This window comes from sulfur-oxidizing endosymbiont of Gigantopelta aegis (assembly GCF_016097415.1).
Taxonomy (GTDB): Bacteria; Pseudomonadota; Gammaproteobacteria; order GRL18; family GRL18; genus GRL18.
Genome location: NZ_JAEHGE010000001.1, coordinates 658,516 through 773,858 on the forward strand (window position 1 = coordinate 658,516; position 115,343 = coordinate 773,858).

Here is a 115,343-nt window from a genome sequence, read left to right on the forward strand (position 1 = left end):
TTTTATGTATATAAAACGGTTTCTTCTTTTGGCAGCGGTAGCAGCGAATCTCAATTCGACAACTATGCTTTATAATGTCAGTAAGAAACAGGTTGAAGCGGATGCCTCTACTGCCTCTTATCTTTTGAATAATTATTATGATGAGTTTAAGCAACCGTCTGTTATTTCTGACTTTAATAAAAGTACAACATCCGAGTTTATGCAAATAAGAAGCTCCTTGGAACAGTATTATTCTGAATTTTCTATTCAATAAGGTGTTGTTCCATATTGATGCTCTAGGTAAAGAGTGTAGCTTTGGTTTTGATGCGCTTTGGTTTTGTTGCGCTTCGTGCCTCAGCAGCATCCTACGTTTATTTGGTTATAGAATTAGATACATAAATAAAAAAGGCCGTATTAACATACGGCCTTTTTTGTGACTCTTTTTAGCGATAGTTAAACCTTTTTGGCTTAATGACCGCCTTTTTTCTTACGTAGATTTTCTATCATTCTTAATTGTGCAATGGCTTCGGCTAATTGCGCTTCTGCGGCTGCAAAATCAATTTCAGAATCTTGATCACCTAGCATTTCTTCTGCTCTCTGCTTGGCTTCTTGTGCTGCACCCTCGTCCAAATCACTTGCCCTTAAGGCTGTATCTGAAAGAATCGTCACCACATGGGGTTGCACTTCAAGTAAACCACCCGAAATATAGATAGACTCTTGATTACCACCTTGTTCAGTAATGATCACTTCACCGGCTTTCAAGGTTGAAAGTAATTGGGCATGCTGAGGCATAATACCTAAGTCACCCATTTCACCCGGGGCGATAACCATCTCGGCTAAATTAGAGAAAATCTCTTTTTCAGCACTGACAATATTTAGCTTCATGGTCATTGCCATGATGTATCTCCTGCACGTTTAATTCAATGGCACGGCTATTACTATAATTAGTAATAGCCGTGCCAATGTTAACTTTCCAAGCCTACAGTTTTACGCTGCGTTTGCTTTTTCAAGTACTTCTTCAATACCACCAACCATGTAGAATGCTTGTTCTGGTATTGTATCGTGAACACCTTCAATAATTTCTTTAAAGCCACGAATAGAGTCTTTCAAGGAAACGTATTTACCAGCGGTACCTGTAAACACTTCTGCAACGAAGAAAGGCTGTGACAAGAAGCGTTGAATCTTACGTGCGCGGTTTACAGTTTGCTTATCTTCTTCAGATAATTCATCCATACCCAGAATCGCAATAATATCTTTCAATTCTTTATAACGCTGTAAGGTTGTTTGAACGCCACGAGCAACTTCATAATGCTCATTACCAACAATTTGTGGATCAAGCTGACGTGAAGTAGAGTCCAGAGGATCAATCGCAGGATAAATACCGAGTTCTGCAATTTGACGTGATAGTACAACAGTCGCGTCTAAGTGAGCAAAAGTGGTTGCAGGTGATGGATCGGTCAAATCATCCGCCGGTACATAGACCGCCTGAATAGAGGTAATTGAACCCACTTTAGTCGAAGTAATACGTTCTTGTAAGGCACCCATTTCTTCAGCCAGTGTTGGCTGATAACCCACCGCTGATGGCATACGACCTAACAATGCAGACACTTCTGTTCCGGCTAAGGTATAACGATAAATATTATCAATAAATAATAATACGTCGTTACCTTCGTCACGAAAACCTTCTGCAATGGTCAAACCGGTTAAAGCGACCCGTAATCTATTGCCTGGAGGCTCATTCATCTGACCATAGACTAGAGCCACTTTACCTAATACATTGGATTCTCTCATTTCATGGTAGAAATCGTTACCTTCACGAGTACGTTCACCCACACCGGCGAATACTGAATAGCCACTATGCTCGGCAGCAATGTTACGAATCAGTTCCATCATGTTAACGGTTTTACCAACACCTGCACCACCAAATAAACCGACTTTACCACCCTTGGCGAAAGGACAAACCAAATCGATTACTTTGATTCCTGTTTCCAGCAATTCTGCGGTGGCGGCTAAATCTTCATACTTAGGTGCTGCACGATGAATGGAAGCACGTTTGCTTTCACCGACCGGACCTTTTTCATCAATGGGGTTACCCAAGACGTCCATGATGCGACCTAAGGTTTCAACACCAACGGGTACAGAAATAGGTGCGCCTGTTGGTACAACGTCTAAACCACGTTTAACACCATCGGTAGTACCCATGGCAATACAACGAACAATGCCGTCGCCCATTTGCTGTTGGACTTCCAACGTTAAATCATCTTCTGTGACAACCAATGCATCATAGACCTTAGGCAGTGAATCACGTGAAAACTCCACGTCAACGACTGCACCAATGATCTGGACAATTTTTCCTGAACTCATTATTTGGTTCCTTTTTTTAAAACTAAAGGTGCAAATCGCAAAGCTTATTTTTGCCAGCTTTATCTGCACTTTTAACGCTTAAAATACTTAATCTTGTTAGCTAAAACTTTCTAACTCGTATGAGTTTTATACTGCTGCGGCACCCGCAACAATTTCTGAAAGTTCCTGGGTAATGGCTGCTTGTCTGGCCTTATTGTAGACCAATTGTAAGTCATCAATCATGTCACCGGCATTATCAGTAGCACTCTTCATGGCTATCATTCGCGCCGCCATTTCACAGGCCATATTTTCAACCACACCCTGATACACCAATGACTCGATATAACGCATTAATAGCGCATCGATCACTAATTCAGCATCAGGCTCATAGAGATAATCCCAATGGTATTTCATATTAGCTTCATCATCGGGTGCTTTATGATAACGCACTCTATTTTTGCTTGATTCTACCTGGCTTACACCAATTGGAACCATTTGTGCAACAATGGGTTGCTGTGTCATGTTATTAACAAATTTGTTAAAAACAACATAGAAGCGATCAATACGACCATCATTGTAGGCATCTAGCATTACTTTGATGCCACCAATTAAGGCTTCTAGACTGGGTTCATCACCTAAGTGCTCGGTATGTGAGACCACATTACCACCAATACGTTTGAAGAATGAACTGGCTTTAGAACCAATCACACTGACATCGATTTCGATACCCTGATCGTGCCACTCTTTCATTGCAGTCATAGTTTCTTTAAACAGATTCGTATTTAAGCCACCACATAAACCACCGTCGGAAGATATAACAATATAGCCAACACGCTTTACTTCTCTCTCCACCAGATAGGGGTGTCTGTACTCAGTATGCGCTTGCGCAAGATGACGAACTACGTCAATCATCTTTTCTGCATAAGGACGAGAGGCTGCCATACGTGTCTGTGCTTTACGCATTTTACTGGCAGCAACCATCTGCATGGCACTGGTGATCTTCTGCGTATTTTTAATACTGCTGATCTGACTGCGAATCTCTTTTCCGCTTGCCATACTCAGAGCCTCCTATTACCAGCTACTATTGGATTTAAAGTGCTTAACAGCTTCATGCATTTTGCTATCAATGTCATCATTATAGTCACCGTTTTCATTGATTAAGTCCATCAAATCAGAACTATTTGACTTCATGTAATCCTGCATGGCATTTTCAAAATCAACGATTTTGATCACATCAACATCATCCAGATAACCGTTATTCGCAGCAAATAATGAAATCGCCATTTGCGCAACAGTATAAGGGGTATATTGAGTTTGCTTCATCAATTCTGTGACGCGTTGACCACGTTCGATTTGCTTTCGAGTGGTTTCATCTAAATCAGAAGCAAACTGAGCAAAAGCCGCTAATTCACGATACTGAGCTAAATCTAAGCGAATACCACCACCCAGCTTCTTGATGATTTTAGTCTGCGCTGCACCACCGACACGAGAAACCGATAAACCAGCGTTAATCGCTGGTCGAATACCGGCGTTAAACAAGTCAGTTTCAAGAAAGATTTGACCATCAGTAATCGAAATTACGTTGGTTGGTACAAAAGCAGATACGTCACCTGCCTGTGTTTCAATGATAGGTAAAGCGGTCAAAGAACCGGTCTTGCCTTTCACTTTGCCACCGGTTGCATGTTCGACAAACTCAGCATTCACACGAGAAGCACGCTCTAATAAACGGGAATGAAGATAGAATACATCACCGGGATAGGCTTCACGACCCGGTGGACGACGTAGTAATAACGACACTTGACGATAGGCCCATGCTTGTTTAGTCAGATCATCATAGACTATCAATGCATCTTCACCGCGATCACGGAACACTTCGCCCATGGCACAGCCCGAGTAAGGTGCGATGTATTGCAGAGCCGCCGCATCCGATGCAGTCGCAGCAACAACGATGGTGTTTTTCATTGCGCCGAATTCTTCTAGCTTACGAACCACTGCCGCAATACTGGATGCTTTCTGACCAATTGCAACGTAGATACATTTAATGCCGGAGTCTTTCTGATTGATGATGGCATCAATCGCAACGGCTGTTTTACCCGTCTGGCGATCACCAATAATCAATTCACGTTGTCCACGTCCTACGGGTACCATGGCATCAATTGATTTCAAACCTGTTTGCACTGGCTGGTCAACGGATTGCCTGGCGATGACGCCCGGCGCAATTTTTTCAATCGGTGAAGTTTCTGTGGTATCAATGGGGCCTTTGCCATCAATGGGATTACCCAATGAATCAACAACACGACCCAATAAAGCATCACCTACGGGCACTTCTAAAATACGCCCCGTACATTTAACTTTGTCGCCTTCGGTGATGTGCTTGTAATCACCTAAGATTACTACACCCACTGAATCGCGCTCAAGGTTAAGCGCCATACCAAAAGTATTGCCAGGAAATTCGAGCATTTCTCCTGACATGGCATCACTTAAGCCGTGAATCAAGGCAATACCGTCACGTAGACTGACAACAGTCCCTTCGGTAGTTGCTTCGGTTTTAGCATCAAAACTTTCAATTCGACTTTTTATTAAGTCGCTGATTTCTGATGGATTTAACTGCATTTTTTAATCCTCTGTGATCTGAATCACTTAGCATTCATTCTTATCTTGTCTATAAAAAGCTCAGGCTTAGCTAAGCAGGGAATGAGTAATTTCTTCCAGTTGAGTTTTCACTGAACCATCAATTACCATATCACCTGCACGAATAATGACACCCCCTAGCAAACTTTTATCTGTGCTAGTTTTGATTGTCACTTCGCGACCGAGTTTCTTTTTCAGCGCTGCTGCAATGCTTTTCTTTTGTGTGGCATTAACGGCATAGGCTGAAATCACCTGAGCTTCAATACTGCCTTCTTCTTCAGCGCGCATGGCTTCGAAGCTTTCGGCAATATTGGGAATAATAGCCAGGCGATCATTTTCAGCCGCCAGCTTGATAAAGTTTATTCCCTGCTCATCTAATTGATCCTTACAGATATCTACAAACAAGTTAATCACTTGTTCACTACTGACATCAGGATTATTGATGATCTCGATCATGGCTTTATCTGAGGCGACTTCACAAAGAAGAACCAGTGTCTCAGACCATGCTTTAAGCGTGTTATTGGCATTGGCTAAATTAAAGATGGCCTGTGCATAAGGTCTTGCTAATGTGCTAATTTCTGCCATTATTGAGTCCTCATATCTGCCCTACGACATCTTTTAATAAGTCGCCATGTGCTTTGGCATCGATCTCTTTCTTGATGATCTTACCTGCTGCGGCAATAGTGATATCAACCACTTGTGCGCGCAGTGATTCTTTGGCACGATTAACTTCTTGTTCAATTTCAGCGTTTGCTGCGACAATTAAACGTTCGCCTTCAGCCTTTGCGTCACCTTTCGCTTCTTCTATTATTTCCACACCACGCCTTTGCGCTTGAGCAAGAATGTCTGCAGCCTGCTCTTTGGCTTCTTTAATATGTTGAGTCGCTTTTTGTTCCGCCAGCTCCTGCTCGTGTATACCACGTTCAGCAGCTGCAAGACCATCGGCAATACGCTTCTTACGATCGTCCATCATCTGGGTCATTGGACCCCAGAGATATTTGCCTATGAACCAGACTAATATCGCGAACGTTATCATCTGGCCTATAAGAGTTGCGGTAATGCTCATCGCCTAATTCCTATGTTCATCTTTTGTTTATCTGGTGATTAAATTTAATGGTAAATTTAACCGCCAGCAACTTTAATTGCATCCATAACTTGAGCTGCAAACGGGTTAGCAAAGATAAACCACATTGACATACCCAAAACGATCATTGGAAAAGCTTCCATTAAACCACCGGTAAACAACATTTGACCCATTAATTGTGGGCGCATTTCAGGTTGACGAGCGATACCTTCAAGGAATTTGGAACAGATCAGTCCCCACCCTAAAGCTGAACCCAAACCTGCTGCCGCCAGAATAATTCCGACAGCTATTGCAGTTGAACCATAAACTGTAGCTAGTGCTGCTTCCATTAGTTTCTCCTAATATACTTAAATTAAAAAGGTTTGAAAATTTGCCTACTCCGTATGAATAGACTGAATTTGTGTCAATTAGTGCTCTTCGATTTCCTGATGCGCCATACCCAGGTATACGATTGTTAACAACATAAAGATAAACGCCTGCAGGGAAACTACCAGAATATGGTAAATAGCCCATGCGGTTCCCAATGCTACTTGTGGAATTATCCCAAACATTGATGCGCCACCTAAAAGTGCAATCAGCAGGAAGATGAGTTCACCAGCAAACATGTTGCCAAATAAACGTAAGCCCAAGCTGACTGGCTTGGCAACTTCTTCAATCGTAGTCATAACGATATTGACCGGGATTAAATATTTACCAAAGGGGTGAAATAGAAACATCTTAATGTAGCCGATCGGGCCTTTGATTTTAATATTGTAATAAATAATGAGGGCAAAAACCGATAAGGCTAATGCAAATATAGTGCTTAAATCAGTGGTAGGAACCACTTTCATGTATTGAATACCAACCAATTGACCCATTTCTGGTAACAAATCAACGGGCAGTATATCCATCGCGTTCATTAGAAAAACCCACATAAAGATGGTCAGTGATAAAGGACCAATGAGTGGATTACTACCCGGGAAAATATCGCGGATTTGTTGTTGCACAAATTCAACAATCGCTTCTAATACATTTTGACCACCTGATGGGGTATCAGCAGTCATTTTTTTGCCCATGGTATAGGCTATATACATTAGCATACCGGCCAATAACCAACCATAAATCAGTGTATCCAGGTTCAATACCCAGAAACTTCCATCACCGATGCTGATGCTGTTATTGTGCAAATGATGCTGAATATACTCAACGGACGTTGGTCCGTGTGCTTCGCTAGCAGAGCTACTCACTTTTACATCTCCAAGATTTTAAAAAATTTTTTAACGACTCATGCTTTTGTGCGAATTTATTCTTTTATCATCTTTGTTTGATAAAGCAAACTCACAAATTCATTACGACGAGTGTATGTTCGACTGATGACTGCTACATTAAGTTTAGTTAGTTTCATGACGGGTATCCACTTTATTGGCAATATAACTCAATTGCGTCACAGCAAAACCTATCAATATCGCTAATGGATCGAGTTTTAAATACCCCATACCAAAAGCCATCAGTACCAGTGTTAGAACAAATTTTTGTATCGCGCCTATGTAGATTTCTACATATCCCTGATATTTACCATCAGACATTTGACCGGGTAATGCTGCTTCACCGGCACGACTTATCCGCCAAGCCATTAATAATGTACCTGACAATGTAATACTGCCACCAAACAAGGCGGCCAAAAATCCATTTGTATTTTGAAATGCAAGATAAACAAGAGCGACTATTAAAGTCAAAACAACCTGCACGATGATCAGTCGATTGACTACTCGACGCATGACCACGTTGGCAAAGCTCATTTGCTTATTTTCCTGTATAAATCCGTATAACTATTATTTGTTTATAGCTAATGTATTTGTTAATAGCTAATGCTTGTTTGCCGTTGCTAACAGATTAAATTTTAAGATCTAAAAGTCGACTACGTCAACTTGAAGCAGATTATAATAATAAACTTGTGCCAGATCAATGAACACATGCAAAAACAGTGCATTATTTTATAATACGCTTATATTTATCCCATAATAGGTAGTAATTTTACTTAAACCCTTCCCTTTTGCAGTGGTTATTGCCTCTTTGGATAGCACCTCTGGGAAGTATAGCCGATGAAATAGCTTTGTCATCTTTTTGTAAGAAAATAAATATTTTCTTTTAAGTCGAGTTTCAGCTACTTTATATGCGCAAGAATACCCTCTAATTCATCGACCGTATTATAGTGAATAACCATTTTGCCTTTACCCTTATTACCGTGCTGAAAAATCACTTTTGCACCCAGTTTGTCCGTCAGGTTTTGTTGTAGGTTAAGAATATTGGGATCGTCTTTCTTCTCTACTTTTTCTTTTGGATTAAGGATTTTTTTAATCATGCGCTCGGTTTCTCGAACCGACATGCCTTTGCTGACCACGTGTCGAGCGGTATAACTTTGCTCTTCACCCTTAAGCGCTAATAAAGCACGAGCATGACCCATTTCCAGATCACCATTTTCTAATAAACGTCGCGTACCCGGTTCAAGCTCTAATAAGCGCAATAGATTAGACACTGCAGCCCGTGAACGGCCTACGGCATCAGCGGCTTGTTGGTGAGTCATATTGAACTCATCAATCAAACGACGTAAAGCACCGGACTCTTCAATGGGACTCAGTTCTTCACGTTGAATATTTTCAATCAAGGCCATGGCAATAGCGGCCTGATCGGGTACATCGCGTATTATTGCAGGGATTTCGGCCAAACCAGCCATTTGACTAGCTCGCCAGCGACGCTCACCAGCAATAATTTCGTATTTCTGGTCACCGCTGGCAGTGGACTCACCAATAGGACGGATCACAATAGGCTGGACAACGCCTTGTGCCTTAATCGAATTAGACAATTCTTCAAGCGCTTCGGGGTGCATATCAATGCGGGGCTGATAGACACCTGGCTGAATGAATTCAACCGGTACATTATGCAGTTCACCATCCATCCTTGCTTTTTGACTTGTATCTTCTGTTGCTTCACTTAAATCTGCTCGAGCTTTTTTTGCACTACCACCCAATAAAGCATCCAGACCACGGCCTAGACCACGTTTTTTTCCTGCCACTATGTGGTTGTCCTTAATTATGTTTATTTCCAATGAACACGCTATTATAAAGGAAATTGCTTGTTTTTTACATAGGAATTCAGTTTGAAAATTATTAATGGCTTTACATAGAGCATTTTATCGCAACTAAAATCCCATGTTTCTTCAGGCCGGCGTCTATTTTATAATTAATTCTTTTTGTATTATGCCTGCAACTATTCCATGCCCTTTTGAAGTTAAATGCCCTTCATTCGGATGAAATAGCTGTGTTTGCCCTGCTTCGTATTTCTTTCTCAATAGCGTTGCTATATCTATTGTATTTATCTGCAAGCTTGTTGATAAATCAATGACATACTTCCTAACATACTCTTGAAAAATTGCCGCATAAGAATCGGGGGTAACAACATAAGAGCGTCCCGGTAAAATTGCGATACTCAATGATGTTTGTTGATGTTTAGCTTCCCGTTGCATGGATTTAAATAAGACAGAAAGCAAGTATTTTTGTTTGCTGAGCCTACCATCAAGAATAGCATTAATGGTCGCTCTATCTGTATTGGCTTTTTGCGGGATTAGTAATTTAAGAATTTGGCTTTTTTGTCGCAAGCCATCAAATGCTACAGCATATTGATTTAACTCATTGCCAAATAAAATAACTTTCAATGTTTGGCTTCTTAACACAGCAGGTTTCTTAGTTTTGGGCACAGGCATATTCTTTAATACCAACACGCCTTCGTTTACCTCAAAAAATGGCTTGGCAGGTTCTGCCTGTAAGGGATGTGGCAGTGCGTTATCAATAATGTCATTGCCTAAATAGAAAATCAGCACATAGTCATTAATATTTTCTTTACTTTGTTGCTGCATCAAAAGGTATTCTTGATCGGTACTATATCCAGGTACGCCCAAGTTCAAATATTCATTATCAATATCATCCAATGCCAGCTTAGCGGCAAAGGTTTCATAATCATTAACACCAAATCCGAAAGTAAAACTATCACCAATTAAGGCAATTTTTCTTCCCGTGGTGCTTTTCCCTTCCCGGGGTTGTTGTCTGAACCCGTGTTCATCTGTTGAGTAAGTAACAGAAAAATCATGATGAGAATGCTCGCCTTTCCAGTTTGGCGTTAAGGCCCAACCGAGTTCAGGATGGTAATGCATCATGCCTGTCGCCATTTTTGAACTGCGTGCTATCGAATTCTGATGCCATGACAATATATATTCTGATAATAGAATACCAAAAGTAATACTTATTGACACCATAATTAGGGCATAAAGATGTTGCTTTAATTGCATAATTAAATCTAGCTTCTATTTTTCAAGAATGTAATAAACCACAAAAAAATTATCAATAGATAATTGACATCAAATTATGCCACCACTTATCACCGGGCATAAAAAAACTGCTCCGCAAACACGGAACAGTTTTTTTTAAAACTGAGCCTGGAACTATTAAGCTTATGCTTTAATCTTACGTCTGCGAACAAAACCCAGACCTAATAGGCTAACACCCATCAAAGACAACATAGTAGGTTCAGGAATTGAAAAACCACCATTTATATTGTCATTACCACATGACATTGTCCAATGCGCGTCAATATCAAAGTCACTACCTAGACCTAAGCCCGTGATATCAAAAGAGACGGTGCGAAAGTAACTATCACTCTCTTGGCCATAATTATTAGTTAATAAACTTTTAACCAATGTACCACCGTTCAGAGCAAATGGACTTGATTGAGAAGAATAGTAGATATTATTACTCCAAGACGAAGCATTATATAAGCCTGCATCATCTGTACCAGCTATCCCCGTTATCCCCATATCAACCCCTGTACCAACGTTATAATAACCTTCAGTATAAAGGCCAAAGTCTACGCCATATTCATAGGTTGAAGCATCACCAATTGTAGTTGCACCATCAAAAGATAAAGCTAAATCACCTGCATAATAATTTTTGTTACCATACAATAGATGACCGTCTACAACATCAAAACCAGTCTGTAAACCAAGAGACAGTGTATTACCATCCTTCTTGTAATAAAGGTACTCAGCATCAAACTCCTGACCGCCGCCGCCTGGACCTGAAGTATGACCTTCGTCATTAGCAAATTGAGTCCAGCCATCTGTGTCCCAAAATGTCATTGGCGTCGCAAATACACTTGCTGAAAAAGCAATTAACGAAACAGATGCTGCTACTTTTATTATATTTTTCATTCTGAAATACCTCTACCACTTAAAATTACAATAATATTACAACTAACTATAATAATGTAACTACTTAATTATTATAATATTACCACCAAATTATCATACCCAATTATATACAATATTTATGCCAATAAACACATACACTTAATAAACAAAAGGTTATATAAAAATAAGGCGTTGTAATGACATGATTTTAATATTATTGTAAAAAAAGCTGACACTCATTATCTTCGCGTTTATGTACTCATAAACGTGAAGATTAGCGCCCAGCCTTGTTCTAACGATGTGGATTAGTTTTTTAGAAAATTATTATATACTGTACCCTGTAAAAAACCCTGACAATTACAATTCAAGGTGTAAAGCGGGATTGATCTGGCCCAAATGATGTAAGGCTCTCACTCTTATGCTGTTTCAGCAATTTCTTCATCTCGACGTAACATTTCTCCAGCCAGTGCCAGATAGGCTCGTGCACCTTTGGAGGAGCGATCATAGCTGATCACTGGCATACCATGACTGGGGGCTTCGGCAAGGCGTACATTTCGCGGAATAATGGTGCGATACACTTTATCTTTAAAATGTTCCAATAATTGCCGTGAGACTTCAATCGCTAAACGATTACGGGGATCAAACATGGTTCTTAGAATGCCTTCAATTTCTAATTTGGGATTGAGGGATTCTTTAATACTATTAATCGTATCATTCAGAGCGGTTAAGCCTTCCAAGGCATAATATTCACATTGCATGGGGATAATGATGCTATCGGCTGCGGCCATCGCATTGACGGTCAGCATATTCAATGAGGGAGGACAATCAATCAGTATATAGTCATAGTCATCGGCGACTTCTTTGAAGCGATAGCTGAGTTGGCGCTCGCGATCAAATTTAGTCATCAGTTCCACTTCAGCAGCAGTCAAATCACCATTGCCGGGAATCAAATCATAACCTGCATCTTCGACAGTCACTTTGACATCTTTAACAGGTGTTCTGGAAATCAATAAATCATAGCCACTGTATTCAACATCATTTTTGTCAATACCACTGCCGGTAGTGGCATTGCCTTGCGGATCCATATCGACTAATAAAATTCGCCGTTTAGTGGCAGCCAGTGATGCAGCTAGATTGATGCTGGTCGTGGTTTTGCCCACGCCGCCTTTTTGATTGGAGATGGCGATGATTTTTGCCATGCTGTTTTTGCCCTCAAGCTAAAATCTCATCCTGAATATAACGCTGTATAGTAGAGAGACTTTTATTCTGAAAAAGCGATCTGAATTAAATGCCGCTGGGCATTTAAACCGGCCACTTTGAGTTCATCGATTGCTTCTATTCTAAAGCCTTCTGGCAGTTGTGCAATCTCTTCTTCTGGAATTTGCCCTTTCATAGCAAAAAACCTGCCTTGTTTTGCGCTGAGATGCTGACAATAATTCAGCATATCTTCGAGTGAAGCAAAGGCACGGGAAATAATACAGGCAAATTTTTCTTCCTCTGCCCGTTGATAGTCTTCTACTCGAGCATGTACTGCAGTGACATTTTTTAAGCCCAATTGTGCAATAGCGGTTTGAATGAAGCGCACTTTTTTGCCCCGGGCATCGAGTAAGACAAAGTCTATTTCCGGCAAGCATAGCGCTAGGGGAATACCGGGAATACCGCCACCCGTACCGACATCTAAGATAGTTGTTATTTTGTTATCTTGCTGAGTAAAAAAAGGCAGCATCACCAGGCTATCTAATAAGTGCAGGGTGATCATTTCTTCTGCTCGACGAATCGACGTCAGGTTATACACTTTATTCCATTTGACCATCAGTTCAACGAATTGGATTAATTGCTGTTGTTCTTTCAGACCAATCGTCTGACCTTGAACTTGCAAGCCATCGGCCAGTTTTTTACTTAAATCGGGATTCATGGGCATCTAATGACCTGCTTTTTTGACAAAGACCAGTAATAATGAAATCGCAGCGGGTGTCACACCGGGCACACGACTCGCCTGACCAACCGTTTGTGGTCGTGCTGCCTGTAGTTTTTCCCGCACTTCGGATGATAAGGAAGTAATGCTTAAATAGTCAAAACCCTCTGGAATCGCCTTATTTTCATAACGCTTTTGTTTGTCAATTTCTTCTAATTGACGTTTGATATAGCCTGAATATTTAGTTTGTATCTCAACTTGTTCAGCAGCAATGGGATCGGCCAGTTTATCGCCGGCAATGTCTAAACTGGTGAGTGAATCATAAGTCACTTCTGGTCTTCTGAGCATATCATAAAGACTGGTGTCTTTATTCAATGGTGTTTTTAACACTGCCATTGCTTCTTCTTCGGTCAAAGCCTTAGGGCCAATACGAGTCATTTGCAGACGCTTGATTTCATTATCAACCAGCTCTTTTTTCTTACAAAATGCTTGCCAGCGTTGTTCATCAACCAAGCCGAGTGCATGTCCTTTTTCGGTGAGGCGCAAGTCGGCATTATCTTCTCTGAGAATGAGTCGATATTCGGCTCTTGAGGTAAACATGCGATAAGGCTCTGATGTACCTTGGGTAATTAAATCGTCAATCATCACACCAATATAGGCTTCTTCTCGTCCTGGTGACCAGGCATCTTTGCCCTGTACCTGCAAGGCTGCATTAGCACCCGCAATGAGACCCTGAGCCGCCGCTTCTTCATAGCCTGTGGTGCCATTAATTTGCCCGGCAAAAAACAGACCTTTAATAAACTTAGTTTCCAGTGAGGACTTTAGATCCCTAGGATCAAAAAAGTCATATTCAATGGCATAACCCGGGCGAATAATCGTCGCTTGTTCAAAGCCTTTCATGGAACGGATAAAGGCCATTTGCACATCAAAAGGCAAACTGGTAGAAATGCCATTGGGATAGACTTCATGGGTTTGTAAGCCTTCCGGCTCAACAAAAATTTGGTGTGAATCTTTATCGGCAAAGCGATTTATTTTATCTTCAATCGAGGGGCAGTATCTGGGCCCTATGCCTTCAATGACGCCGGTATACATAGGCGAACGATCTAAGCCTGAGCGAATAATATCGTGTGTTTTTTCATTGGTATGGGTGATATAACAGCTGATTTGTTGCGGGTGATCACTCGCCTTACCCAAAAAGGAAAAGGTGGGAATGGGCGTATCGCCCGGTTGTTCCTGCAACACTGAAAAATCAATGGTGCGACCATCAAGGCGCGGTGGTGTACCGGTTTTTAAGCGATCCACACCAAATGGCAGTTCACGCAAGCGTTGTGATAACTTGTTTGCAGGGGGATCACCGGCACGGCCACCTTCGTAGTTTTCCAAGCCTATATGAATCAAGCCACCTAAAAAAGTCCCAGTGGTTAATACCACAGTATGCGCCTTAAATTTAAGCCCCATTTCTGTTTCAACACCGACAACTTGCTCATTTTCTATAATGAGATCAGTGACAGCCTGTTGAAATATTTGTAAATTTTCCTGATTTTCCAAGGCATAACGAATAGCGGCCTTATACAGTACTCGATCAGCCTGAGCACGTGTTGCCCGTACTGCTGGCCCTTTAGAAGCATTGAGACGACGAAATTGAATACCACCCAAATCGGTCGCTTTGGCCATCAAGCCACCCAGCGCATCAATTTCTTTCACTAAATGTCCCTTGCCTATTCCGCCAATCGCTGGATTACAGGACATTTGACCCAAGGTTTCGATATTGTGTGAGATCAGCAAGGTTTTAGAACCCATACGGCTAGCAGCCATCGCGGCTTCGGTGCCTGCATGACCACCACCGATAATAATGACATCAAACTGATCGGTATAAAACACTATTTAACTCCAATTTAAAAACACAATAACTAATTGCCTAACAATTGCGCATTATAAATCATTCACTTTGTCTGTTGTAATAAATTTATATCAATAAGCATGAACTACTTAATAGTATTCGCCTCAAACACCGCTATAATAATGAAAAAAGGAAGCTTCTGTTAATATGTCACTAAATACGCCATCTTATCCATTATTATTTTCTCTGGCCTCTCTGGTGATCATACTGACTGGAGTTAAATTGGCCGAAGCCATTATATCGCCATTGCTCATTGCCTTATTTATCACTGCCATTAGTGGCCCCGCTATGTTCTGGTTGTTGAACAAAAAAGTACCCGCCTCACTGGCTGTGTCTTTAATCATCTTTACGCTGATTATCTTCGGTTTTTTTATTAGTTCGATTGTCAGTAGTTCATTACAGGGCTTCTTTGACAATTTACCCAGCTATCAAGATCGCTTGCAAAGCATTACCAAGACATTAGGTCTTTTTTTACAACAATTTGGCATCAATTTGCAGATGACCGAACTCAGTAAAACATTCAATCTGGGTAAAGTAATGGGCTTTATTGGCTCCACTTTTAATCAGGTGCTTAGTGCCTTAACCAATATTTTTCTGATTTTAATAATGGTGATTTTTCTATTATTGGAGCTCACTTCATTTCGCCTTAAATTAAGTTCAATTTCTAAAACTCCCACTGAAACGATGGCAAAATGGGCACATATTTCAGCCACCATCAGTCGTTATTTTAAAATAAAAACCATGACCAGTTTACTCACTGCGATACCGATCATTTTAGTACTCAGTTTGTTGGAAATCGATTTTCCAATATTATGGGGAATTGTGGCTTTTCTACTGAATTTTGTGCCTAATATCGGTTCTATTATCGCGGCAGTACCTGCGGTGTTGCTGGCATTGATTCAATTTGGTTTTATTGCTGCCGGCGAAGTCGCTTTACTCTATCTATTAATGAACAATATTGTCGGCAATTTTATTGAACCCCGTCTAATGGGGCGTAGCCTGGGCTTATCGACATTGGTGGTTTTTCTTTCCTTAGTGCTTTGGGGTTGGTTATTAGGGCCCATTGGCATGTTTTTATCAGTCCCCCTCACAATGGCGCTAAAAATTATTAGCGATAGTAATGAGAAAACCCGCTGGATTGCTATACTTCTGAGTAATGATATTAAAAATGTAAAAAAAACTTAAACATACCCATATAGGCAATAAAGACTAATAAATCATGCTGACTCACTTATTAAATACCGCCAATACCATTATTTCCGGTAAAGAACAGGCTATTAAATTATCCATTGCTTGTCTACTGTCAAAAGGCCATTTGTTAATTGAAGATTTGCCCGGCATGGGTAAAACGACACTGGCACACTTGCTGGCCAAACTCTTTGGCTTGGATTATTCTCGTATTCAATTTACCAGTGATATGCTACCGGCTGATATTATTGGTGTGTCTATTTTTGATCGCAATAATACTGAGTTTCAATTCCACCCTGGTCCTGTATTCAGCCAATTAGTATTAGCCGATGAGATTAATCGCGCTACCGCCAAAACACAAAGCGCCTTATTAGAGGCAATGGAAGAACAACAGATCACCATGGATGGCAAAACCTATCCTTTGGACGACCCTTTCTTTGTTATTGCCACACAAAATCCACAAACACAGGCTGGTACGTTTAGCTTGCCCGAATCACAATTGGATCGGTTTTTAATGCGTATCGTTTTGGGCTATCCCGATCGAAAAACTGAACGGGGAATTTTGAGCGGTGCGGATAGACGGGAATTGTTAAAGAGTATCAAGCCCTCGTTTAGTACAGAGCAGTTATTAGCCATGCAAAAGCAAGTACGCGAAGTGCATATTTCCTCGGCCTTACTGGATTATGTGCAAGATATTTTGCAGTTTTCTCGCCAAAGTCAGGCATTTCTCACTGGCCTATCACCCCGCGCGGGTTTGGCTTTATTACGCGCCGCACAAGCCTGGGCTTTTATTCATAATCGAGAGATGGTTATTCCTGATGATATTAAGGCTGTTTTACCGTCAATTATTCTACATCGACTGGTCAGTCAAGATGACCAAAAGCAGAATGAAAGCCAGGTTATGGCGCTGTTTGATGCCCTGCCTATTCCTTAAATATCAGCCCAATTTCACCCCTAAAATAAATTGATAAGTCTTTGATCATACAATAAAAGACTGTTATAATATCCGGCCTTATATTTAAGGTTTTGCGATTATTGTAGCGGTATCCGCTCTTCCTCTTTAAACTAGAACCAATCTAAGTGATTGATTTTTAGTCCATTTTTAATTCCTGGGTTTTTTACTCATTTATTTTAAATTAGGAATAAAAGCACCTTAATAGCCCTATGATTAACTCATCATAGGATGAAACGATTTATTAACTGTGAAAACCTTCTTTTAAAATAACTTAAAATGATAGTTTTTTACCCTAACCAGTGATCAGATTTTTTGATCAAGGATATACCCGATGAGCGAGAGCTTTGCTGATTTATTTGAAGAGAGTCTATTAAAGACTGAAATGAAACCAGGTTCCCTGGTAACAGGCGTTATTGTTAGCATCGACAACGATTTTGTTGTTGTTAATGCAGGCCTAAAATCTGAGGGGGTTATCCCTCTGCACCAGTTTGCTAGTGATGGTGAGATCAACGTCGGTGACGAAGTTGAGGTCTCTCTAGACACTATCGAAGATGGTTATGGTGAAACTCGCCTGTCTCGTGAAAAAGCGAAGCGTGCTGCAGCTTGGATTCGTCTTGATAAGGCATTTGATGCTGACGAAACTGTCACGGGTACTATCATTGACAAGAACAAAGGTGGCTTCACTGTGCAATTGGGTGAAATCAGCGCATTCTTACCGGGTTCACTGGTTGATGTACGTCCTATTCGTGATGCTTCTTACCTTGAAGGTAAGGAATTAGAATTCAAAGTTATCAAGCTTGACCAAAAACGTAACAACATCGTTGTTTCTCGTCGTGCTGTCCTTGAAATTGCTAACTCTGCTGAGCGTGAAAAATTACTTGAGAACCTGGAAGAAGGTCAGACTGTTAAGGGTATCGTTAAGAACCTGACTGACTATGGTGCTTTCATTGACTTAGGTGGTGTTGACGGTTTATTACATATCACTGATATGTCATGGAAACGTGTTAAGCATCCTAGCGAAATCATTGCTGTTGGTGATGAAATTGACGTTAAAGTGCTTAAATATGATCGCGAGCGCACCCGTGTTTCTCTTGGTCTTAAGCAGACTGGCGAAGATCCTTGGTCGAAGATCAAAGAACGTTATGCAGAAGGCACACGCCTAATGGGTAAAGTAACCAACTTAGCTGACTATGGTTGTTTCGTTGAAATCGAAGAAGGCATTGAAGGTTTGGTTCACGTATCTGAAATGGATTGGACCAACAAGAACATTCACCCCTCTAAAGTGTGTAATGTAGGTGATGAAGTTGAAGTCATGGTTCAGGACATCGATCCAGAACGTCGTCGTATTTCTTTGAGCATGAAGCAATGTTCACAGAGCCCATGGGAAGTTTTCTCAGCCACTCATACTAAGGGCGATAAAGTCATTGGTAAGATCAAATCAATCACTGACTTCGGTCTGTTCATTGGTTTAGAAGGCGGCATTGACGGTTTGATTCACTTATCTGATATTGCCTGGAACACCACTGGCGAAGAAGAAATCACTGGCTTTAACAAGGGTGATGAGCTAGAAGCTGTGGTACTTGAAATCGATTCTGAACGTGGTCGTATTTCACTGGGTATCAAGCAATTGGATCAAGACCCATTCTCAACTTACGTTGCTGCGAATCCTAAGGGTTCTATTGTTACCGGTACAGTTAAAGAAGTTGACGCTCGTGGCGCAATCATTGAGCTAGCAGAAAATGTAGACGCAAGCCTACGTGTTTCTGAACTGTCTCAGGATCGTATTGAAGATGCTTCAACTATTCTGAAAGTTGGCGAAACTGTTGAAGCTAAGTTCATTGGTGTTGACCGTAAGAGTCGCGTCATTAACTTATCTATCAAAGCAAAACTAGTTGCTGATGAAGCTGAAGTCATGTCAGGTTATACTGATGGTGGTTCTGCAACAACTTCTCTAGGTGCTTTGTTAAAAGATCAGCTCAACAAGAAGTAATTCTAACTTGGCTTAGCTAAGCTTAGAAAGCAGTAAAAAAAGGGAGCTTATAGCTCCCTTTTTTATGCCCCATCCTTCCGATTTAATTATCAAATGCTTTGCTAAACTCAATATTCGTTCTATGCTCTAAAGATATCTCATTATAAAGTGACTTTATGACGCTTACAGCTAAATTACATATTTGGTTACTCAAACGGGTTTCACAAGAAAAATCGGTTACTCTCTCTTCCCGAGGCATTTACATCCTGCCCACGAAAGAAGGCGTGATTTTTGCCCTGTTGATTTTATTGATGCTTTCAGCCGCGATAAATTTTAATAATTCTTTGATCTTTTTCTGCACATTTTTACTCGCTGGCATGGGCATTATTTCCATGCACATGACACAGCAAAATTTACTCAATCTAAAATTCTCCATCGCACATGTAAAAGCCGTTTTTTCTGGTCAGGCACTGAGTCTGCCACTGATTATTCATCATGCTGAACAAACCCAAAATAAAAAAAACACCACGCGTTATTCTATTGCCATTCAATTTTCCAAAGCGGTTTCACCGGCCAAGGAATTAACAGATGTGAGAAGTGATGAAAACTCCCAAGTACTATTAAGCACCTTGAGTTCTCAACGTGGCCATTATCAATTAGAACCCATTACTATTTCTACTCTATATCCCTTAGGCTTGTTTCGTGCCTGGACGAATATTCAATTAGATTGTGATGCCATTGTTTATCCCAAGCCTAGCGACGCCTTTGAACATACATCAAACCAAGGCTCAAATAGTGAGGGACAAACAGACAAGGGTCGTGGCTTTGATGATTTCAGTGGTTTCAAGAGTTACCAAAGGGGTGAATCCTTAAAACACATTCACTGGAAAGCTTATGCCCGTGAACAAGGCTTGCTGACAAAAACTTTTTCTGGCGCTAATAACAATGAGTATTGGCTGGATTGGAATGATTTGAGTGGTGACAATGAATTACGTCTCAGTCAATTATGCCGCCTTATTATTGATGCTGAAAAACAGGGCGATCGATACGGACTCGTTTTACCGGGAACAACACTGCCCATTCAACGTGGGCAAAAGCACTATCAGCAATGCCTAAAATCACTGGCTTTATTTAGGCAAGCCGATGTATAAATTATTTCAAGCAAAACTATTTTTTTCGCAAACAACACTCATAAGTCTAGTCAACGTATTGTTCTTATTAGCAAGTGTCTTATTGCTTGTTTTAACCCCGCATTTATTATCAGTTTCTTTCACTATCGTGGTCTTTATTTTATTTATCTTAACTTGGTTTTGCTTGCATACGCTGGGGATCATCCCAGGTGCCGGGGTCATTATACGCTTTATTTTAGTCGCTATGGCCATTGCTATTTTAGTCATGAATTATGGTCTGCATTTTTCTCAACAAGCTTCGATGAGTTTTTTGTCCATACTCATCTGTTTAAAATTATTTGAAATAAAAAATATTAACGACCGTCGCAATATTTTTCTGATCATTTTTTTAGCTTATTTTGTGCTAATGACTTATTTTTTAAACTCTCAGGATATTTTACTCAGTCTATATATAGTATTTAATATCATCATTCTCAGCCTCTTACTCAGTGCTTTTAATCGCATTCCACAATCACCACTGGCCATTATAGAAAATCTTTATTTAATTGGCCGTATAATGCTAAAGGCTATTCCCATAGCGATTATTCTCTTTCTTTTTTTTCCACGCATCCCCGGCCCCTTATGGACTTTACCTGAAACTGGCCGTTCAGCAAGTACTGGCTTATCCGATAAAATGTTTCCTGGTAGTGTGACTAATTTAGCTGATTCAAATGAAATCGCTTTTCGAGTTGATTTTGATGGTGAGCCGCCTACTGCCGATAAGCTCTATTGGCGTGGCCCAGTTTTGACTAAGACCGATGGGTTTATCTGGTCTCAAGCAGCACAAAAAAAGCTGCATAAGAAATTGTCAGATGTTATCAGTAATAGTGATGGTTTTGTTTCTTATACCGTCACCTTGGAACCACATCAGCAAAAGTGGTTATTCAGCCTTGAGATGCCCAGTAAGTATCAGGGTGATAGTATAAATGGAGCTTATTTAAGCACCGATTTACAATTGCTCAATAACAATAATATTTATCAGCTAACACAATATCAAGTCACCTCTGCAACACAATTCTCTCTCAAAACAATTAATCAGCATGAACGTCAAGAAGCACTTTATTTTCCTGACAATAGCAATCCGAAAACATTTGCCTTAGGTCAAACATGGCAACAGTCTTATAAAAATAAAACACAGATTATTAGCACTGGCTTAAACTATTTCAGAGATCAGCCCTTCTATTACACCAAACAACCTGATGTCATGATCGATAACCCAGCCGATCAATTTTTATTTCAAACTCGACGCGGTTTTTGTGAACATTATGCCAGTAGCTTTGTATTATTGATGCGCGCTGCCGGCATCCCTGCACGAGTCGTGACCGGCTATCAAGGTATAGAAAAAAATGATGTGGGGGATTATTATATTGTACGTCAGTCCAATGCCCATGCCTGGGCTGAAGTTTGGTTAGATAAAAAAGGCTGGATTCGAATTGATCCAACGAGCATGATTCCGCCTGAACGTATAGAAGCGGATATATTTCAAACCAATTTAGATCGACTGAGTTTTTCTTCCTTAAATATTCCTGACTTAGCGCAACTCAGCGCCCAGCAAAAAACACAACTCTATAATTTTTATAAGAAAATACAACAATCAATTGATAATGTAAAATTTCTTTGGAATAACTGGATTTTAGATTATGGCCAAAGCAAACAGAATTTATTATTAAAATTATTAGGCTTTGATGTTCATTGGCAAAGTTTAATCTTCTTATTAATAGGCTCTTTTATTAGCCTATTGATTTTATATCAGGTCTATAATTATTTTCACCAGCGTAAAAAAATCGATCCTATAGTCAAAAACTATGCCCGTTTTATTAGCAAGCTTAATCGTGCTGGTTTATCGGTAAGTAATAATCATGGGCCAAAAAAAATTAAACAATTGGCAATTCAACAATTTCCCAAACAACAACAAGCCATTGCACTTATCATCAATCATTATATTCAGATCCGTTATGCTAAACATACCGACAAAAGTGTCATTTTAAAATTTATTGCTGCAGTAAAAAATTTACAACTGACTTAGAATACTCACTCTGTAATACCCTCAAAGATAAGCGTGTTCTTTTTACTTCGGCTGAAAGTTTTTATTTCATATTCTCGTTGACTCGCACTGACACGATCATGGCCTTGTTCTATAAACACTATTTTTTCAGGCTTTCGCCCATAAAAATATTTCGCTCCTTTTTTGCTTTTATGTTGCTCAAAACGTCTAATAATATCCGTTGTAATTCCAGTATACAATGATTGATCACTGCACAAGATAATATAAACCAACCAGTTTTTCTTATTTTTTTGAGAGTCTTGCAAAATAAAATCAGCGTATTATTTTTCTAAAATTCTTTCAATAGTTTCTATCAACTCATCTGTTTTCACCGGTTTTGCTAAAAATTCATTGCCACCGATAGTATTACCCATATCTTCTGTTTCTGCCTTGGTGACAATGGCCGTTAAAAAAACATAGGGAATAGATGCTAAATTATCATCTTCTCTGATTTCTGCAATGGCTTCATCACCACTCATGTCCGGCATCATGACATCCATAAAAATAAGGTCGGGTTTAAACTCTCTAGTGGCTTGTAATGCTTTGCTTCCTTGATTTTCTGTACGTACTTCATAATTGCCTGTACGCTCAAGATTCATTTTTATCATCTTGGTTAGGACAGCTTCATCATCTACAACTAATATTTTTTTAAGCATTTTCCTTGTCTCCTTTTATCCTAAAATAATCAGTTGAATCGTAGCGAGAGCGACTTAGGTGCTGAAGATTAAGGGTTTTACAGGTTATTTTGGCTTTATTCGTAGTCACCCTACGGGTGAAGTCAAAATGTTCTGGAAAATCCTTAAGATTCAGTGCATAAGGCGGTCGCAGTAGGTTCAACTGATTTTTTTAGGTTTATGGCTAAATAAATTGTCACGATAACACCCTGGGCGTTATTATCTTTACGGTTTGTCATCGTAATCATACCATGATGCAAGCCTATAATTGTTTTTGATACTGACAAGCCTAATCCAGTTCCCTCACCAACTGCCTTAGTGGTAAAAAAAGGCTCAAAGATATTTTTTTCGTGCCCCTTATCCAAGCCATAACCTGTATCTAAGATTTCAATTACAATGACTTCCTGATGTAGATAAAAGTGTCCAGCCGATTTTTTTACTTGTTTTACATCTTCAATATGATCTAAAAACGTACGGACAATTATTTCACCATCACTATTATCGGTGTTATTGATATGATTTTCTCTTTGTTCCTTAATGGCATGTACCGCATTCATAAGCAAATTAATAAAGACTTGCTGTAAGCGATTTTTATCCATATCGATATTAGGGATATACTTATCCAAGGACTTTTGTAATACGATATTATGCTGCTTAAATTCATGTTCTACTAATTTAAGCGATTTTTCAATCACTTCATTGATATTACCCTGACTGACAATCAGCTCTTTTTCTCGGGAATAATCCAGCAGCCCTTTAATAACCCTATCAGCTCTTGCAATGGCATCATCCATATCATCTAGAATGGTAACAATAGTCTCATTATTTTTTTCACCTTTTAAATAATCTATACTCATTTGTAAAATGGCCAAAGGATTTTTTACTTCATGTGCAATACCTGCCGATAAACGCCCTATTGATTCCATCTTTTCTGCATGAATAAGTTTCACATTGGCATTTTCCAATGCCTTACTACGGCGTGCAACCTGCATTTTTAGACTACGATTCCAAAAAAGTATGGCAATAAAGCCTATCATAATAATAAGACTGATCAGTAATGCTTTGGTACGAAATTCACTGGATTGCCAAAAAGAAACCTTCTGTAATTTTATCCATTTATTATGAATCACTTCCATTTCTTTTGTTTGTAAGCTGGCCAAGGTTTTATTGAGTATCTGCTGAAAAATGGGCCAATCTTTTCTCACACCCAGTGCTAACTCCATGAACTGTCTTTTTTTTGCTTGTACCGGTACAACATGTAAATTTGTTATGCCATCATGGTGAACAATATAACTCACCGAGGCCAAGTCACTGACCATTGCATCAATTGCACCTAATACCGCTAACTCGATACCCATTTGTGTGGTTTCCACACGCACTATTTCAATTTCATTATCATGTTCAGAAATCAATTCATCCCAAATGTAATTACTAACCACTCCTACTTTTTTACCATTGAGTGCTTTAATGCTGCTATATTTTTGAGCAGAAATAATCACCCCAGGGATTTTGATATGACTTTTGGTAAACAACATATATTGTTCACGTTGTTTATTTTTTGCAATGGTGGGCAATAGATCGATCTGTCCAGACTTAAAAGCATCTAATACGGCTGTCCAGTCCTTTTTTTCTATTAATTTAAAATTAATATCTAATTTTTGTTCTATCAGATTTAAAATCTCAATTGACATGCCACGATATTCATCGTCAACATCCTGCCATTCAAAGGGTGGGAAGTTTTTATCATGAGCGATACGAATATTGGGGTGCTCTTTGAGCCATTGTTGTTCTTTCTGACTCAATAAGAGCGTGTCAGCGTAACATTCTGTGAATGTGATAATCACTAAAAAAATGAATATTTTTAGTCGTGTGGGATTGCTCATTGTCGTCTCTATATCCGTCACAATTATTCAAGTATCATGGGTATAGAGTTAGTTTATAGCTTTATTGGCCTAAAAAGATAGTTTTGCCTGATTATTAAGAGTATTAAAGAACGCTTTAATTGCTAACACTTCTTGATTTCTTAACTTAATGCCTAATTGATGCCAGCCGGTATCTTTGATGGCCTGCTCTATTGTTATACCAGCACCATCATGAAAATAGGGTGCGGTATTAATGACATTACGCAAAGAAGGTACTTTGAAAAAATAATTATCACCAGAATTATTGGTAATGTGAGCAAGCCCTCTATCGATTTTATTGGGGTAAGGATGCACCAAGCCCATTTTCATAAATAATTGCCCCCCTAATAAGGGGCCGTTGTGACATGCGACACAGCCTTTTTCGATAAATACACTTAAGCCTATTTTTTCTTGCTGATTAATGGCTGCTTTATTGCCCGCCAAATACGCATCGAAGCGATCTTTGGATATTAATGTTCGTTGAAATGCAGCCAGTGATTTGGAAATATTCTCTATTATTATTGGCTCAATATGATCTGGGAAAGCCTGTTTAAATTCATCGAGATAGCCATTATCAGTCAATCGTTGAATAAGTGCTTGTTTGGAGGGTATTGCCATTTCTTTTGGATTAAAAATAGGAAATGAGGCTTGTTGTTCTAATGTTTTTGCTCGTCCATCCCAGAATTGTGCCACCTGTAGTCCGGCATTCCATGTACTCGGTGAGTTGCGTGTACCCATTTCGCCTAAGGCTCCCATCGATACTTTTTGGTGATCGACACCTGGAGCATTATTAATAATATTATGACAAGTATTACATGATTGACTATTGTTTATGGATAGTTGAGTGTCAAAATATAATTTTTTGCCTAGCTTAATCTGTGCCTGAGTATCGTCTTCACTGCCTGGCATTGTTTCAGGGAGGGTAGCAAAGAATGATAATGCAACTTCATGAATAGAATCTTGTGCATGGCCTTTATTGATCGTCAATAGAGAAAAAACGAGCAGTATAAATAAACTCGATTTAATCTGTGGAATTTTTACATATTTTTGTTTCATCTGCTTACTATTTTAGGTTTAAGTACCAGTCAAACTTTAGGCGTAATAATTGCGTAAGGAGGGCATAGCCCTCCTTACGTTTAGTACTTATAAAACTAACTTACGTTTATTTTAAATCAAAGCGATCGAGTTTCATCACTTTAACCCATGCGACTACAAAGTCTTTTATAAACTTCTTATCCGCATCATCGGAAGCGTAAACTTCAGCAATGGCTCTTAATTCAGAGCTAGAACCAAAAATTAAATCAACCGGTGTTGTCTGCCATTTTAACTTACCTGAAGCACGATCATGTCCTTCATAAATGCCTGCTTTAGACTCAGATTTTGTCCATGCAGTTGACATATCTAATAAGTTGACAAAGAAGTCATTACTTAACACGCCTGGCTTATCCGTTAAAACACCTAAAGCTGAACCATCATAGTTTGCATTTAATGCCCGTAGTCCACCAACCAATACGGTCATTTCTGGTACATTTAAGCCTAAAAGATTAGCCTTATCCACTAACATTTCTGCTGGAGACATATAGCTATCTTCCGTGTAGTAATTACGGAAACCATCTGCTTTTGGTTTTAGGTAATTAAATGACTTAACATTAGTTTGCGCTTGTGATGCATCGGTACGACCCGGTGTAAAAGGCACTTCTACTTTATAGCCTGCTTGTTTTGCAGCACTTTCTATTGCGCTTGCTCCTGCTAAGACAACCATATCGGCTAAAGATATTTTAGCTTTTGGTGATTGCTTATTAAACTTGTTTTGTACTGATTCAAGCTTATTGAGCACTTTCTTTAACTCTTTAGGATTATTCACAGCCCAATTAACTTGTGGCTCAAGTCTGATACGTGCACCATTAGCACCGCCACGCATATCTGTCACACGATGACTTGATGCAGCTGCCCAAGCAGTTCTGACTAATTCAGATGTTGTTAAACCTGAAGCTTGTATTTGCTTTTTAAGCGCAGCGATATCACTCTCTGTCACTAAGGCATGCTTCACTTCAGGAATAGGATCCTGCCATGAAAGCACTTCACTAGGCACATCAGCACCTACGTATCTTGCACGAGGCCCCATATCACGGTGAGTCAGTTTAAACCATGCTTTAGCAAAAGCCTTATCAAACTCCTTAGGGTTTTTTCTAAAGCGTTCAACCACTTTGCGGAAACTTGGATCTTCTTTCAGCGCTATATCGGTAGTAAACATAATCGGTGCATGACGCTTATTAGGTATATGCGCATCGGGTACTAAATTCGCTGCACCCTTATTATCAGGAATCCATTGAATTGCACCGGCAGGGCTTTTTGTTTCCACCCAATTAAAGTTCATCAGGTTATCCAAATAATTAGATGACCACTTAGTAGGTGTCACTGTCCAGGCACCTTCTAAACCACTGGTTGTAGTATCAGCACCTACACCCGTACCACATTTATTTTTCCAGCCTAAGCCTTGTGCTTCAATGGGTGCTGCGGCAGGTTCTGCGCCAACACATTTATCCGGTCTTTTTGCTCCATGTGCCTTACCCAGGGTGTGACCACCAGCGATTAAAGCAACAATTTCTTCATCATTCATTGCCATACGGCCAAAGGACATTCTAATATCTTCAGCGGCAAGTAATGGATCAGGCTTGCCATGTGGTCCTACGGGGTTAACATAGATTAAGCCCATTTCAACAGCGGCTAGAGGACCTTTAAGTTTGCCTTTTTTATCTCTGCGCTTATCAGCAAGAAATGCAGTTTCTGGTCCCCAATAAACTAAATCTGGTTCCCAATCATCGGTTCTACCACCCGCAAAACCAAAGGTTTTGAAGCCCATTGATTCAAGTGCTACATTGCCTGACAATACCATTAAGTCAGCCCAGGAAATTTTACGGCCATATTTTTGTTTGACAGGCCATAGTAAACGACGCGCCTTATCTAGGTTGGCATTATCCGGCCAGCTATTAAGTGGATCAAAACGTTGTTGACCACCCGCAGCTCCACCACGACCATCATGTACACGATAAACACCTGCACTATGCCATGCCATACGGATCATTAAGGGCCCATAATGTCCCCAATCTGCAGGCCACCAAGCTTTAGAATCTTTTAAGGTGGTTTCTATGTCTTTCTTTAACTGGGCTAAATCCAGGCTAGCAAATTCTTTAGCATAGTTAAACTTGTCACCATAGGGATTGGATTCATCACCATGTTGACGTAAAGGGCTTAGGTTTAGTTGATCTGGCCACCAAAATTGGTTGGTTTTTACATGCCCAGCAGCAAAGACTGTTGAAGCATGCGACATGGTAGTGATAGCAATTGAGATTGCTGCGACAATTGGAAGTGTTCTTTTTAACATGATTGTTTCCTCATATTTTATAAGTTGCTTATATGACTGCTTATACGTAAGTTGGATAAATCATAGAGCTTTACAGGTTTTTTTTAAAATTGATTAACTTGAAGATAATCTTCTATTTTTTCTAAGGGTATTAATTTCCTTTTTTAAACAATGAGTTAATAAAATTTTAGGGTAACTTCTCAATAAGTCTGTGCAAAACTTGAAATAAAAACAAAAAAAGTCTTGACAGCATTTTAGAGGACAAAAATTGCATTTTCACTGCCCCATGTAATTTATCCCTATAAATGATCCTGTCGATCTGTCTCAGATCGAAATAGAATATTTTTGAATATTATCTTAACTGAGAGGGAGTTTGATCAACACAGGGCAAACTAAAGAGCCTTAAAAAGCCATGATACAATTGTTTTATTGAAAACAACCTGTATTGATTATAGTGAAAAAATTACCTCCAATTCCAGAGATACCTGAAGAAGAAAAGACACCGGTAGTCCGATTACTCCTTGCTTTCATGGAGCAACAACAGGAAATCATTCAAAACCAACAGGTTGAAATCGATGCCCTTAAAACAGAAGTTGCTAAGCTTAAAAAGCTACCTCCAAAGCCTAAAATAAGAGCCAGTAAATTGCCAAAGGATGATGACAATGATAATCCGACAGGTCATTCAGGAAGCAAGAAAAACAACTCAGGAAATGGGACTAGTAAAAGTCGTAAACGAAAGAAGAAATTGGCTATTCATAAAACCACCGTTATCAAACCAGATAACCTGCCAGAACATTCACGTTTTTTAGGGTATCAGGATTATTTTGTTCAGGAGCTGCTGATTAAGCCTTTCAATACTCGTTATCGATTGGCTCGCTATAAAACACCCGATGGTGATACCTGTATAGGAAAATTGAGCTTTGATACACATATAGGACATTTTGGCCATACATTACAGAGTTATATCGTTTATCAATATTATCACCAGAGAGTGACTCAGCCATTGATAATACAACAATTAACAGAATTAGGTTTTGATATTTCAACGGGTCAGATCAATGAGATTTTAATCCATGACAAAGACCATTTTCATACTGAAAAAATACATTGCTAACTGCCGGTATCAACAATAGTACTTATATCCATGTTGATGATACGGGTAGTCGTCATGATGGAAAGAATGGTTATTGTACTCACGTTGGCAATGAAACCTTTGCCTGGTTTTCAAGTACTCGATATAAGAGCCGGATTAATTTTCTACAATTGTTACGAGGTGCTGCTGTTGATTATACGCTCAACGATGCAGCACTTGATTATATGAGAGCAGAAAAATTACCTCACAAGCCATTGAGCGTTATTGAACAAAGTCATCAGACTTGCTTTGATAATGAAGAAGCCTGGAAATACTATCTGCAGAACAATAGTATCATAACACAACGGCATGTTCGCATTGCCACAGAAGGCGCTTTACTGGGGGCATTAATTAACAGTGGCTTTCCAAGTGATTTGGTGATTGTGAGTGATGATGCAGGACAATTTGATATTTTGTTGCACGCATTATGTTGGATACATGCAGACAGAGTGTTTCAGCGGATACTACCACTCAATGAGCGACATGATAAAGAACTGAACTGGGTACATACTCAGATTTGGGAACTATTTTATGATCTCAAACAATATAAACTTGAGCCAGATGATCCGTTGAAGTCAGCGATTGCTGAACATTTTGATGAATTGTGCCGGACTAAAACAAGCTTTGAAACGTTGAATCAGGCACTGAAACGATTGGCAAGAAATAAAACAGAATTACTGCTGGTATTGGAACGGCCTGATATTCCTCTTCATAATAATTTGAGTGAAAATGATATTCGAGAATATGTTATTAAGCGTAAAATTAGTGGTAGTACACGCTCAAAGGATGGGCAACTTTGCAGAGATACCTTTGTCAGTTTAAAGAAAACTTGTTTGAAACAAGGAATTTCATTCTGGGATTTTATTAATGACCGGATCAGCAAGAGAAATTTGATCCCATATCTGCCTGAGTTGCTGAAAGGTAAAGTTTGTGCTGTTTAAATGCACAGACTTATTGAGAAGTTACCCACACTCAATCAACCTAGCTCAGGTAATAACCCAACTCTAAGTGGTAATACCACCTTATCATCACCCACTTGGAGTGCTTCTGATATAGCCTATAATGAAGTTGGTATCATCGAACTAAAGGCAAATTTAACGGATAATAGTTATCTTGGAATTGATGATATTTTAGGTAAAAGTGGTTATGTCGGCCGCTTTACTCCCGATCACTATAGAGCCACCATCGACAGCCACGGAGCCTATCAGGCCATGTGCAGCGGTCTCTTTACTTATAGCGGACAAGCTATGAACTACCTCAGCACACCATCATTATTCATTAGCGCAGAAAATGCTGCCAACAATACGACTCTCAACTATCGTGATGGCTTTATCAAGCTTGATAATAGCTCCGTCACCATTCAAGCACCTTCAAGTGATAGCACCAATAGCCTCAGCCTTGAAGTGCGTGATGCCTTACTCAATACCGTATTAAGCAATTTAAGTGACGGTACACTGGTCAGCAATAACGATGGCACGGTTACTTACACCCTGAATGCCACGGACAAACTCAACTACATTAAGAATTCAGCCGCTCAGCTCAATCCCTTTCAAACCAACATTGATTTAATCACCAACAATATTATTGATAGTGATAGCATCACTTATCTTGGCACCTTACCCACTATCGAGCCAAGTGCAGTGGAGCTTCGCTTTGGCCGTATCGTCACAAAAAATGTATTTGGCTCAGAATTAATAGCGCTGGATATGCCTATGTATGTGCAATATTATAATAATGGTTTTATCCTCAATAGTGATGATACTTGCAGCATTAATCCATCATCAATCACCTATAACAAGCAAGTAACAACAACTGAAAACATCAATGGTACTTTATCAGTCGCTTCTGATGGCATTAATTTTTCACCCCCGGGAACAGGGACAGGCTATGTTGATGTTGTCATGGACATTGGTTTGAATGGTGATCAGTTTTTCTGGCTACAATATGATTGGGATGGCGATGGTGATTATTTTGATACCGCAGGTGATGCTAGCCTGCCTGGAAAGGGCAATAACCCACCCTACAGTCGAGCAAGCTTTGGTATTTATAATCGCTCTAAACGTATTATTTATACCCGTGAATTATACTGAATGGGCTACGAGCCATCATAGGAAATACTGCTTTGAATTTTTCTAAAAACATAAAAAGTATCACCGACTAAACCTCTTCTGGCACTAATAGCGATCGTCGTTATTCTGGGATTTAAAGAACAAGCACCCGGTGTCGCATCACAACAAGCTGGGCAAACATCATCACAGCGTTCAATCTTTATAGTATAACCTTCTGTGGTTTGCCATTCATTGCCCGGCACCACCCCCGTACAACTATCAACAAAGTTTTGATCATTGTTAGTGACAATAGCAATGGCCCATTCCATACCACTTTTGGCGGCATATAAAGCGCGTGACTGTTCAACATTTAATGCCGATGTGGTCGTTGTGGTGCTATTTAAAGTGACCATAGCAATGCCTACCGATGCTAAAGCAACTAAAATAAAAATCGCGCCAACCAAGGAAATACCTCTTTGTTGTTTAGGCAACGAAGCAATAATGTTCATGGCTGATTCTCAACAAAAACCTGATTCATCAAAGTAATTTTTTCTCCATTGTCACTGATAGTAATGGCTAGTGTGACCAAGCCGGGGCGAGTGGTGCTTCCCGCTGAATAACTAAACTGGCAATTAGTAATGTTTTTTGCCAACAATGCATCACTGCTGCTCACACTGCCCATGTTTGCTGTAATCGCATAATCCTGTTTTAAATAAAGGCTATTATTAGCCAATAAGCAACCAAATAAAATCGGTTTATCTACGATCATATAACGCGCTTGCGGCGAAGACAGAGGAAACTGAATGGCGCTATAAGAGATTAAGCTATCCGTTAGTGCTGTAATCTCAGAGCGGTTTTCAAGAGGGGCTGTCTGATAAGCATCTGATCCACTTTCACCCAAATTATATACCACGACATTTAAGCCAACGGCCTGAGCTGCACTAATGCGTAATGGCTGCAACAAAGCAAATGAGGTACTCGAAGCAGTAGTAGTAAAAACATCTGTACCACTGCTTGCATAGCGCCCACCATCAATCGTATGCAGCATTTCTAGACTGAGTTGATCGGCACTAATACGCACACTATTGGGTAAGGCATGATGAATATCTCTCGCCATGCGATGCAGTGTTAACTCAGCAATGTCCACTAGTTCTGCCCGCCGTTTTAAATCGGCATAAGCCGTCATGGGCGAGGCAATTAGGTTCACCACCAACATGGCCACAATGCCGCTAATGACCATAACAATAATGAGTTCAACTAAGGTGAAACCCTGCTGTTTGTTCACGGACGTTTTCATTAATAATCTGTTCGATAAGCAGTCAAAGGAATGGTCGTATTCAGACCTGCATGGCTAATGCTAACAATAATTTTTTTGGCGCTCACAGCATCCAATTCATTGCCACAACTGGATACCGTGCAAAGACTCACCACCACTTCAACCGAATAGCCGCTCAGAGCACTAATGCTATTGCCATATTGATCGGCAATCGCAGTGCCAGCAATAATGGCATTGTAATCGTCAACTTCATTATAATTCGCCCTGCCGGTGGTCGCCCCATCAACAAGATTCTCATAGGGCTGCATCATAATTTCATCAATATAGCTTTTAGCAATGGCTAATTGTTGTGCACGTACCATGGGATCTGCACTAGTGGTGCTAGTACCAATAAATAACGCCGTCACTCCAGCAATAGCAATGCTGATGATCACAATTGAAATCACTAATTCTATTAAGGTCACACCCGCTTGAGTATTTTTAATCATGGACATAACCCGTTATGGGTTCAACAATAACCACCCGCGCACTGTCACCCACGGTAAAAGAAAATGCGCCGGTGGAGCTGGCAATCCCCTGTGCATCATAAGTAAAGGTTGGTGTTGGGCTGATGATGACCGTGCCCGTATCACTATAGGCCGATTGAGAAGCTGGTTTTTTTAATATCTGAGCGGCACACAATGAACTTGCTGCGTAATTTAAGGCATAGTTATCACCGCCCAACACAATATCAACATCACACTGGCTGGCAATGGCAATTTTTTGTGCATAACGAAAAGCTGAGATGATTTCTTGATGATATTGGCTGTCTTGAAAGGAAGATTGACTAAAGAATTTTGCTGCACCGACTGATGCCATAATGCCGACAATGATGATCACCGTCACAAGTTCAACGAGTGTAAAACCCTGGTTTCTTGTCAGCTCATTATTTCGAAAATTGCTATTATTCGTTTGCATCTAAAAACCAATGATACAGGCGGATTTAAACTAGGCAGATTGCGGTGAGCGGTGAGCAGCGCCCATTCTACTCACGACGCTTTAATTGATTGCATCAACCACTACTGCACCATTAGCAGGATTATAAGTAATGCTCATAGTCGATGCAGCGGTACCTGTTTTATTAGCACGATAGTTGTAAGTACATAACGAACTAGCAAAAGTCGCGGTATAGTCATTGGTCGTATCCGTAGTAGACGTACCCGCGCTGATTGTAGGTGGGTTTTGCATTACTGCCTGCCAAACATTTGAGATACACGTTGCATCAGTTGTTGCTGTGGGCCAACCACTTGCGCTAACTACTGGCACAATACCATCACCAAAGCCTGGTACGGTTGTCGCCGAAGTGTCACCATTAGCAATCCACTGTGCATGCGCTAGAGCAATACCACTACCCAAACCACCACCGACACCTGCTACTGCTGCCTCATGAGCCTGATCGGTTACATCCATAAATTTTGGTAAAGCAGTCGCCGCCAAAATACCTAAAATCAAAATTACGGTAATTAATTCTATCAGGGTAAAACCTGAGTTTGACTGTTTACTATACATAAAATAACCTCTCAAATCTGAATATTATATTCTTTGACTACTAATGTGTTTTTTAAGCTATCATCTCTGTGTCGCTGCCAATTACATTGGCGTCCCAGATTAAAAACACTTTATAGTCAAAATATAGCAGTGAATCGGGAAAATACCATATTTTTCATAATATATTTAACAAATGACTCTATGCTAATGAAAAATATCATCTTTACTTCATTTTTCCGACCAAATCCCACATCGGCATAAAAATACCTAAAGCAAGAATAAGTACCATGCCCGCAATCACTAAAATAAGAGCCGGTTCAATTTGTGCACTGAGAAATTTAATTTCATAATCCACCTCATCTTCATAAAATTCAGCCACTTTAACCAACATATCATCCACTTGACCGGTTTCTTCACCCACCGCAATCATTTGCAATACCAATGGGGTAAACATGCCTGTTGCGGCGGCAGTATTGGTCAGATTGTCACCGCGTTCAACGCCCTTGCGCATTGCAGCAATGCGATCAGCGACAAACACGTTGCCCACCGCTTTGGATACTAGATTCAATGCCTGTACCAGTGGCACACCGGCTCTTTGAGTCAAAGCAAAGGCACGACAAAAACGTGCCAGAGTCGCTTTACGTAAAATTTCCCCGATATAAGGAATTTTAAATTTGAATTTATCCAGACGAAAGCGCCCCCCTTCTGAGCTGATATAATGTCGCACTCCCAGTACCACAAGCGCTGTGCTTGCAAACATCCAAGGCCAAAAATTGACAAATAATTCCGAGGTAGCCAATAATATTTTGGTATAAATGGGCAGGTCTAAATTCATTTTACTAAACACGCTAGCAAATTTGGGGATCACAAAGATATTCAACACCACAAGGGCAGCCGCCAAAAAAATCAGCACAAAAGTTGGATAGCGGGTCGCTTCTTTAATTTTATCTTTAATCAACTTGTCTCTTTCCAGATAAAAAGACAATTGCTCAAAAGCATCATCCAAACGCCCGGTACTTTCCCCCACTTTCATGACACTGAGAAACACCGGCGGAAAAACTTCCGGGTATTTTGCCAAGCCTGTAGATAATGGCTGACCGGCTTCAAGTTGCTTGATGCTATGCTCTAAAATTTCTTTTAAATAATCATTGTCAGTGGTTAATGCCAAGCTATTCATTGCCCGAATAATTGGAATTCCAGCCTTAAACAAAGTGCTCATTTGTTTGGCAAATAAAATCAATTCTTCGGTACGGGGTTTACCTAGCCCAAAACGACGTTTCCAGGGGATAGTTTTAGGTGCAGTGACCGCCAGACTGATTTCAATTGGGGTGATCCCCGTATTAAATAATTGCTCAGCCAGCGCATCTTCTGAGCTTGACTCTACAGTATTTTCTACTGCATCACCCCGTGCCGTACGTCCTTTATAAAAATATCGTGCCATGCTATTTATTGCTCTTCAAGTACTGCATGTTCTTCAATAGAACCCGCCAATCTCAAGACCTCATCAATCGAAGTAATGCCTTGTTTGGCTAGTTCAAAGGCACTATTGACCAAGGGTATATAACCCGGTGCGCTACGGGCTTTTTTAACAAAGGCACGGGCATCACTAGAGCGCAAGGCTTCTGCCAGTGCATCATTGATTTCCAGAATTTCATGCACACCCTGACGACCTTTATAACCGGTGTTATTGCATAGATGACAGCCATTGCCCTGAGAAAATTGATTGTTTTTTAATGGCTCATTCACCGCCCTAATGTGGCTATACTTAACCGGACACACAACTTAAAACAACTAAAAGATAAAAAGTGTGACCTAAAATGAATGATCAAACAAAAAAACCGAATAAGCTATACATCAGAATTTAAAGAATCAGCTGTCAAATTAGCTAATGAGACGGATCAACCCGTTTCTCAGACTGCCAGGGAGCTAGGTGTTAATGTAAATACTCTACATACCTGGATCAGTAAATATTCCAAACCGGTGAAGACGGTAGCCAATAGAAGTGATGAACACATTTATGATGAAGTAAAACGTCTGAAAAAGAATTGGCAAAAGTGATTCAGGAGCGTGATTTATTAAAAAGGCCACAGCGTACTTTGCAAGGGAAACTTTGTGAAGTACGCATGGATAACTGATCAGGCTAAAGATTACCCGGTAACGATTCTGTGCCGTTTTATGGATGTTTCCCGTAGTTGCTATTATGATTGGGTTAGCTCTCCTAAAACGGATAGAGAGAAAGAAAATGAAGCGCTTACTGAGCAGCTAAAAAACTGTTTGAAGACAGTCGCAAGACTTATGGAACCCGTCGTCTTAAAAGAAAACTGGCTGAAAAAGGCGTTCATATAAGCCGCCGGAGAATTGGTCGATTAATGAAAAAAGCCGGTTTGTTTTGTAAAACGAAGAGACGCTTTAAAGCGACGACTAATTCCAAGCATAATAAGCGTATATCTCCAAATTTACTGGAAAGAGAGTTTACTGTCTCTCAACCTGATCGCTACTATGTGGGTGATATTACCTATATTGCCACCAAGGAAGGCTGGTTATATTTAGCGGTTGTCATTGACTTATTCTCTAGGCAAATTGTTGGCTGGTCGATGGATGAGCGAATGAAAGCCAAGCTAGTCAATGATGCTTTACTGATGGCCATATGGAAGCGTAAACCAATGGATGGATTGCTTTGGCATACTGACCGAGGTAGCCAATATGCCTCTGATAGTCATAGAAAAATATTGTCGGATCATAACATAATTCAGTCTATGAGCCGCAAAGGAAATTGCTGGGACAATGCTGTATCAGAGAGCTTCTTTCATAGTTTGAAAACTGAATTGACGCACCATTGTCGATTCAAAACCAGAGTAGAAGCAAAGCAGGCAATATTTGAATATATTGAGGTATTTTATAATCGGGAGCGACTTCATTCGGCTAATGATTATTTGTCACCAGTCGATTATGAAATACAGCAGGAAATAGCTTAAATCGATTGATTGAAGAGGGGTAAAAGGCGACATAAATGCCGCCCATTACCGTTGACGGCCATCGGCTCCTCAGCCTGTGCCGTGAAGATATTGTAACAGGATCATTACCGTTGTGAAAATACCTTGGGTGAATGGAACGGCTCTATCGTTCCAGAGGGCAAAGCCCTTTCTCTTCATCTGTTTAAAGTTAACATGAGAAACTAAAATGATAGGAAATACAAAATGACAAAAATCACTTGAAACAGCCAAAAAAATATTTAGAAAACTGTCCGGAAAAGTGTTGACACATCACCCCTTGTAACCAGCTCATTTCATGCTCATCCAGCTCATGATCAATTTTACAATTTTCACAAATTTTTCTTATCAGTCTTTGTGCCACAATGGCTTGTAGCGAAGTCGCAATTAAATAACCCTCTACGCCCATATCCTGCAAGCGATATACGGAACTAATCGCATCATTAGTATGCAGGGTGGAAAGTACCATGTGACCCGTCATAGCCGAACGAATAGCTATGTCTGCAGTTTCTGGATCACGCATTTCACCAATCAGAATAATGTCCGGATCTTGGCGCAAGGCGGTGCGTAAAACATTGGAAAAAGTCAGACCAATTTTGGCATTGATCTGTACTTGGCTGATGCGCTCCAATCGATATTCCACCGGATCTTCAGCAGTAATGATTTTTTTTTCGCTATTATTGAGCTCATTTAAAGCCCCGTATAAGGTGGTAGTCTTACCGCTGCCCGTGGGGCCGGTCAGTAATACTAAACCATGTGGGCGATGAATTGATTTGCGAAAACGTGTTAACAAATCAGCATTCATACCCAATTGATCTAAATTTAGAATACCGGCACTTTGATCCAATAAACGCATAACCACTGATTCACCGTGCTGGGTTGGCATGGTTGATAGACGTACATCCAGTGAATGTTTTTTGATTTTAATATGAAAACGCCCATCCTGGGGCAAGCGTTTTTCAGAAATATTAAGGCCAGACATTAATTTCAGCCGGGAGACCAAGGCTGCGACAATGCGTTTTTCATTCATTACCTGCTCATTGAGCACCCCATCGATACGCATACGAATGCGCAATACTTTTTCATCTGGTTCAATATGAATATCCGAGGCATTAACCTGTAAGGCATCTTCAAAAATGGTTTGTAATAAACGCACGACCGGAGCATTTTCAACATCATCACTTTGTGCCAATTGCTCCAGATCGATATCTGTTTCAGATAATTCTTCATCTAACTCTTCGACCAGAGAATTGATTTCATCTTTACGACGATACACATTGTCCATTACCGCCAACAGATCTTTTTCTCTGATCAAAGCCAGAGTGATGGGACGCTTAAGTACCTTGTGAATATCATCATAGGTAAAAATATCAGACGGATCAGCCATGCCCACTAATAGGCCATTTTTTCTATCCGCCAGGACAATAGCACGATAGCGCCGTGCCAGCGTTTCAGGCAGGAGGCGCACCACTTCTGTTTGATAGTGGTATTGTCTCAAGTCGATAAAGGGGACGTTCAGTTGACGGGATAAAAAAGAGAGAAATTTTTGCTCAGAAATATAGCCATTTTCAATTAACACCTGCCCTAATTTGCGCCCCGATGTTTTTTGATCAGCCAATGCCGCACTTAACTGACCCTCAGAGATCAACTTGTGTTCAACCAATAGGTCGCCGATTCTAATTCTTTTCTTTGGCTGTTCCAAAATACCTTGTTCCTTTTACTATGACTCCTTAAGTCTAGAACAAAATACTAGAAAAGCTATTGATATACCTGCTGTACTTCCAAGTCTCATGGCTAGAGATGGTGTTAAGTCGCTTGCTGGCGCATTTTTTTTGCTTGTTTGAATTCCATATCCAAGCGTTCCAGTTCCTGCATCTCATTAAGGCTAAAGCCTGCTTTTAATCTAGCATCACGATTAAACGGGCCTCTCGGCGTCGAATTCAGGTATTTTTTTATTAAAGTGAAAAACATCTTATCCGGATCAAGTTGTTCACGTTCACATTGATAACGAAACCAGCGAGTCCCTGCATTGATATGACCAATTTCATCATTGGCGATAATGGTCAGGGCATCGGCAGTTTGCGGATCACCCACATCACGAAATTTGCCCATAGAAAAGGGGATGACATCGAGGGCACGGGCTTCCAGCACCCGATGCACAATGGCCATACGTGCCATGAGATCATCTGCCGTAGTTACCGCCATTTGCCACAATTCATTATGCGCGGGAAAATCACCATAGTCATAGCCCATATCTCTGAGACTCTGACGCAATAAATTAAAATGCAGGCTTTCTTCTTTTGCTGTTTTAACCCAATCATCATAATATTCTTTGGGCATGTGGCGATAGCGATAAACACTATCCCAGGAGAGGTTCACAGCAGTTAATTCAATATGTGCCAGAGCATGGATCAATGAGGCACGTTGCTGAATGGATTTAAAACCACGATTTTTTAACTTGCTCACTTCAACGAGCAGAGGTTTTGACTGTCGTCCCGGCTCATTAAGCTGTAGCGGTGCATCCTGAGAAAGGGAATCACCTTCTTGCCACTCTAATAGGCCAGCATCCCATGCTGAGGCGATTTGTTGGCTTAATGCGAGTTTTTCATCGGGATTGACACATAAGAAGCAATTTTTTGCTTCCTGATACAAGTTTTTCATGGCTTGGGCTACCTATTAGAGCGATTATGTAAGACGCGCCTAACTCTTTTTGTTACTTGTTAATTTGACCCATAGTTTACCACTCCAATACCAATGCAGATAGTAGGCTTCTTTGAGTAGACGAAAAACAGACTTTACACGCCATTCGAAGCGCTCTTCTGCCGCCACTGCGGATAAATGCATACTAAGTCCCTGTGCTAGGGTTAGGATTCGGTAGAGGTGATAACGACTACTGATAATGGCGACTTGATGGGCGCCTGATTGCTCGTTTAATTGCTTGTGTGATTGTTCGTGTGCCGATAATGATGAGAATAGCAAAGCACGAGCGTGTTGCAGATTTTCCAGAGTGTGACGTGACTTTTCTTCAATAATCACTTGCGCTTCACTGACGCCCTGTGATTTTAAATACATTGCACCAGCACGGGATTCTGAAATCGTATTAGCCCCCGTCATACCACCCAGTAGAATGATTTTCATTGAATGAGAGGCTTTTTTACCAGCATACCCCCTATCCGACTGCTGTTGTTGCAATAATGACAAGGCTCGATTCAAACGACGCTTAAATGCTTCAGTGGGAGCATTATTAATTAAACACAGACCCGCGACTAAAATACTCTGAACGTTTGTCTTCGGCAACTGAGTGGTTGTTTGCAATGCTGTTTTCGTTGTCTGCCATAGCAAATACAAAAAAACCAGACCGACGGTGAGGAGTAATAAAATATTGGAAAAAATAAAAGTAGACAGTCCATCCCAACCGAAGGCACTGTCTTTAAAGAATTGTTTTTTTAATGGCAACTTTTTTACTGGCAAGAGAGGCCCACTGATCGCTCATAATGGAATGACTAAATAACCATTTTAACAGACCCATCATAAAACGATAGCGTAAAATTATGTCCTAAATATCTCTATAAATTAGCAATTTGTTGTTGGACTTTGCTGATTTTTCGAATCCAGGGTGTCCCTATGGCAACATATTGAGGCAATGACTTTGCCGCATTTTTAGCCTGTTCTTTATTGGCATAAGTACCATAAGTCACTAAATAAAGCGGACGATTTTTTTTATTTACCGATAAAAAATATAAGTTATTATCAGCAATGCCCGAGGTGTTTTGTGAAATACGCTTTACCTTAAAGGGATTATTTGACTGTAAAATTTGTAGCGTAAAGTTATCACCTGATAATTTGCTAAAGCGTGCCTGATCGGTTTCATTGCTCTTATCTATATTGCTTAAGCTAGCCAAGACAGGAGCAGGTCGATTAGGCCGTTTAGCTTGTTGCACCAGCATTGACGGTACTTTTGGCACGGCCTTTTTTGTCGAACTTGATGGCACTGATGGCTTAGCGACTCGCTTAAGCAAAGGCTTATCTAATGCTTTAGAGACAGGCTTCACCTTACGACTAAAAAAGCCCAATTGTTGTGGTTCACCGGAGCGATTATAGCGCTGAAAAACTATCGCCTTTGAATTACTTTTGTTAGTCTCTGATGCTGTTCCAATTTGTTTAGGCAATAGACTCGGCTCATATTTACGCACTGCTCTGAGTTCATAATCAGCCCCAGCCTGCGCCAAGCCAAAGATGCGTTTATAATTACCTCGCCCCCCCAAGGACTTTGCTTGCGCGGCAAATGCTTGATCAAATTGCGCATCAATATCCTTATAGTCAACCAATTTATCATCACTCAAATTGACTACAGCATCATCTAGATATTGCCAATCATCCAAAGCCGCCATGTTGTTATCTTTGCCATCATCCTTGGTTCTTGCAGTTGAGCGATAGGCCGACAAATCTTCGTTATAAAAATCATAAAACTGTTTATCGGCAGTTTCAGCCTCCGGGTCAACCAATTGAACCAGTTCTTCTGAAACCTGCTCTGCTTCATTAGCAGGTTCAGGTGCTTTTTCCGGTGCATTTGCGAGTTCAGTTTCAGCTTCCGGCTCAGACGGCAGATGGGCAATTTGTGCTAAAGCAGCCTCGGCCTTGGGATAGCCTGATTTTTTTGCCTCAGCAAACCAGTGCTTAGCCTGACGAATACTTTTCGCTAAGCCCTGACCACCATTAGCATAAAGCTGACCTAATAAATATTGTGACACGGGGCTGCCTAAGGTCGCCGGATTGTTTAACAATTTCGCCGCCTCAGCAAAATCTCGTTCTACGCCCATGCCCTGCATATACAAAAAGCCTAAATCTCTTTGCGCCAGCATATTTTCCTGCTCTACCGCATGCTTGAGCCAAAAAACAGCCTTATCGACACTGGTCATCGTCCCATTGCCGGTCATATAATGAGATGCCAGTGTATGTTGAGCTGGACCAAAACCATTCTCTGCTGCCAGCAAATACCAGCGAATCGCCTCTGTCGCATCCTGTTTGAAACCCAGCCCATCAGAGGCCATACGGCCTAATTGATATTGCGCCTCAGGATAATCCTGAGCGGCCGCTTTGAGTAAGAGTTGAATGGTTTTATTAAAATCTTGCTCAACACCATAGCCAGCAAAATATTTCATTGCCAGCGTATACTGAGCCTTGTTCATGCCTTGCTTGGAAGCCAGATTCAAATAATGAATTGTTTTCTGGTGTGATTGATGCTCACCACGTTGCTCATACAGCACCCCCACGGAATACTGAGCATTGACATCCCCTGCATCAGCCAATTTGCTCCAAAGTGTTAATGCGCCTGCTATATCACCCTCATTAAGACGTTTTAAAGCAATTTCATAGCTGGCAAAGACAGTGGCTGACATGGCCAGCATGGATAACAAGATGATTGAGATTAAGGCGGCACGGAGAAGTCCCCACCGAAATAAAACGGCAGAGTCAGCACCTTGCTTGCTTGCAGAAGTTTTTATATCCATATACCACATCCTTGTCTTTAGCTATAAACAACTGAATTACTAGAACATTTATCAATCCTTGTTATTTAAAAAGTTATTTAAAAAGTTATTTAAATGTCAGTTACATGAAATTATTACAAAAAATAATACAAGAATATATAGAGAGAAACCCTGATAATAAAAAATCCTCATTAATTTAGTGTATTTCAATATTAAAGCATCAAGAGATCGAGTAAAATTTGTCTATTGAACCTAAAATAATCAGTTGAATCGTAGCGAGAGCGACTTAGGTGCTGAAGATTAAGGGTTTTACAGGTTATTTGGGCTTTATTCGTAGTCACCCTACGGGTGAAGTCAAAATGTTCTGGAAAATCCTTAAGATTCAGTTCATAAGGCGGTCGCAGTAGATTCAACTGATTTTTTTAGGTTGAAGCACATACATTCTGTAAACTGGAGTTTTTATGTTTGAAGTAAATGAGTATTTTGACGGCAAGGTAAAGTCCATTGCCTTTAATAGTGTTGATGGTGATGCGACGGCAGGCGTTATGGCAGCAGGTGAATATACTTTTGGTACGAGTAGCATTGAATTAATGACAGTGACCAGCGGTGAAATGCAGGTTAAATTGCCCGGTGCTGATACTTGGCAAACTTATACAAGCGGCGAAACATTCAGAGTCGAAGCCAAGCAATCCTTTGATGTCAAAATGACCACAGATGTCGCCTATCTCTGTGTTTATATCAACGAATAAGCATACTCTCAGCCATGGCTAAAAATATCAACAATGATTGGGATAGTCATTTTCTTGAGCAGTCATTAATTTTTGCTGATTTAAAATTGCTCTTAGAACAGAGCAATTGGACTGATTGGCCGGGTAGTCAGGGCTTGCTGGCACTACTGGATAAGCCAGTCATTTTATCCAGCGGCCATACATTAGCTATGCATCCTCAGGATGAGACATTACCATTTCCTGATATGGGTTATGAAGAACGTGTCTACAAAAAAGGCATTATCAGTACCCGTGAACAAAACTGGCATGACTTGTTTAATGCCCTTATCTGGGTGCTATTTCCCCAAACAAAAATTCTACTTAATTCCCTGCATATACAGGAACTCGAACGTCAGCCCGGCAAAAAAAGAACGCCAGCCCGAGATGCCATTACCCACTTGGACGAGTCCGGCATCATTATTGCTAGTAGCAACCCAACTTACCTTCAAGCCCTGAAAGATCATCAATGGCAAAGTGTGTTTTTACAGGCTCGTTCGCACTGGTTTTCTAAAGATGGCTTTTCTGAGAGTAGGCAGCAACAAAGTATCGGTGCCTTTGTCTTCGGTCATGGCATGTATGAAAAAGCCTTTACGCCCTTTATCGGTTTTACCGGCAAAGCCTATTGCCTTGAAGTGGATGATAATTTTTTTCAATGTGACAAAATGAGTCAATATAAAAAGCTAGATCAATTATTGTCATCTGACATTAAGACCAATAATTCACTGGCTGATTCCAGCTACCTTTCTCCGTTACCTATCTTAGGTATTCCTGGCTGGGCCAAAGAAAACGAATCGCCTGAATATTATCAAAACACTAATTATTTTCGCCCTAAAATACGTCACAAAGCAAAATCATGAATCATCAGGAAGAAGCGACTATCGCCTGCCCTTATTGCGGTGAATACATTGATGTCTTAATTGAACAAGGCGATATTGAACAGGAATACATTGAAGACTGCCAGGTTTGTTGCCGTCCGATTACATTTCAGGTGCAATATGGCCATGACCAATCATTACAAGTGCTGGTAAAACATGAAAATGAATAAGCCTATACCCAAAATGCTTGTGAAGTTTATTTATTAATACCTGAGAAGGTGCGTTTGTTGTATAAATCAGGGAGTGCTTTAATTAACTTTATTTTTTTGCTGGAGGGATGATTAGGGTTCATCAGCGCTATTTTTTCCAAGCCACCCGGCACTGCACAACTTGGCACTATCATTAGCAATGCTTTATTTTTCGCAAGCCATTGAGAGCCTAATGTTTGCGTTGAGAGTGGATAAGGAAATTTTGCCCAGTCATCAGGCAGTTTTTTATCACTTAAAGTATCGTATTTAATATCATCTGGCAATTGGTAAACACCCAGTCGATAACTTTTGGGCACTAAATACGGTGACGGAATATAATTTGCCATTTCTAACAAAGCCGTTGCCGAAGACAAGGCAAAATAAAGCACCGGTTCACCCGCCTTATTCCACCTCGCCCCGTCTTTGTAGCTTGCACCCAAGCCCTGATAATTTTCTAAATAAGACTCCGGAGCAATACGGTAAAGCAGCATTAAACAAATTCACCATATTCAATTTTACCTAAGACCTGAGCAACCCACTTGCGTCCTTCAAAGGTATCAAATAAATCTTCTGGTTTTTCACCGGATAAAGCAGGAATCGGTGATTTTATCCATTCTTTTGCCTGCTCCATGCTACCAAATACTCGCGCAGCCTTATCGTATACGCGAATGGTGTCGAGCATTTCTTCACTATCCGTTCTGCTCATATTTTTAAGCCGATAATAGCGATTCAAATTGCTGGATGTTGTTCCTAGGATGCGTACTATAAGTTCCCTATTTTCCAGTAACTTGACTGTGTTTTTAACGACCACACCGGATAAGCCCTTTCTGACAGAACGAATGTATTCAATTTTATCACTTAATGAATCAGGGTTAAGTCCTAATTCACTAAGTAGTTTATGTTGACTGGCTGACATTGCCCCTCCAAAAACATCTATTTGATGTAAAGATAGCATCAAATAGATGTTTTGTAAAGCCATCCCTATAATGTCTAAAACAAATTTGCTACTATCCAAGCTCAGTTTTTTAACACTTAATAAAAATTATCCCTATTGCATTGTTAATTCAATAAATGGAGAGAAAATATGGAGAGAATAAATGCCAGAACAAGCGATACAAGCCGAAGCAATGAATGTTGCTAACACAGTGACAGAATTAATGGATCCTGATAAATCATCCGAATTGCTCAATGCCGGGCTGGATTTAGTCATACAATATGGTCCCAATCTTATTTTTGCCCTGCTGATTTTTTTTATTGGTAAGTTCATTGCCAATATAGTGAAAAAAATGGTTCAGGGAATGATGGCAAAAAGCCGGGTTGATCCTTTGATCATTGGCTTTACCAGTAGCCTTGTTTATATGGGCGTTATGATCTTTATCGTCATGGCGGCATTAGGGCAGGTTGGCATACAAACAACCTCATTTATCGCTATCTTAGGTGCTGCCGGTCTGGCCATTGGTCTTGCCTTGCAGGGTTCATTAGCGAACTTTGCCGCTGGTTTTCTGCTAATTATCTTCCGTCCCTTTAAAGAAGGCGACGTTATTGAAGCAGCCGGTGTCGTGGGTAAAGTTGAAGTGATACAAATCTTCACTACCACCTTAAAAACACCTGATAATAAGACCATCATCATACCGAATAATAAATTGGGCAACGACAACATCATCAATTATTCCACTCAGGATACTCGTCGTGTTGATTTGACTGTGGGCGTTTCCTATGACGCAGACTTAAAAGAAGTGCGCACCATTCTTGAAGACATCGTCGCAAAGGATCAACGCATATTAAAAGATCCCACCCATTTAATTGTTGTTGGTGAACTTGCAGACAATAGTGTTAACTTTTTTGTTCGGGTCTGGGTCAAATCTGAAGACTATTGGAATGTCTATTTTGATGCGAATGAAACAGTGAAATTACGTTTAGATGCAGCGGGCATAGGCATACCCTATCCTCAACGAGATGTACATCTCTATGAACATAAAGCAGCCTAATATTATAACTTAATGCTCTTAATTCTTTGCAAATGTCTTTTATAAAAAGTTTTTGCAAAGAATTTAAGTTTTAGAAAAATTAAAAATCTTTAATCTTGGTGCAAGGTTCCTGAAAGTATCGCTGATGTATAGTAGTTCCCATAGCAAGACAAACTTTAAGTCTTAAGCAAACAAACACATCGAGGATACTATCATGAAAACTTTAGCCACTTTATTATTCGCAGCAACCGTCGCCGTTTCTTTCAATGCTAATGCAGATTCTGTTTACGGTGATCCCAGCATGGGCGATGTCTTCCCTATGCAAGAGGTTACTTTACAAACACAAGCATTGAAAACTGTTGCTGATACCGGTGAACAAGTTTGGAGTGTTGCTTATGAAGAGTATGTGAATCCAGCAGATTTCAATCTAAGCACTCAACCAAATCAGACCGTAGCCAGCGCATTGCAGTCAATGGATAACAATCCTCCTGCTACCGGCAGCCAATCTCAGGATGTTTTTCAGTGGGACGAAACAGCGGATGAATTTCAACTGTAATAAAACAATGAGTGTCTCACAATAATTAATTAAAAATTGTCTTAAAAACCTGTCTAAATTATTATTTAGGCAGGTTTTTAATCCGCTTCCTGATCAACAAATCGTAAATATTTTTTCAACGCTACCAGTAACACTTTATCTGCATATTGAGAACCGGTTAAATCAGGCATCTTTTGTCCCTGTTTATTACTTTGTTCTGGAGTATGACCGTATCCATTTTTTAATTTTTCTAATAATAATTCATAACCTGGCTTCCATGCCTCTATATTAGGAAACTGTTTTCTCAATTGACCAAGAATACCCAAGCCTGAATAATCTAAATCACCATAAAAATAACAGGGCAATAACTTATCTGTTTTTCCAAACCACCATTGTTTAAACTGCTCAAAGACTACTTGTTCAAACTCCGACTCAACGAGACTAAAAACAACTCCTTTCTCGGTCCGAACTGATTTCATAGTTGCGCGAAAGCCCGCGCTATAAATAAGCAGCTGGTTTTCTGGTTGACTATTGACTCTTTTTATAAAAGTATCTTGATTTTCAATAAATAAAACTTCATGAAACTGGTTTGGGATATAACAATTCAATATAACAGGGCGAGTGATTAAATTAACCAATAAGGATGGATACAATTTTTCTATTAATACTTGACGATTATCTAAAAATTTAGATTCTGAAAAAAAGCACTGACTTGATAGTTGCCTAAGTGTTTGTGGTGTTTGTAATACCTGACCGATAGAAATTAATCCTTGCATAATTTGTTCTGCAGACCAACCAGAAGGCTTTATTGGCTTATCCGTTAACGATAAGCCACCATCTTCAAAACAATTTTTATTTATACTGAGCAATTGATTCCAATGTTTAATATCTGCTGATATGATCGGTCGTTGTAGCCACTCTCGTACTAATACTTCAGACATATAGAGGCCAGAAGCATCTTGTGCTTTATTAAAAATCAGTTTTGAATTTTCATATTTTACATCGAGATAATGATGATCTTTCGCAAGCTTAATTGAAAAAATATTATATTCAGTCTCTAACTGTTCAAGACAAGACCATTGATACTCAGGATCAGCATTATAATTAAATAACCTATTACACAGTTTGTTATTTTTTTTTATTGTAAAAGCTGAGTTATCCCCACGAATTTTTTTAGTAACTCGTTGAAATTTTAGAAATTGATCGACTTTCATGGCGAACTATGATCAAATTAGTTCACCACAAAGCAATTTGGAGAACGCCATGAAAGCAACACAATTATTACATAAAAAATTATTATCTGCATGCCCTGATATGCATAAAATCAGATTAAAGGCACTCATCGCAGGTGTTAATTCAGCAATATCTGAGCATCAGGTAACAGTGACTGGCTTGGGCAGAAACTTGAGGGCTCATTCAAAAACGAAAACAAAGCATGATATCAAAAGAATGGACAGATTAATTGGCAATATACACCTGCACAATGAACGTAAAGATCTCTATCAGTATTTGACATTGCAATTGGTTGGTGAACAAAAGCACCCTGTTCTTATAGCTGATTGGTCGCCAATACCAGGTAGTGAAATTTTTCAACTACTCAGAATATCCATACCAATGGGTGGTCGTTCACTTACTATTTATGAAGAATGTTTCGAAGAAAAGAAATTGAATAATACTCAGGTTCATAATACTTTTCTGGATGAACTTGAAGCAATATTGCCAGAGGGTTGCCAACCCATTATCTTATCCGATGCAATTTTTAAAACACCCTGGTTTGAAACAATTGAAGCAAAGGGATGGTTTTGGGTTGGTCGAGTTCGGGGCAATGTACAGATCTCATTAGAGGGTGAAAAATTTGAAGGTTGTACTACTATAATGAAGCAAGCGACCACAACGCCAACAGGATTAGGTACGATCTTCTATAGCAAAAGCACAGCATTTCCTTGTGAGGGTACTTTATTTCATGGGACTGAAAAGGGAAAACATAAAAAGAAAAAACGTGGAGGAATTTCTCAAGATGCAAAGAGCCTTTACTATTCTAAAAAAAGCAAAACAACCCTGGCTATTAGTTTCTCATTTACCTAAAGAAATCAACAAGCCAAAGAAAGTCGTTAGGCTGTATAAATTTCGCATGCAAATTGAAGAAGGTTTCAGAGATACAAAAAATCAACAGTATGGTATTGGTCTTGCACAAGCAAAATCTAAATCTGCAAAGCGATATAATAATTTATTATTAGTCGCAGCACTGACACAGTTTTTACTTTGGTGTATTGGCAAAGTTGCTGTGAATAAAAAATATCACTATGACTTACAAGCCAATACAATCAGGCATAGAACTGTGCTTTCTAACGTTTATATTGGGATTCAAATTATTCGAGATAAACGGTATAAAATTAAAAAGAAGGAAATTAAAATGGTTTTTGAAAATATTTCAAATTTTACGCAACAAGTTGTTGACATTTGTTAAAAAATTCGTGGGGATCCCTCAGTTGTAAAAGACAATGCATTTTTTCGCATCGATAAAGCTTGCAAATCTATTTGATCAATAAATTTATGTAGAATAGCAGTCGCAACACTATCTTCCTGAATAAATTTTGGAGTCATTATTTTGTTAATCACCATCTCATTCAAATGACGCGGATTCAACTCTGAAGTGCAACGCAGGAAATTCCAGTTCTTGCAAATGATTTTTTCATTGCCTGGAATGGTGTTTGAAAGCCGAGTGCCTTTCTAGGTCTATTATTAAGTTTTTCCATCATGTTGTAAACCTCTTTATCAGTCACTTCTTTAAAGTCTGTATCTTTAGGAAAATATTGTCTAATCAGTCCATTAGTATTTTCATTTAACCCTCGCTCCCATGAAGAATAAGGGTGGGCAAAATAAAATGCTGTATCAAGAGCTTTGCTTACCTGCTCATGATAAGCAAACTCTTTGCCATTGTCTGCGGTAATACTATGAAGCCTGTCTTTAAAGGGTTTAAGCAATTGTATTGTTGCTTGTGTCACCCAATCAGCCTGTTTGCCATTCACTCTTGCTACTAATGTGTAAAGCGTTTTTCTTTCTACAATCGTGACCAGAGCACCACTGTGTCCTTTACCGATCACTGTATCAATTTCCCAGTCACCAACACGACGTTTATCATCAACAATCTTAGGTCGGTCATCAATGGAAATTCGATTAATTATTTGTCCTCGACTGCTTTTACCGTTACTACCACGCTTTTGGTATTTCTTTCCCTGACGCCTTAAATACTGATGTAAATCACCACCTTGCTTCTTATCATCCCATATGTGTTAATAAATACGTTCATGGCTAAGAAGTAGCATTTTGTCATTCAGTAACCAACCTGATATCTGTTCAGGACTCCACTGGTGCTGTGAAAGCTTTTCATCAATAAGGGCAATCATGTCATCCGTCATTTTAATTGCTTTAGAAGCATTGTAGCGACGCTTAACGGCTTTTTCTTGAGCTTGCTTAAATCGATAGCCACGTAAACCAGCGTTGCGTTTAATTTCACGGCATATAGTAGATTTACTCACCTCAATCGCCTGAGCAATTTTAGACTGGGAAATGCCATTTTTAATCTCAGTCGAAATGTAGTATCTTTGTTCTTGTGTCAATTGCTTGTAAGTTCTCATAAGTCACTTTACTCTTGCAGGAGAAAATGGCCGATTTTACAAGCAATTGGCCATTTTTTCGAGCAAATCATTACTGTACTTATGATTTTTTTTTAGTAGCGCCGTCAGGCGTCGCTGGCTCATGAAATTCCCGGGGTGGCCATCGCTACGCTCGGTCACCCTGGGAATTTCATGAGCCAGCGATAAACCAGCAAATATCACAAATACAACCAAATAGTGTTGCACTTATGAGTTGAATCTAAGTGATAATACCCGATAAAAAATACTTAAATTTAGCTTTGAAATTAAAAATGTCGGGCTATTTAATTTTCCAAATCAATTCACTATAAGCTTCAAGTTTGCTATCAGCTGTAATTAATCGCATTGGTTCACATATCGCTTGTGCAACCAATATTCGATCAAAAGGATCTTTATGTACTGGGGAAGGTTTAAAACAGATTCAGTATGTTCGCCAGTAATAGGTAATTCAATAAAACCGCTATTTTTAGCAGCCATTCTAATTTCAGACAAATTCCCCTCAAATTTGCCAATACCAATTTTTATAGCCAACTCCCACCAAGAGGCAGTACTAATATAAACATCATTCTCATCAGCCAGAATCACATCACGTATTGAGCTAATTCGATTAGAGCCAGCCATAACCCATAACGCAATATGAGTGTCTAATAGAACCCTCATTATTGCCCTTCAAACTCAGCTATAATTTCATTTGACAAAGACTCATCAAAATCGTCCGGCACATTGATTACCCCTTTAAGTAAACCAATGATTTTTTTTGTTTACATCCAGTATCTAATGGCACTAATTTAGCCTCAGCTTTCCCATAAGCACCGATGTATATCTCCTCCCCATTTGAAGCTTTTTTACCAGTTGGGACAGGTTACTTTTTGCTTGATGCATTGATATTACATCATCCATACTCGCTCCTGACTTATTAAGCAATACGCTCATATTAGTCCAGCCTTAGCTAACTGTCAAATATATATTCTGATATTTATCTAGGAGTCATCAGAATCCGGTCAAGTATCAAAGACCATACTAGAATTAAACCTAAAATAATCTGACAGCGGTCTCGTGAATTTGTAAAGAGTTGGCCATTTGAAATTGTTTCGGCCAGATCACCTCAATGACTCCCAGATCAAGTCATGATCTGGGATTTGAATGACTTCCCTTTAACTTTCAATCTGATCTTTCATACGATAGCTTTTTCCTTCAATAACCACTGTCTGAGCATGATGCAGTAATCTATCCAGCAATGCTGAGGTCAATGTGCTGTCATTGTTAAAGATCTCTGGCCAGTCCTTAAAGGCACGATTGGTGGTGATCACCGTTGAGCCCACTTCATAACGACCAGAGATGATTTGAAACAGCATATCGGCTCCATTCTTATCAATGGGTAAGTAGCCCAGTTCATCTAAAATGAGGATTTCAGGTTTAATGTATTTGCGCATTTCCAGTTTCAAACGACCCGATTTCTGTGCCACAATGAGTGAGTTAATGGCATCCACCGTATTTGTAAACAAGACCCGTTTTCCATTGAGACAGGCATGATGACCTAAGGCGGTGGCCAGATGCGTTTTTCTAAGCCAACGCCACCCAGTAAAATAATATTAGTGTGTTGCTTTAAAAACTGTAGCCGAAAGAGATCCTTGATCTGCAGTTGATTAATTTTCTTTGGCCAGTTCCAACTGAACTGCTGTAGTGTTTTCACAAATGGGAATCGAGCCGTTTTCACTTTACGTTCAATTGCTCTTTCCTGTCGCCTATTATTTTCCAACTCAATTAACTGAGTCAGGTAATTAACATGAGACCAACTGTCTTTATTAGCCTTTAAAGCCGTCTCTTCATAATGCTCGGCAATACCAGGCAACTTAAAGTATTTCAACTGTTCAAGTAGTCTTTCGACTTCTTTTCAGTGTGGGCATATCAAGCATCATTTGAATGGCTTCACTTTTCTTCTTTGTTTGATTGTTTTGTTTCAAACTGGATGGTTGAGTCATAAGTTGTTCCTTTGATTTCTTTAGGTTGATAAATATTGATGTCGGGTTTTTCTAACGTAATGTCGAGTAAGTCTTCACTGCGGGTTAAATGCAAAGCACCTGCTTCGGGTAATTTGTTGAGTCGCTGTTCCAATAAATTGGCCACATACTCACTACTGAAGGCTTCAAAGACAAAGGCATCCAGCATGGCTCGTTCAGTGGCTTCAATGCCATAGATTTCACTGAGGCCAACAATCTTTCGCACATGAACTTTAGGGTTTAAACGCTTCTGAGCCAGCTTTTGATAGTAATCACTGGCACGAGGTGACAGTGCAATAAAACGTTGAAACAGTTTTTGATCTTCTGAACGTCTGCGCTGGGCTAGCAATTCTTTGGGATGGTCCGGATCTTCAAAATCACGATGGCGCTCAAAGCTGCGAATGTGTCGGGCAATGAGTTTTTCCTGATCATAAACACAAAGTCGCTCGGGATAGATTTTTAAGGTCAGTGACTGGCTGGCATATTCTGCGGGCACTGAATAGCGGTTAGAATCCAGACTGATGCGAAACAGTTTGGTCGAGCGGACGGTTTCAATCCGTGCAATGTCATATCGGTTAATGGGCAAAGAGCGCATGGCCTGCACATCTTCAGGCAAACAATCCACTGGCTTTTTCGGGTTTCGCCATGGATGCGCACATTAGCAATGTCAGCCATCCAGATTTTAATGGCTGGATTCAAGATCTCAAACTGAGTCAACTCCAGGCCATTGAGGAAGTTTTTTTGACATAACCCACCCCGTTTTCAACCCGACCTTTTTCATTGCCCTTACGAACGCCACAGGCTTTAATTCTAAAACCATAATGATGTGCAAAGTCTAAGTATTTAGGGTTAAAAACAATATCTTCTCCTGCAGGGCGAGAGAGAACGCCCGTCTTTCAATTATCAATCATGACTTTTTCCGGCACGGCACCAAAGAACTCAAAAGCATGTTGATGACAGGCCAGAAAGTGTTCCATGCTTTGTGATAAAGTGAATTCTACGTACATCATTCTGGAATGGCATAACACCATCACAAAGAAGTTCAGCTTGCGAGTGGTTTCACCCACTTGAATGGTTTTGTACAGGCCCCAGTCAACCTGAGCAGCTTCACCTGGTGCAAAGGCTAAGGTTAAAAAAGCGGGCTTTCGTTTGGGTCGAACCTGATGAACATAACGTTTGACCACAGAGTAGCTCCCGTCATAACCCTCCTCCTGTACTCGTTGAAAGAGCTGAGTCGCCGTATAAGCATGCTTTTCCAGCAAACTGACAATATCATCCTTATAGGGATCGAGTTTGCTGTTTTGTGCTGCCGGTTTCCGTGGTCGATAATGTTTTTCCTGTAGCCAGCTCTCTACTGTGCGGTGATCTGAATCCATCTTTTGTGCAATCTGACCTACGTTCAGCTTATCCTGTTGATACTGTTTCATACGGCACCAGGCTTCATAATCAATCATGATGGCCTCCAGCATTTAATTGTTTGAGTATTTGTTTTATGTGGACAGGTGAAGATGAGGTTTGTCTAACGGGGTCAGATTTGGCTGATGGGGATAAAGATAGGACTTGATACAAAGGATGTTTATAAGTGATTAGTTTGGCCTGAATGAGTTCTGTTCGTGCCTGAGTGAACTTTAATGTCCCTATATTCAACTGTTTCATTAAGCTCGGTTGTGAGTAATAACTCAGCCCATTTTGATCGGCAACGGTAAGTAAAAATAAATAAAATGCCATTGATTCACAAGAGCAAGACTCAAAGTGGCCATCACGAACCAGGCGGTGATCGATCCAACTGAACTGAGAGGGGATTTGACGTAATTGCCCTGGATTGGGCATAGGATGCTCGGTCATTGTTTTCTCCATGTTTTAGGTGAGTGTTGAGTAAAAGATCCTCGCCTAATTCTCGCAGTTTCAGACCACTCTCGACTATGTCATCTTGTAACGTACTACCGATAAGATGTGCAATTAATCCTATTAAAACAGTGGGTTGGGACTTTAAGATCTCTTGTAACGCATTGGCGTTAAGATCGTCTGTTTTCTCTTTTTTATATCAATCGCTTGCGTGATTAAGGTATCTTGTAACGGTAATGGGTTATCCAATGATTGTTGTACAATTTTCCAGTATTTTGGATTTTGGGAACGCCATTGCTGAACACGCTGGACATTGACAGTGCCACAGAAGTAGTTTTTATTTTGAGGTTTTTGCAGCCATTTTTTTTGACTGGCGGCCTTACTGGCTTGTCGACACTCAGGTGCTGAGCAGAATTTCTGACGACCTTTAGAGCGGGGGTTGGGTTTGAAAAAAGTGTGGCAGTGCAAGCACTTGCAAGTTCCTGAACGTGGCATTGAGTATTTCCTCTACCTGAGATAGTTGAGGAAAAGCAAGAAAAAGTACAGCAAAAGAAAAGAACGGAAGAAGACAGAAGAAAATCCAAGTAGAACAAAAGATTTTTTTAAAAATTGGGAAGAAAAAGCAGAAGAAGAAATGACATTTTCAAATGGCCAAGATTAGGACACTTTCAGGAGACCCCTGACAAACCAGATCGATAGTCTGTTTTATTTGGCTAATTAATTCTTCAGGTAATCGTGGCATAAGGTTTAACTCCAAAACGTTGTCAAGACTTACTACAAAAAAATAACTTGGTTGCACAATACTACGTTTCGTAGTATTGTCAGAATCAATAACAACGTCATCCCAAACAGGGGGTATACTATGGACTCTATCAGTTACAGCTTGCTGGATAAACTCATGACAAACGATGACAAAGAATTTTTTCAGGTACTTGGCCGACGAATGGCCGACTATCGCAAAGCGATTAATATCACTCAGGTACAACTGGCGAGTATGTTAGGTGTATCACAACAGGTAATTGCTGCTTATGAAGCAGGCAGACGGAAGCTTCCAGCTTCTCTCTTGCCTGTTTTAGCTAAATTGTTTTCTGTGCCTGTGGATGAACTTATAGGGATCAAAGAAAGTAATGCTAAACGTGGGCCTGCCTCGGTGCTACAACGCCAAATTGAACAAGTGGCGTTATTGCCAAGGGCAAAGCAGAAGTTTGTTATGGAGATGTTGGATACGGTACTGAAGCAACAACAGTGCTCGATGTAGATCTGAAACAGAATAGTTATTAATTTTTTAAGGAATTTGATCATGCAATCTCATAGCGCAAAGCAAGAAGCTCTCGATGTGATCCAGCGTCTGCCGGACAACACAGATATAGAAGAAATTATGTATCGGCTTTATGTGTTGGAGAATATACGCAAAGGGCAGGAAGATGCGGCACAGGGTAAAACTCAATCCGCTAAAGAAGTGCTTAAGGATATTCAGTCGTGGTAAAGTGGACTGACCACGCCAAAGCTCAGCTTCACAGTATTTATGAATATATCAGCCAGGACTCTCCCTTTTATGCCAAGCGAGTGACTGAAGCCCTGGTTAAAAAAACCATCGGTCTAGATGCTTTACCTCATAAAGGATATAAGGTGTCAGAATTGAATGAAGATGTCGTTCGTGAGCTATCGCTTTATTCTTATCGAATTATTTATGAGATCAAAACCAGTTATATTGAAGTGCTAGCCGTGATCCATAAACGACAGGATTTACAGGCTGATGAGATCTTGCGAGATTAAGCTAAAACCTACATTAAAAACAATTCGTCTCTGACCCCATTTATTCGGGCAACACCTTGTAAACGACCCGATGCCATATCATAAACATAACGGATGGTCAGTCAATTTGAATTAACTGACCATAGGGGTCATATGCCAGTCGTGTTTCTCTGTTCTGCTCATCTATCTGACTGATAAGCTGGCTCAGTGGAAATCAATGAATCTGACCCCTTGATTTTTCCCCTTGATTTTTGAAAAACAATTCGTCTCTGACCCCATTTATTCGGGCAACACCTTGTAAACGACCCGATGCCATATCATAAACATAACGGATGGTCAGTCAATTTGAATTAACTGACCATAGGGGTCATATGCCAGTCGTGTTTCTCTGTTCTGCTCATCTATCTGACTGATAAGCTGGCTCAGTGGAAATCAATGAATCTGACCCCTTGATTTTTGACCCCTTGATTTTTTGACCCCTTGATTTTGCTTTACATCTATAACCTAAATACAGGTTACTGATTGTTATTTATATTTGATAATTACTGAAAGCTATATTTCATTACAAACAGCAATATCACCATTCAAAACAAACTGAAGAATACAAATAAAATAATTTACATTAACACCACCATTTGTTGCCAATTCTCTGCACTTAAAAAACTTATTCATAATCTCTCAGGACATTCATTTATAAAAATTATTAAAAAAAGCTTGACTCTGTACTTAGGTACAGAGTTTAAACTTGCTACATATTCAAGATAACAGGAGATAAAACTATGTCAAAGGCTGCATCCATAACGACGAAGAGTAACATTAGTTCCATGATCGCAGCAGTGATTATGGCTATCGGGGCATCCCTGTGCTGTGTTGGCCCGTTGGTATTGCTTGCCTTAGGGATAGGGGGAACCTGGATCAGCTCGCTAGCGGCACTGGAACCTTATCGACCCATCTTTATCGGTATAACCCTGGCATTTCTGTTCCTGGCGTTTCACAAGCTTTATTTGGCTCCGAGACAGTGTGCCCCTGGAGATGCCTGCGCTGTACCCAGCACCTTACGCAACCAAAAGATTATTTTCTGGGCAGTGACCGTATTACTGATTGCCTTGTTGACATTTCCGTACTACGGCATTGCATTGTTTGAATAAAGAGCAGTATTGCTAATTAACTATTTAATTGTAGGATTAACCATATGACACGTACACTATTTTTTTCTTTTCTGATGAGTATTGCGCTAATGAGTGCCGCTTTTATGTCCATAGCTCAAGCGAGTGAAAACAAAACCATCATTTTGGATGTTCCGGGTATGACCTGTAATGTCTGCCCGATCACCATTCGTAAGGCACTGGAAAAAACGCCTGGTGTTATAGAAGCAAAAGCGAGCTTCGAAACCAAAACTGTGACCGTCACCTTCGATCCATTTGAAACAAATGTTGAGCTATTAACCGAGGCAACAGCAAATGCGGGTTATCCATCGACACTGAAATAGTGAATAACAACCAGTTACGATAAATTATTTATCAACGATTGACTATTTTAAATATTAACAGAGGAAGATAAAAATGATGAATTCAGTATGGCCCTTTATGGATGGTTTCGGCATGGTTTTCATGCTGGTGTTCTGGTTCCTGGTGATTATGGCTGTTATTACGGTTGCAAAATGGTTTGCAGGTCAATTCAATAAAAAATGTGACTGTAACCAAACTGTAAATAATAATCCAGGCAATAAGCAAAATGAACTATAACTAAAGTAAGTCAAGACCATTCACAAGGATTCTTTATATGAAGACAGTTAATATACAAATCACCGGCATGACCTGTGACCACTGTGCTCAAAGTGCACAAAGTGCATTAAATGCCCTCGAAGGTATCACCGCTTCGGTCTCCTATGATGAAGGGCTGGCCAGTGTCGAGACACAAGGTGTGGTCAATAACGAGCAGTTGCTTAGAACAATTGAAGCCACCGGTTATGGCGCCACTTTATTGAATAATAACACTGCCACAAGTAGTGACGGGGACAGTGATTTGCATATTGCCATTGTCGGTACTGGCTCCGGTGCTTTTGCTGCGTCGATTAAAGCCGTGGAGCAAGGGGCACAGGTGACCATCATTGAAGGTGCGGAAGTGATTGGTGGCACCTGTGTCAATGTTGGCTGTGTGCCGTCGAAGATTTTTATCCGTGGCGCATACATAGCCCATCTTCAAGGGCATCATTCAATTGGAGGTTTGCCACTCAATACACCAAAGATTGATCGTAAGGCAATGATGGCACAGCAACAGGAATGGGTGGAAAAACTACGTTATGCCAAATACGAAAGTATTCTGGAAAGTAATCCTGGAATTAATCTGCTGTGGGGTATGGCGCGTTTCAAGGATGCAAGGACATTAATTGTCACAAAAGCGGATGGTACAGAGAAAGAAGTACAAGCTGATCGTATTTTATTAGCCGTTGGCGCCAGTGCTTCAATACCCAATATTCCCGGCTTGCAGGATACACCTTTTTGGACATCCACCGAGGCCTTGGTCTCGGAAACTGTGCCGGAACATTTGATCGTTCTCGGTGCCTCGGTTGTGGCCCTGGAACTGGCTCAGGCATTTCGCCATCTGGGCGCTGAAGTGACGGTACTGGCCCGTTCGACATTTTTATCAAAAGAAGATCCGGCCATTGGTGCAGGCTTAGCGTCTGCATTTGAAGATGAAGGGATCAAGGTGATGTTAAATACTTCACCGGATACGGTCAATCATGATGGTCAGCAATTTATTGTGCAAACCAATCAGGGTGAAGTCCGGGGTGAGCAATTGCTGGTCGCCACCGGTCGTGCGCCGAACACTGCGGCACTGGATCTGGATAAGATTGGGGTCAAAACGGATAAACGTGGTGGTATTGTGATTGACGATCATATGCGCACGAATATAGAAAACATATACGCCGCAGGTGATTGTACCAGTCAACCACAGTTTGTTTATGTCGCGGCGGCGGCTGGTACTCGTGCCGCACGAAACATGACCGGTGACGATGTTGCTATTGATCTGACGGTGATGCCTGCCGTGGTGTTTACCGAGCCGCAAGTCGGTACCGTGGGTTTAACCGAACAACAGGCTAGTGCTCAGGGACTGATAGTCGAAAGTCGCACGCTGGATCTGGAAAACGTGCCGCGTGCACTGGCGAATATGGACACGCGTGGTTTTATTAAACTGGTGGCAGAAAAAGACAGTGGTCGTATTGTTGGGTGTCAGGTTTTAGCCAATGAAGGTGGTGAAATCATTCAGACGGCAGCACTGGCAATACGCAATAGCATGACTATTAATGATCTGGCTGATCAGTTGTTCCCTTATCTGACGATGGTGGAAGGACTGAAATTAACGGCACAAACATTCAATAAAGATGTTAAGCAACTTTCCTGTTGTGCGGGTTAGAAAAATGAAAGCAATATCAATAGTGATGGTACTTTTTCTGATGTTTACACAGTCCTCCAGGGCGGGCTTGTTTGATCTGGCACCCCAGGATCTACCTTATTTAGTTCCGGATGTCCGTTTTATAAGTGAATCAAAGTGAGCCAGTCTTGGCCAGTCTTGGCCACCCATGATCTAAACCCAGTGTAATACAAATAATAAGCTGAAACAAATGCTCATGGGATCAGTGCTGAAGCACATCTGATAACACTAGCCACAGTATAGCTTACAAAGCATCTTGAAAAAAACCTTTCGCAAAAAATGCTATACCCAGCAAAATTTTGTTGATAGACTTAGTCTGAATAACTGTCTATTGGATAACTTATTTCTATCTCAGAAGAATTAATTTTTAGGCAAAGTGGTCGAGAATTTGATCACAAGGATGTTCAACTCATCCAACAAACCTTCAGAATGTTTCCAACCCTACCTCAATCAGAATTGCTTGAAACGATCGGTGAAAACCTAAATTGGCTTACTGCTTCCGGTTTTCCCAAACGACGTGCCTGCAAAGAATTGATTATCCAAATGGAAGAACAAGGACTGATTCAATTACCACAAAAGCGTTCTCAAGGTGCAGTGAAGCGTTCATCACCCACAAATACCTCACTGACAGATACACCTGATATTTTAGAGGTGACTCTCAAAGTAATCAGCCCTGTTTCGGTTGAACCCGTAACAAATGATAAAGAACGACATCTTTGGAATGAGTATATTGAACGATATCACCCCCTTGGATATAAACACCCCTTTGATTATGCCATCCGTTATTTTATTCGTGCCAATGGTCAATACCTTGGCTGCATTATGTTGTATGGTGCATCACGCGCTTTAGCGCCACGTGATCGCTGGATTGGCTGGCAGCCAAAACAACGTAAGGCCAACTTATCCTGGATAGTGAATAACTCACGCTATCTTAGTGGTTTAGGCCACCCATCATTTAATATCAAAAGATGGGTGGCCTAAACCAAAATAGCTCGGCGCACTGGGTGGCAATAAATATTGATAAATACCAATATCATGTTTTATACATGTGTTGCGTTATCTAAAGTATCAACCACCCATTGATTTAAGCTTTTTCCTTCAGCACTTGCTTTAGTTGCTATGTCTGCATGTAATTTTGTTGGGACTCGGACATTGAATTTTCCTGAATACTCTTTTCTTGGTTCAATATTTCGTTCTTTACATGCTTTAAGAAAAACATTAAGTGAAATTAAACCTTCTTTTTTTAAATCTTCAATGTTGCTAGCATAAAAATCTGCGCCGCCATTTAAGCTAATAAATTCACCTCGAAACATCTCAATTTCTGGATCGTATTTAATGGCTGCTCTATAGCCATTAATTTCCATTAAATTCATCATGGTGTTACCTCGTTATTTCTAAACCATTGTCGAATACTTGCAACCGCTCCCTTATCTGTATCAGGGCGGGGGTGAGGTCGATGGAATACACGGACTTCACCAAACAAAAAAATTCAACACGAGAGCCTTCTCTTTCAATCAACTCGGCGCCAAGAACCGTTAATAATGACTCGATATCACGCCATTTAATATTTGCACTTACTGGATGTGAGAAGATCAATTCAAGTGTTTTTTGATGTTTACGCTTCATTATAAAATAGTACCGTAAAATGGTACTATTGTCAATTTGGCTTTTGTGCTTGATTTGAGCTTAGGGTTTCAGGGTAAACACATTTAGCTACTGCCTTGGGTCATCATGGCGATGGTTTTGGCCACCCATCTTTTGAGATTAAATGATGGGTGACCTAAACCACCGCGTCAACGCAAAGAATGAAATCATGCCCCAAACCAAGCCTATGGTTTTCATAAAAATTAAATGTTTCTGAAATATCAAATTCAGCTTCATTTCTGACTGTAAGGGAATAAGTCATTTATTAGTAATTATTCGTTCTTTAACCAGCAATTCTCGCTGAGATGAAAAATTGAGTTGTAGTGGTGCTTACCAAGCAGAAATAAAAAAACTTTTCGCAGTAACTTTAGCAAAATTAAAAAAATCGAATAAAAAGCTTGCATTTTGAGAAACAAGAGATCAAACTCTTGTTTTTCAATTGGTTGAATGACTTCATGGTAACTTCTCAATAAGTCTGTGCATTTAAACAGCACAAACTTTACCTTTCAGCAACTCAGGCAGATATGGGATCAAATTTCTCTTGCTGATCCGGTCATTAATAAAATCCCAGAATGAAATTCCTTGTTTCAAACAAGTTTTCTTTAAACTGACAAAGGTATCTCTGCAAAGTTGCCCATCCTTTGAGCGTGTACTACCACTAATTTTACGCTTAATAACATATTCTCGAATATCATTTTCACTCAAATTATTATGAAGAGGAATATCAGGCCGTTCCAATACCAGCAGTAATTCTGTTTTATTTCTTGCCAATCGTTTCAGTGCCTGATTCAACGTTTCAAAGCTTGTTTTAGTCCGGCACAATTCATCAAAATGTTCAGCAATCGCTGACTTCAACGGATCATCTGGCTCAAGTTTATATTGTTTGAGATCATAAAATAGTTCCCAAATCTGAGTATGTACCCAGTTCAGTTCTTTATCATGTCGCTCATTGAGTGGTAGTATCCGCTGAAACACTCTGTCTGCATGTATCCAACATAATGCGTGCAACAAAATATCAAATTGTCCTGCATCATCACTCACAATCACCAAATCACTTGGAAAGCCACTGTTAATTAATGCCCCCAGTAAAGCGCCTTCTGTGGCAATGCGAACATGCCGTTGTGTTATGATACTATTGTTCTGCAGATAGTATTTCCAGGCTTCTTCATTATCAAAGCAAGTCTGATGACTTTGTTCAATAACGCTCAATGGCTTGTGAGGTAATTTTTCTGCTCTCATATAATCAAGTGCTGCATCGTTGAGCGTATAATCAACAGCAGCACCTCGTAACAATTGTAGAAAATTAATCCGGCTCTTATATCGAGTACTTGAAAACCAGGCAAAGGTTTCATTGCCAACGTGAGTACAATAACCATTCTTTCCATCATGACGACTACCCGTATCATCAACATAGATATAAGTACTATTGTTGATACCGGCAGTTAGCAATGTATTTTTTTCAGTATGAAAATGGTCTTTGTCATGGATTAAAATCTCATTGATCTGACCCGTTGAAATATCAAAACTTAGATTCAACTCATAAGTGCAACACTATTTGGTTGTATTTGTGATATTTGCTGGTTTATCGCTGGCTCATGAAATTCCCGGGGTGGCCGAGCGTAGCGATGGCCACCCCGGGAATTTCATGAGACAGCGACGCGCCTGACGGCGCTACTAAAAAAATCATAAGTACAGCAATGATTTGCTCGAAAAAATGGCCAATTGCTTGTAAAATCGGCCATTTTCTCCTGCAAGAGTAAAGTGACTTATGAGAACTTACAAGCAATTGACACAAGAACAAAGATACTACATTTCGACTGAGATTAAAAATGGCATTTCCCAGTCTAAAATTGCTCAGGCGATTGAGGTGAGTAAATCTACTATATGCCGTGAAATTAAACGCAACGCTGGTTTACGTGGCTATCGATTTAAGCAAGCTCAAGAAAAAGCCGTTAAGCGTCGCTACAATGCTTCTAAAGCAATTAAAATGACGGATGACATGATTGCCCTTATTGATGAAAAGCTTTCACAGCACCAGTGGAGTCCTGAACAGATATCAGGTTGGTTACTGAATGACAAAATGCTACTTCTTAGCCATGAACGTATTTATCAACACATATGGGATGATAAGAAGCAAGGTGGTGATTTACATCAGTATTTAAGGCGTCAGGGAAAGAAATACCAAAAGCGTGGTAGTAACGGTAAAAGCAGTCGGACAAATAATTAATCGAATTTCCATTGATGACCGTCCTAAGATTGTTGATGATAAACGTCGTGTTGGTGACTGGGAAATTGATACAGTGATCGGTAAAGGACACAGTGGTGCTCTGGTCACGATTGTAGAAAGAAAAACGCTTTACACATTAGTAGCAAGAGTGAATGGCAAACAGGCTGATTGGGTGACACAAGCAACAATACAATTGCTTAAACCCTTTAAAGACAGGCTTCATAGTATTACCGCAGACAATGGCAAAGAGTTTGCTTATCATGAGCAGGTAAGCAAAGCTCTTGATACAGCATTTTATTTTGCCCACCCTTATTCTTCATGGGAGCGAGGGTTAAATGAAAATACTAATGGACTGATTAGACAATATTTTCCTAAAGATACAGACTTTAAAGAAGTGACTGATAAAGAGGTTTACAACATGATGGAAAAACTTAATAATAGACCTAGAAAGGCACTCGGCTTTCAAACACCATTCCAGGCAATGAAAAAATCATTTGCAAGAACTGGAATTTCCTGCGTTGCACTTCAGAGTTGAATCCGCGAAACCTAATTCTGTTAATTGTTGTATTATCAATGGCTGAGTCACTCTCTGGTGATAATATTGATAAACGATATAACTCTGTAATGTATGGCCAAAATGTCCTATATGTGTATCAAAGCTCAATTTTCCTATACAGGTATCACCATCGGGTGTTTTATAGCGAGCCAATCGATAACGAGTATTGAAAGGCTTAATCAGCAGCTCCTGAACAAAATAATCCTGATACCCTAAAAAACGTGAATGTTCTGGCAGGTTATCTGGTTTGATAACGGTGGTTTTATGAATAGCCAATTTCTTCTTTCGTTTACGACTTTTACTAGTCCCATTTCCTGAGTTGTTTTTCTTGCTTCCTGAATGACCTGTCGGATTATCATTGTCATCATCCTTTGGCAATTTACTGGCTCTTATTTTAGGCTTTGGAGGCAGCTTTTTAAGCTTAGCAACTTCTGTTTTAAGGGCATCGATTTCAACCTGTTGGTTTTGAATGATTTCCTGTTGTTGCTCCATGAAAGCAAGGAGTAATCGGACTACCGGTGTCTTTTCTTCTTCAGGTATCTCTGGAATTGGAGGTAATTTTTTCACTATAATCAATACAGGTTGTTTTCAATAAAACAATTGTATCATGGCTTTTTAAGGCTCTTTAGTTTGCCCTGTGTTGATCAAACTCCCTCTCAGTTAAGATAATATTCAAAAATATTCTATTTCGATCTGAGACAGATCGACAGGATCATTTATAGGGATAAATTACATGGGGCAGTGAAAATGCAATTTTTGTCCTCTAAAATGCTGTCAAGACTTTTTTGTTTTTATTTCAAGTTTTGCACAGACTTATTGAGAAGTTACTTAATCTAAGCCTTTCATCGCTTGTTTTCTACGATAACTGTCGCCTTCAATTTGATAAATAGACGCATGATGAATGAGTCGGTCAATGGCAGCAGCCACTGTCATCATATTGTCAGTGAAGATACTATCCCATTCACTGAAAGCCTGGTTTGAGGTAATGAGCAAGCTATTGCGTTCATATCGGTGCGCAATTAATTCAAATAGTACCTGGCTTTCACTATTGGTTTTTTGACATAGCCAATATCATCAAGAATAAGTAACTCATATTTATCCAGCTTTTTCAGTTCAAATTCCAGAGATAACGCTTCTTTTGCCTTTTGAAGCATTTGCACCAATGAAGTGCTGCTCATGAATTTAACCCGCACTGATTGCTCGATGAGTGCGTAACCAATAGCGGCGGCTAAATGCGTTTTCCCCAGACCACTGGCACCAAATAAAAGCAGATTATGTCCTTGCCTGAGCCAGTCTAACTGAGTAATTTTTTGTTTGAGCTGTTGGGCTGTCACACCGGTTATTTCATTAAAGTCATACTGTGATAACTGTTTACCAATGGGTAGTTTGCTTTCTCTTAATAAGCGCTTTAATTTATTGTCATGCCGGTAACTGGTTTCTAATTCACATAAATGGGCTAAAAATAATTCAGGCTCCCAATCTAATTCAATGGCTTTTTGTGAAACCTGCTGCCATTGTTTGACCATGGTCGTTAAACGTAATTCTTTGAGTAAAAACGGTAAACTTTGTGCATTGGCCATATTAATTCCCCAGTAATACATTGTAGGTCGATAAGTCATGTTGCTGACTGGTGTACTGAGGTCTATCAACCGACATGGGCGCAAAAAAGTCACGGCACGCTTTGATGGAAACTCGACTGCCGGCTTCTAACGAGGCTAAGACAAAACGACCCAGCGCTGCTTCACAATCATAGGCATCGGCAATGGACAGCAAGCTCACCATATAACGGCAATCATCATCATGAATGCCCGTTTGTTTGAGATTTTCCCAAATCAGGGTGAAATCACCTTCTGGGACAATATCATCTCGGTAAGCCGATGATTTAAAGGCATTGGGCTTTTTGGCTAACGAGTGAATGATATGTTTATAATTGATTGAACGCGAACGGATATGGCGGTGTGCATAAATACGCTTTAAACTTAAGGTCAATTCATGACCATAGAAACAATCTAAATGTTGATCATAAATATGGATCAATAACGTGGTACCAATCAATCGGGAGGGTACGGTATAAGTGACTCGTTTAACTGAAATGGTACTCCTTGTGGTGACTTTAACATAGAGCTCACTAAAGCCATTGGTGCGGCGGCTGGGAAGCGGTTTTAAGTGTGCTTTTTCTTCATTAAATCGTGTTTTACAGCGTATGTTTATTTGGCGAACGATGTCATCAATAAAGGCTTCATAATCCAATAAGGCGGTAAAATCTCGACTGCCACGAAGGAGTAGCTTTTGTTCGATTCGGCGTTTTAAATGACCATTAGGGGATTCAATGGCTCCATTTTCATGGGCAATGCCTTTATTGTTTCGAGTGGCTTTTATACCATAGTATTGACATAATTTTTCATAACGCTCGGTCAGCTTTTCTTGTTCATAATGATTGTTAAATGCAGCACTTAGGCTATCGGTTCGGTGGCTTACAGGGACACCGCCTGATTGCCATAGCGCATTTTGTAAGCCTGAAGAAAGAGATTCAAAGCTCTCTCCACCTAAGACAACTTGAACATAAGTCCAGCCACTATAAACCAATCGGTAGTGATAAAGTTTGTGTTTAAACTCTTCTCCGTCAATCGTGATTTTAAGCTCATTAGCCCAGGTGTAATCTGAAATACCCATATCACCGGCAATGTGTTTTTGTTGAAAAATAACTTCTTGCTCCGGTCCTTCCTGAGCACGCCAGCGTTTGACTCGGCGTTGCAGTGTTCTTAGGTGAGTGTTGTCAAATTGACCGGGTTCTAGCTCTTCCAGTGCTTCTAATAAGGTAATGGGCTGTAGTTTGGGCTCAATCTCAAGTAAGGGCACTAAATGTTGTTCAAAAGCACCATTTAAGGGATCTTTTCGAGTTTTGTACTGTCTGGGCTGTGTGGTGCCGCCGGGGTGCTTACCTGTATCAATGCGTCGCGCTGATCTTTCTGAAAATCCTGCTTTGGCTGCTGATGAAGCTTGAGTGTGATTCGGTTGTTTTCGATGTGACATGTATAACTTGACCTGTTCTTGGGTAATTGATTTTCCAGACATAAAAATCCTTCTCGATTAATGTGTCTGGAGTGTATCAAACCGGCCAAGCTAGTTGTCGCCGACCGGACAAGTTAATTGTCGCCTAATACAAAACCATTTGTTGCCCCATTATCATATGACTCAGTGTAACTAATGAGCGATTTTCCTTTACCACCGTAAATTTGCTCTGGATTGTTACCATTTATCATCAGTGAAGGCTTACTTCCCACATCACCAAAGTCTGGATGCCAAGCTTCGCCTGTTCGACCAAAATCCCACCCTATAGGTACATCTTTTTCTCTTTTCAACTCTCCATACTTAAAGGACGTCTTCCAATTTGGCTGACGATCAAAATTATCTTGATATAAAACCGCTTGAGAAGCTATATCAATTATTCCTATTTTGAGATTAGTTTCCATACCTATCCACCCAGATACTGGCAAGGAACTAAAAGCACTAAGCAACATTGTAGAAAACAAGCAATATTTTTTTGTTTTTTTTAAAAAAATCATTCTTTACCCCTAGAATAAGCCTTAATGTATTATATTATAGTACTTTTAATCTCGATGAATGTGATATTTATCTGACAGCGGTCTCCTGAAAGTGTCCTAATCTTGGCCATTCTTTTTGAGTTTATAGCCTTGTGACTGGATCAGCTGAACCAGATCAATATCTTTTTTATTTTAGAAATTAATTCTTCAGGTAAACGTGGCATTTTGACCCTTTTATAGTGTAAGCAATGGGAACATATTATGGATATAAAGTAATACATATGATACCTTATATCAACAAAAACAGCTTGAAGAGTGTAAAAACCTAGAATATACTAGTGGAAGGATATGAACAATACGACCTGAATTTGCTATCAATAAGGAGTTAATATGACCTTAGGTGAACGCCTTAAGCGACTAAGACAAGAACATAAATGGTCACAGGCTCAGTTTTCTAAAAAACTGAATGTACATCAGAAACAAGTCTCTGGTTATGAACGGGATATTCATGTGCCTTCAATTGACGTATTAGTACGAGCTGCTGAGATCTTTAATGTTTCATTAGATTATCTGGCCATTGAACATCATGGACAAACAACACCAGTACAGATTGCTGATCGTGAGTTGTTACGCAAGCTTGAAGCCGTTGATAAATTATCCGATCAGGATAAATCAACCATTAAAGCCGTATTAGATTCCTTTATTTTAAAAAGCCAATTTCAGCAATTGGCTAATATTAATAATAAAGTCAATTCAGCCATCTAAGGAGCACACTCTATGCAAACCAATACAGCTAAGGAAGAAGTGAAGCGAATGATTGATCATTTACCCGATGAAGCCACGTTAAGTGATATTATGTATGAGCTTTATGTGAAACAAAAAATTGAGTTAGGATTACAAGCCGCTCAGGGAGGACGGACTCTTTCTCATGAAGAGGTAAAAAAAAGATTATTGAATAAATGAGAATTGAATGGTCGGAAATTGCTTTCGATGACTTAAGCAATATACAGGATTATATTGCTAAGGATGCGCCTTATTATGCCGATCAATTCATTGATAAATTGATGACAGCTACAGAGAAATTATCTGATCATCCTCGAATAGGAAGAGAAGTACCTGAGGCAGAGTATGACCCAGATATTCGTGAACTGATCTTCCATAGTTACCGTATTATTTATCAAATAAATACGGGTCATATCCTGATTATTGCTGTTATTCATGGTAGTAGAGATTTAATTAATATTGATGTTAAACCTTGGGATATTGTTTGATCACTATTTTCCTTTTGATGGCTGTTCTTAATTACTTTTTGCTTTAAATATTATGTGACCAGCCTTTAAAAAAGCTATAAAACTGGCAAGAAATCCAATTGATGCAATATAAGGTTGCCTACATCTAAAATGCTCATGAAATAAGCTGAAGTTATTATCACAGAACACCATAGCCAAGCTTACAGAAGAATAAATCCATAATAAAAAAAACAATATTGAGAACAGTAAAATAACAATAATAAAATACCACAATTTAACTGATATAGGCTTTTTCATATTATTGATATTATGCCTTTTTTGCTAATGGAAAGTTATAACTTTCCATCGTTTACTGTGTACTGCATCTAATCAGAATATCAGTTACTGTTGTTTGGCAGTTATTCCATGGCCCAAATCTTCCTGTTGGCTGACCCAACTGTAATGAGTCATTTACACACTGTTCATCGACATTTTGTACATGATCGCAATGTGAATTATCAGCAAGAGATTGATCTCTATGCTCAGTAATATCTGTTGGACTAAATGGAAGTTCACTATTTCCACCCTGTGCTGGAACTCCTCCAGCAGGTCCCATACCTCTTTCTAGAGTATCAGTAAGTAGCCACTCATGATTTAACTGATTCAAAGGAAATGGTAAATCAGCAGGTCTACCACATACATAAACATCCAAACCAAGAGAGTCTGTATACTTCAATGGATTTGCTAAAGCGTAGCCATAAGTATTGGGTGTAGTTCCTTTAAAACGACAAAATTCATTACCCAAAGTTGTTAACCTCTAAAAAATCATAATTTCTTTTTTTTGACATTTTCTTATAAAACTTCCAATACATTTCAAAGTCACCACTGGATTTTAGTGAGCGTAATTTCAATACTGCTTCTGCTCCCTGCAGACTCCAACGAGCACCGGTTATATCAAGTCGGTCATTAATGAGGTGACGGCATGCACCTTCAATAACGCCACTGGCAATAGGATAACCCGCTTTTAATGCGATGCCATACTGCAACTGCTCTTTATTTTTAGTAAATAATCAGCACATTTATCAATATTTTCTCTACTTTCTATTTTCCGTCTTGTGGCACTGAGTCTGATCCCTTTGGCTACTTGTGAACAATGGCCATTAAGTATTTTGACTGCTCTTTCAGCTATCCATTCCTCAACCGCTTCGTCACCTTTATCAAAGAAGCACCAAGCTGCTTTCCAGAGATATTCCAAGACATGGATAAAGTCCATTACAATAGTTGCTTTGATGCTCAGTTTCTTCATCACTTTTTGATGAGTTTGATCTGGTGAGGTAAACCATCAATTAAAATAACCCATTCCCTCTTTTGTTTTGGATCTCTTTGTAGTGCTTCCTGAAATGCTTCCTCAATAACAGTTTCTGCCTCTCGCTCAACACTCGCCCAAACCCGCTTATTTCTAATGGGGGTTCGAAAAGGAACGACATTATCATCTTCTGCTACTTTCATAATAGATTCAGCAGCACGAATATGAGATTGTACGGTATAAACGGCAGCCACTTGTGCCATACGTTTTCGGTCTTTTTCTCTCCCTGACTCAGACGACTTTTGAGCTTCTTATTCTTCTGGGCATTTTTCTTTGTGCATTCTCTTAAACCTTCAGGTCGCATAACTATCCCTTTTCCATCAAAGGTTAAGACCAGAAAATCTGATGTTTTTCGGGTTCAATAAATCGTTTTTTCTTATAAAAACCTTCAAAATCCTGAGCAACATCTCTCACTATATTGAGGCACTGTCTTTTGGGCACATGACCAGCAGTTGTACTATCAATACTTTCAACGACATCATCGAATGAACCTCGAATGGCTTCTTTAGACACTCTGAAATAAATACCATCACTGTAACTGTTAGTTGATAAATTCAGTTCAGCATCAATAGGAAATAAACTGTCTTTATTTCTTTGACTATAACCATTTCTGGTGGCAGTGACCTGACCAAACAAACTATTCAGCGAACGATGGGTGTTTGTACGGACATAATTCAGCTTGTCTCCTGAAACGGTGTTAACACAGCTTCTTTTTTCCTCGTTGGCGGCTTTTAAATCTAGCCAGCCCTGCAGTAGTCGTCTTAAAATTTCCTGACCTTCCTTGTTAATAAAATCTTCTATGTCACCATGTTCACAATTTTTATGTTTATCTGTTTGTAATTGTTTAATCAACTGTTCAAGTTGATCCTGAGCACCAAAAAAGAATGAATAATCGTTTGAATTTAGGTATGCTATGTTCATGAGAGAGGTCTTTTTATTGGGTTATGAAACTAAGAAGCTTATAAAACAATATTTTGATCTTTCTCTTTTCATTTTTCAAGCATTAACTATTGAATTTATTGTTTATTTTCATCGTTTTAGAAGATCTGCACCCAAATGATTTTAATGTTTTAATATCACTTTCAGCCAGCTCCAGATTATAATGATGCTCTTGTTCACCATTAGTCACAATGTAGTGTTTATTCTTTAAATCCGGTTTTTTGTTTGCTATTTCAAGCCCATCAACGGGGTATAAGCCCGGTGACATTGCCAATACACCCTGCCATTGTTCCGGATAACTTGCCGATATTTGCGGTGCGACTTGAGCACCTTGAGAAAATCCAAATAAGGCTTTTGTTGATGCGACCACTCCTTCTTTTTTTAATATGTCATCAAGATACGTATTAATATGTTGATTATTATCGCCAGCCTCAACAGACCAAGCAAAAGCAGTTTTACCCGAAGGGGTTATTCCGCTAAGACCAAGGATGATAATATTTAAAGTGTCTGCAACATTCTGATAACGTTCATGAACAAAATTTTGAGGATTGTCGCCCTTACCATGCAAGCCCACAAGTACAGGAATGGCCATGCTTTTTTGATAGTTCTTGGGTTTAATCAGTGAATAAGATCGGTGACCTGAATATCGCCAGTATTTTTCCATCGATAATAAGTAAGCATGCATTTCGGGCCAGAATTGACTCGATCTCACACTTTGCATATCCGGATCTTTTTCTACCCAATTAACATCATTGTTGCCCTTCTGCGCATCAATGATTAGCCAATGCAATGCCTGCTTTATATTACCCTGACGAGCATAGTAAAAAGCAAGATCATAATAGCCCCTGTCACCAACTTGAATAGCCCAGTACTGATATTGGACTGCACGCGGATAGTCTTTGTTTTCTAACGCAGCTCGAGCTCGGGCAATTTCAGCAAGGCGCTCAGCCGGATAGTTTTTTAAGTCCACTTTGATATAGCGTTCTTCTGGCACAAGGGGATACTGAATGTGTTCAGGTGTTTCTGGCAACGTTACTGCCTGAGATAAACTTATTTGACCAAGGAAAAGTACCATCCCTAACAAATGTTTAATTAATTTAAATTTCAAGCTTAATAAATTACCTATATTCATCTTTAATTCCTTTTAAAGTTTTTATTCATAACGAATAAATTTTCAGCATTTCTTTTTAGACTTTTTTAGCTTCGCTTAAAATCATTAAGCCACCACGAATAACCACTGCCACAATCAACACGCCAATTAATAAATCCGGCCAGGGGGAGTTAAAAAAGTAGACTAAGAAACCAGCAATAATCACACCCGTGTTAGCAATGACATCATTTTTTGAAAAAATCCAACTGGCACGCATGTGTATTTCACCTTTTTTATGCTTGTTGATCAAAGCCAGGCAAATCACATTGGCGATCAAAGCAATAAAGGAAATGATGATCATTAGGCTTGACTCTGGTTCATGTCCCATAATAAAACGACGTATGATTTCCAGCATCAGGAGTGAACCTAATATAATCTGAAAATAACCGCTGAGACGCGCAGCTTGCTGTTTTTTTGCATAGGCTTTACCCACAGCATAAATACTGATGATATAGACAAAGGAATCCGCCAACATATCAAATGAATCTGCAATTAAGCCTGCTGATTGCCCCATAATGCCTGCAATGAGTTCTACAACAAACATGCTGCCATTAATGGCGAGCAAGATAAACAATAATTGTTTCTGTTCATTGTTTTTAATTTCAACTTCGCAACCACAGCCCGCCATCATGCTTCTCGCTTAGAGGCCGAAGACTCGGCTTGAAATTTTTCCGTCTGTACTCCTATTTGGCAGCGGCCCGACTCTCGCAACGTCATACGTTGTTTAAAGCGTGTTAAATCACTTGCATATTGTCCTTCTGAATCAGATAACAGCGTAATGGTTTGGTATAAATTCATCAGATATTCAGCACTCATAATCAAGCGATGATAAACCCAGCGGCCATCTTTTGTGGCACTCAATAAGCCTGCTTGTTTTAATACTTTTATATGACGGGACAGCTTATACTGCGGCTCAAGCAGTGAATCGACAAATTCACAAAGACAAGCTTCTTCGCCTGTGACGCTCAGAAGGCGAATAATTCTTATCCGAATGGGATCGGATAAGGCCTGAAAAACGGTTTCGGGTTTTATATCTATAATATGCATAGTTGCATTTTAGTGCAATCGACTTGTAATATCAAGAAGAAATAACGCCTTAAGCGACCTTACTATCCGTTAGAAGAGCAGCTTAAAATTAGTAGACTTTAAGTGCTACTGCTAGCAATCCTTTAGGTTCAATGTTATAACTTATTACTTTATAGACACGTAGTTATTCCCCTCTGAATAACTTTTTTCTAAGCAACAATCACCTGAGTAAGCCACCCAATTAGTTATAATCATGAAACAACTTTTAAAATTCAGTATTTTTTTTCTACTCATAACATACTCATTGCTAGTACATTCAGAACAGTTTCTCTTATCCACTGAAGGCTCTGAACTCGAAGTGCAAGTCTACAAGGCAAGAGGCAAAAATCTGCTTCTTATTATGCCATCAGAACATGGCATCACCGATGGTCTAAAAAAATTGACAACTGACCTACAAACATCCGGTGTGGAAGTCTGGCTTGCTGATCCGTTCTCTAGCTGGATGTTACCCGTTGTTGAATCCAGCCTGGAAAAAATTCCTAACATCGCCTATGTCGAATTTATTCATGCTGCACAGCAATACGCAAAAAAGAATAACAAGCGCATTTATCTTCTGAGTCATGACAAGGGTTCAAGAAAACTATTAGAGTCAGTCCGACAATGGCAGCTCGATTCCAATAAGCTTATTTCCGGCGTGATACTTATTTCGCCTAACCTATACAGTAAAACACCCGATGCAGGCAATGAGGCTAAGTTATTGCCCATCACTTATGCCACTAATTTACCACTTTTTCTTTATATCCCAGAAAAATCCACACTGGCTCTACGTATTCGCAACATCGTTAATTCACTTGAAACTGGAGGCAGTGATGTCTTTGTTAAAAGACTCAACAATGTCCGAGATCGTTTCTTTTTTCGCCCCGATGCTAGCGAAAAGGAAATTACTACCGCTTCGGGCTTAAGTCAGCAGATTCTGCAAAGTTTAAAATTAACACAGTCTTATGCCCAACCAAGAAAGGCTGCAAGTTTGGCCGCCCCGACAGCAATCATCAATGAGAACAATCAGCCGCAAACAAAGGCAAAGAAAACAACAGGCGTGTTACGTATTTATAAGGGCTCACTTAAACCGGATGATTTTAAACTCAAAGCTCTAAATGATAAAACACACAAGCTAAGTGATTATCGTGACAAAGTTGTATTAGTCAATTTTTGGGCGAGTTGGTGTCCTCCCTGTGTGCATGAAATACCTTCAATGTCAGAGCTAAACGCTAGCGTTAATGACACACTGAGCAATAAATCGTTTGAGATATTAGCCATCAACCTTGGCGAACCCAAGCAGGATATTGCGACTTTCATTGAAGCACACCCGGTGAACTTTTCTGTTTTACTCGACCCACAGAAATCGCTCCCCAAACAATGGAAGGTGTTTGCTTTTCCAACAAGTTATTTACTTGATAAACAAGGACGAATTCGTTATTCAGTTGCCGGGGCAATTGATTGGAATAGTCATGAAGTTAAAACAATTATTAATCGCCTTATTAATCAATAGTTCTATTAGTATAACAAGGCATACCATTTTTTGAGAATAAACATTATTATGAATGACATCAATTTAAAAATAGTATTTGTCTACTTGATTCTATTATGCGGCTTATCTTCACTCGTATACGCAAACAATTATCCTGTATCAAACGTTACAATGAACTTAGAAAAAGTATCTGAGCATGTTTATTATGTGCAAGGCCCTGCGGGTGTAGCCACCGACAATGAAGGCTTTATTTCTAATGCGGTAGCAGTCATTAGCAACAAAGGTATCATCGTCATTGATTCGCTGGGAACACCTTCTTTAGCTGCATTATTTTTAGAGAAACTTAAAGCCATCACTGTTCAGCCTGTCGTCAAAGTCATTGTTACACATTATCACGCCGATCATATTTACGGCTTACAAGTATTTAAAGAACAAGGCGCAAGTATTATCGCACCTGCGGGTTATAGTGATTATCTTGAAGGCCCCAATGCTCAGCAACGTCTCGAAGAAAGACGTTTTTCCCTAGAGCCCTGGGTTAATGATGATACCTACTTAGTGATTCCCGATGAAGTGATCGATAAAAATACCGCATTCACCTTGGGTGACATCGACATTGAAATAAATTATCTTGGTTCCGCACATTCTGATGGCGATCTCACTGTCTTCGTTAAACAGGACAATGTCTTAATCACTGGCGACATTATTTTTGAAGGTCGTGTACCTTTTACCGGCAGTGCTGATACCGGGCATTGGCTCAGTTTGCTGGAAAAGCTTAAAACAAAAAATATTGTGGCACTTGTGCCCGGTCATGGTGGCGCAGCAAAAGATCCTAACGCTGCCATACAACTCACCTTACGCTACCTGCAACAAGTGCGGGCTATTATGAAAGCAGCGGTCGATGAGCTAATGCCTTTTGCAGAAGCTTATGAGGAAGCAGTTTGTCTGAATTTGAAAAACTACCCGCTTTTGACGCTGCTCATCGCCGCAATGCCTATGGGATCTATTTATCTCTCGAACGTGAGATGTTAGCTGAGTAACGAATATGAGAGTCTCACCGGCACTGCTACAAGTGGTGATATACTCGTTTAGATAAGCTCATTTCATGGCGCTTATTTTAAATTGATTTCACCTTGCTCATTAAACTTGATGCCAAACAAACTCCCACGGGTATAAACAGAGCCGCTTAATTCATACTTAAAGGGCTCTGTATTAAGCTTCTGAAAGCTATTAAATTGTCGAACCAAACCAAAAATAGTGCTGGTAATTTCGACACTGACTACTTTTTCGGACAATGCGGGTAGGTTAAATGCTTCATTGCTCACACCTGATGCAAAGTCTTTGCCATTGAGCTCAACATCAAAACTAAAACCATCAATAGAAAATTCTTCATTACTGCGATTCATAATACGCAGGTCAACTTGATAGCGCTGTTCCATCAAGGTGGATTGCAGTGGTTTCATAGCAGCAATATTGATTTTAAATTGTGCAGGTCTCGTTTCAATCCCGGCGCAACCGAAGAGAAAAACAATCAATAGAATAGGGCTTATAATTTTTAGCATAGAGAGACCATAAAGAGAATAACCATAGCGACATAAATAACAGGCATAAAAAAAGCGACAAGTAATTAAACTTTAGTCGCTTTTTTGTGACTCCCTACCAGGCTATTTTTATAAACAATTTCTTATAGACAACTGTTTAGATAAATATTCCTGCCTGTGGTCTATCCTTAGACCCTGCACTCCATTATCGTTCCGTCTTACATCTTCCTTAGTTGGATTTCCTAATCCATGTGAAGCATTCTATCAGAAAAGCGATTTTCGGCAACTAGGGTAATCCTCTACCGAATACGACCAAATTATTTTTTTATCAATATTAACCTTTACAATCAAAGAGTTATTTTTCTTTCTTTATGTAGCACTATAGCTTAGTAGAAGCTAATAACATCCTTATAATGTGAGCTAGTTAACATCTTTGCTAGAGTGACACCATCAATTAAATCGTCTTAATCATTAATTCATCCGTTCTTGGCATACCATCCTCTGGTGCAACAATCAGCAAGCCAGCCTGTTTAAGTGGTAAGGCCAATATTTTGAGCTTACTGGTTCTTTTCTGGTATTTACCCGAATCGGCAACCGCTTGACGCACATCATGATGACGAAAAAAAACCGCTTCACTAATACGAAACTGAAACACGATATTATCTCCGTTACGTACTGCAAAGCCTTCTGCGGGCGCACCACCAATAGTCGTTTGCCAATGGCTTACGACTCTTGAATCCGGCCAACTGGCAGGTGAATTGATAGCCAATGCCACACTTTGATTAGGCAATCTATTGGTGTTGAGCTGATGATACTCTGCTAACACTTCTTGTATCATAGGAATATTATTTTCAGAGCCCAGTTTTACATCCGGAAAAATGAATAATAGCAATAAAATTGACGCCACTCCCCAACCACTGATAGTCGCTAGAGATGGCAAAGTCATTGCTTTGAACCAATGATATAAACCATCATCCCCTAACCATTGAGCTTGTTTTTTAGTCTTTACTTCTGTTTCAGCACCCTTTTGTGCTGCATTATTCAATGCCTGATCAAGCTGTTGGTGTAAATCTGCGGGCATACGCGTGACAGGCAGACTGTTTAGGCGTTGATTTAATTGCTGTTGACGTACGACATCCATACGACACGCCTCACAACCGGACAGATGTGCTTCAATGAGTGTGGTTTCCTGATCATCCAGCATGCCATCAACATAACCTGCGAGTAAGTCCTGAAGTTGAAAATGCAAGTCATTGAAACGGTTTTTGAGTTTCTGAACCTCTTCACTCATTTTGTTTTCTCCCGTTGTTCTTGTTTAAGAAAGTGAATCTTCGCTGTATTTTTTACTTCATCATTGAGCATACTTGCCGCAAGTAACCGTCGTCCACGAGAGAGTCTGCTCATTACTGTACCGGGTGGAATATTGAGTATTTCAGCCACTTCCTTATAACTCAACCCCTCAATGTCTCGTAAAAGGATCACCGCACTATATTCATCCGATAACGATTTAATTGCCTTAATCACTTGTTCATCCGACTGCGCTTGTAGCACTGCTTCGAAAGGGCCGGGCGATAAACTACTTTGTTCTTGTAGTAATAGTGCTTCCGTAGATTGCATGGGAGCTAATTGGTGTCGGCGTGTTTCACGGCGAATATCGTCAGCAATCACATGATCAAGAATTTTCAACAACCAGGCAAAAATGGCGATATTATCCTCTAAACGTGAAAAATCACGCCATGCTCTTAATAAGGTTTCCTGAACCCAATCTTCAGCCTTACTTCGCACTTCAGTTCTGCGTAATGCCACCCCCCAAAGACGATCACGCCAGGGTCGTGTTAGATGCTCAAAGCGCTGTTGCTGCTGAGCAAGTTGCTTGAATATTGGTTTCATTAAATTTTCTTTGAGTTATTTTTGGTCATTATTTATTTTATTGAAATTCATATTAGACAGGGCGTCATGAACCCGTTTTTTATTCCATAAAAAATAATTTTTAAATTATGGGAATAAATTATCAGTTCATCACGCCCTGCTAGTCGATGCTTTTAAATTTAACCACTCAATCAATTTATTTTCACATTAACACTCACATGGAAAGATTATTCACATGAAAAAAAAACAACTTAGACACAATATCACCCATAATATTTTAAACAGTTTAGCGATTTGTATGCTTGGCCTAACCACTGGCAATCTTTATGCCGGTGATATAGCTCAGGGTAAAATCAAGTCTGCTACTTGCTCAGGCTGTCACGGCAGTGATGGTATCGGTCTCAGCCAGGAATTCCCTAACCTTGCGGGTCAAAAAGAAGCCTATATTATCAAACAACTCCAAGCATTTAAAAATGGTGAGCGTAAAGACCCAAGCATGGCAGCAATGACAGCGGCATTAAATGACAATGACATGGCTGATTTGGCCGCCTATTTTTCCAACCTTCCTGCTAAGCATTCTCCACAATCTAGCACAATGTCATCTACTAATACTCAAAAAGCAATGCCCAAAGCAACCGCAAAGGCAAGTAAAAAAGAGTTTCCTGAAACTGTTTTTATCTCCATGAAAAAGAGCGCATCTATCGAAACATTCCCACAGCAAAGTACCTGGAAAGGTGGCCCTAATATGCTTTATACAGCCATTACACCGGATGCAAAAATGCTCTTATCAACCAGTCCATCGACAGGTTCAGTTTATGTCTTTGACGCCAAAAGTGGAAAACAGTTAGCAATCATAAAGGTCGGCAAAGCACCTAAGGGTGTAAAAGTAACACCTGATGGTCAATTTGCCTATATCAGCAACCAGGGTTCTGCTGATATCAGTGTTGTAGAAATTGCCAAACTAAAAGTTGTGGCAACAATTAAAGTTGAAAAAGGCCCTCATAATGCTCGCTTTACTCAAGATGGTAAACTAGCCTATGTGACCTTGCAAGGCGGAGCAGGCATCGCTGTTATTGATACTGCAAGTCGTAAAATGACCAAGGTCATTCCTGTTCCAGGCATTACAGGCCCACATAATTTAGATTTGTCTGCCGATGAAAAAACAGCCTTTGTACGTGATTTTGTCCATCATGTTGCAGTACTGGACTTAACAACCGGCAAGGTAAAGAAAGTTATTACCGTGGGCAATGGTCATGGTGGCATTGATGTAACACCGGATGGCCGCTATGCCGCTACAGCAGCAATTGGTGATAATATTGTTTCTATTATTAACACCAAAACATTAACAGTAAAAAACATTAATGTAGGCAAAGGGCCTCACGGTATACGTGCCAGCAAAGATAGCCACTGGCTCTATGTTACCCTTGCAAAGGAAAATACCATTGCAATAATAAATCTTAAAACCATGCAAGTAGAAAAGAAAATTGCCGTTGGAAAATTTCCTTTTTGGGTTGCGGTACAGGGGAATCCATAACTTTTAATATTGAACAAGAAGAATAAGTAAAAGGACCTAAATTTAGGTCTTTTTATTGATTTTATTTAAAAAAAAACTTATCTGCCCCCTTGATTTTTGCTCTTCATTTGTAGTTTAAATAGCTACACTAGTCAATTATAAAGGATCAACCTTTAGCTTAAACCACGCAAACTAACGGCTGCTACGGGCTTAGCCCAATCAGGCATATTTTTATCCAACTCCCTTACTTCACCATCAACAACATAAAGTAGGCGTCGAACGTCTGGCCGCCCTTTATCGTCAAGAACATTCGAGTTATCAAAAACCGCGAGCTGTGATAAGCCCGGGGTTAGCCGACAGAGATTACGCATGGAAGTGATATAACGCGACCGAATCAAATCTTCAGCAATAGCGTGACCACCCCGCGCAACACGTGCAGCCACACGCTCAATGTGCAACTCCACCGAATTCAGTCCGCAATACCAAATATTAACGGGAATTCCAGCAGCAATGGCATCCAGTAGTGTGTTGGTAATGGTGTTGCCACCCAGCGTGGTTTCAAAGGTAAAATGAGATTTGTCACGAATCGCCCCCTCTAATCGACGCAGACCCCCATGCCAAACGGCGCTGTTGATTTGCTGCATCGATTTATCCGGGTATTGAGTACACATATCACGCGCGAATTCGTCCGGGTTGTACCAATTCTCACCGGCGGCGCGAATAGCCGCACCACCAATCGAGCTTTTACCCGCACCATTAACACCCGCAAGAACCTGTATCAAGTTTTGCTCTCGGTTGCACCTGGTCGATACGCCTTATTAAGCGCTGCCGGTGTACCAAATAGTGCGGCTTGCGTTGCCTTGTCAGCATCTGGCTGGTTCATCCTAGCCATCAGTTCATCAAATTGCTGGCTAAGAGACTCGGTAAATCCATCGCTGAATTTTTCCAACTGAATAGCATGAATCAATTCCACCATTTCATCATACTGACGTTGAGACAGCGTAACCATTGCACCCTGCCCCTGCACCTTAACCGCCATAGCCTGTGAGGTAGAGACAATCTGTTGAAGCACCGCCGAACCCTGACGCGCCAATTTTGACATCGGCACGCTTTCTAGAGCAGCAAAGGGTTTCAGGCGTAAAAGGTCATTAGAAATCAAAATTTTGTCAGCCGACATAGCGTGCTCCAGAATAAAGGGTCTGGTGGTTAGTATAGCTACAATTCACAATATACGCAACATTCACATAATTCACACAAGCTCTTATAGTAAAGCAAATACTCTCCGTTTTTAATCTGCTTGATAACCCTTTAAATACACCACATTATCGTGGCTAACATCAGGCGCATTGCGATAAGACACAGGATATAGGGAGTCTGTTTTATGTTTTGCTAAAGTCCTTTGCTTGTTTACAGGGAACTTTGCGAGTAATTTTTTAGTGACGTGTAGCTTAATCATTATTCTTTATCAATGCTTTTTAAGTTGTTTGAGAAAGGCAAAAAGCAAGACTTGAGCCTGTTGTTTCCGTGCCTTTCAGGGTAACTATCCGGAATTTTCGGATAGTTACATCAGGCTCTAGAATCAAGGGGTCATAGAATCAAGGGGTCAGATAAGCTTGATTAGAGTTACAAAATTATTTCAAACGTATTTTTAGGTGTGACGAACAACTAGGTTGAAAGTGTATTAGAAGTGAATTTTATTATCAGCCTAGGCCATAGAACACACTAATAAAGTGTCCGACTGGACTTTACCAGAATAACCCCATGATTTCTAGTGTAGTTTACCAATTTACAGCCCTACAAACCCTCCCTTTTCAACTTTTTTACCGTCATCCATCACTTCCTTACTTACAACGGCAATTTGGCAATCCAGATTTCTATCGGAAACCCTATAAATTTTCTCACCTAAAGCATTCATCAGTTGGCGGCTTGTTGCTTCTAGTGGGATGCACACGCTTTATTAGCCTGATAGCCGCAAGGAAAGATACAATGAATCCTTTCATTGTTGTCGGCGGTGCAAAACCCATTCGCTTAAACACCCAAACTAAAATAACTCGGTGCCAGAATCAGGGACACTCTTAGAGGGGTCAACAAAGCAGATTAATTGCACTGAATGCCATTCCCCTCTTAATCAGCGTTTTTCAACACTTAAACTCATATTCTGTGTGATATTTTGTTAGTATTATTCACATGATAAAATTTTTCAACACATTACAAGCCATGCATCAGTTTACCCTGTCACTGGATACTCATTCAGACACACTTGAGTGTCAACACTGCCTTAAAAAGGATCAGTTTGTTTCTCATGGTTTCATCTATAAAAAACAGCATCAGAATGACAAGCAAGCCATTGGCAAACGTATTTTTTGTTCCAATCGTCATACTCATACGGAGTACTTGGCAGTTATACCTGAGCCAGGAAATCCCTTTACTGCATTACAGCACCCTTGAGCTTTCTATTTTTATTTATGCATTGATAACCTCTTTAAGTATTCAGTCTGCTTATGAGCAAGCGACAGGGACTGAAGAGCCCAGAAATGCCTATCGATGGCTCTATCGACTGCAAAATAAGCGGGTGGACTACCAGTGTTTATTAAAGACCAGGGCTCTGTCAAGCAGTCCAATCGTTCCATCTAGGTGCAAGCGGCTTCAGCAATTACTACCCATACTTCAAAGACTGTTTCAACGGATGAAAGCCCCTCCTGGTGCAAACTATCAATACCGCAATCAAAGCCACTTCATTTAATCCATTTTTCCTCTTTTTTCCTCATTTTTTCAACAAAACCCATTCATCATCATTCCCTGAATCCCTCTTTTTCTCAAATTCACATCCAAACATCCAAAAAAACATTCGATTTCACCGGCATTTACTTTGCAACAGATTTTGTCACTTCAACGGCCCTTTTTTTATGATTATCATCAGAGAATTATAATCACAACCGGAGAAAAGAATGACCTCAAAAAACAAACCGCCCTTTGAACTACGACTCAGGGTGCTCAGTGCCGTAGATTATGCAACGGGCAATAGTATCCGAGCACGCATCAAGGACGTCGCAAAACGTACGTTCAAAGATGAACAAACCGGTTGCAAATCAAGTGAAATCAAGGGGTCATAGAAATCAAGGGGTCAGATAAGCTTGATTAGAGTCACCAGAAATCAAGGGGTCGGAAATCAAGGGGTCAGATAAGCTTGATTAGAGTCACAAAATACTTCTAAGCGTATTTTTAGGTGTAATAAACAACCAGGTTGAAAGTGTATTAGAGGTGATTTTTATTATCAGCCTAGCTTGAGTGTCCGCCCTTGCCACGCAGTTCTTTGACTAGTTTGGTTACTTAAATCAAGTTAATTTGACCCCTTGATTTATGCAATACAAGCCAAAGACTACGCGAGGTGACGATGACGGGCAATGAAACAGGCAAATTTTACATTAAAACGGTATTTATAGCGAAAGTAGTTCTAGACACCCATCGATTGAGATTTATTTCTATCAAACGATGGGTGTCATCAAGAGAGCTATTCTATTTTATTTCCCCTATAATTCTTCCCACTCACGTAGAATAACGTAGGATGCTGCTAAGGCACGAAGCGCATCAGCAATGTTGAATTAAATATCATAATGAATAAAAACACCATTTTTAAATAGGCTATATTTTTATATGGAAATTTTCCATGTTGGTTGGCTAATATGGGATTAAGTGGAAAATTTTCCATGTTAGGCGGCTAATATCGGTTTAAGTGGAAAATATTAAAAATTGACTTTCAGCTTAGGTCGGAATTTTTCCATGTTAGGGCATCTAATATCTGTTTTAGTGGAAAGTTTTCCATGTTAAGAGGGCATATATCGGCTTTAGTGGAAAATATTATTATGTTTATTGAATTACGCCTTTATTTTCCATGTTTAGGGGGGTAATATCAGTTTAAGTGGAAAATTTAGGCAGTTATTAAAAATTTATCATGGAAAATTTTCCGTTAAAAAAGATCGTTATATTAATAAATTCAACCAGCTAATTTGAGGAAGCAAAAAATGTTTTATAGTAATTGGATATCTGGTAAAGTTTTAATTGCACTTTTTTATTTTTTTTGGTGCTACATACCAAGTCCATTGCAGCAAGTGATTTTGACAACATTAGAGTTTGTATTGCTAAAACAAAGGAGTTATCCGAGATTATTCTAAATGGTACACCTCAAAATTACGAGTCAAAGTGGATAGGGGATGATATTGTTACTTGGAGCAATACAATATGTAAAGTATCAGGACAAAAGGTAAAAGAGTTAATTGTAAATGGCAAAGCAATAATTTATGAAAAAGGAACGGGAGGCGATTCAGGCGATATTGAAAATATAAGGGCTTGTATAACCAAAGCAAAAAATTATGCCGGAGTAACTCTTGAAGATATACCTGTTGAATATGATTCAAACTGGATATCTGATGATGTTGTAACATGGAATGAAGCGCAATGCTCTGTATCCAGTCAAATTGTGCACGATTTAATTGTTAAAAATACTATTGTAATTTACAAAAAGTATTCTGGCATTGATGCTTATAAGTTAAATAAAAAATATCTGATGAATTTGAATTTTCCGTAGATGTGCTGAAAAACAGAATTGAAAAAATACCTAAGGTTAAAAAAATTAGAAAAAAATTAGTTCTCTTGAAAAGAAGAAAAACGTTGTAAAAAAGATTTTCGAAAAAAAGAAGAAAGTGCTTTATTTGATTCTCAACGTAGCAACTTGCTTAGTTTAAGATATGACGCAATATCAGAGATAGAAGATGAAATTGAAGACTTCGAAAACAAAATTAAAAACATGTTGAAGGTTAAAATTCTTAGAAAAAAATCACTCTTCTTGAAGAACGAAATGCAATAACTTCGGGTATGTTAAAACAGCCATCCCAAATCTAAAAAAGTTTCATCGTTTGTTAAGAATAGCATTAATTCCATTTTAAAAGAAAAAATGTCAATTTTGATTATTATTCTACTTTTCAATTAGATTCAGGATTAGGTGATAAGTTAATACAAAAGGAAAAATAGTTAACATAACAAGAAAAAAATTCATCGGAGGCAAAAAGACGCCCCGATGATTTTGGCGTTAGGGGTAAAAAGGAAAAACACAATGGGCACAACAAGCTCCATAAAAAACCATACGATGAGCGTACAGATAAAGAAAAAATCCAATCGAACTGGACAAAAACCTGTGGGCTTTATCTTCGTGGTGAACATTCAATGGCAGTAATTCGTGCCGCAACAGCCGTAGAATTAGCAGCAAACCTAGTGGTACGAGAAGAACTAGAAAATAATCAAAAACTACCTAAAGAGTTTGTAGATAGTTTAATGAAATGGGCTAATGGTTTAGTTGGTAAATTAAACAGACTTATTATTCCAATCACCAAAGGCACAAAAAGAGAAAAATTCTTTAAAGAAATCCAAAAACAAGTAGTAGATATCAATGACCAGAGAAATGGCGTAGCGCACCGAGGCGAGTTTAAAATCAAAAAAACATCAAGTCGCATAATTTCAGAGGCACATGAAATAATTGAGAAGCTTGTACAGCAATATGACAAATCATTTTCAATTCCAATGCCAGATGAAGAGTCAGAAGATGAAAACCCCTAACAAAAAGTTCAACCTGACATATTTTACACCGCGCCTTTTTGTGGTTCGCTTCGCTCAGTATTCCACAAATAATCAAGGGGTCAGATAAGCTTGATTAGAATCACAAAATACTTCTAAGCGTATTTTTAGGTGTAATAAACAACCAGGTTGAAAGTGTATTAGAGGTGATTTTTATTATCAGCCTAGCTTGAGTGTCCGCCCTTGCCACGCAGTTCTTTGACTAGGTTGCCTGAAATTTGGGGTGTTTTGTTCTGTGCTTGAGTAGTATTTGCTTGAGCAATGGCTTGTTCGATGTCTCTGCACCTTTTGAGGCTTGAGATTCGAGATTGGTTAGTGCTTGAGTTCGATCAGTATCATCAGGTACTGATGGATTATATTGCTGACGACCATCAAAACCGACTTCTGTGATCAGGCGTTAAAATCAAGCTTATCTGACCCCTTGATTCCTTGCTTTTCAGCAATTGAGTTTTTGAGATTGATTACTTAAATCAAGTTAATCTTATAGTTTTTAAAAAACCATCTGATAATCTCTTATTAAGTTTAATAACTGTAATGAAGGCGACCAGTCTTTTTTTCTTTTAATTCATCTAATATGTTATATGAAGCTCTTAGTAAATCTCTGCTTACTAACCTTTTAAACTCCTCTAAAAAATTAAAATATTTATCAGGTAATTCTAACTCTAAACATTTAATAATTTCATTTATTATTTCATCTTCTTTCATTATAATAATTTCTCCAATGATTCTGGATTTACAGGTACTTCTCCCTTTATTACAGCCTGAGTTGCTTTTCCAGGGCCAAACTTTTTAAAATCACTTGTTATTGGTTCAAGTTTTTCAGACTGCCCCCAGTTCCCTTTAGGTATTTCTATATCATCTATAACATCTAGTGTGTTACCTGATACTCTATAATCTGGCCTATAAGGTATTTGCAACTTATCTGAAGCAACAATAGAATCATCAATTTTATCAAAAGACACATATGTTCCCCCACGTTTTTTAGGTAACATACCAGTTTTTACATCCTCTATAGATGAATACTTTGAGTTTGCATATCTGTAATATGCACTTGGATATACATCACCATTTGACTTAACATAATAATCAGGCTTTGATTTCGACAACTTAGCCGCATCCGAAGCAGAAAGCCCTTTTTCACGTTCTAGTTTATATCTTGCATATCGCTCCTCACAAACCAAGCCAAGCGGATCAATCCAACTAACTGGATTCGGTGCATATTGGTAATTATTATTACCGCCTAATAGGCCAATGGGATCTAAACTAATAAACCGTGCTGTAGTAGGATCATAATACCGATGACGATTATAATGCAAGCCGGTTTCAACATCATAATACTGCCCCTGAAAGCGCAGGTTGTTTTCGATGGATTCAACGACTTTTTTGACTACGTTGCCATAGGCTTTGTAGTGGACTGACCACGCTAATTCACCATTATGCGCAGTGAGTTCTTGTGGTGTGCCTAAATGGTCTAAGTGGTAGTGATAGATTTGTTTGTCTTGAATGATGGCCAGTGGTTTGAAGCTATCGGGCTCATAGAGGTAGATTTTTTCATCGATGGTTTGCTTTGTTTCTTTGTCTGTCGTGCTCTCACTGAGCAGGACATCATTGTTCCAGACAAAGTGAATGCTTTGTTCTGGGGTGGTTTTATTGATTCGTCGCCCTAGCGCATCGTATTGATAGCTGTATTCTTCCTCTTTGCCTGCTTGTTTTTTGGTGACTTTAATTAATTGGTTGGAAGCATTGTAGCTAAACTCGGTTTGCAGTTGCCCGCCTTTGCCACGCAGTTCTTTGATTAGGTTGCCGCGACGGTCATAGGTGAATTTTTTATCACCTTGAAAGGCTAAACGGTTGCCTGTAACTTGAGGTGTTTTATTCTGTGCTTGAGCAGTATTTGCTTGAGCGATGGCTTGTTCGATTTCTTGTGAATTTTGCTGTGCCAATAAATTGCCAGCGGGATCAAAATCAAATTGTTCGCTGATAAAGCTTTTTACTTTTGTCAGGCGGTTCAGGGCATCGTATTGGTAGTGAGTATTGCCTTTTGTGAGATCGTCAATGGTGGCTAAATTGCCAGCATGGTCATAACCATAGCCTCGTTGGACGATGGTTTGTTTGGTTTTTTGGTGAGTGACTTGATGACGAGTCAAGCGTCCCATAGGATCATAGTGATAGCGTGCCTTGAGGCTACCCTGTTGCCTGCCAATTTCTCTGCCCAGCGCATCGCGCTGGAGTTGACTAATGATTTCACCATCGATGGCAACTTGGGTGAAGAGTTGTTGATGATTGTATTCATAAGTCACCGCCTGCCCGGTCGGCAGGGTACTTTTGATACGATTGCCCAGAGCATCGAACTCATGAATTAAACTGTATTTATTTTCACCAACGATTTGTGTTTCTTCAATTTGATTGCCTGTGCTGTCATAAGCAAAGATAATTTTACTCTGGCTGTTTTCTGCTCCAGTGACTTGTCCTGAGGGAGTGTAGTCAAATGACGTTTGTTCGCCATCGGCAGTGATTTTTGCGATTAATAGTCCTAATGGATTACGTTGGAATTGAGTCAGCAGGGCATCGTCTGCGGCTTGAAATTCAGGTTTGACTGGTGCTTGGGCTTGTTCGGCGTCATTGGCTATTGTTTCGGCAAGCGAGCCGTCAATTTGAGCGATTAAATGCCCTGATGGGTTGTACTGATAATGTTGCTGGCGACCATCAAAGCCTGTCTCTGCGATCAGACGCTCATTTTTGTCATATTTGAGCCGATGGACTTCACCTTTTTCATTTTGTAAGGCAACAAGGTTACGTTCTTTATCATAGAGATAATTCAGCGTTTGTCCCATGGGATCAATGCGACGGCGCACTTGTGACAGGCCATCATATTGGTATTGTGTTGTGCGACCTGCTTCGTCGGTATATTGTGTCAGTTGGCCACTGCTATTGTATTCTAAAACTTGCACCTGACCATTGGGAAGATTAATTTGTGTCACCTGTCCCATGACATCGTAAAGGTAAGCGCTTAACCATCTAGCGTTATTCAAAAAATATCTCCCCTGCCTCATAATCAATCCATCGATTAATTATGAGGCACATCAATGAAACCAGAAACCCAAGCCAACTCAAAACAATTTTGGCAAGACCACGTTAATCAATGGAATGAAAACAGTATCAGCCAGGCATCCTATTGTCAGGAACATGGGCTACCCATCAAACGTTTTGGCTATTACAAGCGTAAGTTGCTGGGTGCAACAACGCAAACCAGTGCGATGACAAAGGGGAATGGTTTTATTCAACTATCCTCCCCGAAACACTATTCAGCCCGCACCTCAGCATTAATTGTAGAATTACCCAATCAGCTACGCATTGAAGGGGTGACTGCCGATAATGTACAGCTGGTAAAACAATTAGCAGGACTGTTCCAATGAAGTCAGCCATACGTCCATCACTCAGCCTGCCACAGGTGTATCTCTATCTGAAGCCTGTTGATTTTCGTAAAAGTTTTATTGGCCTCAGTGCCATTGTTGAATGTGAATTAGGTCATAATCCTTTTGCAGGCCATCTGTATGCCTTTACCAATCGTCAGCGTAATAAAATTAAATGCCTCTTCTGGGATAATACCGGTTTTGTACTCTATTACAAAAGTCTCTCAGAAGAAAAGTTCAAATGGCCAAAGGGTGAAGATGACCTGATGAATATCACCGGACAACAAATCAACTGGCTATTAGACGGCTATGATATCAGTGTCATGAAACCGCATAAGAAATTGCATTATGAGTCTGTATTTTAAGTACTTTTAGTCTATTTTTTGTTATAATAAAGCCATGCAAAACAAGGCTGAATCCACAAAAACGACTCTATATTTTCCGCTTTTTCACACGCGGACAAGAATGAATTGTTGAGTGTCATTGAACAGAAAAACCACCGTATAAAAATACTGGAAGAAGCCCTTCGTCTGGCTCGTAGTAAACGCTTTGCACCCAGCAGTGAAAAAAGTGATGGTCAGGAACGCTTATTTGATGAAGCTGAGCAGGCGGCTGACGATGAGGGGCTCCCTGAACCTAAAACCACTTCGCCTAAGAAGAAAGAAAAAACAGGCAGGAAGCCTTTCTCAAAGACTATTCCAAGAGTCCCTGTCTTCATCGATCTGACAGATGAAGAAAAAGCCGGTGCCATTGAGGTTTTTTACACTAAAGTCAGAGAAGAGCTGGATATCATTCCAGCTAAAGTCCAAATACTGGAATACTTCCAGGAAAAAGCCGTCTTTGCAGGCACCAATGACACAGACAGTCGTTCAATGAAAGCTGCGGTCATGCCAAAACATCCATTACCTAAATCAATGGGCAGTATTCACCTGATGGCACACATCATTATCTCAAAATATGCCGATGGTTTGCCTCTGTATCGAATGGAAGGCATATTATCACGCTATGGCGGCGATATAACCCGAGCCACCATGGCCAATTGGGCTATTAAACTGGCTCATCAGTTCCAGCCGCTCATCAACCTCATGCGAGAACATCAACTGTCGGGTGACATCATCCAAATGGATGAAACGGTGCTCAAAGTATTAAAAGAGCCGGGACTCAGTGCTCATTCGAACAAATACATGTGGGTCAGTCGTGGCGGGCCACCTGGACAACCCAGTGTGCTGTTTGAATACGATCCTTCTCGTAAGAAGGAAGTACCACTGCGCCTGCTTGATGGCTTTAGCGGCTATCTGCAAACCGATGGCTATGCCGGTTACAATGCCGTGTGTGCACAAAATAATGCCACATCGGTCGGCTGCTGGGATCACACTCGCCGTAAATTCAAAGATTCTCAGACGGCACAACCAAAGAAAAAAGAGCAATCAAAAGCCTACAAAAGCCGATGTGGCACTGGCCCATATCAATAAGCTGTATTTAATTGAGCGTGAGATAAAAGAAGCCAGTGTTAATGAAAAATTTAAGGTTCGTCAGAAACAGAGCCTGCCGCTTCTTGAGAAAATAAGAACATGGGTCGATAACACCCTGGGCAAAGTGCCGAACGACAGCTTGACAGGAAAAGCACTCACCTATATTAATAATCAATGGCCTAAGCTGACTGTTTATTGTGAAGATGGTCGGTTGAATATCAGTAATGTGCTGGCAGAAAATGCTATCCGTCCATTCTGCGTGGGTAGAAAGGCCTGGTTATTTTCAGATACGCCAAAGGGTGCACATGCCAGTGCAGTTCATTATAGTTTTATTGAAACCGCTAAGGCCAATGATATTGAGCCATATACGTATATGGTCTATGTATTAACCCAATTACCTTATGCGGATACGGTTGAAAAGCTGGAAGCATTGCTTCCTGGAATTTTAAAAAATCAGAATTGGAAAAGGTAAAGAACGCTGTTCGTTAAGCGCTTACTCGTAAAGGTATTCTGTGGGTCGTTCATTGCCTTGTCGGGTACTTTGAATGTGTCCTTGAGGGATTGTATTGGTAATGTGTTGTAAGGCCATCATGGGCTTTTTCTGCTAGCAATTCGCCTTGTGTAATCAAGGGGTCAGATAAGCTTGATTAGAGTCACAAAATACTTCTAAGCGTATTTTTAGGTGTAATAAACAACCAGGTTGAAAGTGTATTAGAGGTGATTTTTATTATCAGCCTAGCTTGAGTGTCCGCCCTTGCCACGCAGTTCTTTGACTAGGCTGCCTGAAATTTGGGGTGTTTTGTTCTGTGCTTGAGTAGTATTTGCTTGAGCAATGGCTTGTTCGATGTCTCTGCACCTTTTGAGGCTTAAGATTCGAGATTGGTAGTGCTTGAGTTCGATCAGTATCATCGGATACTGATGGATTATATTGCTGACGACCATCAAAACCGACTTCTGTGATCAGGCGTTAAAATCAAGCTTATCTGACCCCTTGATTCTGACCCCTTGATTCACCCCTTGATTCCCAGCTTAATTCATAAGAATAAGTTACTTCACCGAGTTTTGCTGCTTGATTTTTAACCTCCTTGATTTTCGACATAAATCAAGTTAACCTGCCCTCCATTTTTATTTTTTAATAACTTTTAATTACTAGTTCTCCTCTTTTTATAATTTCATTTTTTAGTAGTTTTTTATTGTCATCATTATTAAGCAGACCTTCAGAAATAAATTTAATAAACCATGATGAATCAGTTTCATTAAAGACATCTATCCAATCATTTGATTTGAATTTATTTATTGAAAGCTTTGTACCTTGTAATCCATGTCCTCTGCCTTCCATAATGAGTATTTTATCTTTTTCAAATGAATATCCTATTAATTTAGGCCATTTATTATCATGAAGATTTGTCAAACCGCTTTTATCAACATCTGCAATAATATAATATTTTTCCATAAAATTATTTCTCCGGCAAAACCTCTATGTTATCAAATTCAATAAACTTACCATCAGCATGCATTTGAACAACTCCACCATCGCCAAACTCAGGATAGGACTTTGTTACAGGTTCCAACTTTGAAATATCTTGATCTCCTGCCCAATTTGGTATTCTTATTTTAGGTGTTCCATTTTCATATAATTGTAAAGTGTCAAATTGACCTCTAAGACGAGCATCACTCCAAGATGCATCATCCAAACCTTCTACATTATCAGTAATACCTTTTATTTGAAATGCGCTCCTTGCTTCTTCCCCTGTATCAAATTTATCAAAACCAATATATGTAGAAGGTGCAGTTTTATTCTCCATCGCTTGCTGTGCATAGCGATTAATCGTCCCATCATCATTTTTATATCGCATATATCGATATCCTGTCGTAGGCAATGTTGCCTCGGGTCCAGCAGGCCCTACATAATAATCAGGCTTAGATTTCGACAACTTAGCCGCATCCGCTGCAGAAAACCCTTTTTCACGTTCTAGTTTATAGCGTGCATATCGCTCCTCACAAACCAAGCCAAGCGGATCAATCCAACTAACTGGATTCGGTGCATATTGGTAATAATGTGGCTATACTTAACCGGACACACAACTTAAAATAACTAAAAGATAAAAAGTGTGACCTAAAATGAATGATCAAACAAAAAAACCGAATAAAAGCTATACATCAGAATTTAAAGAATCAGCTGTCAAATTAGCTAATGAGACGGATCAACCCGTTTCTCAGACTGCCAGGGAGCTAGGTGTTAATGTAAATACTCTACATACCTGAATCAGTAAATATTCCAAACCGGTGAAGACGGTAGCCAATAGAAGTGATGAACACATTTATGATGAAGTAAAACGTCTGAAAAAAGAATTGGCAAAAGTGATTCAGGAGCGTGATTTTAAAAAGGCCACAGCGTACTTTGCAAGGGAAACTTTGTGAAGTACGCATGGATAACTGATCAGGCTAAAGATTACCCGGTAACGATTCTGTGCCGTTTTATGGATGTTTCCCGTAGTTGCTATTATGATTGGGTTAGCTCTCCTAAAACGGATAGAGAGAAAGAAAATGAAGCGCTTACTGAGCAGCTAAAAAACTGTTTGAAGACAGTCGCAAGACTTATGGAACCCGTCGTCTTAAAAAGAAAACTGGCTGAAAAAGGCGTTCATATAAGCCGCCGGAGAATTGGTCGATTAATGAAAAAAGCCGGTTTGTTTTGTAAAACGAAGAGACGCTTTAAAGCGACGACTAATTCCAAGCATAATAAGCGTATATCTCCAAATTTACTGGAAAGAGAGTTTACTGTCTCTCAACCTGATCGCTACTATGTGGGTGATATTACCTATATTGCCACCAAGGAAGGCTGGTTATATTTAGCGGTTGTCATTGACTTATTCTCTAGGCAAATTGTTGGCTGGTCGATGGATGAGCGAATGAAAGCCAAGCTAGTCAATGATGCTTTACTGATGGCCATATGGAAGCGTAAACCAATGGATGGATTGCTTTGGCATACTGACCGAGGTAGCCAATATGCCTCTGATAGTCATAGAAAAATATTGTCGGATCATAACATAATTCAGTCTATGAGCCGCAAAGGAAATTGCTGGGACAATGCTGTATCAGAGAGCTTCTTTCATAGTTTGAAAACTGAATTGACGCACCATTGTCGATTCAAAACCAGAGTAGAAGCAAAGCAGGCAATATTTGAATATATTGAGGTATTTTATAATCGGGAGCGACTTCATTCGGCTAATGATTATTTGTCACCAGTCGATTATGAAATACAGCAGGAAATAGCTTAAATCGATTGATTGAAGAGGGGTAAAAGGCGACATAAATGCCGCCCATTACCGTTGACGGCCATCGGCTCCTCAGCCTGTGCCGTGAAGATATTGTAACAGGATTCATTACCGTTGTGAAAATACCTTGGGTGAATGGAACGGCTCTATCGTTCCAGAGGGCAAAGCCCTTTCTCTTCATCTGTTTAAAGTTAACATGAGAAACTAAAATGATAGGAAATACAAAATGACAAAAATCACTTGAAACAGCCAAAAAAATATTTAGAAAACTGTCCGGAAAAGTGTTGACACATCAGTAATTATTATTACCGCCCAACAAGCCAATGGGATCTAAACTAATAAATCGTGCTGTAGTGGGATCATAATACCGATGACGATTATAATGCAAGCCTGTTTCTGCATCATAGTATTGCCCCTGAAAGCGCAGGTTGTTTTCGATGGATTCAACGACTTTTTTGACTACGTTGCCATAGGCTTTGTAGTGGACTGACCACGCTAATTCACCATTATGCGCAGTGAGTTCTTGTGGTGTGCCTAAATGGTCTAAGTGGTAGTGATAGATTTGTTTGTCTTGAATGATGGCCAGTGGTTTGAAGCTATCGGGCTCATAGAGGTAGATTTTTTCATCGATGGTTTGCTTTGTTTCTTTGTATGTCGTGCTCTCACTGAGCAGGACATCATTGTTCCAGACAAAGTGAATGCTTTGTTCTGGGGTGGTTTTATTGATTCGTCGCCCTAGCGCATCGTATTGATAGCTGTATTCTTCCTCTTTGCCTGCTTGTTTTTTGGTGACTTTAATTAATTGGTTGGAAGCATTGTAGCTAAACTCGGTTTGCAGTTGCCCGCCTTTGCCACGCAGTTCTTTGATTAGGTTGCCGCGACGGTCATAGGTGAATTTTTTATCACCTTGAAAGGCTAAACGGTTGCCTGTAACTTGAGGTGTTTTATTCTGTGCTTGAGCAGTATTTGCTTGAGCGATGGCTTGTTCGATTTCTTGTGAATTTTGCTGTGCCAATAAATTGCCAGCGGGATCAAAATCAAATTGTTCGCTGATAAAGCTTTTTACTTTTGTCAGGCGGTTCAGGGCATCGTATTGATAGTGGGTATTGCCTTTTGTGAGATTGTCAATGGTGGCTAAATTGCCAGCATGATCATAACCATAGCCTCGTTGGACGACAGTTTGTTTGGTTTTTTGGTGAGTGACCTAAATCAAGTTAATCTGACCCCTTGATTCTACCCCTTAAATTTTTTAGAATCAAAAACCAGTTAAACAAAATTCACCATCAGAAAATTCTTTATCTAACACACCATTGACTATATATTTTAACTTTTTAAAATTAAAAATAATTAAATTACAACCTTCATCATTATATTTAATATCTCCTTCAAAACATAATTTAATATTTTCTGTCAATTGAATTGACATTGTATTATTAATTTTTTTTATATCAATGATTTCATACTGATTATCAAATGGACGTCCTTCTGAACCTTCAGGTAAAAAGAAAGAAAATGACTCTTTATAGCTTGTCCAATTTTTTATATATTCAAAAGTATTCATTGTTCTATTAACCACTCTTTCTTTGGTTTTGGGATAAAAACTTGTATTCCACCGCCATGAAACTCAGGTTGCGTGCCCACTGTTCCTTTTTGTGGTGCTGCAGCACCCTCATAATACTTTGTTCCTTTAGGAATTTTTATTGATGCTTGTTTTTTTAATGTGTTACCCCATTCTGGCAAGACTGCACTGTCTAGTTGTGATTGTAATGGGCCATATGAGGGCTCTGGAGTCCAATAGCGCCCATTTGCAGATGCTTTTCCTCCATAGTCTCTATAAAATGTAATATCTTTTTCAGCAACCATTTCTGTATATGAACCACTCCTAAATGTTGAGGCTGGAGAGCGAATATCATTTGGGTTTCCAAGTGGACCTGAATCATGAGGACCATATTTTTTTTCACTATTAATTTTTGGACAATCATTAAGTTTAGCAACTAACCCCAAGGGATCAATCCAACTAACTGGATTGGGTGCATACTGGTAATTATTATTACCGCCTAATAGGCCAATGGGATCTAAACTAATAAATCGTGCTGTAGTGGGATCATAATACCGATGACGATTATAATGCAAGCCGGTTTCTGCATCATAGTATTGCCCCTGAAAGCGCAGGTTGTTTTCGATGGATTCAACGACTTTTTTGACTACGTTGCCATAGGCTTTGTAGTGGACTGACCACGCTAATTCACCATTATGCGCAGTGAGTTCTTGTGGTGTGCCTAAATGGTCTAAGTGGTAGTGATAGATTTGTTTGTCTTGAATGATGGCCAGTGGTTTGAAGCTATCGGGCTCATAGAGGTAGATTTTTTCATCGATGGTTTGCTTTGTTTCTTTGTCTGTCGTGCTCTCACTGAGCAGGACATCATTGTTCCAGACAAAGTGAATGCTTTGTTCTGGGGTGGTTTTATTGATTCGTCGCCCTAGCGCATCGTATTGATAGCTGTATTCTTCCTCTTTGCCTGCTTGTTTTTTGGTGACTTTAATTAATTGGTTGGAAGCGTTGTAGCTGAACTCGGTTTGCAGTTGCCCGCCTTTGCCACGCAGTTCTTTGACTAGGTTGCCGCGGCTGTCATAGGTGAATTTTCTATCACCTTGAAAGGCTAAACGGTTGCCTGAGACTTGGGGTGTTTTATTCTGCTTTTGATCTGTTGCTTGAGCGATGGCTTGTTCGATTTCTTGTGAATTTTGCTGTGCCAATAAATTGCCAGCGGGATCAAAATCAAATTGTTCGCTGATAAAGCTTTTTACTTTTGTCAGGCGGTTCAGGGCATCGTATTGATAGTGGGTATTGCCTTTTGTGAGATCGTCAATGGTGGCTAAATTGCCAGCATGATCATAACCATAGCCTCGTTGGACGATGGTTTGTTTGGTTTTTTGGTGAGTGACTTGATGACGGGTCAAGCGTCCCATAGGATCATAGTGATAGCGTGCCTTGAGGCTACCCTGTTGCCTGCCAATTTCTCTGCCCAGCGCATCGCGCTGGAGTTGACTAATGATTTCACCATCGATGGCAACTTGGGTGAAGAGTTGTTGATGATTGTATTCATAAGTCACCGCCTGCCCGGTCGGCAGGGTACTTTTGATACGATTGCCCAGAGCATCGAACTCATGAATTAAACTGTATTTATTTTCACCAACGATTTGTGTTTCTTCAATTTGATTGCCTGTGCTGTCATAAGCAAAGATAATTTTACTCTGGCTGTTTTCTGCTCCAGTGACTTGTCCTGAGGGAGTGTAGTCAAATGACGTTTGTTCGCCATCGGCAGTGATTTTTGCGATTAATAGTCCTAATGGATTACGTTGGAATTGAGTCAGCAGGGCATCGTCTGCGGCTTGAAATTCAGGTTTGACTGGTGCTTGGGCTTGTTCGGCGTCATTGGCTATTGTTTCGGCAAGCGAGCCGTCAATTTGAGCGATTAAATGCCCTGATGGGTTGTATTGATAATGTTGCTGGCGACCATCAAAGCCTATTTCTGCGATCAGACGCTCATTTTTGTCATATTTGAGCCGATGGACTTCACCTTTTTCATTTTGTAAGGCAACAAGGTTACGTTCTTTATCATAGAGATAATTCAGCGTTTGTCCCATGGGATCAATGCGACGGCGCACTTGTGACAGGCCATCATATTGGTATTGTGTTGTGCGACCTGCTTCGTTGATGTGTCAACACTTTTCCGGACAGTTTTCTAAATATTTTTTGGCTGTTTCAAGTGATTTTTGTCATTTTGTATTTCCTATCATTTTAGTTTCTCATGTTAACTTTAAATAGATGAAGACGACAATGGTGCGTCAATTCAGTTTTCAAACTATGAAAGAAGCTCTCTGATACAGCATTGTCCCAGCAATTTCCTTTGCGGCTCATAGACTGAATTATGTTATGATCCGACAATATTTTTCTATGACTATCAGAGGCATATTGGCTACCTCGGTCAGTATGCCAAAGCAATCCATCCATTGGTTTACGCTTCCATATGGCCATCAGTAAAGCATCATTGACTAGCTTGGCTTTCATTCGCTCATCCATCGACCAGCCAACAATTTGCCTAGAGAATAAGTCAATGACAACCGCTAAATATAACCAGCCTTCCTTGGTGGCAATATAGGTAATATCACCCACATAGTAGCGATCAGGTTGAGAGACAGTAAACTCTCTTTCCAGTAAATTTGGAGATATACGCTTATTATGCTTGGAATTAGTCGTCGCTTTAAAGCGTCTCTTCGTTTTACAAAACAAACCGGCTTTTTTCATTAATCGACCAATTCTCCGGCGGCTTATATGAACGCCTTTTTCAGCCAGTTTTCTTTTAAGACGACGGGTTCCATAAGTCTTGCGACTGTCTTCAAACAGTTTTTTAGCTGCTCAGTAAGCGCTTCATTTTCTTTCTCTCTATCCGTTTTAGGAGAGCTAACCCAATCATAATAGCAACTACGGAAACATCCATAAAACGGCACAGAATCGTTACCGGGTAATCTTTAGCCTGATCAGTTATCCATGCGTACTTCACAAAGTTTCCCTTGCAAAGTACGCTGTGGCCTTTTTAATAAATCACGCTCCTGAATCACTTTTGCCAATTCTTTTTTCAGACGTTTTACTTCATCATAAATGTGTTCATCACTTCTATTGGCTACCGTCTTCACCGGTTTGGAATATTTACTGATCCAGGTATGTAGAGTATTTACATTAACACCTAGCTCCCTGGCAGTCTGAGAAACGGGTTGATCCGTCTCATTAGCTAATTTGACAGCTGATTCTTTAAATTCTGATGTATAGCTTTTATTCGGTTTTTTTGTTTGATCATTCATTTTAGGTCACACTTTTTATCTTTTAGTTATTTTAAGTTGTGTGTCCGGTTAAGTATAGCCACATTATCATTTTCTTTCTCTCTATCCGTTTTAGGAGAGCTAACCCAATCATAATAGCAACTACGGAAACATCCATAAAACGGCACAGAATCGTTACCGGGTAATCTTTAGCCTGATCAGTTATCCATGCGTACTTCACAAAGTTTCCCTTGCAAAGTACGCTGTGGCCTTTTTAATAAATCACGCTCCTGAATCACTTTTGCCAATTCTTTTTTTTCAGACGTTTTACTTCATCATAAATGTGTTCATCACTTCTATTGGCTACCGTCTTCACCGGTTTGGAATATTTACTGATCCAGGTATGTAGAGTATTTACATTAACACCTAGCTCCCTGGCAGTCTGAGAAACGGGTTGATCCGTCTCATTAGCTAATTTGACAGCTGATTCTTTAAATTCTGATGTATAGCTTTTATTCGGTTTTTTTGTTTGGTTTTTTTGTTTGATCATTCATTTTAGGTCACACTTTTTATCTTTTAGTTATTTTAAGTTGTGTGTCCGGTTAAGTATAGCCACATTATATAGGTTTTATTTGTACCTTGTTGCTTCATATTCATACGTATGATGTGTCAGGCCTAGTTGATACTTCTGATGAAAAGAATTTATCCGTTAGATACAATGACCTCTTTGCCCCTCTGATCAAGTCAGTACAACAATTAAGCACTGAAAACACTGCTCTTAAAAGTGAACTTTTAAGTATGAAATCAGAGCTTGCTGAAATAAAAAACTGCTGTCTACTCCTGCTCATTGATAAAGAGCATATACCCATGATACTTGGAAATGCAGACTTCGTTATTTTAATTTAAAGCCTCAATCATATAGTACTTATACAATCAATCGACTCTAAATCAAAATGCCTCGCTGCACTTCCAAGTATCACGGGTATATCAGGAATTGCTCGCTTACTTTTTATTTGTCTTTGCCGATGATTGATTTCAAATCGGCAAAGGGATTATGCGTGGCAGTTTCTGTCTGCTGGCCTGCATTGACATCACCATAGGCATCAAATTCGTTCATTTTTTGATGTTCATTGTCATGGCAATAAATACAGAGATTTTCCCAATTGCTACCATCGGGAGGATTGTTGTTATGGTTATGGTCAATGTGATGCACTGTTAAGAGTTGTAAATTTTCTCGAGTAAAAGTCTTGCCACAGCGACCACAAACCCAGGGGTGAATATTTAAAGATTGTTCACGATAACCTTTTTCCCGCGTATTAACATCGCTATGGACTTTTTGACCAGTGCATCTAACTTGCCTGTATCCATTTTTTTTTTTTTGTCTTTGCGTCTGCCAACCATTTATTCTTTCCTGATTTATTTAAAGCCCAAAGTTACCTATACTAGGATAATATACCTCTTCTCTCTATTATAACAAAACCGAGTATTTAGTCATGACTCATGCAAGCCCGATTGCAATTACTCCTCAAGAAGCACATAAAATGCTCTTGGAGCATCCTAATAGTTTATTAATTGATGTGCGTTCATCAATGGAATTTCTCTTTGTGGGACATCCTAAAGGCGCTATCCATATCGCCTGGATTGATGAACCTGACTGGGATATCAACCCCAATTTCGTTATAGAAATTCGCAAGTTAGTCTTAGGGGGTGTCTGTGGAGAAGATGGCGAGCACCCGGATATTATTTTAATTTGTCGCAGTGGTAAGCGATCCGCAGAGGCCGGGATAAAATTACTCGAATCGGGTATGAACAATGTCTATAACATTGATGAGGGCTTCGAAGGTGAGTTGGATGACAATCATCAACGTAGTACCGTTGGTGGCTGGCGTTTCCATCAATTGCCCTGGGAGCAGTGTTAATGAAGGTGATTTTATTGTTAGTGGTCTCAGGTATTTCCAATGGCTCTAATACAGAGTTCAGTCATCAAATGGAAAAAATATATACCAGCCCCGATGTCTGTGTGCAAACCAGTATTATTATGCGCAAAGTATTACGTGCACAAGATAATCTACAAGCCCGACAAACGGACGTATATGCCCATTGTGAAGTGAGTAGGGACGGGCTGAATGAGCAAGAATATGCGGATGCAAAAAATAAAATTCGTCGCCTAGAAAAATATTATACCACTTCAAAGTGGTAGTGATTCGGTTGTTGCTGAACTATGAACTATGAACTATGAACTATGAACTATGACGAAAATTATAGATTTATCTTATCAAAATAACGTCCCCGATAAAGTAAACGCGGTTTTTCCTTGTCATCTTTAAATGCAGTTCGGGTATGGAGGATATTATTGCATAAAAGCCCCTGCCCAGCGTTTAAACGTCCTTGAAATTTATAGGGTGAATCGCTAGTCAATATTTCCCGTAAGCGTTGTTGTGCTTGTTGCGTCATCTACGCATGTGCAAACGCCCTGCTTCGGTGATCATAAACACCGGGCCACTGCGATCAGGACGAACGAGCTTGCCCTCTAACACGTTTTTGGGAATCGTCATGGCATCTTCTGCCATGAGCGCCTTGATATACTGTGGATTTTCATCACGCAATAAGATATAAATAATTTCCGGATCCCAAAGCTGGTTTTCTCCGCCTTCTGCCGCAGGTCGAACACAATGTAAAACCATGCTGTAAATCTGCTCAGACAGACGATTATAATAGCCATCGGTATGCCAGTTAATGCTTTTTTTCGCTATAGGGAATATAGATGGCATGTAAGCCTTCATCAACCACTTGAATCGAGGTGAAACCATCATTGTCAGCACATTCATTAGTGTCTAGGCGCTGAATACCCAATTGGATACCCAACTGCTCAGGAATGGATTTATCTTCTTCTGCTGTTCCTGCTACGGCATAAATGACCATATTGGTTTTGCGTAACAAGGCTTTTAACTGAGCCATTTCTTCCGGGCTTAGTGCCTTAGGATTTTTGAGTGGGACAATTAAGTCACCAATGGAGCGAGGATAGTTTCTGAGTTTTTCCTGTTTCCATTGCTGATAAATGGCATCAATTTGGGCATCATTTTTATCGCCCTTTTTTTTTACTTAGAGGCAATTGAAAAGGATTGAAACTTAAGTGAGTTGTGGTCATTAAAAAGGGCTTTATTTTCAGTATGAGTACTGCATCACATTATGGTGAAATTTACCTGGGCAATATAACAAAAAAATTGTTTTTTTTCAATATATTCAATATGATAGATAAAATTTTGGTAACTTCTCAATAAGTCTGTGCAAAACTTGAAATAAAAACAAAAAAGTCTTGACAGCATTTTAGAGGACAAAATTGCATTTTCACTGCCCCATGTAATTTATCCCTATAAATGATCCTGTCGATCTGTCTCAGATCGAAATAGAATATTTTTGAATATTATCTTAACTGAGAGGGAGTTTGATCAACACAGGGCAAACTAAAGAGCCTTAAAAAAGCCATGATACAATTAAAACAACTCAGGAAATGGGACTAGTAAAAGTCGTAAACGAAAGAAGAAATTGGCTATTCATAAAACCACTGTTATCAAACCAGATAACCTGCCAGAACATTCACGTTTTTTAGGTATCAGGATTATTTTGTTCAGGAGCTGCTGATTAAGCCTTTCAATACTCGTTATCGATTGGCTCGCTATAAAACACCCGATGGTGATACCTGTATAGGAAAATTGAGCTTTGATACACATATAGGACATTTTGGCCATACATTACAGAGTTATATCGTTTATCAATATTATCACCAGAGAGTGACTCAGCCATTGATAATACAACAATTAACAGAATTAGGTTTTGATATTTCAACGGGTCAGATCAATGAGATTTTAATCCATGACAAAGACCATTTTCATACTGAAAAAATACATTGCTAACTGCCGGTATCAACAATAGTACTTATATCCATGTTGATGATACGGGTAGTCGTCATGATGGAAAGAATGGTTATTGTACTCACGTTGGCAATGAAACCTTTGCCTGGTTTTCAAGTACTCGATATAAGAGCCGGATTAATTTTCTACAATTAGTTACGAGGTGCTGCTGTTGATTATACGCTCAACGATGCAGCACTTGATTATATGAGAGCAGAAAAATTACCTCACAAGCCATTGAGCGTTATTGAACAAAGTCATCAGACTTGCTTTGATAATGAAGAAGCCTGGAAATACTATCTGCAGAACAATAGTATCATAACACAACGGCATGTTCGCATTGCCACAGAAGGCGCTTTACTGGGGGCATTAATTAACAGTGGCTTTCCAAGTGATTTGGTGATTGTGAGTGATGATGCAGGACAATTTGATATTTTGTTGCACGCATTATGTTGGATACATGCAGACAGAGTGTTTCAGCGGATACTACCACTCAATGAGCGACATGATAAAGAACTGAACTGGGTACATACTCAGATTTGGGAACTATTTTATGATCTCAAACAATATAAACTTGAGCCAGATGATCCGTTGAAGTCAGCGATTGCTGAACATTTTGATGAATTGTGCCGGACTAAAACAAGCTTTGAAGCTTTGAAACGTTGAATCAGGCACTGAAACGATTGGCAAGAAATAAAACAGAATTACTGCTGGTATTGGAACGGCCTGATATTCCTCTTCATAATAATTTGAGTGAAAATGATATTCGAGAATATGTTATTAAGCGTAAAATTAGTGGTAGTACACGCTCAAAGGATGGGCAACTTTGCAGAGATACCTTTGTCAGTTTAAAGAAAACTTGTTTGAAACAAGGAATTTCATTCTGGGATTTTATTAATGACCGGATCAGCAAGAGAAATTTGATCCCATATCTGCCTGAGTTGCTGAAAGGTAAAGTTTGTGCTGTTTAAATGCACAGACTTATTGAGAAGTTACAAATTTTGCAAATGGAATTGCAGGGTATTACCTCTTGAACCTATCGAGAACACTAAGAACTACGAACAAAGAGTGCCAGTTCATAGGGTTTACAGCGAGTAATAGACTGTTTTGACGTAGATATCCTATTTATGGAAGTAGCTTATATTGGTTATAGCTAAGCTAGTAATAATGTTCGGCTTTGCTGTTATTTTCCTGTTTGAAATATGATGCTGTCTGCCCTGAGTAATGTATGAAAGTTCTTGTCGTTGAAAGCTCCCGTTTTCACCAAATAATGATTTCGCAAATCTTCAATAATGAAGGTTTGGTTGTCAGTATTGCCAATAATTTTGAAGAAGCCATTGAGTTACTGGAAACAGAAACAATGGATTTTGTTTGTACCGCATACCACCTCCCCTGTGGGCTAGATGCATCAAGCTCGCAAAACAGATTCGTAAGACACCAAAAACCAAAGATATCCCGGTTATTTTATTAACCTCCAACGAAATTGACCACTCTTTTGATCATGCCTACCACTCCGGTGTCACAGAAATATACAATCGCTCAAATATTGAAGTGCTATCAAAAGATCTAAAAAATTCGATACTGACTAAGCGCAATGAAATTAATGCCCGGGTATTGTTTATCGAAGACAGCAAAACCGTTGCCACGATGATGACCAAGCAGATGGAAGCGATGAAAATGTCGGTGGCACATTTTTTTAGTGCGGCAGAGGCATTAAAGGCATTTCAAACATCATCCATCGAATATGACATCATCATTACGGATCTATTGGTTGATGGCAGATTGAGTGGGATGGGACTAGTGCGAGAAATCCGCAAAATAATTCCCGACCGCTCCAAACTCCCCATTCTGGTTATCTCCGGCTTTGATGATGTGACCCGACGGATAGAACTACTGAACATGGGAGCCAATGATTATATTGTGAAGCCCATTGTTAAAGAAGAACTTGCCGCACGTTTGAGCAATATGGTAACCACCAAGCAACTCTTTGATCAGGTTAAAATGCAGCAAGAGCAATTGTTCCAATTAGCCATGACCGACCAGTTAACCGGCTTGTACAATCGCCATTCATTGGTGCAATTATTGCCCAAATATTTCAGTCACTCCGTGCGTCATTCCTCACCACTGAGTTTGCTGGTATTGGATATCGATCATTTTAAGCATATTAATGATAACTATGGCCATAGTAAGGGCGATGATGTGCTGCGAAAATTTGGCCAGCTAATTACCCACAATTTCCGTTCTGAGGATTTGATTGCCCGTTATGGTGGTGAAGAATTTGTTGTCTTGATGGCCAATTCAACTCAGTCAGATGCCATTGAAAAAGCTGAATTGCTCCGCTCTCACCTTGAACGAAATCGCATAGAGGGCTTAAAAGTCACCATCAGTATTGGTGTTGCCTGCGCAGATAGTCATTCAAATTTTGAGCACATGTTCAATCAGGCCGATACAGCACTGTATCATGCTAAAGAAAGTGGACGTAATCAGACCATTACTTATCCTGCCAATGCAGCCATGCTTCAATAATCATTTAAATAATAGGATATATACGATGGCAATAGAATCAATCACCTTGGGTGGTGGCTGCTTTTGGTGTTTAGATGCACCCATGAAAAAGCTTAAGGGAGTGATTTCTGTTGTCTCAGGCTATGCGGATGGGGAGATAGTAAATCCGACTTATCAACAAATCTGCACTGGTACAACGGGACATGCAGAGGTGATTCAAATCAGTTTTGATAGCGACATTATTTCTTTTCAAAGTCTGCTTGAGGTCTTTTTTTGCACTGCATGATCCCACGACCTTGAACCGTCAGGGGCTGATACAGGGACTCAATATCGTTCAACCATTCTCTATCATAATGAGGCTCAAAAGAGGTGGCTGAGCAATATCTTGCTCAACTGGAAATAAGCGGCCAATGGTCTGATCCTATCGTCACCGATTTGAAGCCATTAGAAACCTTTTATCAAGCGGAAGATTATCATCAGGATTATTTTCGCCTTAATCCCGAAAACCGTTATTGTCAGGTCATTATCACGCCGAAGCTGGATAAATTGGCGCATAAATACACCGCCTTACTTAAATAAAGAAGCTTAAATAAAGAAGCTTAAATAAACCTAGCAACCTCAGTTGAATAGCTAATCTTTATCGGTGCCCTTGCACATCATGTAAATAAAAGCCCAGGTTGCGAGAAAAGGTAAAATGGAGATAAACAAGTTTAGCTTTAGTGAGCAAAATAAAGATTGGGAAACACAATTATAAGCATTGCTGGCCGCTGACATCCAGGCAAAAGCCGGTAAAGGAATGCCGGCATGTTCACCAAACAATAATAAACCGGGGGCAAGCAGGATTGCGAGCACTAAGCTACGCCAGAGACAACTTACTTCACGGCGAATAAGCCATTTTCTTAACATCCATACAGCCAATAAATAAACCGCCAATATGACGAGTACTGTAGCAATAACCATAAGACCACTATTCAAAAGACACCACCTATTAACCTAAAAGCTTATTAACCTAAAAACTTATACAATGATATTCTAATTTACGCAGGAAAGTATATGAAAAACACAATTTTTAGTATATCTGCCTCTTTTTGACAGCAAATTCTTGGGCTAATTCAGTTGAAGTGGTGAATGTGGACATTCAAGCGCAGGGAAATCATCAATATCAGTTTGCGGTGACTCTGCGTCATGAAGATGGTGGTTGGGATCATTATGCCAATCGCTGGGAGATACTGGATACTGAGGGTAATATTATGGCGACCAGAACACTCTATCATCCGCATGTGAATGAGCAACCATTTACCCGTTCACTGACTGCGACTTTGCCTGAGAGCGTTAAAACAGTCATTATCCGAGCTCATGATAGTGTGCATCAATATGGTGACAAGGACATGAAAGTATCACTGCCTTGAGGCATTATTTCCAAGTCTCATGGGTATAGGACGGACAACTAAGTTGATGCGTTTGATTTCTTCGAGATAAGGCTATCAATGGATAATGGACTAGGACCATAAACGATATACACTAAAATCATTGCGCCCCATAAAACATGATCGAGCATGCCGATAATATTGTAGAAATCAGTCAAAGCATAAGCATAGGCAGCAACGGCATTAAGGATAAACAGGCCAATAGCAGCAGGTCGTGTAAACAAGCCTAATAAAATTAATACGGGCAGTGCTAATTCGCCAGCAGTTGCCATTTGAGCCGCTAGCTCTGGTGCTAAGAATGGTACAGAATATTCATAGGCGAACAAGTCAATCGTGGTCTGCCATGATTGGATTTTAGTAAGACCCGATTGAAAAAAAACTTTCAATAGATAGAGTCGAACCACTAAATCAAAGCCGTGTATCATGAGGTCGTTTCGGGCAAACAAAAATGTCTTTATCATTGTTTTCTATCTTATTTTAAAGGGTTAAACTTAGAAGAATCAGTTAAAAGAAACGTGCATAAAAAAAGAGTAGCAGTTTTGTCTGATACTCTTTAATACTGAAACTCAGGCCTTACTTCTTGCCTTTGTTACCAGCAATCTTGGCACAAGTACCTTCAGGTACATAAACCCACTCAGCAGGATCAGTATCAGTTTTTGCCATGCCTGCACAAGCGTGCTTGCTAGTACCACAATCGTTCATTCCGGCCTTAGCAATGCCTTGGCATTTTTCAAAGCCAGGCTTGCCAGCATGAGCTGTTGCACCTAGAGTAGCAAAAGCCAGTGCAAATAAACCCACGATAGCTGTTTTTTTAGAGTTTCCCATTTTTATTTCCTTGTGTTTGTTAGATGGATAAGAATAAGCCTATACTCATGATATTCCGGGTATATATAATAGCTTTCTTCAAAAAATCAGATCTTACTTAAGACCTAATATAAAATTTACCAGTGACTGGCTTACTTTACTAGACCTGAGAAGAAATAAAAAAATTTCATTTATTATTATTTTTCTTTTTTTGTTCCCTTATCAGCGTAAAAAAGGCTTTGTTCAGAGCCTATTCAGCAAAGATGTGCATAATATCCACCAGAGGTGTAAGTATTTTCCGAAATATTATAACGCTTGCCAATCCTATAGACTCAATAGGATTACAGGTGCTACAACATTAAAAAATAATTGAATCTGAATATGTTTAATATAAAAATGCGAACAATTGGAAAGAAAACAGCTAAAGACACGGTCTATGAAGATGTCAGTAGACAAAAACGTTTTGAAACCTTGGTGAAAGCCTATTCTAGTGACTTATACCGTTTTGCTTTCTGGTTATGCAGCAATCATTCAATTGCGGATGACCTGGTTCAGGAAACATTTTTACGTGCCTGGAAAGCATTGGATAAGTTAGAAGATGAGAAAAAAGCAAAAAGCTGGCTCATTACTATTTTACGTCGGGAAAATGCCCGTCGTTTTGAGCGTAAGCGCTTGGATTTGGTTGATATAGAAGATGTTGCAGTAGAAGATCACGTTAATCTCAATCCAGAACAAATGCTAGAGCAACAGCAACTTCACCGCGCTATCCTTAGCTTAGAAAAAGAGTATAGAGAGCCGTTGCTATTACAAACCATTGGTGGCTTTAAAACCAGTGAGATAGCTAAAGAGCTGGCACTAAATTTGAATACCGTCAATACTCGATTATTCAGAGCACGTGATCAGCTTAGGCAGAAGTTATGTCAGCATCAAGATTTCAAAAAGTCTGCATTTTAATACAATAAAATCCCTGGAAATGCTTAGAGGTTTATAAGTGGACGATTTAGAATTTAGAAAAAAAGCAATTATCGATCCCGATAGTCAGGTGAGTGAGTTTCTGCAAAAAGCGGTTCAAACTGCTGCGAACCGTCGTTTACTGAAAGAACAACGCCAGTTTAACCACAGTCTTTTAAACACCCTTCAGGTTAAAGTGCCGGATAATTTATCCGAACGTATTATCCTTGGCCAACAACTCTCTCTATTTAAAATCCAGCAGAAAAAAACACGTCAGCAGCAGTGGCGCAATTGGTTGGGTGGCAGTCTTGCCGCCTCTATCATTATGACGATTAGTCTGAGTTTATTTTTGTTGCCGGGTGAAAACGGTGAAGCGCTGGCACAAGAAGTTGTGACCCATGTGATTGAAGATACCCATGCCTTAGATGTCCACATGAACGTGCCTAAAAGTAGCATCGATACGATGCTGGCTTCTTATGGCGGTAAACTAAACGGACCTATCGGTCAGGTGTATTTTCTGGGGCATTGCATTATTGGCGCGCATACCGGTATTCACATGGTACTCAACACACCACAGGGGCTCGTCACCGTTTTCTTGCTACCTAATCGCTCAATCGAGACCTCAGTTTCATTACATAATGAACAGCTAAAGGGCGTATTATACCCTTCACAAAAGGGCAGCATTGCCATTGTGGCTGACAAGCTTGAAGCCATTGAACCCACCCGCCAGCAAATCAATCAAAACCTCAACTGGATTATTTAAACCAAACTCTTCACAATACCTTGAATCGCGATTTAAAACTTAACAATAGAGAATAAAATGTGAGTGATATTCAATTAATTGATGTCTGGAAAAAGAAATTATTTCCGGTCTTTGAATCAGAGACGATGGCGAAGCTAAAACAGTTTCTACAACAGGAAAAAGAACAGGGTAAAGCTATCCTGCCCCATTCAAGTCTATGGTTTAATGCCCTCAATACTACCCTGCCCGAGCAGGTCAAAGTGGTTATTCTTGGCCAGGATCCCTATCCGACACCGGGGCATGCCCATGGGCTGTGTTTTTCAGTGTTGCCGGGTATAAAGCCTCCCAAGTCACTGGTTAATATTTATAAGGAATTACAGGATGATTTGGGTATCGTGAACCAAAGTGGTCACTTACAGTCCTGGGCAGAACAGGGTGTGCTCTTATTGAATAGCGTCCTAACCGTCGAAAGTGGTCAGGCTAATGCGCATCAGGGTAAGGGCTGGGAATTCTTTACCGATGCAGTGATTAATGAATTGAATCAGCAAGCACGTCCTATTGCCTTTGTTTTATGGGGGGCTTATGCACAAAAAAAAGGCGCGATGATTGATGCTCAACGACACCTTGTTATTCGTTCCCCTCACCCCTCACCCTTGTCGGCTTATCGTGGTTTTTTTGGTAGCAAACCGTTCTCGCAGATCAATCAATTTTTAAAACAGCAGGGACAGCAAGCAATTGATTGGCGGACTGAACATTAAATTTTTTAGAAAGCTTGATTTATTATTACTTATTGACGATCATTATTCTGTAAGATAAATATTACCAAGATATAAACGTTTATTAAAGAGAAGATAATGGCCAAAAAGATATTAGTAGTTGATGACTCAGCATCCATGAGACAAATGATTTCCTTCACCCTTAAAGGTGCAGGTTATGACGTAACAGAAGCCAATGATGGCTTGCAAGGACTGACAGCGGCTAAAAGCCAGAGTTTTGATCTCGTCTTTACCGACGTTAATATGCCAGTAATGGATGGCTTGGCTTTTACCAGAGAATTGCGTAAATTGCCAAATTTTAAATTTGTACCGGTGTTAGTATTGACGACTGAAGCAGGCCCGGCGAAGAAAGCAGAAGGTAAAGCGGCTGGTGCGACAGGCTGGTTAGTCAAACCATTTAATCCCGATCAATTACTCAATACTGCTAAACGGGTACTTTAAACAATTTTTTACAAGAAATCGTTTAACTGAGATCGCGTCGGGACAGATAAAATAAACCAATTTATCTCTACATTAGTAGGATGTGGTGAGGAACGAACCGCATCAATGGTTTTAAATGTACCTCTTTGATGCGGTTCGTTGTACTCACCACATCCTACACCTGAAGTGTAAACAAGGTTTGATTTGTGCCGATTTTTCCATGCTCCCAGCATTACCTAGCAATACTTATTTAAAATAAGCCCAAACCCCACCGATGATCCCCAATCCTGCTACTATCTGAGCCTCAAAAAAGAGATTTGATGAATAGAGAATCGCACCACAGATCAATAGTGCTGCACTGATCATTGTGCGTGCGGATGATTGACCCTGTTTTTCTAATTGTTGCTCAATGCGATCCAGCGTTTTACTCTGATAATTAATGCGCAACTTACCTTGCCGTGCTTGTTGTACGACATCGAACACATGATTAGGAAACTCAGGTAATTGCTCAATCCACAAGGGCGCATTATGTTTAATTTTTTTGCTGAAGGAGCGAAAACCGAGTTGTTCCTTCATCCAGTTTTCTAAATAAGGCTTGGCCGTGTCCCAGAGATCCAATTCAGGATAAAGCTGGCGGCCTAGGCCTTCAATGTTTAATAAAGTTTTTTGCAATAACACTAATTGTGGTTGTACTTCCATATTAAAGCGGCGGGCTGTTTGAAACAAGCGCAGGAGTAATTGGCCAAAAGAAATTTCATGCAGCGGCTTTTCAAAAATAGGCTCACAGACAGAGCGAATAGCGGATTCAAAATCATCAATACGGGTGTCGGCAGGTACCCATCCGGATTGCACGTGTAGTTCGGCTACTCGATAATAATCACGATTAAAAAAGGCCAGAAAATTTTCTGCCAGGTAGCGCTGATCATCGGTGCTCAGACTGCCCATAATACCAAAATCAATGGCGATGTATTGCCCGGAGTTGGACACAAAAATATTGCCCGGATGCATATCGGCATGAAAGAAATTATCACGAAACACTTGGGTAAAAAAGATTTCCACGCCTATTTCGGCCAAGCGCTTAAAATCAATGTCCATGGCCTTGATATCAGCCATATTAGTGACCGGCATACCGTGGATACGCTCCATGACCATGACTTTCTTGCGGCAATGATCCCAGTCAACCTCGGGAATATATAATAGCGGTGAGTCTTTAAAATTGCGTCTTAGCTGTGAGGTATTGGCTGCTTCACGCAGTAGATCCAATTCATCAATAATATTTTTATCAAATTCTTCCACCACCTCATGAGGACGCAGACGCTTGCCCTCTGACCAGAATTGTTCGACCTTATCAGCAATGACATAGAGCAAGGCCAGATCGCGGCGGATGACTTTTTCAATATCCGGTCGAACAACTTTCACCACCATTTCACGGCCATCGAGCAAAGTGGCCTTGTGTACCTGAGCGATAGAGGCAGAGGCTAAAGGCACCGGATCGAATTCCTGAAAGATTTGATCGAGAGGTAGTTTAAAGGAGCTTTCTATAATCGCTATGGCTTTGTCACTGGAAAAAGGTGGCACTTGATCCTGTAGTTTGGCCAGTTCATCAGCGAGATCATCAGGGAGTAAATCTCTGCGGGTGGAGAGTATTTGGCCAAATTTAACAAAAATGGGCCCTAAATCTTCCAGTGCCATACGAATGCGTTCACCGCGTGGGCGGCGAGTACGATGGCGTAACCAAAATGAGGGGGACAGGAAGCGTACTAAGCGTAACGGTCTGAATAAATGGGTATTGAGTACTAGCTCATCCAAACCATGACGGAGTAAGACGCGCGAGATAAAGAGCAGGTGGAAAAAATGGCTGATACTTTTCACTCTGCGGACTTCTTATTTTCAAGGGTTTGCAATAAACGGCTTAGTCGAGCTTCGGCACGTTCGACATCGTTACGTAAGCGATCAATTTGCTCATTAAAATGATGAATTTCAGGGCCGGAGGCAATATCACGGGACTCGTATTGAACATATTCACCGACATCCAGTGTCATGGTGTTCAAGGTGTTTTTTCCCCAACCGAGAAAACCACGCGCCAAATTTCCCAATGAATGGGCAATGACATCGCCGGTAATATGGGATAAATGTTCTTCCCAATCAATATCCAATTGTTTGAATAAGGCCTGGAAGTGCTGCCCCAGAGCAATGTCACCACTGATGCTGATATCACCCTTAAAGACCGCAGCCGTTTTGGACTTTTCATCGCCCATGGCCATCTGGCTAAAAGCCATGAGAGAACCACTGATCACCGTATCCGCTTCACCGGCATAGTGACTAATAATTTGGATACCTTGTTGATCGGGGAGAAAATAGAGTGTTTGCTTCATATCAGTGATATGAAAAGCAATAATGCGTCCCTTAAAATGTGCCAGGCGAGCAAATGTTTCAGGATCCATAGCAAATAGCTGGTTTAAACCCGCTTCCATTGCGCCCAATAAAGGGATCAGTAAAGGATTAATGTCATCAATGTGTTGTGTTTGTTGCAAAATTTAAACCCACTCTCCAAAGCCTGAACTTCAAACTAAATACTTACTAGCTTAAAACTTAAAGCCACGATGCAGGGCAACAATGCCCCCGGTCAGATTGCTATAATCACAACGCTCAAATCCGGCATTGCCCATCATGTCTTTCAGAGTTTCCTGATCAGGATGCATACGAATAGATTCCGCTAAATAGCGATAACTTTCCGCATCATTGGCAATTAGTTTGCCCATAAAAGGTAAGATATTGAAGGAATAAAAATCGTATAAGGGACTCAGTCCTGGTGCAGTCGGCTTGGAAAACTCCAAAATCAGCAGACGACCACCGGGCTTTAATACCCGAAACATAGAGGCGAGCGCGGCATCTTTATCGGTGACATTACGCAGGCCAAAGGCTATGGTAATGCAGTCAAAACTATTGTCTGGAAAAGGCAGACACTCGGCATTGGCCTGTACATACTCAACATTACCAACGATGCCCTTGTCCAATAAACGAGCACGACCGACTTTGAGCATAGAATCATTGATATCACTCAGAATGACCTGACCACTTTCGCCCACCATTTTGGAAAACTTAATGGTTAAATCACCCGTACCACCGGCGAGATCCAGCACCTGATGGCCACGGCGCACACCACTTTTTTCGATAGTCAGACGCTTCCAGATACGATGCACACCCATAGACATGACATCATTCATCATGTCGTATTTACTGGCAACTGAGTGAAAGACTTCGGCTACTTTTTCGACTTTATCACCGGTTTTAACGGTTTTATAGCCAAAATGCGTGGTTTCGTCACTGTGGTTCTGGTTTTCCATACGGTTCCTGCTTATAAAGGCATGCTTCAATAAAAACTGAATATTATGTGACAATTATACGCTCAATGCGAAAAAAAATCACTTTGATGTTTCTATTCTCAGCAAAACTCGGTGAAGTAACTTATTCTTATGAATTAAGCTGAAAACAGCATTTTTTGTTTGCCTGATGCTTTTTAAAAATTTTTTTGTTCTTTCTTTCTAAATAGCAGGCACGGGAGATGCTGCGTTTAATCGACGCATTTTCCCTAAAATAGGTTTATTTTCTTATTTTTACAGGTCTCATCTCCTCATAATCGTCTCTGTACAATAAAAAATCCATTAAATGTTCCCAGGAGTCCATCACAAAAAAGGTAATAACCCCTCTGAACTTTTCCCACATTAATTTTTTAGAGCCAAACTTTTTACGACAAGCTTGATAAGTCCCATCGGTTAATTCAAAAATTTGATGGAAATAAAAAGCCAGCAAGGTTAACAGATACATATTAAAGCTCAGGTGCTTCTTCCCATGACCATAATTATGCTCAATGTGATAGCCTTGGTTCTTTAATGTGTTGAAACATTCGTTTTCTATTTTCCAACGACATCGACCCGCCTGGGTCATTGTTTGAATATTATGTTCACTGATCTTTATGTCGGTGACCCAGCTATTTCGGTAGATAATTTTCCCTGCGGTATTGGTGAGGGTATATTCAAAAAAGTTAACTTCAATGGCATTTTCTTCGCCATGTAAAGGGACATTATTTTTCCATCGATAATGATGTTGGTGCCCTTTTTCGTCAATCCAGTCCATTGATGGGAGTTCAGAAAATGCTTCAAGCCATTCAAATAAATATGTGTGATCACCAGGTTTGGCAACCAATAAATAATGCATCATTTCTTCAATTACATCTTCTATCATAGGTTGATGTGACATCAAACCATCACCACAAATCATAAATCCTTGTCTTGGATGTGCTTTTTTTAGATTGGCTATAAAACGTTTGGCTGCATTACTTTCACAATCCTGTTTTTTTGTACCATCCGTATTTTGTATTGCTTCAGGCATGACAGGGAGCACTTGTTTTTTATCGGGGTGCATAATGGCACCTTGTAAAACAGCATGACTGTAGGTTATTTCACCCGTTCTATGTTCTTTATGAAGACAACAGTCACAATGGATTTGCTTAGAGGAATAATATTGCGTGCCATCAATAACACAAAGCAATGTGTTGGGTAATATGGCATACTCTTCAAGATGCTTATGTCGTCTGAGTCGTTCAAATAAATCTTTAAATGCAGGTGCAAATGTTTTAGAGGGTATGAGATCCAAAATATCTCTTAGTTGACTATTTTTAGGAATTTTTTCAACATTAAAAAGAGTGCGTAAATTATTTTGATTCTGTTCCTCTTCCATCTGTTTCTGAAATTCACTTAAAGAGGGATCTTGAAAATACATGCAGGCAAAAGCACTCATAAGCACATCATGTTGACTGTAATCACACTTTCCTTGTACTCGGCTATCTTTGATTGCATGAAAGTGCAGTGAGATGGCCTGTTTCAGGGCAGAAAAACTTAAATGTTTTTTTTGCTGACTTAAAGAGGCCAAAATTCACAGTACCAAGCATATAAAAGGGAAATATTTTTTAACATGAAGTCATTCAACCAATTGAAAAACAAGAGTTTGATCTCTTGTTTCTCAAAATGCAAGCTTTTTATTCGATTTTTTTAATTTTGCTAAAGTTACTGCGAAAAGTTTTTTTATTTCTGCTTGGTAAGCACCACTACAACTCAATTGTTCATCTCAGCGAGAATTGCTGATGGGATATCACTTATTTATATTCGAAGGTGAAAGGTCGTTATTTTTATCTGTATCTTTTTATGGATATTTTTAGCAGAAAGATCGTTGGTTGGGAAGTTCAT

At 39.8% G+C, this 115,343-nt stretch carries 128 protein-coding genes and 10 pseudogenes (1 of these 138 running past the window's edge); 57 read left to right on the forward strand and 81 right to left on the reverse strand.

The features are described 5' to 3' along the window. Nucleotides 1-28 precede the first annotated feature (28 nt). On the forward strand, nt 29-253 hold the full coding sequence (locus tag JEU79_RS03265; protein WP_198262944.1) for a hypothetical protein: 225 nt from the start codon (nt 29-31) through the stop codon (nt 251-253). Between the two features lie 194 nt (nt 254-447). Here JEU79_RS03265 and JEU79_RS03270 read toward each other — a convergent pair whose 3' ends face one another. The 15 genes from JEU79_RS03270 to mnmG form a co-directional block, all read right to left on the reverse strand. Continuing rightward, entirely contained in the window at nt 448-876 is a 429-nt protein-coding gene (locus JEU79_RS03270; RefSeq protein ID WP_198262945.1) for a F0F1 ATP synthase subunit epsilon, read from the reverse strand. A 90-nt stretch (nt 877-966) separates the two neighbouring features. Further along, complete coding sequence (gene atpD / locus JEU79_RS03275; RefSeq protein ID WP_198262946.1) at nt 967-2,343, reverse strand: F0F1 ATP synthase subunit beta; 1,377 nt, start codon at nt 2,341-2,343, stop codon at nt 967-969. Between the two features lie 126 nt (nt 2,344-2,469). Next, nucleotides 2,470-3,378, reverse strand: a complete 909-nt coding sequence (gene atpG / locus JEU79_RS03280; protein WP_198262947.1) for a F0F1 ATP synthase subunit gamma — start codon at nt 3,376-3,378, stop codon at nt 2,470-2,472. Nucleotides 3,379-3,393: 15 nt separating this feature from the next. Further along, nucleotides 3,394-4,935: a F0F1 ATP synthase subunit alpha gene (gene atpA, locus JEU79_RS03285; RefSeq protein ID WP_198262948.1), complete on the reverse strand. Its 1,542-nt coding sequence runs from the start codon at nt 4,933-4,935 to the stop codon at nt 3,394-3,396. Nucleotides 4,936-5,001: 66 nt separating this feature from the next. Then, entirely contained in the window at nt 5,002-5,538 is a 537-nt protein-coding gene (locus tag JEU79_RS03290; RefSeq protein WP_198262949.1) for a F0F1 ATP synthase subunit delta, read from the reverse strand. A gap of 10 nt (nt 5,539-5,548) precedes the next feature. Then, nucleotides 5,549-6,019, reverse strand: a complete 471-nt coding sequence (locus tag JEU79_RS03295) for a F0F1 ATP synthase subunit B (protein WP_198262950.1) — start codon at nt 6,017-6,019, stop codon at nt 5,549-5,551. A 56-nt stretch (nt 6,020-6,075) separates the two neighbouring features. Further along, on the reverse strand, nt 6,076-6,366 hold the full coding sequence (gene atpE, locus JEU79_RS03300) for a F0F1 ATP synthase subunit C (protein WP_198262951.1): 291 nt from the start codon (nt 6,364-6,366) through the stop codon (nt 6,076-6,078). 78 nt (nt 6,367-6,444) lie between these two features. Beyond that, nucleotides 6,445-7,263, reverse strand: a complete 819-nt coding sequence (gene atpB / locus JEU79_RS03305; RefSeq protein WP_198262952.1) for a F0F1 ATP synthase subunit A — start codon at nt 7,261-7,263, stop codon at nt 6,445-6,447. Nucleotides 7,264-7,407: 144 nt separating this feature from the next. After that, the gene (locus JEU79_RS03310; RefSeq protein ID WP_198262953.1) at nt 7,408-7,815 is read right to left on the reverse strand and encodes an ATP synthase subunit I; all 408 of its coding nucleotides are present in this window, start codon (nt 7,813-7,815) and stop codon (nt 7,408-7,410) included. A gap of 365 nt (nt 7,816-8,180) precedes the next feature. Further along, entirely contained in the window at nt 8,181-9,089 is a 909-nt protein-coding gene (locus JEU79_RS03315; protein ID WP_198262954.1) for a ParB/RepB/Spo0J family partition protein, read from the reverse strand. Between the two features lie 156 nt (nt 9,090-9,245). Beyond that, nucleotides 9,246-10,358: an SGNH/GDSL hydrolase family protein gene (locus JEU79_RS03320; protein ID WP_198262955.1), complete on the reverse strand. Its 1,113-nt coding sequence runs from the start codon at nt 10,356-10,358 to the stop codon at nt 9,246-9,248. 162 nt (nt 10,359-10,520) lie between these two features. Next, nucleotides 10,521-11,276, reverse strand: a complete 756-nt coding sequence (locus JEU79_RS03325) for a PEP-CTERM sorting domain-containing protein (protein WP_198262956.1) — start codon at nt 11,274-11,276, stop codon at nt 10,521-10,523. A gap of 395 nt (nt 11,277-11,671) precedes the next feature. Further along, nucleotides 11,672-12,454: a ParA family protein gene (locus tag JEU79_RS03330; RefSeq protein ID WP_198262957.1), complete on the reverse strand. Its 783-nt coding sequence runs from the start codon at nt 12,452-12,454 to the stop codon at nt 11,672-11,674. A gap of 62 nt (nt 12,455-12,516) precedes the next feature. Further along, on the reverse strand, nt 12,517-13,170 hold the full coding sequence (gene rsmG, locus JEU79_RS03335) for a 16S rRNA (guanine(527)-N(7))-methyltransferase RsmG (RefSeq protein ID WP_198265840.1): 654 nt from the start codon (nt 13,168-13,170) through the stop codon (nt 12,517-12,519). 6 nt (nt 13,171-13,176) lie between these two features. After that, entirely contained in the window at nt 13,177-15,051 is a 1,875-nt protein-coding gene (gene mnmG, locus JEU79_RS03340) for a tRNA uridine-5-carboxymethylaminomethyl(34) synthesis enzyme MnmG (protein WP_198262958.1), read from the reverse strand. A 166-nt stretch (nt 15,052-15,217) separates the two neighbouring features. Between mnmG and JEU79_RS03345 the strand changes: the two genes are divergently transcribed. The 5 genes from JEU79_RS03345 (at nt 15,218) to JEU79_RS03365 (ending at nt 22,377) form a co-directional block, all read left to right on the forward strand. Continuing rightward, nucleotides 15,218-16,255: an AI-2E family transporter gene (locus tag JEU79_RS03345; protein ID WP_198262959.1), complete on the forward strand. Its 1,038-nt coding sequence runs from the start codon at nt 15,218-15,220 to the stop codon at nt 16,253-16,255. 34 nt (nt 16,256-16,289) lie between these two features. Continuing rightward, entirely contained in the window at nt 16,290-17,192 is a 903-nt protein-coding gene (locus JEU79_RS03350; RefSeq protein WP_198262960.1) for an AAA family ATPase, read from the forward strand. A gap of 352 nt (nt 17,193-17,544) precedes the next feature. Further along, a complete protein-coding gene (gene rpsA / locus JEU79_RS03355; RefSeq protein ID WP_198262961.1) occupies nt 17,545-19,203 on the forward strand; it encodes a 30S ribosomal protein S1 in 1,659 nt (552 codons plus the stop codon). Between the two features lie 155 nt (nt 19,204-19,358). Next, a complete protein-coding gene (locus JEU79_RS03360; RefSeq protein WP_198262962.1) occupies nt 19,359-20,333 on the forward strand; it encodes a DUF58 domain-containing protein in 975 nt (324 codons plus the stop codon). Beyond that, on the forward strand, nt 20,326-22,377 hold the full coding sequence (locus tag JEU79_RS03365; RefSeq protein ID WP_198262963.1) for a transglutaminase TgpA family protein: 2,052 nt from the start codon (nt 20,326-20,328) through the stop codon (nt 22,375-22,377). The genes JEU79_RS03360 and JEU79_RS03365 overlap by 8 nt, the downstream gene beginning before the upstream one ends. A gap of 5 nt (nt 22,378-22,382) precedes the next feature. Here JEU79_RS03365 and JEU79_RS03370 read toward each other — a convergent pair whose 3' ends face one another. The 5 genes from JEU79_RS03370 to katG all read right to left on the reverse strand — a co-directional run bounded on the left by JEU79_RS03370 (nt 22,383) and on the right by katG (nt 28,355). Continuing rightward, entirely contained in the window at nt 22,383-22,661 is a 279-nt protein-coding gene (locus JEU79_RS03370; protein ID WP_198262964.1) for a GIY-YIG nuclease family protein, read from the reverse strand. Nucleotides 22,662-22,676: 15 nt separating this feature from the next. Continuing rightward, the gene (locus tag JEU79_RS03375; RefSeq protein WP_198262965.1) at nt 22,677-23,051 is read right to left on the reverse strand and encodes a response regulator; all 375 of its coding nucleotides are present in this window, start codon (nt 23,049-23,051) and stop codon (nt 22,677-22,679) included. A 143-nt stretch (nt 23,052-23,194) separates the two neighbouring features. Beyond that, the gene (locus tag JEU79_RS03380; protein ID WP_198262966.1) at nt 23,195-24,871 is read right to left on the reverse strand and encodes a transporter substrate-binding domain-containing protein; all 1,677 of its coding nucleotides are present in this window, start codon (nt 24,869-24,871) and stop codon (nt 23,195-23,197) included. Nucleotides 24,872-25,021: 150 nt separating this feature from the next. Further along, nucleotides 25,022-26,026 (reverse strand): cytochrome-c peroxidase, encoded by a 1,005-nt coding sequence (locus JEU79_RS03385; protein WP_198262967.1) that lies wholly within the window; start codon nt 26,024-26,026, stop codon nt 25,022-25,024. A 106-nt stretch (nt 26,027-26,132) separates the two neighbouring features. Next, nucleotides 26,133-28,355, reverse strand: coding sequence for a catalase/peroxidase HPI (katG, locus tag JEU79_RS03390; RefSeq protein ID WP_198262968.1), 2,223 nt, complete (start codon nt 28,353-28,355; stop codon nt 26,133-26,135). Between the two features lie 433 nt (nt 28,356-28,788). On the opposite strand from katG, the gene JEU79_RS25960 reads away from it, so the two are divergent. The 3 genes from JEU79_RS25960 to JEU79_RS03400 are packed head-to-tail and all read left to right on the forward strand — an operon-like array spanning nt 28,789 to nt 31,556. Next, on the forward strand, nt 28,789-29,448 hold the full coding sequence (locus JEU79_RS25960) for a hypothetical protein (protein WP_198265641.1): 660 nt from the start codon (nt 28,789-28,791) through the stop codon (nt 29,446-29,448). Then, nucleotides 29,442-30,407 (forward strand): IS66 family transposase, encoded by a 966-nt coding sequence (locus JEU79_RS25965; protein WP_198262524.1) that lies wholly within the window; start codon nt 29,442-29,444, stop codon nt 30,405-30,407. The genes JEU79_RS25960 and JEU79_RS25965 overlap by 7 nt, the downstream gene beginning before the upstream one ends. Beyond that, nucleotides 30,408-31,556, forward strand: coding sequence for a DUF6701 domain-containing protein (locus tag JEU79_RS03400; protein WP_198262969.1), 1,149 nt, complete (start codon nt 30,408-30,410; stop codon nt 31,554-31,556). It abuts the gene before it with no gap. A 5-nt stretch (nt 31,557-31,561) separates the two neighbouring features. Here JEU79_RS03400 and JEU79_RS03405 read toward each other — a convergent pair whose 3' ends face one another. From JEU79_RS03405 to JEU79_RS03435, 7 genes are all read right to left on the reverse strand, one after another. Next, nucleotides 31,562-32,023 carry a hypothetical protein gene (locus tag JEU79_RS03405; RefSeq protein WP_198262970.1) on the reverse strand — a complete coding sequence of 154 codons (462 nt, stop codon included), beginning with the start codon at nt 32,021-32,023 and terminating at the stop codon, nt 31,562-31,564. Further along, complete coding sequence (locus JEU79_RS03410; protein WP_198262971.1) at nt 32,020-32,811, reverse strand: PulJ/GspJ family protein; 792 nt, start codon at nt 32,809-32,811, stop codon at nt 32,020-32,022. Before JEU79_RS03410 ends, JEU79_RS03405 begins: the two co-directional genes overlap by 4 nt. After that, nucleotides 32,811-33,278, reverse strand: coding sequence for a prepilin-type N-terminal cleavage/methylation domain-containing protein (locus tag JEU79_RS03415; protein WP_198262972.1), 468 nt, complete (start codon nt 33,276-33,278; stop codon nt 32,811-32,813). The genes JEU79_RS03410 and JEU79_RS03415 overlap by 1 nt, the downstream gene beginning before the upstream one ends. After that, on the reverse strand, nt 33,271-33,747 hold the full coding sequence (locus JEU79_RS03420; RefSeq protein WP_214660482.1) for a GspH/FimT family pseudopilin: 477 nt from the start codon (nt 33,745-33,747) through the stop codon (nt 33,271-33,273). Before JEU79_RS03420 ends, JEU79_RS03415 begins: the two co-directional genes overlap by 8 nt. A gap of 81 nt (nt 33,748-33,828) precedes the next feature. Next, the gene (locus JEU79_RS27285; protein ID WP_198262974.1) at nt 33,829-34,338 is read right to left on the reverse strand and encodes a type II secretion system protein; all 510 of its coding nucleotides are present in this window, start codon (nt 34,336-34,338) and stop codon (nt 33,829-33,831) included. A 202-nt stretch (nt 34,339-34,540) separates the two neighbouring features. Next, a complete protein-coding gene (locus JEU79_RS03430) occupies nt 34,541-35,758 on the reverse strand; it encodes a type II secretion system F family protein (RefSeq protein WP_198262975.1) in 1,218 nt (405 codons plus the stop codon). A gap of 5 nt (nt 35,759-35,763) precedes the next feature. Continuing rightward, entirely contained in the window at nt 35,764-36,063 is a 300-nt protein-coding gene (locus tag JEU79_RS03435; protein ID WP_214660483.1) for an ATPase, T2SS/T4P/T4SS family, read from the reverse strand. 75 nt (nt 36,064-36,138) lie between these two features. Here JEU79_RS03435 and JEU79_RS28290 point away from each other — a divergent pair. Beyond that, nucleotides 36,139-37,292, forward strand: a pseudogene (locus JEU79_RS28290) (IS3 family transposase). Nucleotides 37,293-37,524: 232 nt separating this feature from the next. Here the strand turns inward: JEU79_RS28290 and JEU79_RS03455 are convergent. From JEU79_RS03455 to JEU79_RS03470, 4 genes are all read right to left on the reverse strand, one after another. Continuing rightward, entirely contained in the window at nt 37,525-39,012 is a 1,488-nt protein-coding gene (locus tag JEU79_RS03455; protein WP_198265841.1) for a GspE/PulE family protein, read from the reverse strand. A 101-nt stretch (nt 39,013-39,113) separates the two neighbouring features. Beyond that, on the reverse strand, nt 39,114-39,968 hold the full coding sequence (locus JEU79_RS03460) for a ferritin-like domain-containing protein (protein ID WP_198262978.1): 855 nt from the start codon (nt 39,966-39,968) through the stop codon (nt 39,114-39,116). Nucleotides 39,969-40,007: 39 nt separating this feature from the next. Next, on the reverse strand, nt 40,008-40,778 hold the full coding sequence (locus JEU79_RS03465) for a YdcF family protein (protein ID WP_198262979.1): 771 nt from the start codon (nt 40,776-40,778) through the stop codon (nt 40,008-40,010). Nucleotides 40,779-40,873: 95 nt separating this feature from the next. Continuing rightward, nucleotides 40,874-42,817, reverse strand: a complete 1,944-nt coding sequence (locus JEU79_RS03470; RefSeq protein WP_198262980.1) for an SPOR domain-containing protein — start codon at nt 42,815-42,817, stop codon at nt 40,874-40,876. Between the two features lie 440 nt (nt 42,818-43,257). On the opposite strand from JEU79_RS03470, the gene ppnP reads away from it, so the two are divergent. The 3 genes from ppnP to JEU79_RS03485 are packed head-to-tail and all read left to right on the forward strand — an operon-like array spanning nt 43,258 to nt 44,608. After that, the gene (gene ppnP / locus JEU79_RS03475) at nt 43,258-43,545 is read left to right on the forward strand and encodes a pyrimidine/purine nucleoside phosphorylase (protein WP_198262981.1); all 288 of its coding nucleotides are present in this window, start codon (nt 43,258-43,260) and stop codon (nt 43,543-43,545) included. Between the two features lie 14 nt (nt 43,546-43,559). Continuing rightward, nucleotides 43,560-44,420 (forward strand): DUF3025 domain-containing protein, encoded by an 861-nt coding sequence (locus JEU79_RS03480; RefSeq protein WP_198262982.1) that lies wholly within the window; start codon nt 43,560-43,562, stop codon nt 44,418-44,420. Then, nucleotides 44,417-44,608: a CPXCG motif-containing cysteine-rich protein gene (locus JEU79_RS03485; protein WP_198262983.1), complete on the forward strand. Its 192-nt coding sequence runs from the start codon at nt 44,417-44,419 to the stop codon at nt 44,606-44,608. Before JEU79_RS03480 ends, JEU79_RS03485 begins: the two co-directional genes overlap by 4 nt. A 26-nt stretch (nt 44,609-44,634) precedes the next feature. On the opposite strand, the gene JEU79_RS03490 is transcribed toward JEU79_RS03485, so the two are convergent. Beyond that, nucleotides 44,635-45,117: an RES family NAD+ phosphorylase gene (locus tag JEU79_RS03490; protein ID WP_198262984.1), complete on the reverse strand. Its 483-nt coding sequence runs from the start codon at nt 45,115-45,117 to the stop codon at nt 44,635-44,637. Then, a complete protein-coding gene (locus JEU79_RS03495; protein WP_198262985.1) occupies nt 45,117-45,542 on the reverse strand; it encodes an antitoxin Xre/MbcA/ParS toxin-binding domain-containing protein in 426 nt (141 codons plus the stop codon). Before JEU79_RS03495 ends, JEU79_RS03490 begins: the two co-directional genes overlap by 1 nt. A 196-nt stretch (nt 45,543-45,738) precedes the next feature. On the opposite strand from JEU79_RS03495, the gene JEU79_RS03500 reads away from it, so the two are divergent. Both JEU79_RS03500 and JEU79_RS03505 read left to right on the forward strand, forming a co-directional pair. After that, a complete protein-coding gene (locus JEU79_RS03500; RefSeq protein ID WP_198265842.1) occupies nt 45,739-46,614 on the forward strand; it encodes a mechanosensitive ion channel family protein in 876 nt (291 codons plus the stop codon). Nucleotides 46,615-46,807: 193 nt separating this feature from the next. Further along, entirely contained in the window at nt 46,808-47,149 is a 342-nt protein-coding gene (locus tag JEU79_RS03505; protein ID WP_198262986.1) for a hypothetical protein, read from the forward strand. A gap of 77 nt (nt 47,150-47,226) precedes the next feature. Here JEU79_RS03505 and JEU79_RS03510 read toward each other — a convergent pair whose 3' ends face one another. Further along, nucleotides 47,227-48,342, reverse strand: a complete 1,116-nt coding sequence (locus JEU79_RS03510) for a Wadjet anti-phage system protein JetD domain-containing protein (RefSeq protein ID WP_198262987.1) — start codon at nt 48,340-48,342, stop codon at nt 47,227-47,229. 49 nt (nt 48,343-48,391) lie between these two features. Here JEU79_RS03510 and JEU79_RS03515 point away from each other — a divergent pair, with 49 nt between their 5' ends. Beyond that, entirely contained in the window at nt 48,392-49,213 is an 822-nt protein-coding gene (locus JEU79_RS03515; protein ID WP_198262988.1) for an IS4 family transposase, read from the forward strand. Further along, on the forward strand, nt 49,113-49,595 hold the full coding sequence (locus JEU79_RS03520; RefSeq protein WP_281401035.1) for a transposase: 483 nt from the start codon (nt 49,113-49,115) through the stop codon (nt 49,593-49,595). Before JEU79_RS03515 ends, JEU79_RS03520 begins: the two co-directional genes overlap by 101 nt. A 175-nt stretch (nt 49,596-49,770) precedes the next feature. Here the strand turns inward: JEU79_RS03520 and JEU79_RS03525 are convergent. The 7 genes and pseudogenes from JEU79_RS03525 to JEU79_RS03550 all read right to left on the reverse strand — a co-directional run bounded on the left by JEU79_RS03525 (nt 49,771) and on the right by JEU79_RS03550 (nt 55,124). Beyond that, nucleotides 49,771-50,766 (reverse strand): annotated as a pseudogene (locus JEU79_RS03525) (IS30 family transposase). Nucleotides 50,767-51,120: 354 nt separating this feature from the next. Beyond that, entirely contained in the window at nt 51,121-51,405 is a 285-nt protein-coding gene (locus tag JEU79_RS03530; protein WP_246539973.1) for a PIN domain-containing protein, read from the reverse strand. A 533-nt stretch (nt 51,406-51,938) separates the two neighbouring features. Beyond that, nucleotides 51,939-52,651 (reverse strand): annotated as a pseudogene (gene istB / locus JEU79_RS28295) (IS21-like element helper ATPase IstB). Between the two features lie 62 nt (nt 52,652-52,713). Then, complete coding sequence (locus JEU79_RS27930) at nt 52,714-53,409, reverse strand: Mu transposase domain-containing protein (RefSeq protein ID WP_343074933.1); 696 nt, start codon at nt 53,407-53,409, stop codon at nt 52,714-52,716. Nucleotides 53,410-53,680: 271 nt separating this feature from the next. Further along, entirely contained in the window at nt 53,681-54,238 is a 558-nt protein-coding gene (istA, locus tag JEU79_RS27935) for an IS21 family transposase (RefSeq protein WP_343074934.1), read from the reverse strand. After that, complete coding sequence (locus tag JEU79_RS03545) at nt 54,231-54,629, reverse strand: hypothetical protein (RefSeq protein ID WP_198262753.1); 399 nt, start codon at nt 54,627-54,629, stop codon at nt 54,231-54,233. Before JEU79_RS03545 ends, istA (JEU79_RS27935) begins: the two co-directional genes overlap by 8 nt. Before the next feature lie 144 nt (nt 54,630-54,773). Then, the gene (locus tag JEU79_RS03550; RefSeq protein ID WP_198262990.1) at nt 54,774-55,124 is read right to left on the reverse strand and encodes a hypothetical protein; all 351 of its coding nucleotides are present in this window, start codon (nt 55,122-55,124) and stop codon (nt 54,774-54,776) included. Between the two features lie 403 nt (nt 55,125-55,527). Between JEU79_RS03550 and JEU79_RS03555 the strand changes: the two genes are divergently transcribed. The 8 genes from JEU79_RS03555 (at nt 55,528) to JEU79_RS03600 (ending at nt 60,800) form a co-directional block, all read left to right on the forward strand. Then, entirely contained in the window at nt 55,528-55,887 is a 360-nt protein-coding gene (locus tag JEU79_RS03555; RefSeq protein ID WP_246539975.1) for a helix-turn-helix domain-containing protein, read from the forward strand. 42 nt (nt 55,888-55,929) lie between these two features. After that, nucleotides 55,930-56,115, forward strand: a complete 186-nt coding sequence (locus JEU79_RS03560; RefSeq protein WP_198262992.1) for a hypothetical protein — start codon at nt 55,930-55,932, stop codon at nt 56,113-56,115. Beyond that, the gene (locus JEU79_RS03565; protein ID WP_198262993.1) at nt 56,109-56,405 is read left to right on the forward strand and encodes a type II toxin-antitoxin system RelE/ParE family toxin; all 297 of its coding nucleotides are present in this window, start codon (nt 56,109-56,111) and stop codon (nt 56,403-56,405) included. Before JEU79_RS03560 ends, JEU79_RS03565 begins: the two co-directional genes overlap by 7 nt. 758 nt (nt 56,406-57,163) lie before the next feature. Further along, nucleotides 57,164-57,532, forward strand: coding sequence for a mercuric transporter MerT family protein (locus JEU79_RS03580; protein ID WP_198262994.1), 369 nt, complete (start codon nt 57,164-57,166; stop codon nt 57,530-57,532). Between the two features lie 74 nt (nt 57,533-57,606). Then, nucleotides 57,607-57,873 carry a mercury resistance system periplasmic binding protein MerP gene (merP, locus tag JEU79_RS03585; protein ID WP_198265844.1) on the forward strand — a complete coding sequence of 89 codons (267 nt, stop codon included), beginning with the start codon at nt 57,607-57,609 and terminating at the stop codon, nt 57,871-57,873. Between the two features lie 76 nt (nt 57,874-57,949). Next, nucleotides 57,950-58,129 (forward strand): hypothetical protein, encoded by a 180-nt coding sequence (locus tag JEU79_RS03590; RefSeq protein WP_198262995.1) that lies wholly within the window; start codon nt 57,950-57,952, stop codon nt 58,127-58,129. A gap of 37 nt (nt 58,130-58,166) precedes the next feature. Beyond that, nucleotides 58,167-59,801: a mercury(II) reductase gene (merA, locus tag JEU79_RS03595; RefSeq protein WP_198262996.1), complete on the forward strand. Its 1,635-nt coding sequence runs from the start codon at nt 58,167-58,169 to the stop codon at nt 59,799-59,801. A 447-nt stretch (nt 59,802-60,248) separates the two neighbouring features. Beyond that, the gene (locus JEU79_RS03600) at nt 60,249-60,800 is read left to right on the forward strand and encodes a Druantia anti-phage system protein DruA (RefSeq protein ID WP_198262997.1); all 552 of its coding nucleotides are present in this window, start codon (nt 60,249-60,251) and stop codon (nt 60,798-60,800) included. A 59-nt stretch (nt 60,801-60,859) separates the two neighbouring features. Here the strand turns inward: JEU79_RS03600 and JEU79_RS03605 are convergent, their stop codons facing one another. The 3 genes and pseudogenes from JEU79_RS03605 to JEU79_RS03615 form a co-directional block, all read right to left on the reverse strand. Then, nucleotides 60,860-61,195, reverse strand: a complete 336-nt coding sequence (locus JEU79_RS03605) for a type II toxin-antitoxin system HicB family antitoxin (RefSeq protein WP_198262998.1) — start codon at nt 61,193-61,195, stop codon at nt 60,860-60,862. Beyond that, nucleotides 61,192-61,445: pseudogene (locus JEU79_RS03610) on the reverse strand (type II toxin-antitoxin system HicA family toxin). Before JEU79_RS03610 ends, JEU79_RS03605 begins: the two are co-directional and overlap by 4 nt. 501 nt (nt 61,446-61,946) lie before the next feature. Beyond that, complete coding sequence (locus tag JEU79_RS03615) at nt 61,947-62,999, reverse strand: IS66 family transposase (RefSeq protein WP_198262999.1); 1,053 nt, start codon at nt 62,997-62,999, stop codon at nt 61,947-61,949. A gap of 232 nt (nt 63,000-63,231) precedes the next feature. On the opposite strand from JEU79_RS03615, the pseudogene JEU79_RS28300 reads away from it, so the two are divergent. Further along, a pseudogene (locus tag JEU79_RS28300) lies at nt 63,232-64,225 on the forward strand (IS30 family transposase). Here JEU79_RS28300 and JEU79_RS03625 read toward each other — a convergent pair. The 5 genes from JEU79_RS03625 to JEU79_RS03640 form a co-directional block, all read right to left on the reverse strand. Then, on the reverse strand, nt 64,181-64,813 hold the full coding sequence (locus JEU79_RS03625; RefSeq protein WP_198263000.1) for a hypothetical protein: 633 nt from the start codon (nt 64,811-64,813) through the stop codon (nt 64,181-64,183). The pseudogene JEU79_RS28300 and the gene JEU79_RS03625 sit on opposite strands and share 45 nt — an antisense overlap. A 261-nt stretch (nt 64,814-65,074) precedes the next feature. Continuing rightward, nucleotides 65,075-65,239 (reverse strand): ATP-binding protein, encoded by a 165-nt coding sequence (locus tag JEU79_RS27300; RefSeq protein WP_281400824.1) that lies wholly within the window; start codon nt 65,237-65,239, stop codon nt 65,075-65,077. 26 nt (nt 65,240-65,265) lie between these two features. Continuing rightward, a complete protein-coding gene (locus tag JEU79_RS03630; RefSeq protein WP_281400825.1) occupies nt 65,266-65,826 on the reverse strand; it encodes an ATP-binding protein in 561 nt (186 codons plus the stop codon). Nucleotide 65,827: 1 nt separating this feature from the next. Further along, nucleotides 65,828-67,321 (reverse strand): IS21 family transposase, encoded by a 1,494-nt coding sequence (gene istA, locus JEU79_RS03635; RefSeq protein ID WP_198263001.1) that lies wholly within the window; start codon nt 67,319-67,321, stop codon nt 65,828-65,830. 71 nt (nt 67,322-67,392) lie between these two features. After that, nucleotides 67,393-67,812, reverse strand: a complete 420-nt coding sequence (locus tag JEU79_RS03640; RefSeq protein WP_198263002.1) for a hypothetical protein — start codon at nt 67,810-67,812, stop codon at nt 67,393-67,395. 369 nt (nt 67,813-68,181) lie between these two features. Here JEU79_RS03640 and JEU79_RS03645 point away from each other — a divergent pair, with 369 nt between their 5' ends. Genes JEU79_RS03645 through JEU79_RS03655 form a run of 3 tightly spaced genes read left to right on the forward strand, consistent with a single transcriptional unit; the run spans nt 68,182 to nt 69,062 of the window. Next, entirely contained in the window at nt 68,182-68,556 is a 375-nt protein-coding gene (locus JEU79_RS03645) for a helix-turn-helix domain-containing protein (protein WP_198263003.1), read from the forward strand. Between the two features lie 12 nt (nt 68,557-68,568). Then, entirely contained in the window at nt 68,569-68,754 is a 186-nt protein-coding gene (locus JEU79_RS03650; protein WP_198263004.1) for a hypothetical protein, read from the forward strand. Further along, nucleotides 68,751-69,062 carry a type II toxin-antitoxin system RelE/ParE family toxin gene (locus JEU79_RS03655; protein ID WP_198263005.1) on the forward strand — a complete coding sequence of 104 codons (312 nt, stop codon included), beginning with the start codon at nt 68,751-68,753 and terminating at the stop codon, nt 69,060-69,062. The genes JEU79_RS03650 and JEU79_RS03655 overlap by 4 nt, the downstream gene beginning before the upstream one ends. A 328-nt stretch (nt 69,063-69,390) precedes the next feature. Here JEU79_RS03655 and JEU79_RS03660 read toward each other — a convergent pair whose 3' ends face one another. The 5 genes and pseudogenes from JEU79_RS03660 to JEU79_RS03680 all read right to left on the reverse strand — a co-directional run bounded on the left by JEU79_RS03660 (nt 69,391) and on the right by JEU79_RS03680 (nt 73,522). Further along, the gene (locus tag JEU79_RS03660) at nt 69,391-69,825 is read right to left on the reverse strand and encodes an RHS repeat-associated core domain-containing protein (protein ID WP_198263006.1); all 435 of its coding nucleotides are present in this window, start codon (nt 69,823-69,825) and stop codon (nt 69,391-69,393) included. Beyond that, nucleotides 69,818-71,307: pseudogene (locus JEU79_RS03665) on the reverse strand (ISKra4 family transposase). Before JEU79_RS03665 ends, JEU79_RS03660 begins: the two are co-directional and overlap by 8 nt. Nucleotides 71,308-71,389: 82 nt before the next feature. Next, nucleotides 71,390-72,457 (reverse strand): alpha/beta hydrolase, encoded by a 1,068-nt coding sequence (locus tag JEU79_RS03670; RefSeq protein WP_198263007.1) that lies wholly within the window; start codon nt 72,455-72,457, stop codon nt 71,390-71,392. Nucleotides 72,458-72,512: 55 nt separating this feature from the next. Further along, nucleotides 72,513-73,103 carry a cation efflux transmembrane domain-containing protein gene (locus JEU79_RS03675; RefSeq protein WP_198263008.1) on the reverse strand — a complete coding sequence of 197 codons (591 nt, stop codon included), beginning with the start codon at nt 73,101-73,103 and terminating at the stop codon, nt 72,513-72,515. After that, on the reverse strand, nt 73,103-73,522 hold the full coding sequence (locus JEU79_RS03680; protein ID WP_198263009.1) for an ArsR/SmtB family transcription factor: 420 nt from the start codon (nt 73,520-73,522) through the stop codon (nt 73,103-73,105). Before JEU79_RS03680 ends, JEU79_RS03675 begins: the two co-directional genes overlap by 1 nt. A gap of 283 nt (nt 73,523-73,805) precedes the next feature. Here JEU79_RS03680 and JEU79_RS03685 point away from each other — a divergent pair, with 283 nt between their 5' ends. After that, a complete protein-coding gene (locus JEU79_RS03685) occupies nt 73,806-75,050 on the forward strand; it encodes a TlpA disulfide reductase family protein (protein ID WP_198263010.1) in 1,245 nt (414 codons plus the stop codon). A 150-nt stretch (nt 75,051-75,200) separates the two neighbouring features. Next, complete coding sequence (locus JEU79_RS03690) at nt 75,201-76,058, forward strand: MBL fold metallo-hydrolase (RefSeq protein ID WP_198263011.1); 858 nt, start codon at nt 75,201-75,203, stop codon at nt 76,056-76,058. Between the two features lie 80 nt (nt 76,059-76,138). On the opposite strand, the gene JEU79_RS03695 is transcribed toward JEU79_RS03690, so the two are convergent. The 3 genes from JEU79_RS03695 to JEU79_RS03705 all read right to left on the reverse strand — a co-directional run bounded on the left by JEU79_RS03695 (nt 76,139) and on the right by JEU79_RS03705 (nt 78,457). After that, nucleotides 76,139-76,588 carry an LEA/WHy family protein gene (locus tag JEU79_RS03695; protein WP_214660484.1) on the reverse strand — a complete coding sequence of 150 codons (450 nt, stop codon included), beginning with the start codon at nt 76,586-76,588 and terminating at the stop codon, nt 76,139-76,141. Nucleotides 76,589-77,021: 433 nt separating this feature from the next. Beyond that, a complete protein-coding gene (locus tag JEU79_RS03700; RefSeq protein WP_198263013.1) occupies nt 77,022-77,858 on the reverse strand; it encodes an anti-sigma factor family protein in 837 nt (278 codons plus the stop codon). Then, nucleotides 77,855-78,457, reverse strand: coding sequence for an RNA polymerase sigma factor (locus JEU79_RS03705; RefSeq protein ID WP_198263014.1), 603 nt, complete (start codon nt 78,455-78,457; stop codon nt 77,855-77,857). The genes JEU79_RS03700 and JEU79_RS03705 overlap by 4 nt, the downstream gene beginning before the upstream one ends. 214 nt (nt 78,458-78,671) lie before the next feature. On the opposite strand from JEU79_RS03705, the gene JEU79_RS03710 reads away from it, so the two are divergent. Continuing rightward, nucleotides 78,672-79,970, forward strand: coding sequence for a YVTN family beta-propeller repeat protein (locus JEU79_RS03710; RefSeq protein ID WP_198263015.1), 1,299 nt, complete (start codon nt 78,672-78,674; stop codon nt 79,968-79,970). Nucleotides 79,971-80,122: 152 nt separating this feature from the next. Here JEU79_RS03710 and JEU79_RS03715 read toward each other — a convergent pair whose 3' ends face one another. The 3 genes from JEU79_RS03715 to JEU79_RS27305 form a co-directional block, all read right to left on the reverse strand. Then, entirely contained in the window at nt 80,123-80,731 is a 609-nt protein-coding gene (locus JEU79_RS03715; protein ID WP_198263016.1) for an ATPase, read from the reverse strand. Continuing rightward, nucleotides 80,728-81,051, reverse strand: a complete 324-nt coding sequence (locus JEU79_RS03720) for a hypothetical protein (protein WP_198263017.1) — start codon at nt 81,049-81,051, stop codon at nt 80,728-80,730. Before JEU79_RS03720 ends, JEU79_RS03715 begins: the two co-directional genes overlap by 4 nt. Nucleotides 81,052-81,735: 684 nt before the next feature. After that, entirely contained in the window at nt 81,736-81,864 is a 129-nt protein-coding gene (locus tag JEU79_RS27305) for a hypothetical protein (protein WP_281400827.1), read from the reverse strand. A 272-nt stretch (nt 81,865-82,136) separates the two neighbouring features. Between JEU79_RS27305 and JEU79_RS03725 the strand changes: the two genes are divergently transcribed. The 4 genes from JEU79_RS03725 to JEU79_RS03740 all read left to right on the forward strand — a co-directional run bounded on the left by JEU79_RS03725 (nt 82,137) and on the right by JEU79_RS03740 (nt 85,559). Further along, nucleotides 82,137-82,397 (forward strand): hypothetical protein, encoded by a 261-nt coding sequence (locus JEU79_RS03725; RefSeq protein ID WP_198263018.1) that lies wholly within the window; start codon nt 82,137-82,139, stop codon nt 82,395-82,397. A 500-nt stretch (nt 82,398-82,897) separates the two neighbouring features. Then, a complete protein-coding gene (locus tag JEU79_RS03730) occupies nt 82,898-83,062 on the forward strand; it encodes a hypothetical protein (protein ID WP_198263019.1) in 165 nt (54 codons plus the stop codon). A gap of 965 nt (nt 83,063-84,027) precedes the next feature. Then, nucleotides 84,028-84,534 (forward strand): hypothetical protein, encoded by a 507-nt coding sequence (locus JEU79_RS03735; protein ID WP_198263020.1) that lies wholly within the window; start codon nt 84,028-84,030, stop codon nt 84,532-84,534. Between the two features lie 635 nt (nt 84,535-85,169). Continuing rightward, nucleotides 85,170-85,559 carry a hypothetical protein gene (locus tag JEU79_RS03740; RefSeq protein WP_198263021.1) on the forward strand — a complete coding sequence of 130 codons (390 nt, stop codon included), beginning with the start codon at nt 85,170-85,172 and terminating at the stop codon, nt 85,557-85,559. A 540-nt stretch (nt 85,560-86,099) separates the two neighbouring features. Here JEU79_RS03740 and JEU79_RS03745 read toward each other — a convergent pair. Continuing rightward, entirely contained in the window at nt 86,100-86,282 is a 183-nt protein-coding gene (locus tag JEU79_RS03745) for a hypothetical protein (RefSeq protein ID WP_198263022.1), read from the reverse strand. Then, on the reverse strand, nt 86,282-88,609 hold the full coding sequence (locus JEU79_RS03750) for an RHS repeat-associated core domain-containing protein (RefSeq protein ID WP_198263023.1): 2,328 nt from the start codon (nt 88,607-88,609) through the stop codon (nt 86,282-86,284). The genes JEU79_RS03745 and JEU79_RS03750 overlap by 1 nt, the downstream gene beginning before the upstream one ends. A 54-nt stretch (nt 88,610-88,663) precedes the next feature. On the opposite strand from JEU79_RS03750, the gene tnpA reads away from it, so the two are divergent. From tnpA to JEU79_RS27310, 4 genes are all read left to right on the forward strand, one after another. Next, nucleotides 88,664-88,993, forward strand: coding sequence for an IS66 family insertion sequence element accessory protein TnpA (gene tnpA / locus JEU79_RS03755; RefSeq protein ID WP_198263024.1), 330 nt, complete (start codon nt 88,664-88,666; stop codon nt 88,991-88,993). Continuing rightward, nucleotides 88,990-89,355: an IS66 family insertion sequence element accessory protein TnpB gene (gene tnpB, locus JEU79_RS03760; RefSeq protein WP_198263025.1), complete on the forward strand. Its 366-nt coding sequence runs from the start codon at nt 88,990-88,992 to the stop codon at nt 89,353-89,355. The genes tnpA and tnpB overlap by 4 nt, the downstream gene beginning before the upstream one ends. 105 nt (nt 89,356-89,460) lie before the next feature. Continuing rightward, nucleotides 89,461-90,462, forward strand: a complete 1,002-nt coding sequence (gene tnpC / locus JEU79_RS03765) for an IS66 family transposase (RefSeq protein ID WP_281400828.1) — start codon at nt 89,461-89,463, stop codon at nt 90,460-90,462. Then, nucleotides 90,440-90,934 (forward strand): IS66 family transposase, encoded by a 495-nt coding sequence (locus tag JEU79_RS27310; RefSeq protein ID WP_281400829.1) that lies wholly within the window; start codon nt 90,440-90,442, stop codon nt 90,932-90,934. Before tnpC ends, JEU79_RS27310 begins: the two co-directional genes overlap by 23 nt. A 660-nt stretch (nt 90,935-91,594) precedes the next feature. Here JEU79_RS27310 and JEU79_RS03770 read toward each other — a convergent pair. After that, nucleotides 91,595-91,915, reverse strand: coding sequence for a hypothetical protein (locus JEU79_RS03770; protein ID WP_198263026.1), 321 nt, complete (start codon nt 91,913-91,915; stop codon nt 91,595-91,597). A gap of 4 nt (nt 91,916-91,919) precedes the next feature. Further along, nucleotides 91,920-92,471, reverse strand: coding sequence for a hypothetical protein (locus tag JEU79_RS03775; RefSeq protein WP_198263027.1), 552 nt, complete (start codon nt 92,469-92,471; stop codon nt 91,920-91,922). Nucleotides 92,472-92,583: 112 nt separating this feature from the next. On the opposite strand from JEU79_RS03775, the gene JEU79_RS03780 reads away from it, so the two are divergent. From JEU79_RS03780 to JEU79_RS03785, 3 genes are read left to right on the forward strand one after another with little or no spacing between them, the layout of a single operon-like run. Beyond that, on the forward strand, nt 92,584-92,727 hold the full coding sequence (locus JEU79_RS03780; RefSeq protein WP_198263028.1) for a transposase: 144 nt from the start codon (nt 92,584-92,586) through the stop codon (nt 92,725-92,727). A gap of 21 nt (nt 92,728-92,748) precedes the next feature. Further along, nucleotides 92,749-92,883 (forward strand): hypothetical protein, encoded by a 135-nt coding sequence (locus JEU79_RS27315; protein WP_281400830.1) that lies wholly within the window; start codon nt 92,749-92,751, stop codon nt 92,881-92,883. Then, nucleotides 92,880-93,743: an IS3 family transposase gene (locus JEU79_RS03785; RefSeq protein ID WP_198263029.1), complete on the forward strand. Its 864-nt coding sequence runs from the start codon at nt 92,880-92,882 to the stop codon at nt 93,741-93,743. Before JEU79_RS27315 ends, JEU79_RS03785 begins: the two co-directional genes overlap by 4 nt. A gap of 289 nt (nt 93,744-94,032) precedes the next feature. Here the strand turns inward: JEU79_RS03785 and JEU79_RS03790 are convergent. The 7 genes and pseudogenes from JEU79_RS03790 to JEU79_RS03830 form a co-directional block, all read right to left on the reverse strand. Further along, nucleotides 94,033-94,911, reverse strand: a pseudogene (locus JEU79_RS03790) (RHS repeat domain-containing protein); the annotation flags it as partial. A gap of 84 nt (nt 94,912-94,995) precedes the next feature. Continuing rightward, on the reverse strand, nt 94,996-95,301 hold the full coding sequence (locus JEU79_RS03795; RefSeq protein WP_198263030.1) for a hypothetical protein: 306 nt from the start codon (nt 95,299-95,301) through the stop codon (nt 94,996-94,998). Continuing rightward, on the reverse strand, nt 95,298-97,409 hold the full coding sequence (locus JEU79_RS03800; protein WP_198263031.1) for an RHS repeat domain-containing protein: 2,112 nt from the start codon (nt 97,407-97,409) through the stop codon (nt 95,298-95,300). The genes JEU79_RS03795 and JEU79_RS03800 overlap by 4 nt, the downstream gene beginning before the upstream one ends. Nucleotides 97,410-97,581: 172 nt before the next feature. After that, a pseudogene (locus tag JEU79_RS28305) lies at nt 97,582-98,603 on the reverse strand (IS3 family transposase); the annotation flags it as partial. A gap of 31 nt (nt 98,604-98,634) precedes the next feature. Next, a complete protein-coding gene (locus tag JEU79_RS03820) occupies nt 98,635-98,802 on the reverse strand; it encodes a hypothetical protein (protein WP_198263034.1) in 168 nt (55 codons plus the stop codon). A 54-nt stretch (nt 98,803-98,856) separates the two neighbouring features. Then, a complete protein-coding gene (locus JEU79_RS03825) occupies nt 98,857-99,111 on the reverse strand; it encodes a transposase (protein WP_198263035.1) in 255 nt (84 codons plus the stop codon). A gap of 459 nt (nt 99,112-99,570) precedes the next feature. Next, nucleotides 99,571-99,840: a YajD family HNH nuclease gene (locus tag JEU79_RS03830; protein WP_246540500.1), complete on the reverse strand. Its 270-nt coding sequence runs from the start codon at nt 99,838-99,840 to the stop codon at nt 99,571-99,573. Between the two features lie 214 nt (nt 99,841-100,054). On the opposite strand from JEU79_RS03830, the gene JEU79_RS03835 reads away from it, so the two are divergent. Further along, a complete protein-coding gene (locus JEU79_RS03835) occupies nt 100,055-100,480 on the forward strand; it encodes a rhodanese-like domain-containing protein (protein ID WP_198263036.1) in 426 nt (141 codons plus the stop codon). Further along, on the forward strand, nt 100,480-100,761 hold the full coding sequence (locus JEU79_RS03840) for a hypothetical protein (protein ID WP_198263037.1): 282 nt from the start codon (nt 100,480-100,482) through the stop codon (nt 100,759-100,761). The genes JEU79_RS03835 and JEU79_RS03840 overlap by 1 nt, the downstream gene beginning before the upstream one ends. A 59-nt stretch (nt 100,762-100,820) precedes the next feature. Here JEU79_RS03840 and JEU79_RS25980 read toward each other — a convergent pair whose 3' ends face one another. Genes JEU79_RS25980 through JEU79_RS25990 form a run of 3 tightly spaced genes read right to left on the reverse strand, consistent with a single transcriptional unit; the run spans nt 100,821 to nt 101,519 of the window. Further along, nucleotides 100,821-101,015 carry a hypothetical protein gene (locus JEU79_RS25980; RefSeq protein WP_246539981.1) on the reverse strand — a complete coding sequence of 65 codons (195 nt, stop codon included), beginning with the start codon at nt 101,013-101,015 and terminating at the stop codon, nt 100,821-100,823. Beyond that, nucleotides 101,012-101,332, reverse strand: a complete 321-nt coding sequence (locus JEU79_RS25985; RefSeq protein ID WP_246539982.1) for a TauD/TfdA family dioxygenase — start codon at nt 101,330-101,332, stop codon at nt 101,012-101,014. Before JEU79_RS25985 ends, JEU79_RS25980 begins: the two co-directional genes overlap by 4 nt. Next, nucleotides 101,295-101,519 (reverse strand): hypothetical protein, encoded by a 225-nt coding sequence (locus tag JEU79_RS25990; RefSeq protein ID WP_246539983.1) that lies wholly within the window; start codon nt 101,517-101,519, stop codon nt 101,295-101,297. Before JEU79_RS25990 ends, JEU79_RS25985 begins: the two co-directional genes overlap by 38 nt. 710 nt (nt 101,520-102,229) lie before the next feature. Here JEU79_RS25990 and JEU79_RS03850 point away from each other — a divergent pair. The 6 genes and pseudogenes from JEU79_RS03850 to msrA all read left to right on the forward strand — a co-directional run bounded on the left by JEU79_RS03850 (nt 102,230) and on the right by msrA (nt 105,556). Further along, nucleotides 102,230-102,475 (forward strand): hypothetical protein, encoded by a 246-nt coding sequence (locus tag JEU79_RS03850; protein ID WP_198263038.1) that lies wholly within the window; start codon nt 102,230-102,232, stop codon nt 102,473-102,475. Next, entirely contained in the window at nt 102,469-102,648 is a 180-nt protein-coding gene (locus JEU79_RS03855) for a hypothetical protein (RefSeq protein ID WP_198263039.1), read from the forward strand. The genes JEU79_RS03850 and JEU79_RS03855 overlap by 7 nt, the downstream gene beginning before the upstream one ends. Nucleotides 102,649-102,679: 31 nt before the next feature. Further along, nucleotides 102,680-103,138 carry a hypothetical protein gene (locus JEU79_RS03860; protein ID WP_198263040.1) on the forward strand — a complete coding sequence of 153 codons (459 nt, stop codon included), beginning with the start codon at nt 102,680-102,682 and terminating at the stop codon, nt 103,136-103,138. Then, on the forward strand, nt 103,135-103,443 hold the full coding sequence (locus JEU79_RS03865) for an IS66 family transposase (RefSeq protein WP_198262504.1): 309 nt from the start codon (nt 103,135-103,137) through the stop codon (nt 103,441-103,443). The genes JEU79_RS03860 and JEU79_RS03865 overlap by 4 nt, the downstream gene beginning before the upstream one ends. A gap of 580 nt (nt 103,444-104,023) precedes the next feature. Then, complete coding sequence (locus tag JEU79_RS03870; RefSeq protein ID WP_198263041.1) at nt 104,024-104,998, forward strand: diguanylate cyclase; 975 nt, start codon at nt 104,024-104,026, stop codon at nt 104,996-104,998. 82 nt (nt 104,999-105,080) lie between these two features. Then, nucleotides 105,081-105,556, forward strand: a pseudogene (msrA, locus tag JEU79_RS03875) (peptide-methionine (S)-S-oxide reductase MsrA). A gap of 51 nt (nt 105,557-105,607) precedes the next feature. On the opposite strand, the gene JEU79_RS03880 reads toward msrA, so the two are convergent. Next, a complete protein-coding gene (locus JEU79_RS03880) occupies nt 105,608-105,952 on the reverse strand; it encodes a hypothetical protein (protein ID WP_198263042.1) in 345 nt (114 codons plus the stop codon). A gap of 113 nt (nt 105,953-106,065) precedes the next feature. On the opposite strand from JEU79_RS03880, the gene JEU79_RS03885 reads away from it, so the two are divergent. Then, nucleotides 106,066-106,386, forward strand: a complete 321-nt coding sequence (locus tag JEU79_RS03885) for a hypothetical protein (protein WP_246539984.1) — start codon at nt 106,066-106,068, stop codon at nt 106,384-106,386. A 38-nt stretch (nt 106,387-106,424) separates the two neighbouring features. On the opposite strand, the gene JEU79_RS03890 is transcribed toward JEU79_RS03885, so the two are convergent. Both JEU79_RS03890 and JEU79_RS03895 read right to left on the reverse strand, forming a co-directional pair. After that, nucleotides 106,425-106,865 carry a DoxX family protein gene (locus tag JEU79_RS03890; RefSeq protein ID WP_198263043.1) on the reverse strand — a complete coding sequence of 147 codons (441 nt, stop codon included), beginning with the start codon at nt 106,863-106,865 and terminating at the stop codon, nt 106,425-106,427. Between the two features lie 112 nt (nt 106,866-106,977). After that, nucleotides 106,978-107,229 carry a BufA1 family periplasmic bufferin-type metallophore gene (locus tag JEU79_RS03895; protein WP_198263044.1) on the reverse strand — a complete coding sequence of 84 codons (252 nt, stop codon included), beginning with the start codon at nt 107,227-107,229 and terminating at the stop codon, nt 106,978-106,980. A 375-nt stretch (nt 107,230-107,604) separates the two neighbouring features. Between JEU79_RS03895 and JEU79_RS03900 the strand changes: the two genes are divergently transcribed. From JEU79_RS03900 to JEU79_RS03915, 4 genes are all read left to right on the forward strand, one after another. Beyond that, nucleotides 107,605-108,162, forward strand: coding sequence for a sigma-70 family RNA polymerase sigma factor (locus JEU79_RS03900; RefSeq protein ID WP_246539985.1), 558 nt, complete (start codon nt 107,605-107,607; stop codon nt 108,160-108,162). A gap of 37 nt (nt 108,163-108,199) precedes the next feature. After that, on the forward strand, nt 108,200-108,922 hold the full coding sequence (locus JEU79_RS03905; RefSeq protein WP_198263046.1) for a DUF3379 family protein: 723 nt from the start codon (nt 108,200-108,202) through the stop codon (nt 108,920-108,922). Nucleotides 108,923-108,990: 68 nt separating this feature from the next. Continuing rightward, entirely contained in the window at nt 108,991-109,659 is a 669-nt protein-coding gene (gene ung, locus JEU79_RS03910) for a uracil-DNA glycosylase (RefSeq protein WP_281401039.1), read from the forward strand. Nucleotides 109,660-109,755: 96 nt separating this feature from the next. Beyond that, nucleotides 109,756-110,118, forward strand: coding sequence for a response regulator (locus JEU79_RS03915; protein ID WP_198263048.1), 363 nt, complete (start codon nt 109,756-109,758; stop codon nt 110,116-110,118). A gap of 225 nt (nt 110,119-110,343) precedes the next feature. Here the strand turns inward: JEU79_RS03915 and ubiB are convergent, their stop codons facing one another. The 4 genes from ubiB to JEU79_RS03935 all read right to left on the reverse strand — a co-directional run bounded on the left by ubiB (nt 110,344) and on the right by JEU79_RS03935 (nt 115,029). Next, nucleotides 110,344-111,969 carry a ubiquinone biosynthesis regulatory protein kinase UbiB gene (gene ubiB, locus JEU79_RS03920; protein ID WP_198263049.1) on the reverse strand — a complete coding sequence of 542 codons (1,626 nt, stop codon included), beginning with the start codon at nt 111,967-111,969 and terminating at the stop codon, nt 110,344-110,346. Beyond that, nucleotides 111,966-112,631, reverse strand: coding sequence for a ubiquinone biosynthesis accessory factor UbiJ (locus tag JEU79_RS03925; protein WP_198263050.1), 666 nt, complete (start codon nt 112,629-112,631; stop codon nt 111,966-111,968). Before JEU79_RS03925 ends, ubiB begins: the two co-directional genes overlap by 4 nt. Before the next feature lie 51 nt (nt 112,632-112,682). After that, a complete protein-coding gene (ubiE, locus tag JEU79_RS03930) occupies nt 112,683-113,444 on the reverse strand; it encodes a bifunctional demethylmenaquinone methyltransferase/2-methoxy-6-polyprenyl-1,4-benzoquinol methylase UbiE (RefSeq protein WP_198263051.1) in 762 nt (253 codons plus the stop codon). 256 nt (nt 113,445-113,700) lie between these two features. Continuing rightward, a complete protein-coding gene (locus tag JEU79_RS03935; RefSeq protein ID WP_198263052.1) occupies nt 113,701-115,029 on the reverse strand; it encodes a transposase family protein in 1,329 nt (442 codons plus the stop codon). A 212-nt stretch (nt 115,030-115,241) separates the two neighbouring features. On the opposite strand from JEU79_RS03935, the pseudogene JEU79_RS25995 reads away from it, so the two are divergent. Further along, a pseudogene (locus tag JEU79_RS25995) lies at nt 115,242-115,343 on the forward strand (transposase) (its annotated part continues 548 nt past the right edge of the window); the annotation flags it as partial.

Excerpts from the sequence above, each read along its gene's own strand:
- atpG (WP_198262947.1), bottom strand. The coding sequence starts at position 3,378 with ATGGCAAGCGGAAAAGAGATTCGCAGTCAGATCAGCAGTATTAAAAAT.
- tnpB (WP_198263025.1), top strand. The coding sequence starts at position 88,990 with ATGAAGTCAGCCATACGTCCATCACTCAGCCTGCCACAGGTGTATCTC.
- JEU79_RS03840 (WP_198263037.1), top strand. The coding sequence starts at position 100,480 with ATGAAGGTGATTTTATTGTTAGTGGTCTCAGGTATTTCCAATGGCTCT.
- JEU79_RS03900 (WP_246539985.1), top strand. The coding sequence starts at position 107,605 with ATGCGAACAATTGGAAAGAAAACAGCTAAAGACACGGTCTATGAAGAT.
- JEU79_RS03480 (WP_198262982.1), top strand. The coding sequence starts at position 43,560 with ATGGCTAAAAATATCAACAATGATTGGGATAGTCATTTTCTTGAGCAG.
- JEU79_RS03690 (WP_198263011.1), top strand. The coding sequence starts at position 75,201 with ATGAACTTAGAAAAAGTATCTGAGCATGTTTATTATGTGCAAGGCCCT.
- JEU79_RS03415 (WP_198262972.1), bottom strand. The coding sequence starts at position 33,278 with ATGATTAAAAATACTCAAGCGGGTGTGACCTTAATAGAATTAGTGATT.
- istA (WP_198263001.1), bottom strand. The coding sequence starts at position 67,321 with ATGTCTGGAAAATCAATTACCCAAGAACAGGTCAAGTTATACATGTCA.
- JEU79_RS03290 (WP_198262949.1), bottom strand. The coding sequence starts at position 5,538 with ATGGCAGAAATTAGCACATTAGCAAGACCTTATGCACAGGCCATCTTT.
- JEU79_RS03550 (WP_198262990.1), bottom strand. The coding sequence starts at position 55,124 with ATGCCACGTTCAGGAACTTGCAAGTGCTTGCACTGCCACACTTTTTTC.
- JEU79_RS03680 (WP_198263009.1), bottom strand. The coding sequence starts at position 73,522 with ATGCATATTATAGATATAAAACCCGAAACCGTTTTTCAGGCCTTATCC.
- JEU79_RS03365 (WP_198262963.1), top strand. The coding sequence starts at position 20,326 with ATGTATAAATTATTTCAAGCAAAACTATTTTTTTCGCAAACAACACTC.
- JEU79_RS03375 (WP_198262965.1), bottom strand. The coding sequence starts at position 23,051 with ATGCTTAAAAAAATATTAGTTGTAGATGATGAAGCTGTCCTAACCAAG.
- JEU79_RS03650 (WP_198263004.1), top strand. The coding sequence starts at position 68,569 with ATGCAAACCAATACAGCTAAGGAAGAAGTGAAGCGAATGATTGATCAT.
- JEU79_RS25985 (WP_246539982.1), bottom strand. The coding sequence starts at position 101,332 with ATGCCATCTATATTCCCTATAGCGAAAAAAAGCATTAACTGGCATACC.
- JEU79_RS03320 (WP_198262955.1), bottom strand. The coding sequence starts at position 10,358 with ATGCAATTAAAGCAACATCTTTATGCCCTAATTATGGTGTCAATAAGT.
- JEU79_RS03400 (WP_198262969.1), top strand. The coding sequence starts at position 30,408 with ATGCACAGACTTATTGAGAAGTTACCCACACTCAATCAACCTAGCTCA.
- atpD (WP_198262946.1), bottom strand. The coding sequence starts at position 2,343 with ATGAGTTCAGGAAAAATTGTCCAGATCATTGGTGCAGTCGTTGACGTG.
- JEU79_RS03825 (WP_198263035.1), bottom strand. The coding sequence starts at position 99,111 with ATGATCAAACAAAAAAACCAAACAAAAAAACCGAATAAAAGCTATACA.
- JEU79_RS03860 (WP_198263040.1), top strand. The coding sequence starts at position 102,680 with ATGAGAGCAGAAAAATTACCTCACAAGCCATTGAGCGTTATTGAACAA.
- JEU79_RS25980 (WP_246539981.1), bottom strand. The coding sequence starts at position 101,015 with ATGACGCAACAAGCACAACAACGCTTACGGGAAATATTGACTAGCGAT.
- JEU79_RS03350 (WP_198262960.1), top strand. The coding sequence starts at position 16,290 with ATGCTGACTCACTTATTAAATACCGCCAATACCATTATTTCCGGTAAA.
- JEU79_RS03600 (WP_198262997.1), top strand. The coding sequence starts at position 60,249 with ATGTTTCCAACCCTACCTCAATCAGAATTGCTTGAAACGATCGGTGAA.
- JEU79_RS03385 (WP_198262967.1), bottom strand. The coding sequence starts at position 26,026 with ATGAAACAAAAATATGTAAAAATTCCACAGATTAAATCGAGTTTATTT.
- JEU79_RS03505 (WP_198262986.1), top strand. The coding sequence starts at position 46,808 with ATGAAAACTTTAGCCACTTTATTATTCGCAGCAACCGTCGCCGTTTCT.
- JEU79_RS03295 (WP_198262950.1), bottom strand. The coding sequence starts at position 6,019 with ATGAGCATTACCGCAACTCTTATAGGCCAGATGATAACGTTCGCGATA.
- JEU79_RS03490 (WP_198262984.1), bottom strand. The coding sequence starts at position 45,117 with ATGCTGCTTTACCGTATTGCTCCGGAGTCTTATTTAGAAAATTATCAG.
- JEU79_RS03835 (WP_198263036.1), top strand. The coding sequence starts at position 100,055 with ATGACTCATGCAAGCCCGATTGCAATTACTCCTCAAGAAGCACATAAA.
- JEU79_RS03895 (WP_198263044.1), bottom strand. The coding sequence starts at position 107,229 with ATGGGAAACTCTAAAAAAACAGCTATCGTGGGTTTATTTGCACTGGCT.
- JEU79_RS03655 (WP_198263005.1), top strand. The coding sequence starts at position 68,751 with ATGAGAATTGAATGGTCGGAAATTGCTTTCGATGACTTAAGCAATATA.
- JEU79_RS03555 (WP_246539975.1), top strand. The coding sequence starts at position 55,528 with ATGACAAACGATGACAAAGAATTTTTTCAGGTACTTGGCCGACGAATG.
- JEU79_RS03345 (WP_198262959.1), top strand. The coding sequence starts at position 15,218 with ATGTCACTAAATACGCCATCTTATCCATTATTATTTTCTCTGGCCTCT.
- JEU79_RS03430 (WP_198262975.1), bottom strand. The coding sequence starts at position 35,758 with ATGGCACGATATTTTTATAAAGGACGTACGGCACGGGGTGATGCAGTA.
- JEU79_RS03590 (WP_198262995.1), top strand. The coding sequence starts at position 57,950 with ATGAATTCAGTATGGCCCTTTATGGATGGTTTCGGCATGGTTTTCATG.
- rsmG (WP_198265840.1), bottom strand. The coding sequence starts at position 13,170 with ATGAATCCCGATTTAAGTAAAAAACTGGCCGATGGCTTGCAAGTTCAA.
- JEU79_RS03720 (WP_198263017.1), bottom strand. The coding sequence starts at position 81,051 with ATGTCAAAATTGGCGCGTCAGGGTTCGGCGGTGCTTCAACAGATTGTC.
- ppnP (WP_198262981.1), top strand. The coding sequence starts at position 43,258 with ATGTTTGAAGTAAATGAGTATTTTGACGGCAAGGTAAAGTCCATTGCC.
- JEU79_RS03495 (WP_198262985.1), bottom strand. The coding sequence starts at position 45,542 with ATGTCAGCCAGTCAACATAAACTACTTAGTGAATTAGGACTTAACCCT.
- katG (WP_198262968.1), bottom strand. The coding sequence starts at position 28,355 with ATGTTAAAAAGAACACTTCCAATTGTCGCAGCAATCTCAATTGCTATC.
- JEU79_RS03640 (WP_198263002.1), bottom strand. The coding sequence starts at position 67,812 with ATGATTTTTTTAAAAAAAACAAAAAAATATTGCTTGTTTTCTACAATG.
- JEU79_RS03360 (WP_198262962.1), top strand. The coding sequence starts at position 19,359 with ATGACGCTTACAGCTAAATTACATATTTGGTTACTCAAACGGGTTTCA.
- tnpA (WP_198263024.1), top strand. The coding sequence starts at position 88,664 with ATGAAACCAGAAACCCAAGCCAACTCAAAACAATTTTGGCAAGACCAC.
- JEU79_RS03420 (WP_214660482.1), bottom strand. The coding sequence starts at position 33,747 with ATGCAAACGAATAATAGCAATTTTCGAAATAATGAGCTGACAAGAAAC.
- atpA (WP_198262948.1), bottom strand. The coding sequence starts at position 4,935 with ATGCAGTTAAATCCATCAGAAATCAGCGACTTAATAAAAAGTCGAATT.
- merA (WP_198262996.1), top strand. The coding sequence starts at position 58,167 with ATGAAGACAGTTAATATACAAATCACCGGCATGACCTGTGACCACTGT.
- JEU79_RS03560 (WP_198262992.1), top strand. The coding sequence starts at position 55,930 with ATGCAATCTCATAGCGCAAAGCAAGAAGCTCTCGATGTGATCCAGCGT.
- JEU79_RS03545 (WP_198262753.1), bottom strand. The coding sequence starts at position 54,629 with ATGACCGAGCATCCTATGCCCAATCCAGGGCAATTACGTCAAATCCCC.
- JEU79_RS25990 (WP_246539983.1), bottom strand. The coding sequence starts at position 101,519 with ATGGCTCAGTTAAAAGCCTTGTTACGCAAAACCAATATGGTCATTTAT.
- merP (WP_198265844.1), top strand. The coding sequence starts at position 57,607 with ATGAGTATTGCGCTAATGAGTGCCGCTTTTATGTCCATAGCTCAAGCG.
- JEU79_RS03510 (WP_198262987.1), bottom strand. The coding sequence starts at position 48,342 with ATGAAAGTCGATCAATTTCTAAAATTTCAACGAGTTACTAAAAAAATT.
- JEU79_RS03515 (WP_198262988.1), top strand. The coding sequence starts at position 48,392 with ATGAAAGCAACACAATTATTACATAAAAAATTATTATCTGCATGCCCT.
- JEU79_RS03890 (WP_198263043.1), bottom strand. The coding sequence starts at position 106,865 with ATGATAAAGACATTTTTGTTTGCCCGAAACGACCTCATGATACACGGC.
- JEU79_RS03705 (WP_198263014.1), bottom strand. The coding sequence starts at position 78,457 with ATGAAACCAATATTCAAGCAACTTGCTCAGCAGCAACAGCGCTTTGAG.
- ubiE (WP_198263051.1), bottom strand. The coding sequence starts at position 113,444 with ATGGAAAACCAGAACCACAGTGACGAAACCACGCATTTTGGCTATAAA.
- JEU79_RS03675 (WP_198263008.1), bottom strand. The coding sequence starts at position 73,103 with ATGGCGGGCTGTGGTTGCGAAGTTGAAATTAAAAACAATGAACAGAAA.
- JEU79_RS03915 (WP_198263048.1), top strand. The coding sequence starts at position 109,756 with ATGGCCAAAAAGATATTAGTAGTTGATGACTCAGCATCCATGAGACAA.
- JEU79_RS03405 (WP_198262970.1), bottom strand. The coding sequence starts at position 32,023 with ATGAACATTATTGCTTCGTTGCCTAAACAACAAAGAGGTATTTCCTTG.
- JEU79_RS03485 (WP_198262983.1), top strand. The coding sequence starts at position 44,417 with ATGAATCATCAGGAAGAAGCGACTATCGCCTGCCCTTATTGCGGTGAA.
- JEU79_RS03710 (WP_198263015.1), top strand. The coding sequence starts at position 78,672 with ATGAAAAAAAAACAACTTAGACACAATATCACCCATAATATTTTAAAC.
- JEU79_RS27285 (WP_198262974.1), bottom strand. The coding sequence starts at position 34,338 with ATGTATAGTAAACAGTCAAACTCAGGTTTTACCCTGATAGAATTAATT.
- JEU79_RS27305 (WP_281400827.1), bottom strand. The coding sequence starts at position 81,864 with ATGAATGCTTTAGGTGAGAAAATTTATAGGGTTTCCGATAGAAATCTG.
- JEU79_RS03630 (WP_281400825.1), bottom strand. The coding sequence starts at position 65,826 with ATGGCCAATGCACAAAGTTTACCGTTTTTACTCAAAGAATTACGTTTA.
- JEU79_RS03670 (WP_198263007.1), bottom strand. The coding sequence starts at position 72,457 with ATGAATATAGGTAATTTATTAAGCTTGAAATTTAAATTAATTAAACAT.
- JEU79_RS03270 (WP_198262945.1), bottom strand. The coding sequence starts at position 876 with ATGGCAATGACCATGAAGCTAAATATTGTCAGTGCTGAAAAAGAGATT.
- JEU79_RS03725 (WP_198263018.1), top strand. The coding sequence starts at position 82,137 with ATGATAAAATTTTTCAACACATTACAAGCCATGCATCAGTTTACCCTG.
- JEU79_RS03460 (WP_198262978.1), bottom strand. The coding sequence starts at position 39,968 with ATGAAAAACTTGTATCAGGAAGCAAAAAATTGCTTCTTATGTGTCAAT.
- JEU79_RS03645 (WP_198263003.1), top strand. The coding sequence starts at position 68,182 with ATGACCTTAGGTGAACGCCTTAAGCGACTAAGACAAGAACATAAATGG.
- JEU79_RS03745 (WP_198263022.1), bottom strand. The coding sequence starts at position 86,282 with ATGAAAGAAGATGAAATAATAAATGAAATTATTAAATGTTTAGAGTTA.
- rpsA (WP_198262961.1), top strand. The coding sequence starts at position 17,545 with ATGAGCGAGAGCTTTGCTGATTTATTTGAAGAGAGTCTATTAAAGACT.
- JEU79_RS03330 (WP_198262957.1), bottom strand. The coding sequence starts at position 12,454 with ATGGCAAAAATCATCGCCATCTCCAATCAAAAAGGCGGCGTGGGCAAA.
- JEU79_RS03410 (WP_198262971.1), bottom strand. The coding sequence starts at position 32,811 with ATGAAAACGTCCGTGAACAAACAGCAGGGTTTCACCTTAGTTGAACTC.
- JEU79_RS03730 (WP_198263019.1), top strand. The coding sequence starts at position 82,898 with ATGACCTCAAAAAACAAACCGCCCTTTGAACTACGACTCAGGGTGCTC.
- JEU79_RS03780 (WP_198263028.1), top strand. The coding sequence starts at position 92,584 with ATGAATGATCAAACAAAAAAACCGAATAAAAGCTATACATCAGAATTT.
- JEU79_RS03580 (WP_198262994.1), top strand. The coding sequence starts at position 57,164 with ATGTCAAAGGCTGCATCCATAACGACGAAGAGTAACATTAGTTCCATG.
- JEU79_RS03770 (WP_198263026.1), bottom strand. The coding sequence starts at position 91,915 with ATGGAAAAATATTATATTATTGCAGATGTTGATAAAAGCGGTTTGACA.
- JEU79_RS03470 (WP_198262980.1), bottom strand. The coding sequence starts at position 42,817 with ATGGATATAAAAACTTCTGCAAGCAAGCAAGGTGCTGACTCTGCCGTT.
- JEU79_RS03700 (WP_198263013.1), bottom strand. The coding sequence starts at position 77,858 with ATGAGTGAAGAGGTTCAGAAACTCAAAAACCGTTTCAATGACTTGCAT.
- JEU79_RS03325 (WP_198262956.1), bottom strand. The coding sequence starts at position 11,276 with ATGAAAAATATAATAAAAGTAGCAGCATCTGTTTCGTTAATTGCTTTT.
- JEU79_RS03530 (WP_246539973.1), bottom strand. The coding sequence starts at position 51,405 with ATGGCTGGCTCTAATCGAATTAGCTCAATACGTGATGTGATTCTGGCT.
- JEU79_RS03795 (WP_198263030.1), bottom strand. The coding sequence starts at position 95,301 with ATGAATACTTTTGAATATATAAAAAATTGGACAAGCTATAAAGAGTCA.
- JEU79_RS03695 (WP_214660484.1), bottom strand. The coding sequence starts at position 76,588 with ATGCTAAAAATTATAAGCCCTATTCTATTGATTGTTTTTCTCTTCGGT.
- atpE (WP_198262951.1), bottom strand. The coding sequence starts at position 6,366 with ATGGAAGCAGCACTAGCTACAGTTTATGGTTCAACTGCAATAGCTGTC.
- JEU79_RS03740 (WP_198263021.1), top strand. The coding sequence starts at position 85,170 with ATGGCAGTAATTCGTGCCGCAACAGCCGTAGAATTAGCAGCAAACCTA.
- istA (WP_343074934.1), bottom strand. The coding sequence starts at position 54,238 with ATGATTGATTATGAAGCCTGGTGCCGTATGAAACAGTATCAACAGGAT.
- JEU79_RS03310 (WP_198262953.1), bottom strand. The coding sequence starts at position 7,815 with ATGAGCTTTGCCAACGTGGTCATGCGTCGAGTAGTCAATCGACTGATC.
- JEU79_RS03605 (WP_198262998.1), bottom strand. The coding sequence starts at position 61,195 with ATGATGAATTTAATGGAAATTAATGGCTATAGAGCAGCCATTAAATAC.